Genomic DNA, 114,026 nt, shown 5'->3' with positions numbered 1-114,026 from the left:
CCGCGCAGCTCCGTCTCCGGTGGGCGACAGGACCGGTAGCGGATCATCTTGCGATCCGCGCCGACAATGGAACAGGCCCGCCGTTCCGACAGGCCCATGACGGCCTGCAGATGCGCGACGGCTTCGCACTTGGCGGCGGGCCCTACCATTTTTTTGACAGAAGCTCCTTCAGCGCCGAGGCTTCGAGCATCTGGTCGGCGAGCAGCTTCTTCAGCTTCGCGTTCTCGTCTTCCAGGGCCTTCAGGCGTTTGGCGTCGGACACATCCATCCCGCCATACTTCGCCTTCCAGTTATACAGCGTAGCCTCCGAGATCCCGTGCTTGCGGGCCAGATCGCCCGCCTTTGCACCCGCCTCGTGCTCGCGCAAAACCGCGATGATCTGATCTTCCGTGAACCGCTTCCGCTTCATCTGTCCGTCCTTCAATCAAGGCCGGACTCTAACTCCTCGTGGAGGAAAAACTCAGTGGCAGGTCAGACTGTCTTCGTCGATCGGAATGTCGAGTAGCGTCTTTCGTTCGTGTTCTTTGAGAAGCGCACGTCTGGCCACTTTCCACTCCACGCTGGAACGGTAGTGGCCAAGCCTCGGTCCAAAGCAGCCTAGCGGTACAGGAGGCAAATGGCGTATCCACAGCGAACATCCGGGCGTTCACTTTCCGTTCGGCCTTAGCGCAAGATTCTGAACAGCTCTTGTTCCGGCCCCTACTTCGGCCAAGAAGGCGCGACGATTGCCGTCATGGACCAGGATGAGAATTTGGTATGGCAAGGGCCAACAAGGGGGCGGGTAAAAAGTGCGCCCAGACACACTTCAGAAACAATATTCAACGGTTCGGAAAAACTGGCGAAAAGATCGGATGGCATAACCTTCCCGCCTGCGGCCGGAAAATGGTCGCGGCACAACGCGAACGGGTGGTTGCCGGCAATGCAGCGAGGTTGGAACGGAGGTGCCCTGCCCGGTATGTCGCTCGCCGCCGGCAGCGCCGAACCGATGCACCGGCCTCCTCCCCGCGCTGCCGATCATGTGATCACGGAGCGGCCGATCCTGTGTATCGGGCCGGCCAAGGTGGGGTGAGACTCAGGCGCTCAGTGATCGCCGGTCGGGATTCCGTGTTCTTCCTTTTTGGAAGCTTCGGTCCTCCATCAACAAGGTCAAATCGCAGCGGCGGCAGAGCCGAAAAATGCCTGATCGAGCGGCGGCATGAACAGCCGGGCGATGCCCGGCCAGGATGGGAAAGTATGGAAATGGATTACGGTATCGATGTCGCCGGACTGGACGAGGCAAGACCGGGCAGCCAGCCGGAAACCGGCCTGGCAAGCATCGATGCGCTGGTAAAAACAGCCCCCGCAACAGTCGCGCGCGGCCAAATCCTGACGGGCGCCGACTTTGCCCGGCAGGGGCAGCCCAGCGAGCGGCTCGATACGGTCTTCGAACAGCTCGCGCAGACATTCGCGGCGCTGCCGGCGGTGATCTCCGACGGGCGTGTCTGGACCTATCAGGAGCTGGACAGCCGCGCCAACCAGTTCGCCCGCCTGCTGGTCAAGCGCGGCGTGCGGCCGGGTCACCGGGTCGGGCTCATTCTCGACCGCTCGGCGGAGACCTATGTTGCGCTTCTCGCGGTGATGAAGGCGGGTGCCGCCTTCGTGCCGCTGGCCACCGCGTTTCCTGAAGAGCGGATGACGCTCATCATCGAAGACGCCGGCGTGAGCCTGATCGTCACCATCGCCGCCTATGCGTCGCGCGCCGGTCAACTGCCGGTTCCGCATCTGCTGATCGACAGCGCCGGCACCGAGATCTCCAAACAGTCCAGCGCGCCGCTGAAGCCGCATGCCAAGACTTCGGACGACACCTGCTACATCCTCTACACCTCCGGCACGACAGGCAAGCCCAAGGGCGTCGTCATCAAGCACCAGAGTTTCGTCAACTTCATCCACGTCGCCGCCGCCGCCTACGGCTACCGGCCGGGCGATCGTGTCTATCAGGGCATGACCATCGCCTTCGACTTTTCCTCCGAAGAGATCTGGGTGCCGTTCGTCGCCGGCGCGACGGTCGTGCCGGCGCCGGGCCAGATGCCGCTGGTGGGCGAGGAACTGGCTGACTTCCTGCGCCACCACGACATCACCTGCATGGCCTGCAGCCCGACGCTGCTGTCGTCGATGACATCGGACGTGCCCAGCCTGCGCACGCTTTTGGTGGGCGGCGAGGCCTGCCCGCACAATCTGGTGGTGCGCTGGTCGAAGCGGGGGCGGCAGATCCTCAACACCTATGGCCCCACCGAGGCGACCGTCACCGCAACCATGGGCGCGCTGACGCCGGACAGTCCGGTCACCATCGGCGCGCCGCTCCCGACCTACTCGATCGTCATTCTCGACGCTTCGCTGCCGCAACTTGCCGAGCCCGGCGAACTGGGCGAGATCGGCATCGCCGGCATCGGGCTCGCGATCGGCTATCTCAACCGGCCCGACCTGACCGAACAGAAATTCATTGCCGATTTCATCGGCCTGCCGAACAACCCCTCCGGGCGCATCTACCGGACCGGCGACCTTGGCCGGATCAACGACAGTGGCGAGATCGAATATAACGGCCGCATCGACACCCAGGTGAAGATCCGCGGCTACCGCATCGAGCTCGGCGAGATCGAGGCGGTGCTGCTCGACCAGCCCGAGATCGCCCAGGCTGCCGTCACCACCTGGGAGATCGAGCCCGGCCGCGTCGAACTCGTCGCCTACTACGCCCCCAAGGCCGGCCAGCCGGCGATTTCCCGCGCCGATCTCGCCCAGACGATGAAGCGGCGGCTGCCCGATTACATGGTGCCGTCCTATCTGGAGGAGCTGCCGGCGATCCCGATGACGGTGTCCAACAAGGTGGACCTGCGCCAGCTGCCGAAACCGACAAGCATCCGGCTTTCGGCCGACCGCACGATGGTGGCGCCCGGCAATGACGACGAGCGTTTCCTGGCCGACGCACTGGCGACAGTGCTGAAATTCGACGCAGTGTCCGTCGAGGACCATTTCTTCGACGATCTCGGCGCCAACTCGCTGCTGATGGCCCATTTCTGCGCGCGCGTACGCACCAGGAAGGAATGGGCGACGGCGTCGATGCGCGACATCTATCTCCATCCGACCGTGGCGCGCCTGGCGCTCCATCTGGGCGGGGCGGAAGAGATGACGACGGCCACCAATGAGCCTGTCCTCACCCGCCGGGCATCGAATTTTGCCTACTGGACCTGCGGCGCCGCGCAGCTGCTGTTCTACGGGCTCTACAGCTATGTCGCCCTGTGGGCGATCAATGACGGCCTCAACTGGATGTATGACGCGCTTGACGAGCCGCTGCAGCTATATCTGCGCTGCGTGGCGCTTTCGGCCGCCGTGTTCTTCGGCATGTCGGGCTTTGCCGTCATCGCCAAATGGGTGCTCATCGGCCGCTGGAAGGCGGAGGCGTTTCGCATCTGGGGCGTGCGCTACTTTCGCTTCTGGGTGGTCAAGACATTGATCCGCACCGCACCCGTCGTGCTGTTTCGCGGCAGCCCGCTCTACAGCTTCTACCTGCAGCTTCTGGGCACCAAGCTCGGGAAGAACGCCGTCATCGAATCGAAATCCGTGCCCGTCTGCACGGATCTCATTTCAATCGGCGCCAACACCATCCTGCGCAAGGAATCGATGATCCTCGGCTTCAGGGCCCAGTCCGGCTATATCCACACCGGGCCGCTGACCATCGGCCGCGATGCCTTCGTCGGCGTGGGCTCCACGCTCGACATCGACACCAGGATCGGCGACGGCGCTCAGCTCGGCCATTCGTCCTCGCTGCACCGCGGGCAAAGCATCCCGGACGGCGAACGCTGGCATGGATCGCCGGCGGTGCCGACCACGGCGGACTATTGCAAGGTGCGCAATGTCGATCCTTCCAACATCCGGCGCTTCCTCTTCGAAGCGGTTCAGCTGATCGGGCTGTTTGCCATCGTCACCCCCTTGCCGCTTTTGTTCCACAGCTATTGGGAGAATGTCGGCGACGACTATCAGGAGACGATCGGCATCGTCGCGATCGGCACCACGGTCACGCTTTTCGGCTACATGGCCGCGGCCTTCCTGGCGGCGACGCTGGTGCCGCGCCTGACAAACCTGATCCTGAAGCCGGGCCGCACCTACACGCTTTACGGCTTCCGCTACTGGCTGCAGACGGTCGCCGAATTCTCGAGCAATTCCCGCGTGCTGGGGCTGCTGGCAGGCGACAGCTCGGCCATCGTGCATTACATGCGCGCCATCGGCTGGAACCTCAACAAGGTGGTGCAAACCGGTTCCAACTTCGGCAGCAACCAGCAGCACGAAAACCCGCTTCTGTGCGAGATCGGCACCGAGACCATGGTGTCGGACGGGCTGTTCATGATCAACATGCACAAGTCCGCCTCCGCCTTCAGGCTCGAGCCGACAAGGATTGGCGAGCGCAACTATCTCGGCAACAACATCTACTATCCGCCGGACGGACGCACCGGCGACAACGTCCTGCTCGGCACCAAGGTGATGATCCCCATCGACGGGCCGCTGCGCGAGAATGTCGGGCTTCTCGGTTCGCCTGCGTTCGAAATCCCGCGCATGGTGAACCGCGACAAGGAACTCATCGCCGGCGTCGACGAGGCAGACCGGCGCCAGCGCATCCCGCATAAGAACCGTCACAATCTGGTGACGATCCTTCTGTACGTGGCAACGCAATGGGTCATGCTGTTCGCCACGCTGGCGATCTGGGACCGGGCACTGAACTACTATACAGAATGGGCCGAAGTCGCGCTGTTCGTCGCCGTGCTCTTGACCTCGGCGATCACCATTCCGTTCTACATCCTGGTCGAGCGAGCGAGCCTTGGTTTCGGCAGGCTGAAGCCGCAGATGACGACGATCTACGACGTCGCGTTCTGGCGCCACGAACGCCACTGGAAGCTCGCGGATTCGCCGATCGTGCGCCTGTTTGCCGGCACGCCGTTCCGGCCGATGATCCTGCGCCTGCTCGGCGTCAAGGTCGGCAGCCGTGTCTATGACGGCGGCAGCAATCTGACCGAACGCTCCCTGGTGGAGATCGGCGACGACGTCACCCTCAACGAGGGCTGCGTCATCCAGGCCCATTCGCTGGAAGAAGGCGCGTTCAAGTCGGATTTCATCCGCATCGGCGATGGCTGCACGCTCGGACCTTCCGCCTTTATCCACTACGGCGTCGTGATGGGCAAAGGATCGATGGTCGATGTCGACTCCTTCGTCATGAAGGGCGAGGAGCTGGAGCCCAACTCGATCTGGCGGGGCAACCCGGCCAAGCTGCATCGCTTCGTCGAACCGATCACCGACGATGGCTCCCGGGCTTCGGCTTGAAGAATGACATCGGCTTGAAGACCGCGGACATCCGTCTCGTTGCCGTGACCGAGGTCAACCGGGTCCTGGTCGCAGCCCTGGAGCTGGCCCCGGAGCAGATGGATTTCGTCGCCGGCAATGCGGAGTCGCTCGACGAAGCCGAGACCGACGAAGATGCGCGGCCGCGTGTCGTAATGGCCGGCGATCGAGTGGTCGGTTTCCTGATGTACGAGGCGCCTCGGGATGAAGTCGAGGCCCGCATCTACCGCTTCATGATCGACCGCGCTTCTCAAGGCAGAGGCTACGGTAAGGCCGCGTTGCGCGAAGCGCTGGACGAAATCAAAAAACTCGGCCACGTCAGCCACGTTTCAATCTGCTACGAACCGGACAATGAAGCGGCCCGAAACCTTTATCGCAGCGCCGGCTTCGTCGAAGAAGGGCTGGACGAGGACGGAGAGATGATCGCCGATCTCGCCCTCCCCGCACGGACGCACGATCCGTGACGAGCCCTCCTGAAATCGCGCTTGCGCAAACATCGCTGCTGCAGGCGATGATCGCCATCGCGCCCAGCAGTGTCCGGGTCGGATGCCGGGTCATAAGCGACGGCGATGAGAACCACCTGCTGCCCGAGGAAGCACGTTCCATCCCGTCACGCCAGCCGCTGATGCGACGGGCGAGCGGCGCGGCGCGGTGGATCGCGCACCGACTGCTGACGGAGCTTGGCGTCAACGACGTCGCCATCTTGCGCACGCCATCCGGTGCACCCGCCTGGCCGGAGGGGATAACCGGTTCGTTCGCTCACGACGACGACATGGCCGTGGCGGCGGTTGCGCCCGTTGGTCATATCCGTTCGCTGGGTATCGACGTCGAGCCCGCGCAGCCTCTCCCGGACGACATCTTCGCGCTCGTCGCAACCCGTGCCGATCAAACAGCCGCGGCGGACCGGCATCTTGCCGGCCGCATTCTCTTTTGCGCCAAGGAAGCTGTCTACAAGGCCGCCTACCCGCTTGATCGCGAGGTGCTGGGCTATGAGGACATCACCGTCGATCTCAACGCAGGCGCCGCGACGACGAAGACAGGCCGCAAGGCCAGCCTCGCATACTGCGTTGCCCTGCGTGTGGTCGTGTTGGCGTTTGTCGATGGAGATGCCCGTTAGCGCCCTAATCGCCAACCACCTCCATATAGGCCTCACCTCGCCATCCAGCCCGCGCAACCGCCGCCTTGCAGCTGGGCGCGTGAGCGGCAGGCTGCATCGGAAGATGGCGCCAGTAGCGGCGGAGCGAACCAGCATTCAAACTCTCATCCGGACGGTGAGGCCTTGCCATGATCTTCCTGCCACACGACCGCAGCTCGCAACGCGAAGCCGCTCAGCTGGCACGCAACCGCATCCTGTCCAACAGCTACGACCTCGTCGCGCTGGCGCTGATCGTGCTCTTGGCGCATGGCGCCACCGCCATGCGGGCGCCGGCCGAATTGCTTTCGACGACGCCGGTGGGGTCAGAACAAGAGCTGACAACATCATACGCGGCCTTTATCAACCAAAGACAGCTAGGCTGATTTGATAGTGATGCCGCCATCGGGGCTTCGGCGCATCTGACGTCCCGTGGCAGCACGAAAGACAGTCGGCAGTTCCAGCGCTGGCGGCACCCGTGACCAGAGCGTTCGCATGATTTCCCGGCCGTGCCGAGTTTTCCGAATGGCGCTTCCAGACACGACGCGCTGAGACCAGCGGAAGCCAATTTCATGGAAATACAGGTCGGCATGTTGTGGGCTGATATGGTGAAAGACGCCCGCGATCGTCCGCCGAACGCGGGAATTGAAACCCTCCACCGAATTGACGTGGACGGTGTCGCGAACATATTCGTGGCTGGAATGCTTCACGGTTTCATGCTTGGCAAAGCTCTCGCCTATTGCCATGAATGCCTTCGCCTCATCACTCATCTGCACGCTCGAAAGCATCTCCAACATCGAGCGTGGCAAGCAAGCTCGCCCAACTCGCCCCGGGAAGCGTCGGACCGGCCGCCGCCATCCGCGACACTGCCGCCAAGGGTCCGCGCCGGTAGCCTGATACCCCCTCGCCTGCCGGCCAAAACCAGTCATGCCCACCCACAGGCCACCCGGGGAGCGCCGTTCAAACCTTACGGAAATGTATAATAACATCGCCATTTCAAAACCAAGATTGGAGTCGAGATTGCGGCGCGACGCCAGTCCCTGCCCTCAAACCCAGTCAAGACAGCAATGGAAGACACCACCCAGGAGCATCTCGAAAATGCCGAGCATGCTGAACATGCCGCGCGTGAGGCCAATCCCTTTCTGACCACCGTGTCGGTTACCATAGCGGTTCTCGCTGTTCTGGCGGCAACGGTCGGCAGTTTCGAATCGCTGGAAACCGCCGAGACGATCAACGACAAGAGCGAAGCCGCCTATTTGCAGGACAAGGCAAGCGACCAGTGGAGCTTTTTCCAGGCAAAGAGCATCAAGAAGAACATGTATCAAATTGCGGCGGCCGCAGTCGGGCCGGCGGCCGAGCAATTTCAGGCTGATGCAAGGCATAATGAGGCCGACAGCGCGGACATACAAGCCAAGGCGCTCGATTTTGAAAAGCAGGTCGATGAAAAGCTGCGAGACAGCGATGTCCGGGCGCATCGACACCACGTCCTGACATTCGCCGTAACGCTGCTGCACATCTCCATCGCCGTCGCGACGCTGTCCATCATCATGCATGGCAAGCGTTGGCCGTGGCTTGGTTCGCTGATGCTGGGCGCGCTGGGCCTGATCGCGGCAGGCGTCGCCTACGTCTGATAAGGGCCTTGGCTTTGCGCATGATCCTCTCCAAACCGAAGGTCAGCGCCGCAAGAGCCATGCCCTGTTCGGAGTCATTCACCCATGCGCTGTGGAATGCCTGGGATCTATGATACGCGACAAATATGCCATCATTCACCACCGTGCCCTCGATTTCTGGGCGGCGCGGGGGGCGGTGCTGGTCATCATCTGCCTGCAGCTTCTCGTCATCAACGACCTTTCCTTCGGACCGCGCTGGCTGGCGCCAGCGCTGGAAGCGGCGTTGCTTCATCGACTATTTCTTCCTGGCATTCACCAACGCGACGGCTTTCTCACCAACCGACACCATGCCGCTGACAGCGCGCGCCAAACTGCTGATGATGGCGGAAGCGATGATCTCGCTTCTGACCATCGCGCTCGTCGCGGCGCGCGCGGTTAATATCCTGACGTAAAAGGTGCTTGCTCGACGGGATCGAGCACCGCACTAGAACGTGCTTCTGGGAATTGCCTCCATCTTGTAGAATACGGAAGGTTCGAAATGGCAGGAGAACGAGATCAGATACGCCTCTGGCGCAAATGCGTTTTTATACACCCTCGATCCGTTGCGGACCAAACCTGCGCGGACAGGACGCGCGCGGCGTGTAGCGAGCGCAGGAACTGTTTGCGCCGAAGTCTTGGGAGGAGTATTCTTCACTTCGTGTAGCGTTATGCCGCGAATTGACGGAACTGGCTGACTTGACGATCGCGTAGGCCGAGGGATTGGGGTCGCGATCGCTCGCGGTGGCGAGAGCGCTGCAAGTTGGACGATCGCAGCAAGCGCGCTAAGGCTCGGCGATCATCGGCTCGCGCGACATCGCGTTCGGGGACATAGGCTCGTCCCTGTCGTTTTTGCTCTTGTGTGGTGGCAGCGTCCCGCCGCACGCGCGTGATGAAGCCCAAGCCTTCTAGGCACAGGCTCCCGATTCATGTACGGCAAGGCTCCCGATTCATGTACGGCAAGCTCGTCACCACCATCTCTAGGTCGTCATCAGGCGGCATCGCATTCGCAATCGGCGTCGGCTCGGCCGGATCGGCGCTAGCTGAGAGCGCTGGTGTCGACCGCCAGGAAGCGAGGTAAGGAAATGAAAGTCGGATTCACCGCACTTGGGGGCATGGGCCTCGGTTTGGCGGCGAACCTGTTGAAAAGCACTCACGACGTGACGACCTACAGCCGGACACGCTCGACAGTTGGAGTGCTCGTCGCGTTCAGCTGTGGTGCGAGATTCGCATCCTCCGCTCGATGAAAGCTCATCAGGCATTCTCGGCCTCGACCGAAATGGCCGCGTCGCTTCAAGCCGCGGATACCGAGTTGAAAGAATCCTTCTCGATCGGCATTGACGCGGAAAGCGCCGACGAAGGCGTTCGCGAAGCCGGAGATGGCGGTTTTTGGGAGTTCAACCGTCCGCGCTTCCTCGCCCTGGCTGTGGTTGCCGTGGTGGCACTTTCGGTGCTGGCACTCAATCGCATTCTGGCTGACGTCGATTATGACGACCTCGTCATGGCGATTCAGGACACGTCATGGCTGAATATCGGCCTCGCGCTGCTTTTCACCGCACTCAGCTTTTCTGCCCTCTCGATCTATGACCGGCAAGCGCTCGCCCTCGTGGCGCACAAGGTGCCTTTCAGCTATGTAGCCTTGACCAGTTTCTGCGCATATGCAGTCGGTAACGTCGCCGGTTTCGGTCCCTTGACCGGCGGAACGATCCGTTACCGCTTCTATTCGCCTCTCGGTCTGTCGCCGGAGGACATTGCGCGCATCGTCGGATATGTCACCGCGGCATTTGGCTTCGGCCTTCTGTTCGTGACCGGGCTTGGCCTTCTGATGGCGGACGCAAAGCTTGCTGCGCTTGTCGGCCTGCCGGCGATTGCGGTGCGTGTGACCGCTATCGCGATTCTGGCTTTCGTCGGCGCGGCGTTCATCGCAGCGACGGTCGGTCCGCGGCAGGTGACGGTTTTCGCGCGCAGGCTTGCTCTTCCAAGTCCCGGAGCGCTGGCTCTGCAACTCGCCGCGACAGTGTCGGATCTGATTGCTTCGGCGCTTGTCCTGTGGATATTGCTTCCTGCAGGTTCGATCGACTTCCCCTCGATGCTGTCCATTTACTCCGTGGCAATCGGGCTCGGCATACTGAGTCACGTACCTGGCGGTGCCGGGGTTTTCGAGGCAGTCATCCTCGGCACTGTCGGTACTACGGTGCCGCTCGATGGGCTGGTCGGTGCGTTGCTTCTCTACCGCGTGATCTACTATGTGATGCCGTTGGTGATGGCGGTGATCGTCCTCACGGTCACGGAAGTCAGGCGCGCGGCAGCGGCGAATTCGGCCATCGCCCGGGGGACTGTAGCACTGGTGCCGCTCGTTCTGTCGACCTTTGCCGTAATGCTCGGAGCGATGCTCGTCTTCTCGGGTGTCACGCCAGCCTCCGACCGGAAGCTGGATTGGCTGCAATCCGCATTTCCGCTTCCGGTCGTCGAGGCAGGTCACTTCATTGCCAGCATTCTCGGCCTTCTCATGATCCTGGCCGGTCGCGGACTCGCGCATCGGCTCGACGGCGCGTGGTGGCTGACAGTCGTGCTTGCGGCGAGCTCGATCGTGCTCGCCTTCGTCAAAGGCTTTGAGGTGGGCGAGGCAGTACTGCTTGCCCTCCTATTCGCAACGCTTTTGTTAACTCGCAACATCTTTAGCCGGCCCGCCTCGCTCATCGAGGACCGACTGTCTCCCGGCTGGTGGCTTTGCGTCGGCACCATCCTCGCGCTGGCACTGGCGATATTGTTCTTCGTTTACAAGGATGTCGACTATTCGCATGAGCTATGGTGGCAGTTCGAGTTCACCGCAACCGCACCACGCAGCCTCCGGGCTGCGCTCGGCGTTGGCCTGACCGCGGGGTGCGCGGCCGTTTGGCTGCTGACCCGCGCGCCGGCAGGCCGAAGCCCTCGACCGACTGCGGACGAGCTACGCGCTGCCATCTCGATCATCGACAACCAGCCCCTGGCGGATGCCAATCTCGTGCGGACCAGCGACAAGAGCCTGCTTTTTTCTGGCAATGGTGACGCCTTCCTGATGTACCGCAAACGGGGGCGTTCCTGGGTTGCCTTGTTCGGTCCAATCGGCAATCCCGCCGCGCATTCGGAACTGGTCTGGTGTTTCGTCGAGCTGGCGCGGCGGCATGGAGGCCGCGCGGTGTTCTACGAAGTCCCGGGGGAGAGCCTTTCCATGTACGCCGATGCCGGCCTTTCGGCGTTCAAGCTAGGGGAGGAGGCGCGGGTCGCGCTGGAGTCCTTCGATCTCAAAGGTTCCCGGCGCGCCTCGATCCGGACGGCGCTCAACAAGGCCGAACGTGACGGCATCGTATTCGAGCTCCTGCCCGTCGACCGCGTCGGCGAAGTGATGGACGAACTCGAGCGCGTCTCGGCAGCTTGGCTCGCCGAGCACGCGGTGCGCGAGAAGGCCTTCTCGCTGGGCGCTTTCGAGCGCGGATACATCGCCACTCAGCCGGTCGCCGTGTTGAAGCGGCAGGGCCGCATCCTCGCCTTCGCCAATGTCATGACGGCGGCGGACAAGCAGGAGGCGACTGTCGATCTCATGCGCTTCGATCCGGAAGCGTCGAACGGCAGCATGGAAGTCCTGTTCGCGCGCCTGCTCATGCATTTCAAGGAAGAGGGGTACAAGTGGTTTTCGCTGGGCATGGCCCCCCTTGCGGGGCTCTCCGGGAATCCGGCCGCGCCCCTCTGGCACCGCGTCGGCAGAGCCGCCTACGACCACGGAGAAGCGTTCTATAACTTTCGAGGATTGCGTGCCTTTAAGAACAAATTCGATCCGATCTGGGCGGCCCGCTACATGGCGGTGGCTGGCGGCTTGAATCCATTGCTCGCGATCGCCGACGTTACGGTCCTGATCGGCGGCGGAATCCGCGGAGTGATTTCCAAGTGAAGCACCTGTGGTTTCGCCTCGGCTTGGCGGCGATCATCGGCGCGACCGCCTTCACCGTGTACTGGATGCGCCCCGAGCCGCTGCCCGATACCGATACCTTGGCGGTCGCCGACCTTGTGAAGCCGCAACAGGCTGCCAAAGGCATAGTATTCCTCTTCTCAGGCGTGGACGGGTACAGCCAAGGTGATGCGCAGACCGCGCGCGAACTCGCGGCAGCCGGCGCGCTGGTGGTCGGCATCGACCTGCACAAGAGCTTCGCCAAAGTGGAATCGAAGTCCAATTGCGTGTATTTCGTCTCCGATATCGAAGAGCTAAGTCAGTTGATCCAACGCTCTGCCGGAGCCCAGACCTATCTCAATCCCATCATCGCGGGCACCGGCGCCGGCGGTTCGATGGTGATGGCAATCATGGCGCAGTCGCCAGACGCGACGATTGGTCGTGCAGTCGCCGTCGATCCAAAGGCGGATTTGGTACTTCCGCGGGAGCTCTGCAGCGATGCTCCTCACCTCCGGGCCGCAAACGGGCAGGGCTGGATTTACGGCATGCAGGCAGGCGCGCTTCCCGCACCGATCACCGTCGTCCAGACGCCGAAAGCAGATCCCGCGGGGCAGGCCCACGTCTCCGATTTGATCGCCCAAGGATTTCCGATCGACCGCGTCGCAGCAGTCGGGGAGACGCTGACGTTGACTGCTGCGGTCGAACACGCTCTCACGCAATCGGCTGCGCCGGTCGGCGATGCATTGGCGGATCTGCCGCTGGCGGTGCTGCCTGCGGCGGCCCGTCACGACACCATGGCGATCGTGTTGTCGGGTGACGGCGGTTGGCGCGACATTGATAGCGAAGTGGGAGAAGCGCTCTCACAAGCGGGTGTGCCAACCGTCGGGATCGATTCGCTGCGCTATTTCTGGACGCGCAAGCCGCCCGAGACGATCGCCGCGGACCTGACCAGAATCATCGAGCACTTCACCAAGACTTGGAAGGTCCGGCGTGTAGCCTTGATCGGCTATTCGTTCGGGGCTGACGCCCTCCCTGCGGCCTACAACCAATTGTCTCCGGCAGAAAAAGAGCGCGTTTCCCTGATTTCTCTTTTGGCGCTGAGCCGTTGGGCGGAGTTCGAGTTCGACGTCGGGGGCTGGCTCGGCATGGACGGAGACACATCGCATCCGACACTTCCCGACGTTGCGAAGATTCCCGCGTCGATCCTTCAATGCGTTTACGGTGCGGACGACGACGACAGCGTCTGCGCCGAACTCGCCGGCAGCGGCGCCGACGTCGTCGTGATGGACGGCGGACATCACTTTGATGATGACTACTCGGCCCTGGCCAACCGTATTATCGCACGGATACGCTGACGAAGCTGCGAGACAGCGATGTCCGGGCGCATCGACACCACGTCCTGACATTCGCCTTAACGCTGCTGCACATCGCCATCGCTGTCGCGACGCTGTCCATCATCATGCATGGCAAGCGTTGGCCGTGGCTTGGTTCGCTGGTGCTAGGCGCGCTGGGCCTGATCGCGGCAGGTGTCGCCTACGTCTGATCGAGTGCCGCACTAGACTAGCCTCGCGCTGACGCCGGGTGAGTGACTTTGCGGTAAAAGCGACCTCCCACCACGCGTGCCTCAAAGGCTAGTTCGATTACCCCTTTGCGGCTTGAGCTAAATACCATGACAACTCCCAGGAAAACTACATATGATGCAACGAGAGAGGTGAATAGCGCCACGAAATTACTTGGCAGTGATGCTTTGAGGCTGCATTCTAAAACCCCGGTTATTATCGCTGAAATAAAGTAAGGCCACAGGGTCTCCAGCAGCTGCCTGAAGGTAAGTGGGCCTCGCCTTGTCGCTCCCCACCACAGGACTGGGCCTTGGACGGTACCCACGCATATATAGAACGCGGCGACACCGCTAATTCCCCACGGCAATCCACAAACGAATGAAGCCACAAACAAGGCGGAGCTCAAGGCCCCCCAATTTCGCATTTCCTTGGTCCGGTCTTGACTGATGAAAAGCCAACCGGTGCTGCTGCTGATCGGCGCGAAAATTGCCCCAAAAGCAAGAATAGAAAATACCTGCGAAACTTCCGACCATCTAGGCCCTAGCAATGTCACTATGAGCAACTCACTGTTAATGATAGCAAATATCACTGCCGGATAGGTCGCAAGAATTATCAATTCCAACATTCTGAAATAAAAACGACGGTACGTTGCTGGTTCATTCAGGGTTCTCGCAAGAGACGGAAGGGCGACTTTTGCTATTGGTGTGGTTATCTGGCTGAGCGGCAGCAAAAGAAGCTTGTATGCCCGGTCATATATGCCGAGAGGTGTCTCGCCCAGGTAGCGGCCGATCAATATGTTATCAAAGTTCCTGGCGAAAAAATTCAGGAAATTAAAGGACGTTATATTGGCTCCAAAGTTCAAAAGCTGAAGATTTTCCCTTCGGAGAACCGGCATGCTTGGAACCCATCTGACAAAGGACCAAGCCAGTAAAAGAGTGCTCAGGGACACCCCTATTTGGCTGTAGACCAGAGCCCAGTAGCCGAAACCACTCCAAGCGAAAAGGAGACCCGTCACGGAGCCAACAAGAAAGCTAAACAACTCAACCAAAGCGATTTTCGAAAAGAGAAGCTGCCGATTTAACAAAGCAATATGCTGAGCGCAGAGACCGCCGATTACAAAGGTCGCGCTAAGAGCTATCACTATAGGCACAACTTGAGGCTGTTTAAAAAATACGCCGGCTGCAGGGGCGAGGGCTATCACTGCCAGACAGATAGCCGCGCTTAGCCCAACGTTGACCCAGAAAACGAAGCTGAGCTGGTCCTGGGTAATCTCATCCCTTTGGACTGTAGCCTGGGTCAGGCCGAAATCCGAGAAAAGTGCCGCGAACGCGAACAATGGCGCCGCCATCGCCACGATGCCAAAATCCTCTGGCAGGAGAAGTCGAGCAATTAGAATCTGATAACAGAATTGCATCAGAAACTTCAGCGCCTGGGACCCGAAATTTATGGCCGCACCGTTTACCGAAGCAACCTTGAGCTCGGCCCGTGACACCCGGCTTTCTGAAAATGCAAATCTTTTCGCCGTGCCCATTTCAACCAGCTCGAACAGTCGTAACCTTGTTTTTGGCTTTCCTCAGGATCGACACAGCGATCCGCCAATCCGTTACCCCTGCGGTCGCAAGTGGTAACAATCTCCTCTCGGCAATCAGTGTTTGAGTTTTGTACTCGGCCGAGAGGCGCTTCATTGCGCGAATGCGCTCTTTCAGCAGGGAAACGAGTTTGAAATTATGTGACAGCCTTCGATCGCGTAAAAGCGTTCGCGATTGATCGACCTGGCCGTCGTAGTTTACTTTTGTTCTGCTCCAGCCAGACCCCCGGTGGGTGTACATATACCCGAGAAAGTCACTGGCCACGTACTTTGCACCTTCCAGAAGTGCGTTTGTCACAAAAAGAAAATCCTCCCCGTGACGAGAACTAGATGGGTAGCGAAGTGATCGATCCGTTAGGAACTTTCGTTTGAAAATCGGTTTAAGCAGACCCCAATCCGTGTTGACGCCAAAGGGCCTCGCGTGCGCCAAAAAGGTCTCAATGTCTATCAGCGTTATGTCTTTAGTGAATCCGATGGCCGCAGGCTTGGAGGTGTCGCTCGCGGGATCGTAGTAGGAAAAGTTGTCGGTTACGATATCGGCTTCCTGTGAAGCAGCAATTCGGACAAGTCGCTCAACTCGCCCCGGCGCGTAGGCATCATCCGCATCTAGAATTGCTATCCAATCTCCTCTGGCGGCCTCCAAGCCAGCATTGCGAGCTGCTGAAGGGCCTCCGTTCTTCGATAAGTGAACGACTATAACGCGCCAGTCTTTCTGCGACAGTGCTCTAGCAACCTCGAGGGTTGCGTCGATTGAGCAATCGTCGACGATGATGATCTCGATAACTGTATCCCCCTGTACCATGGCAGAATTGACAGCGCGTTCGAGAAACGGAGCCGCGTTGTAGGCGGCGATCAAGACGGAAACAGTAGGCCTCGCAGAGGACGGCTTCGGCATACTAATCATCTCAGTGTTCGTTCTTTCTCCGCATGGCGCCAAAACCAAGCGCTTGCCTATTGCAGCTTTTGTGAGATACTTGCTAGTATACTTCGCAAATCTCTTGGCCAGATTATGCCTTGCGCCTTAATGATCGACTCTATTTCTGCAATCAATACGTCAGACGCATTGCCTGAAATTGGACATAAGAACCGCTTTGGAGCGTTCGGCAGTCGATCCCGTCTGGACTGCCTAAGCGGAGACGGCCAAATTTGCCTACGCTGCCTGCTCATAGCTCGCCTCCTTAGAGGGAAAGCCATACTCGCCCATCATCCGTTTGATTTGCTCGTCGTTTCCGCCCAAACCAGCGTTTGTCAGATGAAGCGCCGACGCCTGCGTTCCTTTCCAATGGATCGGGGACCAGGACTTTCCGAGCATGATGTATGAGCTGCCTGCGCGACGACCCATCCAGAACAGCCAAACATCGTCAGCGTTGGGGCAAAGATTCAAGAACTTATCTTCATCCGACACCTCCGGGGCAAGCGAACCAGGTGGATACAATATTCCGCCCACTCCTGTCGGAAATAGAACCGGAGATGCCTCAGACTTATCGAAGTGCCATTCTTTATACGGCGCCGGATTGCCCAAATCGTCGAACTTGACCGCATGTGCTCGGTGGCAGACGATTGTTTTCTCCCCGACCGCGGCCACTAACTTCTCCAACCAACGGCTGGAGTAGTAGACGTCATCGTCGGCTGTGACGATGAAGGCTTGCGGGAACGCGGCCAAGGTTGGGATGATTTTTTTGTATGACCGATTGTTCTTGCAAGGTCGAATTTCGAGGCCGTCGGCCCTGAGATCCGTTACTGCTTTGGGGAGCGAGCCAATATCTTCCGCGGCTATCCAAAGAACCGTCTTGTCCGCTTGAACTGACTGACACAGCAGACATTTCAAGGTCAAAGCTAGTGTCGGATATCTTGGCGGGTACGATGTCAACGAGACGATCAGTTGCCCCGGTAATGCGTGCGCACGACCTTCGCTCCGGATCTGCCATCTCCAAGAGATCACGCCGCGAGCAACGGTGCGTGACCATAGCTGCGAGACGACCCAGCGATATTTTGTAAGCCGCCAGCCGACGCCATGCCTCAGCCGTCTCAGCCCTATCCCAAGCAAGCCCTCGCTTACGCTTTCTTTCACGTGTCCGGCCATCGTATGCGCCCGATCCAAGATCATCTTAAAAAATGCTAGACGGGATTCTTCGTCACGCGCCAAACACGAATTTGTGCATCGCACAACGGTTCCCAGCTTCACGGATTAAGGATACGCGCGTGCCTGACCGGCTATTCAGCCAGGCCTAATTGGGGCTACCGGCGGCGTAACTGCTGGCTACAATTGGCAGCGCGGCCTGATCGTTTTCGGCGTGGAGGGTGACCGTGTCGCACGCCAATATCCACGGCAGCGTCCTGGTAAACCATTTCTCTCGCTTCGCGTCAGACAACGTCCACTACATCGTCATCGACGAGTCCATCACGCTTCCGGCGGCACCTACCGTCGAACGATCGACCACTTCCGACCGAAGATCTTTTGGCCTCACCGCCACACCGGAGCGCACGGGCGGGGTAGGCCTCTTGGCTCTCCGCCAGGGAGAAACCTGGTACTTGGGGCGGGTATCCACGAGGGCATCGAGAGCGGCCGGCTCTGTACCTTTCATTGGTTTGGCGTCCCGGCGCGCGCAGTGCGCTGGAGTAGTTCCCGCGCCAGGGGGAGCAGCGGTGCATTGGCTTCTGCTGTCACAGCAACGCGCGGGCTTTCGGGAGCCAGCTCCGCGGTCACTTTGGTCACTCTTGAAAGAAAGTTCCCAACTAATTGCGGCAGCGATCGCTCACAGTTGACTTCGATGGGGGCAGAAGGCCTGGATGCGACCGGATGCGAACAACTCACCGTGTTGGCCGACCGCGGCAACTACAACGGCGACGAGGTGCTGGCCTGCGAGGAACCCGGGATCGTGCCGGTGATCCCGAAGACGCAGACATCGGGCAACACCAAGCGCGGCCTCTTTACCGGCGCCGACTTTATCTACGATGCCGAAATGATCGATACACCTGCCCGGCCGGCAAACAACTGACCAGAGGCAAGTTGCGCTCAGACCGACGCGACGACATCGACCATTACCGCATCTGACGGCCTGCGGGCGCATCCTTGGCGTCAGGCGGCTCATGCACCCCATAGCCGCCTGATCAAAGCCTATCCTCAGGTCGTATTCAAACTTACCTCTGACTCATCGTCTCGAACGATGAGCGCGCAGGTCAGTTTTCACACGGCCGTGGTCAGAAGCTGACATAGGTCAACGCGGGAATCATGTGCATTGGCGTGGCCCAACACCCCTGATCCATGCAAGGAAGCCGCTGGACAAACAAGCCAGATTCCAGCGACATGTATGGCCCACGACATCGACACCGGGAAACGCTAGACAAACGATATTCGACATGGACAATGATGAAATAATATTATCTCCCTTTGATAGCTAGGCACGGTGGGTTCGAAGTATGTGCCGGTGTAGAACATGAAGGGCGCGTTCGCTGCTTCGGCAATCGTCGGGCTGCTTTGTGGATTGTCCGCGGCTGTCCCGACTTTCGCCCAGACTGCCGCGGGTGAAAAAGCTCAAAATCAGGTGGACGAAACCGTCTGGATCGTGACACTTGGGGGCGGCACGGAATATGGGCCCGCCTATGAAGGAGCAAAAAATCAATCCTTCGATTTTGTGCCTTCCATCGACATTCGCCGCCTAGGCGAACCAGCCGATCTTAGCGCGCCAGACGACAATATTGATTATTCGCTGGTCGAGTGGAGCGGGTTGGAACTGGGACCCGTTGCGGGTATTCGTGGCCAGCGTACGGCATTGGATGAAGGGACCCTCGCAGGATTGCAGGCGGTCCCCTTGAGCGTTGATGCCGGCGCTTTCGCCCAATACTGGATGCTTCCTGATACGTTCAGGCTACGTGTCGAGGCACGACAGGGACTACGCAGGCAGGACGGTTTCGTCGCCGATTTCGGTGCCGACATGTTTCGCCCTTTCGGATCCAAGCTCGTTTTGTCCGCGGGGCCGCGCCTGTCGCTCGCCGATACCAACTACATGCGCAACAACTTGGGCATAACGGCTGAGGAAGCCGCGACCAACGGGAACCTGTCTGCCTTTGATATCGGGGGCGGGCTCAAATCCGTCGGGTTTGTGATCGGCGCAAGCTATCAGTTCACCGACACGATGAGTGTGCAGGTCTACGACAAATTCGACCGGCTGGTGGGCGCTGCCGCCGACAGCCCGATCGTCACCGACATCGGCTCGGCCAACCAGAATATCATCGGCATCGTTCTGAGCCGATCGTTCGAGGTGCGTTTCTGATTTCTCTCGGAACCGTGACGAGACGCCCCTCCCGTAACCTGATTTTGCCCGCAAAAAGCCGCGATGGCGTCCATTGGTCCGCAAACGGAGAGGGAACGACTTCAGCCGATTCATCTGAAGGGAAAGGCATAGCAAGCCATGCGCCTGCTTCTGGTTGAGGACGACGTAATCCTCGGCTCTTCGCTGAAGAAGGCTCTCGAAAAGCACGCCTATGGAGTGGACTGGATGCAGGATGGCGAGGCCGCGATTGCGGCACTTGAGGATCTCGTCTTCGACGTGGTCGTGCTCGACATCAACCTGCCCAAGGTCAACGGGCTAGAGGTCTTGCGGTCGGCGCGAAGAAAACGCAACGCCGTACCGATCCTTCTGCTCACCGCCCGCGATAGGTCCCTTCAAAAGGTCGAAGGGCTCGACAACGGAGCCGACGATTATCTGGTAAAGCCGTTCGATCTCGATGAATTGTTGGCACGGCTGCGCGCCGTCATACGCCGGCGGGAGGGCCGCACCGACATCATACTGAAAAGCGGCGATATCGAAATGGATCCGGCGGCAATGGTAGTACGCGGCGCCGAAGGCCAGATCGCGATGACCGCCAAGGAATTCCGGCTGCTTAAGCTTCTGATGGAGCGGGCGGGCAAATACGTCACCAAAAGTGACATCGAATACGCACTCTACAGCGCTGACAGTGCGGTGGAGAGCAACACGACCGAAGTCATAATCTACAATCTGCGCAGAAAACTCGGCGCCGAGTTCATCCGGTCCATCCGGGGCGTCGGCTATATGGTCGAGCCATGAAGCGCTGGACCCTGACCTGGAAACTCTTTCTCCGGATAACGCCGACGATCCTTGTCGCCATTGCAGTCATTGGTGCCTTTGCCTTCCGCAGCGCCAGGCGGGAAATCGACAACATTTACGACGCGAAGTTGATCAATGACGCCAACGTGCTTTGGACGCTGCTGGAACATCAGATCGAAAAGACAGGCAACCAACCGCCGAGGCAGGTCAAAGACGTAGACTTTGCGATGGGCAATCAACTCGCCATGAACGATGAGGCGGACGACTACGCTGACGCGCACATATTTCGCCTGTGGAAAGACGGACAGATCCGGATATTTACCAACGGGGCCTTCCCCGCGAGCGTTCCCGTCCAAAGGGCCGGCTTCACTGACCTGAAATATGCAAATGAGCTATGGCTCGTCTATTCGCTTCCAATCCCGAACACCGGGATAGTTGTGGAGGTCGGAGAAAAGCGGGCCCTGCGCGACACGCTAGTGTCGAACATCATGCTCAATCTCTTCTTCCCGCTGTTGGTGCTCGTGCCAGTCATCGGGCTCCTGGTCTGGTACGGCATAAGCAATGGCTTGAGACCTATTCACGGCCTGGTCCGTCAAATCCGCAGCCGTTCGCCCGACGACCTCTCGGTCATTCCGATGGATACGTTGCCTCGCGACCTCTACCCGTTGGGCATGTCGGTGAACCAGTTGCTCAACAAGCTCGACCGGTCGCTGACGGCGGAAAGGCGCTTCGCCGACCAGGCAGCGCACCAGTTGCGAACACCACATGCCGGCGTAAAGCTCTTGCTGCAGATGCTGCGCCATGCCGACAGTGACACCGAACGGGAGACGATCCTTGCCGACCTGATGGCCAGCAACGACAAGGCTACCCGCCTCATCGAGCAGATGCTCCAGGCGGCGCGGATCAGCCATCAGCCGGTCGAGTTGAAAGTGGTGCGACTCTATGAAGTCACCGCGTCGGTCATTGCCGAGTTCGGTGCGATCATTACGCTCAAGCGGCACGATGTCTCGCTCGACGGAGACGAGTCGGCCGAGGTCAATGCGGATGAGTCCATGCTTCGCCTGTTGATAGGCAATTTGATCGACAATGCGATTAAGTTCACGCCCGATGGCGGGAAGATCAAAGTTTCGATCTCTCCCGAACCCGTCGCCTGGGCGCTTTCGATCACCGACAGTGGTCCAGGTATCGCTCCCCAGCATCGAGAGGCGGTCTTCCAGCGGTTTTATCGCGTGAATACGCCTGAGGTGGAGGGAGCCGGACTGGGCCTCGCCATCGTTTCGGGTATCGTCGAGCGTCTTTCTGCGCATATCGCGCTCAGCGCGCCTTCGCCCGGCGGTGGCCTTCACATCGCGGTGACGTTGCCGCAAGCCTGAAATCGCACTCCTGCTCATCGGCACAGCGAGCGGCTTCGATTTCAGTTTCGCTTCATCGCGGCCTCATCTTGCTCTCAGCGACGGCTGGTAGAGAGGTGCGGCTTTTCGAAGAACCTCCAAGGACTCTCTACGTGCACATCTATTGCGATTTCGACGGAACCATTTCGGTTCACGATGCCACCGATGTCGTCCTCTCCAGGCTAGCCGATCGCGAATGGCAAGACATCGAGCGGCTCTGGCAAGAAGGAAGGATCGGATCGGCCGAATGCATGCAACGCCAGATTTCTCTGATCCGCGCGACGCTTCAGGAGCTGGACGAAATCCTTGATGGCATCGCCATCGATCCATCCTTCTCCCCCTTCGCCGATTTCTGCCGGACCCATGGGGTTCCTGTCTCTATCGTCAGCGACGGCGTCGACTATTTCATCCGACGGATCCTCGCTAGGTACGATCTCGATCATCTTCCAATTATCGCGAACAGGCTGGTCGTCAGCTTCCAAGGGGCGCGAACGTCATACAGACTCTTCTCTCCCCATCGCGATCATCGGTGCGTGACGACGGCGGGCGTCTGCAAATGCAGCTCGCTCATTCAGCACGGGGAGCGCATCTATGTGGGCGACGGCCGCTCCGATTTTTGCGTCTCTGACAAGCCCGAACTGGTCTTCGCCAAAGGGCTGCTGGCCGAACACTGTTCCGAGAGGAACGTCCCATTCTTCGCCTATCGCGATTTCAGCGACATCATTTCCATCCTGCAGGATGCCGTTCCGCACTTCCAAAACAAGGCCGCGAACACCTCCCGTCACGTCGCGGCATAACACCTCAACCGAGGACATCCATGAACTTCAATCTCGCAATAAGAGAATCCGACAAGATTTCCCAGTCGCCACGCTCGGAAGACGAGCTGCGGGAATTGGAAAACATCTACTGCTCCCATGGCGATACGGTCCATTACGCGACAGAGCCGGCCCTCTTCGAAACCTGCGAAGGCTCCTACCTCTACGACAGTCGCGGTACGCCGTTCCTGGATCTCCAGATGTGGTACTCAGCCGTGAATTTCGGCTATCGCAACCCGCGCCTCAACGCCGCAGCGCACCGCCAACTCGACACGCTGCCTCAGGTCGCCTCGCAATATCTCCATCGGGAGAAGGTCGAGCTTGCTGCGCGTATCGCCCGTGACGCCGAGCGAAAATTCGGAACCAAGGGACGAGTGCACTTCAATGTCGGCGGATCGCAGGCGATTGAGGATTCCCTAAAGCTGGTGCGCAACTATACCGGCGGCAAGAGCCTGATGTTCGCCTTCGAAGGCGGCTACCACGGGCGCACGCTCGGCGCTTCGGCGATCACCTCGAGCTATCGCTACCGGCGCCGTTACGGTCATTTCTCGGACCGGGCGCATTTCGTCGAGTTTCCATACCACTTCCGCGGCCCCAAGGGGATGAGCAAGGAGGAATATGGGGATCTATGCGTGCAGAAGTTCGCGCGCCTTTTCGACAGCGAATATAACGGCGTTTGGGACCCGAAGGCGGGAAAGTCCGAATTCGCCGCCTTCTACATCGAAGCGATTCAGGGAACCGGCGGCTATGTGGTGCCGCCGATGAACTTCTTCAGCGAGCTCAAGAAGGTTCTGGACGAGCATGGCATCCTGCTGGTGGTCGACGAAATCCAGATGGGCGTCTACCGCACGGGCAAAATGTGGGCGATCGAGCATTTCGGCGTGAAGCCGGATGTTCTCGTCTTCGGAAAGGCAATCACCAACGGCCTCAATCCGCTTTCGGGCATCTGGGCCAGGGAGGACATGATCCACCCTGGCATCTTTCCGCCCGGCTCGACCCATTCCACCTTCGCCAGCAATCCGATGGGCACGGCGGTCGCGCTCGAAACCCTCAAAATGCTTGATGAGGAGGATCCTGGACCGTCGATCATGGAGAAGGGAGCCTACTTCCTCGACGGGTTGAAGCAGTTGCAGCGGCAGCACCGCGTGATTGGTGACGTAGACGGCCTGGGTCTAGCCCTGCGCGCGGAGGTTTGCCGCGAGGACGGCTACACGCCCGACAAGGCTACGCTTGACTGGATGTGCGACGAGGCCATGAAAGGTGACCTCCAGGTCGGGGCCAAAAAATATGGGCTGGTGTTGGATGTGGGGGGCTACCACAAGAACGTCATTACGCTGGCGCCCAGCCTGTTGATCACGCTCGAGGAAATCGACCTCGCGCTCACACTGCTCGATCAGCTGTTCGCGCGCGCCGCGTCGAGATAGGCGATGCAACTCCTGCTCCTCCATCTCGATGATGCGCTGGAGTTGCAGCCCGATTTCATGCGCTCCTGCCTGATGGCCGGCGCGCATGAAATCCACGCAAGCGACGAAGGGCCGGCTATACGGCTGTGGAGCAGGCCGCAGGCCTTCGAGGCGTTTGCCGGGCGGCTTACGAGGCAGATGCCACGCGTGCGACGGGACGCGCGGCTATGTTTCATCGGATCCGGCGATTTCCACCACGCGACGTCATTGCTTCTCGAGACCGCGCTCCAGGACGAGGAAAAACCGGTCACAATAATCCATTTCGACAATCATCCCGACTGGGTTCGCTTCGCGGACGGAATGCATTGCGGTTCGTGGGTCAACCGCGCAGCTCAAAACGCTCAAGTCGACAAGGTGATCACCGTAGGCGCGTGCAGCAACGACCTGGAGAGGCCGGAATGGAAGGGCGCGAACCTGTCGCTCCTCAGCACCGGCGCGCTTGAACTCTACCCTTATGACCACGCGCCGAGCCGGGTGAGGAAAGACTATGGCTCCGGTTCCTGCTACGTGCAGGCGTCCGGCTGCATAGAATGGAAAACCATCGCTTCCTTTGGGGAAGATAATTTCATCGCCCACCTGCTGTCGCGGATAAAGACCAAAAACGTCTATCTGACGGTCGACAAAGATGTTTTCGTTCGTGACGATGCCGTCACAAACTGGGACCAGGGCAGCATGCGCCTGCCCTATCTCCTGTCTATGATTGCGGCGATCGGCGATACCCATCGCATCATAGGGGCGGATGTCATCGGGGACTACTCGCGTCCCGTCTACGCCGGCAGCCCATGGACTGTCCTTACGAAGCGAGCCGAAGTGCTGTTCGATCAGCCTCTCGGATCGCCTGACCCAACCAGTGCCATGCGCATCAACAGCGAGGGCAATCACAAGCTGCTCACGGCGCTTTCGCAGGTCATGCAATGAAGGGCGCCCTGACCACGCCGATGCTAGCACTGATCTTCTTTTGCATTCTCACGGAGATGGGCCGGGAGGTCTGTTTCAAGCATGCAACCAACAACGCCTCGACCCTTGTCCAATCGCTCCTCAAGCCGGCGACGTGGGCCGGCATCGTCTTCTGGGGGATGGAACTGCTGGCCTGGACGGCCGTGCTGGAACACGTGCCGCTTTCCATCGCATTTCCTCTGATGGCCCTGAGCTACGTCACCATGGTCTTGGCCGGAGCGGTCTTCTTCAAGGAAGCGGTCAGTCTGCGTCATGCAGCCGGAGCGTGCCTGATCACGGCTGGCGTCCTCTGTGTGGGAGCAACCGGGTTATGAAACTCTTCGCTCATACGAAATGGGATATTTCGCCCGTCCTGGCCGCCGTCGCCCATGTGCTGTTCAATGCCTATCTCATCGTCGGCTTCTCGAGCCGGCCGCTGTGGGTGTCCGCGGCGCTGGGATGCCTCTATGCGGTGTCCATATCCTGGAACATCAACAGCATCTCGCACAATTTCATCCACACGCCATACTTCACGAAGCGGTGGCTCAATCGTGCCTTCAGCTTGCTTGAATCGATCACGATCGGTTTCTCGCAGACCTATTATCACTGGGTGCATATGCGCCATCACTCGGGTAACAGCGACAAGCCCGATGAAACGGGCGAAACGATCGACCTTCTGTCCATCTACAGATACGGCAAGAACGGCGGACCGGAAAATGTGTGGAGCTACACCCTGCTGAGCTTCTTCCGCGACAACCTGGGCGACATACACAAGGCCATCGCCCGCACGCGTCCTTTCGATGCCAGTTGGGGCCGGTTCGAACTCTACACCTTCATCGCAACGATTGCGCTCGTGCTGGTCTACGACTGGCGCGCCGTGCTGTTCTTTGCCCCTTTCTACTATTTCGGTAACTGCCTGTCCTCGTTGAACGGCTATTACGAACATCTGAACGGCGATCCCGATAAGCCGATCGCCTGGGGGGTAAGCAGCCACAACTGGCTCTACAACTGGCTCTGGTTCGGCAACGGCTACCATGCCGAGCACCACTATCGACCGCGCACCCACTGGACGAAGCTGGCCGGCTTCCATGAACAGATCAAGAAAGAGCAGTTCGAAGCGGGCGTCCACGTGATCAGCACATGCCATGCCCTCGGGTTCATGGCCAAAGAGAATCGTGAATTGGAAAGTCAGCATGCAGGTCACCGATCCGCTTGAGTTTTTCGCACAGGGTACGAATGGCAAGGGCATTCTTCTCATCCATGGAATGAGCGGCGCGCCGGCAGAGATGCGCCTCGTCGGCCGACACCTCAATCGGCGCGGCTATACGGTCTATGCGCCGCTTCTGGCGGGTCATGGAAGAGACATGACGGCATTGCAACGTACGTCATGGGAAGACTGGCTGGTCAGTGCCACGGAGGCCGCTGAGCGCTTGGCGCAGCAGACAAGCGCATTGTTCGCTGCCGGCATCTGCGTTGGCGGCAAGCTGGGTCTCCTTGCCGGGCATCGGAACCCCGGTCTGTTGAAGGCCGTTGCCGTCTACTCGCCATGCTTCCTCTACGATGGCTGGAACGTGCCGTTCTACCTTTCCCTGCTTGCGCGCTTCATTGGGCCGCTGTCGCGGATTCCGTTTCTGGACCGTCTGAGCTTCGCCGAACTGCCTTCCCTCGGTATCAAGGACCCCCGGCGGCGCCAGATGATGGAGCTCATGAGCGCGGAGGGTGTGCTCGACAGGTTTCCCGGCAAAGGGATGGTCGAAATGCATCGCCTGAGCGGCGCGCTGAAAAAACAGCTCCCGCATATGCGCACACCCACCCTGATCTTGCACGCCCGGGAAGATGATCTCAGCGCCCCCCGGAATGCGCGCTACATCAGCCGTCATATCGGCGCGCCGAGCGAGTTGCGCTGGGTCGACGACAGCTACCACATGATCCACATCGATCGTCACTATCGCCAGGTGGCGGACACCACCGCGGACTATTTCGAGGCGGGCCATGCTGCAGTTAGGTACTGACCCCGCGTCCGATCTGCTCCGGCTGAGCGGGCCCTACGCATCGCAGCGGGTGGTCGTCGCCACTTCGATACGCCACATCGGCAAGCTTGTCTGGAATGCCTGTTTCCAGGACGAGATAGAGGACTACGACTATCTTGTGGCCGTCGAGACGTCAGGCATGGAAGGGTTTACCTGGCGCTATCTTGCGTTGTTCGAGGACGGCCGCGCAGTCGCGGCCATCCCACTATTCCTGACCGAGTATCAACTGGAAACCACAATGGACTCCCAGCGCCTGCGTGGGATCGTGCAGCGCATCAGACGGCACCTCCCAAGCTTCCTCGCGCTGAAGCTTGCCTGTTTGGGCTCGCCATGCACGGAAACTTGCGTGCCGGGATTCCATCCTGACGTGCCGTCGGCGCGCAAGCCGGAACTTCTGGCGGCACTGCTCGTGGGTTTCGAGCGCTTCGCCGGGATGCAGGGCTGCTCATTGCGTGGGGTGAAGGATTTCCCCAATACCCTTGGGGAAGAGCTTCGGCGTGTGTTGGACGACAAAGGCTTTGCGGCAATACCGGGCATGCCCACCGCCTGGCTCGACGTCGACTTCAGCTCGATAGACGACTATCTCGGCCGCCTCTCGGCTGGCACACGCAAGGACATGCGCCGCAAGCTGAAATCCAGCCAGTACATCCGGATTGAGGCGCGCACCGATCTCACGGATCTCCTGCCGCGCGTCTTGTGCCTCTATCAGGGGACGCGAAACCGCAGCGACTGGAAATTCGAGGCGCTGACGGCCGGCTATTTCGCCGGCGTTCTCGAAAACATGCCCGGCCGCTCGCTCTGCTTCTGCTACTATGTCGGAGAAACGCTGCTCGCGGCGAACCTCTTGGTACGGAGAGACGGTGCGCTGATCGACAAGTTCTTCTGCATGGACGCTCAGGGGCGCAGATACAATCTCTACTATCTGAGCTGGTTCAACAATCTCAGCTATTGCATCGAGCAGGGTATAAAGCGCTACCAGAGCGGGCAGTCCTCCTACGATAGCAAGCTGCGGCTAGGCAGCAAGCTCACCGCCAACACGATGTTCTTCAAGCATCGAAATCCCGTGGTTCAGCGCCTGCTGCGTCTGGTAGCACCTCTCATGTCTATCGACGAAGTTCCGGGACAGTTGTCGTGAAAGCCGGCCATTTCCTGTGGCTGGGAATGCCCGTGCTCAGCACCCTTTCCCAGCTGTTCATCAAGCTGACATCCGAGCGATTGACCGGTTCTGGCTGGATCTGGCTTGAGAATACGCTGACCTCGCGATGGATGATCGCCGTCCTCGGTGTTGAGATAGCGCTCTTTTTCATCTGGATGCGTGTGTTGACCGAGTTGGACCTTAGCAAGGCCTATCCGCTTTCGGCCATCAGCTACATCCTGATCCTCCCAACCGGCTGGCTCGTCTTCAGCGAAAGCATTTCAGCGCTGCAGCTGGTCGGAAGTGGTATGATCCTCGGTGGCGTATGGCTGATCAGCACAGGCGACAATGGCCGCACCACCCGGGCTGTATGGACAGTGGGTGGCGATAGGCCTTGATCGGGCTTCCGATGTCAGCCGCTTGCAACGATCTTTTGATCGTTACATGACGAGTTCAGGTTGGCTTCCAAGTGCCTCCTGCCGAAGACGGACGATCATGTCCGCCGACTGAACATGCTGGAGAACGATATTTCCCTGACTGGTGAATCCGTCATCCCGGAGACGACTTCGACCGCGCGCAAGACGACAAGATCGTGGGGCGCACCTCGGCCCTTGTCTGGGCCGTCATACATTTTCCCGGTGTCCTCGTGGGCGCCCCATTCGGCGCTTTCGGCGCAGCCGCAAAGCCATTGCCGATCCTTCTGGTCATCCTGCTCATAGCGGGCTGGATGACTCTGAGTCTCGTGCGGACGTTGAGGCGCGCAGTTTTCGCTCTAGCCGTCGGCGTCGCCGAGATGGGGAGCTGGTTGCGACCCGCGACACCTAGCTGGGCCGCAGTGCCGCCAGCCTGCTCGATCCGGCGCGTTCCGAAGCACGGATCCTCGCATTGATGCCTCAGCGGGGCGGCCTGGGTGTTCTTCGGCGTCCTGGAGGAAGTAATCAACGGTGATCCGCTGTCCTCGCGGACGCTGCCATCTACAACGCACTGCAGGAGGTTCGGACGCAGCCGGCGCCGCCGTCATGATCGGCATCCCCGAGCTTGGCACAATTGATATGAGAATCTCGATCGACGGATTCGTCGCCGGACCGGGTCGCAGCAAGGATTTTCTTCTAGGTCGCAGATGGCGACGAGCATGTCTTCGACTGCTAACCTTCACGTTCGATGACCTGTGAGCGCGGCCGAAAGAGCTCGCAACGGCCGTGCTTCAATGTTGCGGCAGTCCGCTCGAACCGACTTTACCCATCCGCCGCGGTCATGCGCTTCTCCCCGCCTTGGCGGGAGGCGGCTCAGCTTACTACTTGATGCAGACGGGCTCGCCCGGATGGCCACAAGCCGGCTTCTTGCGCGAACCATCCTGAGGCTGCTGCGGCTTGGGCGTGGCCAGCCGCCGCTCCTGATTCTTGGGCTTGATTTGCGCGTGGAACTCCGGTTTCAGCTGCTTGGACAGAACCTGTATCTTAGGCTTGTCCTGGCGCTGCGGACTGCCATTCAGGCTGCTGTTCTTGAAATTCTGTTGGACGCTCGCCCCGCCGTTGGACCCATTGGCCGGCAGCTTGTGGAACCTAGGTCCATTGGTTTGTCCACTGGCCCGCCCGCTCGTTGAACCTCCACCTGAAGCATCTTGCTTGCGAGCGACCTTCTTCAGTTTGCCGTTGGGCGAGATCAGCCCATCGAGCGCCGACGGGTTGTTGGTCTTGAACTTCTGCTGGGGGCTCTGCCCGTTCCCGGCCGGCGCATCATTGCCGGTTGGGCGCTTGCTGAACTTGGCATTCTTGCCCTGTGCATTGGCCTGCCCGTTCGTCGTGCCTGCGCCCTGCCCGCCCGTCACCGCACCGCCGGCATTGCCGGTCGCCGCAGCGTTTCCGCCTGTCACGCCTTGCTTGCGCGATAGTTTCCTTGACTTGTCGTTGGGCAGGTTCTGACCGTTGAGGGCCGGTGGCCTGCCATTGACAAGCGGCAGCGTCTTGCCGTCGGCTCCGGGCAAGGCATGGCCGGCCGCGAGCTTGTCGGCCGGCAGCGTCTTCGACAGCGGCGTCGCTCCGCCCGGCTGCCGGCCTGGTGTCGAACCTTGGCGGAGCTTCGTCGGCACGCCGCTCGAGCTCTGCTTGGCCAGCGTCGTTTCCTTCTTCTGCAGGAAGGGCGGCAGCGCGACCTTGGTCGCAAGCGCGGCCGCACCGAGGCCCACTGCGACACCGGTCAGCTTCTGGCCGGTGGTGAGGCCGCCCTGATTGTTGGTCTCATTGATCGTTGTGTTGTTGATGATCGTAGTGTTGTGGATGTTGTTGAAGATGACATTGCTCGGCGGCGGCACAATGTCGTGAGGCGGATTGACCCACAGCGGCACAGGCACGAAGACAGGCGTCGGCAGAAGGAAGATTCCGACCGGCGGCGGTGGTGGCGGCAGCACGATGAACTCCGGCGGCGGCGGCGGCAGGAAGATCACCGACGGCGGCGGCGGTGGCTCGAAATCGAACTCGGGGTCATCGAAATAGAGCACGGGCCGGTCGACATAGATAATTTCTTCCGGCGGCGGGGGCGGCACGTCATAGACATAGACGGTGAAACCCTGCGGCGGCTCCAGGGCGGCATCGAAATGCTCAAGCCGGCGACGCGCATCCCAGGCATGGGGGCCGTGCGGGTAGCGCTCGAGATAGGACCAGTAGGCTTCGGGCGTATCGCGCAGCCAGGTCTGGCGCCAGGTGATCGCCTCGCGCCGCGCCGCGATGATGGCGCGAACACGCTTGGCCATCGGGTCGTGAGGATAGGCGACGAGGAAATCCTCGTAGCCGCGCAGCGTATCGCGGTCGAGGGCCGCGACATAAGCGTCGCGCGCGTCGAAGTCGCGGATCTCCCTGGTCCGCATCGTCCGGACCGCCGCCGCTGAAACCTGCGGCGCCGGAGCATCCGGACCACGATCGAAGAAGACGAAGGGTGCGGTGATCTTGGAAGCGTCCCAGGGCAATTCCGCGCCTTGCGTGACGTCGTTGACGCGCAGCCGCGTCCGGTCGAACACGTCGCCCAGCTGCAAGCCACCGTCGCGGATCATCTCGGCGAGCGCCTGGGCATAGGCGCCGTATGGGCCCTTGCCCTCGGGCGCGACCGTGCCCGGCGCGGCGTTGAAGGCGATAAGCATGTTCGGGTCGGGATCGACCAGCGCGAGGCCGCCGGCGAGTGGCTGGTTCGACTGCGCGAAGGAGTTGGGCCGTGCCGCATCGAGCACGACGATGTTGACCTTCGTCGGCAGCGCGGCGAGCGGCTTGGTGAGGTCGGAAACCCGCACCGCCGCCATCGCCGCGTCAGCCGCATTGGCAATCTGGGCGTCGACCGGCACGAAATAATTCTCCCCCTCGAACTGCACGCCGTAGCCGGCGAGGTAGACGAAGACGACCGCGTCGGGACCGGCGGCCGAGACCTTACCGAGGAAATCACGGTATGCGCCGCGCAGCGACTCCTGATCAACGTCGCGCGCGCCGACCACATCGAACCCCGCCGCCTGCAATGTCTGTGCGATCAGGCCGGCATCATTGGCTGGCGTCGCGAGCGCGCCCGACGAATAGCCGGCATTGCCGATCACGAAGGCGATGCGCTTTTCGCCTTGCGCGAGCGCCCCGGCAGTCGAGGCCATCGCGAAGACGGCGAGAACGACGAAGAAGGCGAGGTATTTCGAGACCGTCTGCATCACGATCGACCATTCAGGTAAGAGCACGAGAAGGACATCTCCCGCCGGGAGACCGGACTAGAACGTCGCAAAAAGGCCGCTTTGCGGCGCGATTTCGGCTCGTTCCGGTTCAACCGGGGAAGAACAGCTACCTCAACGGAAAGTGATCGCCATCCGGCGCCTGTGCAGGGCAGGCCATGGTAGGCGCCGCTGTCACTTTCCGACAACCAGGAACGGATCGGTCCCGACGCCTCCGCACGTGTTCCAGGGTGGTCTTCGAGCGACTAGGTGGCGGCTTCAGCATGGGAGTTTCTTGTGTTCGCGACTTATATGATCGCTATCTCTCTGTAGCGACGACAATAGTCTGCAGTCTGCGTGACGCAGTCCCCTTCGAGGCAAATCGGCACCAGCACAAGAGAGGGCTGATGATGACCGTTTCTCGCCCAAATGAGACAGACCTATATAGCTTGGTAGATGGCCGCGGCGAGGGCCGAAGGCCCACCCGAATAAGCCGAGATCAATTGCGCAAGTGTCGGGTTGATCGACTCCAGTTTCGTGTTCACCGCCTCGACGGAGTTGGCAGACGGTGGCTTGTTCGCCGCGGCAGCCAGGGCGGCTGCTACCTGAGCCAGCGTTGGGGGTGTGCTGCCCGGCTGCGGCGACAGATAGTTCTGCAGAAGACCGGCATAGACGACGGCAACCTTGCCGATTTCCGACTTTGCGGAGGCGTGTGCCAAGGCGCTCGGCGAAGCATGCATGAAGCCGTTCAAGGCGCCCAGCTTGCTCGCCGAACTGTCATTCGCGCTCGCCGACATATTGCTGGCCGCGTTTGCGCTCTTGCCGGCCGACTGGCCGTTTCCATTGCCATTGCCGTTCTTGGCCAGAGCGGGAGAGGCGACAACGGCCGTGCCTAGCAGCACAGCGGCAATTGATTTCGGAACGGTACGCACAGGATGTGATCCTCCAGCTTGATGCCACTGGACGATTTTTCCGTCGGTTCGTGTTCCGAATGTGGCCACCATATCAAACATTCGTGAGCGGCAGGTGGGATTATGGGATGTGGTCCACCAATGTTTGTTGTTGCGCGCGTGTGAGGCACAGCTGCGCAAACTCGACTGATCGGCTCCATTGAGCTGGAGGGTCGAAATTTGAAACAGCGCGGCCTGTGCCCTCGTCAGAGTTGCGCTGACGGTCGCGCAGCGAAGGCCGAGAATAAGACCCTGCATCGTCGTGACTTGTCCCCGACGCATACACGATCTCCTCCGCTCGGTTTGATTGGCCGCCGATCACCGCCGCGGCCGAACGCGCTTGACAACATGGCGCCAGCCCGTTCAATTTGACGCATTCACCAGGGGAGTCCCGGCAAGGGGCTGAGATACTGCTGGCTTTCGCGGCGCAGTGACCCGTTGAACCTGATCCAGTTCATACTGGCGTAGGGACGGTGCAAGCGCTTTGCGGGAGTTCACGCCCGAGGTCCTGTCGCAAGCAGGGCGGCCAAAGCGTCTTTTCATCCTTCCGGCACAGAACTGGGTCTCCAATGCACGAGCAAAGGAGCCTCAAGATGAATGCCCTCACCCCCACCGTATCGACGGGACCACTGCCCGCCTCACGCAAGATCCACAAATCCGGCCTCCTCCATCCGCGCATCAAAGTGCCGATGCGCGAAATCTCCGTCCATCCGACAGCCGGCGAACCGCCCGTCACCGTCTACGATCCGTCCGGCCCCTATACAGACCCGACTGTCGAAACCAGCATCGATAAGGGCCTTGCCCGGCTTCGCCACGAATGGATCATGGCGCGCGGCGATGTCGAAGCCTATGACGGCCGCCATGTCCGGCCGCAAGACAACGGATTCGCGGCGGGCGAGCGCCTGACGCCGGAGTTTCCCGTTCGCAACCGCCCGCTCAGAGCCAAGGCCGGCAAGGCGGTGACCCAGCTTGCCTATGCGCGCGCCGGCATCATCACGCCAGAAATGGAGTTCGTTGCCATCCGCGAGAACCTTGGCCGCGAGATCCTGCGCGGCAAGCTTGAGCGCGACGGCGAAGCCTTCGGCGCGGCGATCCCAGACTTCGTCACGCCGGAATTCGTGCGCGACGAGGTGGCACGCGGGCGGGCGATCATTCCCGCCAACATCAATCATCCCGAGAGCGAGCCGATGATCATCGGCCGCAATTTCCTGGTGAAGATCAATGCCAATATCGGTAACTCCGCCGTCACCTCGTCGATGGCCGAAGAGGTCGAAAAGATGGTCTGGGCGATCCGCTGGGGCGCCGATACGGTGATGGACCTGTCGACCGGCCGCAACATCCACAATATCCGTGACTGGATTGTGCGCAATGCACCGGTGCCGATCGGCACGGTGCCGCTTTACCAGGCGCTCGAAAAGGTCGGCGGCATCGCCGAGGATCTGACCTGGGAGGTCTACCGCGACACGCTGATCGAACAGGCCGAACAGGGCGTCGACTATTTCACCATCCACGCCGGCGTGCGGCTGCATTATATCCCGCTGACCGTTGACCGGGTCACGGGCATCGTCTCGCGCGGTGGCTCGATCATGGCCAAATGGTGCCTGCATCATCACCGGGAAAGCTTCCTCTACGAGCATTTCGCCGAGATCTGCGACATCTGCCGCGCCTATGATGTGTCCTTCTCGCTCGGCGACGGCCTTCGTCCCGGCTCGATCGCCGACGCCAATGACGCGGCGCAATTCGCCGAGCTGGAAACGCTCGGCGAGCTGACGCAGATCGCCTGGGCGAAGGACTGCCAGGTGATGATCGAGGGGCCTGGCCACGTGCCGATGCACAAGATCAAGGAGAACATGGACAAGCAGCTGGCCGTCTGCGGCGAGGCGCCGTTCTATACGCTGGGGCCGTTGACGACCGACATCGCGCCTGGCTACGACCACATCACCTCAGGCATCGGCGCCGCGATGATCGGCTGGTTCGGCACCGCAATGCTCTGCTACGTCACGCCGAAGGAGCATCTCGGCCTTCCCGATCGCAACGACGTCAAGATTGGCGTGATCACCTACAAGATCGCCGCCCATGCCGCCGACCTGGCGAAGGGCCATCCGGCGGCGAAACTCAGGGATGATGCCCTTTCCCGCGCACGCTTCGAGTTTCGCTGGGAGGACCAGTTCAACCTGTCGCTCGACCCGGAAACGGCGCGATCCTTCCACGATAAGACCCTGCCCAAGGAGGCGCACAAGCTGGCGCATTTCTGCTCGATGTGCGGGCCGAAATTCTGCTCAATGCGAATATCCCACGACATCCGCGCCGAGGCACAGAAAGAGGGCATGGCGGCAATGGCGGCGAAATACCGCGAGGGCGGCGATCTCTACGTGCCAGCGGAAGAGAGCGGCGCACCGCTCATGCCACAGGCGCATGAACCATCATGAAGGTTCTGGTCAAAGGGGCCGGCGTCGCCGGCCTCACCGCTGCCTTCGAACTCGCCACGCGCGGCGCGGCGGTGACCGTTGCCGAGGCAAGGCATAGCCTTGGTGGCAACGCGTCGTGGTTTGCCGGCGGCATGCTGGCGCCATGGTGCGAGCGTGAAAGCGCCGAGCAGCCGGTGCTCGATCTCGGACGCGATGCAGCCGATTGGTGGGATGCCGCGACGCCGGGCCAGGTGACGCGGGCAGGAACACTGGTCGTGGCCGCGCTGCGCGACGCGGGCGAGCTCGACCGCTTCGCCAGTCGCACGTCAGGCCATCGGCGTGTCGATGAGTATGAAATTGCGCTCCTGGAACCCGACCTCGCCGGCCGCTTCCGGCGCGGACTGCTGTTTCCTGGCGAGGCCCATCTCGACCCGCGCGAGGCGATGGCGGCACTTCATGACAGGCTCGTGGCCATGGGTGTCGAATTCCACTTCGGCGCCGATGCCCGGCACATTTCCGGCTTCGATCGTCAGATCGACTGCACGGGTATGGCGGCAGAAGACGACGGGCTGCGTGGCGTTCGTGGCGAGATGCTGATCCTGCGCACGCCTGAAGTCTCGCTGTCGCGCCCGGTCCGGCTGCTGCATCCGCGCTTCCCGCTCTACCTGGTGCCGCGCGCCGACCACCGTTTCATGGTCGGCGCGACAATGATCGAAAGCCAGTCCCCAGAACCGGTCACGGTCCGATCGATGATGGAGTTGCTCAGCGCCGCCTGCGTACTCCATCCGGCCTTCGGCGAGGCCGGTATCGTCGAGACAGGCGTCGGTATTCGCCCGGCTTTTCCCGACAATCTACCGCGTGTCGAAGCAAGCGGAAACACGATCGCAATCAACGGGCTTTATCGCCATGGCTTTCTGCTTGCACCAGCCATGGCGCGCCAGGCGGCCGAGCTTGTCTTCAGTCACGACAAACCCGTGGAGTTTGCACATGAAACTGATCGTCAACGGCGAAGCGCTTGAGACAGCCGCCACATCGCTGGCGGCGCTGCTTACCGCGCTCGACTATGAAGGCGATTGGCTAGCAACGGCCGTCAACAGCGACCTCGTGCACAAAGCCAACCGGGCGGAGTTCCAGCTTAGCGACGGCGACCGAATCGAAATCCTCTCGCCGATGCAGGGAGGCTAGCATGTTCGATCTTCTCGGAACGACGCTAGCCTCCCGGCTGCTTCTCGGCACGGCTCAATATCCTTCGCCTGCCATCCTTGCCGATGCGGTCAAGGCCTCGGGCACGTCGGTGGTGACCGTCTCTTTGCGCCGTGAAATGGCTGGCGGCAGGGCTGGCGAGAAATTCTGGTCGTTGATCCGCTCGCTCGGCACAAGGATCCTGCCCAACACTGCCGGCTGCCACTCCACCAAGGAAGCGGTCACGACCGCGAACATGGCGCGCGAAGTCTTCGGTACGACCTGGATCAAGCTCGAAGTGATCGGCAACCACGATACGCTGCAGCCGGACGTGTTCGGCCTGGTCGAAGCCGCCCGCATCCTGTGCGAGGACGGTTTTGCGGTATTCCCCTACACCACCGACGACCTTGTCGTCGCCGAGCGGCTGCTGGAGGTGGGCTGCAAGGTCCTGATGCCGTGGTGCGCACCGATCGGTTCCGCCCTCGGCCCGGTCAACATCATGGCACTTCGCTCGATGCGCGGACATTTCCCTGGCGTCCCGCTGATTGTTGATGCGGGGCTCGGACGGCCGTCGCACGCGGCCACCGTCATGGAACTCGGCTTTGACGCCGTGCTCCTGAACACGGCGGTCGCCAGGGCAGCTGATCCGGTCAGCATGGCGCGTGCTTTCGGCAAGGCGGTCGAGGCCGGTCGTGAAGCTTTCAGTTCGGGAATGCTCGAACCGCGCGACGTCGCCGTGCCATCGACACCGACGATCGGCAGGGCAGTTTTTTCATGAAGCTCGATCCCTTCTACCTGATCGTCGACAGCGCTGCCTGGATCGAACGGCTGGTGCCGCTTGGCGTTAAGCTGGTTCAGCTTCGCATAAAGACCATGGATGAGGCCGGGTTGCGCGCGGAGATCCGCAAGGCGAAGGCCTTGTGCGCCCAGCACCACTGCCAGCTCATCGTCAACGACCATTGGCGCCTGGCAATCGAGGAAGGCTGCGACTTCGTCCACCTTGGCCAGGAGGATTTGCAGACCGCCGACCGTTTGCGGATTCAGGTAGCCGGCGTGAGGCTCGGACTGAGCACACATGATGATATCGAGCTGGAAACGGCGATAGCTGCCGCGCCCGACTACATCGCGCTCGGCCCCATCTACCCCACCATCCTGAAGAAGATGAAATGGGCCCTGCAAGGCGTCGAACGGATCAACGAGTGGAAGCGCCGGGTCGCACCGATTCCCCTGGTCGCCATTGGTGGCCTCAACCCGGACCGGCTCAACGGTGTCTTTGCGGCTGGCGCGGACAGCGCGGCGGTGGTGACCGACATCACGCTGAACGACGACCCCGAAGCGCGCACGCGAGAATGGATCGAAAAGACAGACCAATGGCGCTGAGGCGAGAACCGTATGTGCTCGTCGTTGGCGGGTCGGACTCCAGCGGCGGAGCCGGAATAGCACGCGACATCGAGACAATCGCTTCCATTGGCGTGCGCACCTGCCTTGCTGTTACAGCGCTAACAGTGCAGACGCACGAAGCCGTCACCGCAATCCATCCTTTACAGCCCGATCTGGTGGCCGATCAGATGCGCGCTGCGCTGCAGGCCAACAAGGTGGCGGCCATCAAGATCGGCATGGTCGCAACGGCTGAGATCATCGCTGCCGTTGCCGCCGTGCTGCGCGAAAATCCGCACGTGCCAGCAGTGCTCGACCCCGTACTGGCCTCCACTTCAGGCCGGGCTCTGCTGGAAGCAGGCGCCATCGCCGTCATGAAGCGCAATCTGATGCCGCTTTGCCGTCTCGTCACACCCAATCTCATCGAACTGGCGCTCCTTGTTGGCGCGGAACTGGCGGTGGATGAGGACGGCGCAGTATGGCAAGGCCAAGGATTGCTGGCCGCCGAAGCGCAGGCCCTGCTGATCAAGGGCGGCCACGCATCGGGATCTCGATCAACCGATATTCTGTTGCGCTTCGATCAAGCACCGGTCCGCTTCGACATGCCGCGCCTTGCCACATCGATGCGCGGGACGGGTTGCATGCTAGCCAGCGCGATTGCGGCGCATCTGGCGAAGGCGAGCCCACTCGAAGACAGCGTGCGCAAAGGCAAGCGGTTTGTTTTCGAGAATCTGCAGAAGAATGCAGCCACATGACAGCGACATCAGCGAGCAAACGATCAACATCAATGGCGGCTAGCCGTGAGCTCCTGATGGTTTCGACTGTCCGTACTCGTGGACGAGGAGTATATTCAGTTCCCACCCCGCAAACGGCCTCGGTCGACAGTTTCTTCAGTTGTTTGCGGTTCCGCCCTCGCGTCTCTCATCCGCGCGACGGAATTGGTGCCTTCTTACCGCGGCCGCCAAAGGATGAGCGCTGAAAGAGCTAGCAGGATGATGTTGAGCGGCACGACCGAGGCCTCACCATCGAGACAAATGAAAGATTATCGCAGCGGCGTTGATCGTAATCGGTATTTCTTGCTGGCTTTCGAGCCGCCCGCCTGGGGCATATAATTTTGATTCCTAGCCGTCAAAATTTCAAACTGAGACACCACCCTCCGGCGGTGACCGGATGGCCCGCCTATCATGCCGCGACGCTTTTGAATATCTATCTCTACGGGTATCTGAACCGCATCCAGTAGAGCTGCCGGCTGGAGCGCGAGGCTCCTTGTCTTGTGCCGCGACCTGAACCTGTTCATACGGGCCGTCGTGGTCCTCGACGCCAGCAAGTCGTCTCGCGAGGCGAGGGCGCCCGGATCGAAGTGATTGCCATGCCTACGAACCGGGCAGTGCCAATCAAGGCAAAGTGATCGTTGGTCTATCAATGTGAATAGAAAGCGCAGGAGGCCTGAAATATTCTCGTTTTGTGACCCTAGCCCCCGCCCACAACCCCCAGGGATCACGAGAGGGCATGATCTCAACTCCTCATGTCGTTCCACGCCCCTCTAGCTCCCGGCTAGAGGGGCGTGGGTTGGCGCGTCGCACCGACTGGAATGGCTTTCGCAAGAGGTCTGTGCGTTGGAGAATACAGTAAATGCTCATCAGACACATTCTACCTATCGCCATGGCGGCGGCCACACTGATGCTTTCGGGCGTCGCGTCAAATGCTTTGCCAATGGCAAATCCTGCTGTCGCACCGGCCCCCATCGAGAACGTCGGTTGGAGATGCGGCCCTGGCTGGCACATGAACAGATGGGGGAATTGCGTTCCCAACCATCCTGTGTTCGTTCGCCCAGTTCGTCATTGGCACCCGCCATTTTGGTTCCACCATCGCTGGCATCCCGACTATTGGGGTCGCTGATCGCGAACAGGCTTCGTCGAAGCGTCCGCATCGGCTTCGGTGTGCGGATTTTCGCCCGGATGATATTCGTCGAAACAGCTTTCGGGCGATTACGCGTTTAACAAACTCGATCCTGACTCTCAGCGGGCCTCCTGATCTGCGGGGAACCTCCCGTTCAGCACCTCGCCGAGAATGTCGGCGGCCATTGACTGCCACACCGGTCGATGAAGGCTTCCTGTTCGCCTTTCCGCATGTCGGCCAATGGTGCGGCCGCTTTTCGCAGAGCCGGCCCGCACTATTGGGAGCATCCTTTGCCACCGCCGCCATTGTCGTCCCGCTTGGCCATGGCGTGCGCGGGTAGCTGCACGCCGACCACAAGCCCGCAAGGCGACGGAGTTTTCAATGTTCCAAATCGATGCCGCTGTAACCGCCTGGATTAACACGTGGGCGGGGCGGGCCCCCAGGATGGACCTTGTCATGATCTGGGTTTCGACACTCGGCGTGCCGCTTCTCATGCAGAAACCCTCATTCGGACAATGAGGCCTCACCATGATTTTCCTGCCACACGACCGCACCTCGCAACGCGAAGCCGCTCAGCTGACGCGCAACCGCATCATGCCCAACAGCTACGACCTCGTCGCGCTGGCGATCATGGCGGCGCTGATGGTGCTCCTGGCGCATGGCGCCACCCCCATGCGGGCACCGGCCGAAATGCTTTCGACGACGCCAGTGACGCTCGATATCGCCAACTTGCCGGAATACGCGCTGCGCACGACGCTACGCATGTTCGCGGCGATCATCGCATCGTTGCTGTTCACCTTCACGGTGGCGACGCTCGCCGCCAAGAGCCGCCGCGCCGAGATGATCATCATCCCGGCGCTCGACATCCTCCAGTCGGTGCCGGTGCTGGGCTTCCTGACCTTCACCGTGACCTTTTTCATGGGGCTTTTTCCGGGGAGCCAGCCCGGCGCCGAATGCGCTTCGATCTTCGCCATCTTCACCAGCCAGGCCTGGAACATGGCCTTCTCGTTCTATCAGTCGCTGCGCACCGTGCCGCGCGATCTCGACGAGGTGAGCCGCGGCTTCGGCCTCTCGGCCTGGCAGCGCTTCTGGCGCCTAGAGGCACCCTTCGCCGCGCCTAGCCTGGTCTGGAACACCATGATGTCGATGTCAGGCGGTTGGTTCTTCGTCGTCGCCTCGGAGGCGATCAGCGTCGGCAACACGACCGTTCAGCTCCCGGGCATCGGTTCATGGCTGGCCCTGGCCATCGACAAGCAGGATTTTCGCGCCCTGGGCTGGGCCGTTCTGGCAATGGCAGTCCTGATCCTGCTCTATGACCAGCTGCTGTTCCGGCCGATCGTCGCCTGGGCCGACAAGTTCCGCTTCGAGCAGACCGCCAGCCAGGAAAAGCCGCGCTCCTGGGCATACGATGTGTTCCGCCGCGCCCGTCTCGTCATGACTCTGGCTGCTCCGTTCGCCTGGGTATGGCAGCGGCTGATGCTGTTGCGTCTGAGCAGCCGGCGCTCGTCGCTTGTCCCGGCCGGTGGGCAGACGTCGCGGCTCATCGATCGCCTGTGGCTTGGCTTCGTGTTCGTGCTTGGCCTTTGGGGGGCGTTCACGGCCGTCTCATACATGCATCGGACGCTCGGTTGGAGCGATGTCAGCGAGGCGTTCGGCGGCGGGCTGGTGACGCTCATCCGCGTCATCGTGCTGATTGCCGTCGCCAGCCTGATCTGGGTGCCGATCGGCGTCTGGATCGGATTGCGGCCGGCGGTCGCCGAACGGGTCCAGCCGCTGGCGCAGTTCCTGGCTGCCTTTCCCGCCAATGTGATGTTTCCCTTCGCCGTCATCGCCATCGTCGCCACTGGCGCCAACCCCAGCATCTGGCTGTCGCCGCTGATGGTGCTCGGCACGCAATGGTACATCCTGTTCAATGTGATTGCCGGAGCAAGCGCCTTTCCCGCCGATCTCAAGGAGGCCGCCGCCGTCTTCAAGCTGCGCTCGTGGTCGTGGTGGCGCTACGTCATCCTGCCTGGCATATTTCCCTACTATGTCACCGGCGCTCTCTCCGCCTCGGGCGGCTCGTGGAACGCCTCGATCGTTGCCGAGCTGGCAAGCTGGGGCAACACCAGGCTGGAGGCCTTCGGGCTCGGCTCCTACATCGCCAGAGCGACAGAAGCCGGCGATTTCCCGCGCGTCGTGCTCGGCATCGCCGTCATGTCGCTCTTCGTTACCCTCTTCAACCGGGCGCTCTGGCGTCCGCTCTACGTCTTTGCCGAACGTCGCCTGCGCCTCGACTGATCAACCATCCACCTTCGCCACCCGACATGGGGAAACCGATTATGAACGAATTCGTCACCGCCAAGGCCAGCCCGCTCGTCGACGTGCGCGGCGTTTGCCAGACTTATGACAAGGGCAATGCCGGCCAATTGGTCGTTCTCGACGATGTCGCGCTGACCCTTCGACCGGCCGAGATCGTCGGGCTGCTCGGCCGCTCCGGCTCGGGCAAGTCGACGCTGCTGCGCTCGATCGCCGGACTGATCGCGCCGAGCAAGGGCACGGTCACCTTTGAGGGAAATCCGGTCAAAGGCACGCCCGACGGCATCGCCATGGTGTTCCAGAGCTTTGCGCTGTTTCCCTGGCTTACCGTCCTGCAGAATGTCGAGCTTGGGCTCGAAGCGCGCGGCGTAGCCACGGCCGAGCGGCGCAAGCGGGCGCTTGCGGCAATCGACCTCATCGGCCTCGACGGCTTTGAAAGCGCCTATCCCAAGGAGCTTTCCGGCGGCATGCGCCAACGTGTCGGCCTAGCCCGCGCGCTTGTCGTGCATCCCAAGGTTCTGTTGATGGATGAGCCTTTCTCGGCGCTGGACGTGCTGACGGCCGAGACGCTGCGCACCGATCTGCTCGATCTGTGGTGCGAGGGGCGCATGCCGATCGAGGCGATCCTGATGGTCACCCACAACATCGAGGAAGCGGTGCTGATGTGCGATCGGGTGCTGATCTTTTCCTCCAATCCCGGACGGGTGATCAGCGAAATAGGGATCTCCCTGCCGCAGCCGCGGAACCGCCTCGACCCGGCTTTCCGCGCGCTGGTCGAGGATATCTACACCCGCATGACCGCAAAGAAGGGCGACGGCGCGCCGGCCCGCGACGGTATCTTCCCCGGTTCCGGCATTGCTATGACGCTGCCGCGCGTCTCGACCAACCTCATGGCCGGGTTGATCGAAGCGGTGGCCAACGAGCCCTATAACGGCCAGGCCGATCTGCCGCCGCTAGCCGCCGGACTGCAGCTGGAAGTCGACGATCTGTTCCCGATCGCCGAAACCCTGCAGCTCCTGCGCTTTGCCGAACTGGCCGAGGGCGATATCCACCTGACCCCGGCTGGCAAGCGCTTTGCCAAAAGCGACGTCGACGAGCGCAAGCGGCTCTTTGCCCAGCAGCTTGCCACTTACGTTCCGCTCGCCGCCCATATCCGCCGCGTGCTCGACGAACGCGCCGGCCACAAGGCCCCAGCACGGCGCTTCCGCGACGAGTTGGAAGACCACATGTCGGATGAATACGCCAACCAGACTGTGCGGGCGGTGACGAGTTGGGCGCGCTATGCTGAACTCTTCGCCTATAACGAGCAGGCCGACCTGTTCACGCTAGAAAATCCCACTTGAGGTTAGTGTTATGGTCACAAGCACGAGATCGTCCCCGAAGCTCATCAAGTCCAGTCGTTCCCTTCTCGACTGGATCGCCTCCTCGGCTGCCGTTTCGATCGGCCAAAAAATGCGGGCAATGGCGGTTTGAGACTTCCCATCTGCTACAATCAAAAATCTTACCTTCGCCATGACAGCGCACGCATTCGATCGTCTGTGACGTCATACCATGCATTTGTCTGACAAGGACTCTCGCAACAATCGGAGCCGGCTAACTACTGCCATTTGCCGAGTTTTCAAAATAAACGAATGCGTGAGCTACGCGTCGAGTTTGAACGCCTTATGGCTAGGCCGGTAGGACGTAGCCAGCGCGAAGGCGCTTAGAGCAGAAGGTTCTAAGGCACTATGAAGGCGTCTGGCTCGTCAATCGACAGGACACGACCAACTACGCCCGGTCAGTTCGTGGCCGCGAACTCGGGAAGAGAAGCTCGACAGGTCGTTCGTCTCAGACAAGATTCACAAGGTTCGACTGACGCTGCTCGCACCTGATCTCGCCGATGCAATCCTCAATGGGCGTCAGCCGCCAGCGGGGAGTTTGTTAATGCGCCGGCTGCCATTGGAATGGAAGCGGCAGCAGCGCGATTATGGCTGATGCTGAAGGCTGATTCTGATCCGATCAGGTTATTCGCTGCAGGGCCGCTCTATCCCATCGGGCCGACTCCCCGGGAGAAGAAAGGGCGTTTAAACATTACGAATCCGTAATAAAAAAGCCGTTGCCAGGGTCGCCGTTTTACCAAATTTGGGCGGGAGGTTTAGGACGGTCATAAACTGGAGCGCCCGATGCCGGCCGACGCCTATTCACCAACTCAAAAAGCGCTGCATTGGCTGCTGTTCGCTTTAGTATTGGGTCTCTACGCGCTCACCTATGCGGAGGCCTTATTCGTCCGAGGTGACCCAAATCGAGCCGTTGTTTGGTGGCTTCACATCTCGTTCGGCCTACTGCCGGCCGTTTTGGTGGTTTGGCGCCTGTTGTTGCGTCTGGGGAGAGGCGCTCCTCCGCTTCCTACATCCATGACAAGTGTAGAGCGCTCCTTGGCTAAGGTCGGTCACTTCGCGCTATACGCGCTGCTGATCGCAATTCCTGGTCTAGGCATTCTTCTGACTTGGCTGAGGGGTGACGCCCTGAGGTTCTTTGGCCTGTTCACGATACCAGCGCCCTTCCAGGCGAACAGAGATACCGCGAGAACTATTCAAGAGCTTCATAGCCTCTGTGCCAACGGGATTTTGATCCTTGCCGGGAGTCACGCCTTGGCTGCTCTCTGGCACCATTTCATCCGAAAAGACGACGTTTTGGAACGGATGCTGCCCCAAAGCCAGCAACGGGGGGCCGTCAACGGGTAATCCCGCGGCAGCAACAACTCCCGGGTTGGCAAAGCCAATGGGGCGAAATTCGAGCGGCGATCGAGGCGGTAGAAGGGGACCTTTAATGTCGCTAGCCACAGGCAGGCCATCGCAAATCCTCTCCATTCAATATGTTCGCGGCATAGCCGCCATAGGAGTTGCTGCCTTCCATGGATCACTGCTGACGAATGTCAGCTTCTCTGTCGGGAACGCCGGGGTGGACGCCTTCTTTGTAATAAGTGGCTTTGTCATGTGGCTGATCACGTCTGGTCGCAATGTGACAATGGCAGCCTTTTTTGGTCAGCGGATCAAGCGGGTCGTGCCAATCTATTGGGTCGTAACTCTTTTTCTCGCATTAGCCGCCTCCCTAAAGCCAAACCTGTTTCCTCGCGAAAATCCGACGGTGCCGCACGTTGTGGAGTCACTACTTTTTATTCCTCACGTCGCCCCGAACGGTGCCGCTTGGCCTCTTCTTATCCAGGGCTGGACATTGAATTACGAAATGTTTTTCTATCTTCTGGTTGGGTTGTTGCTTATAATATCGGCCTCTACGAGGTTAGCAACTCTCACTGTCTTCATCGTGATCCTGACCTGCATCGGCCGCCTTTTTCCATTCGTCGACCGGATTGCACTTACAGATACGTCGCCATTGCTGCTTGAATTCTTGGCTGGCGTTTGGCTCGCGCAGGCGTGGATCAGCGATCGCCTTCCCCCGGTCTGGCTTGCGTGGTCTATGCTTTGGAGTGGCGCATCGGTTTTGGTGGCGTCAAATTGGCTCCCAAATGTTGAGGGCTTCAGAGTTTTGATTTGGGGCATCCCCGCACTTCTCATCCTCACCGGTCTTGTTTCCCTGGAAAAATCTAAGACCATCAGACCGCGACTACGACTGCTTAAATTGCTAGGGGATTCATCCTATTCAATTTACCTGACCCACTCTCTGGCCATCCTCGCGATCACGGTTTTGCTTGCGCGGATTGGCGTGAATATCGCGGGCCAACCTTACCTGTTAGCTCCGATTCTGGTTGGTGCGGTAGCGATAGGTGTAGTGTTCTATTGGCTAGTGGAAAGGCCGCTAGCTGGCTTGCTCAGACCAGTCAGATTTCCCCAAAATATCGGAACACAAGATCCTTAAGGCATCGGGCGCAACTCTAGACGCAGGAGCTGCCGCGCGCCCCTGATTTGCAGCCTCACCCCTCGTTCTCCAGCGACTATGTCCCTCGACCGCGAAAAGGCGCTTGATGATTGCCTTGCAGAGACTTTTTCCGATCCTTTTGCTTGCCGTTTTCCCTTCGGCCGGCATTCTCCCTGCTCAAACGGCTTATGCTGACACGCCCGTCATCGTTCCTCCCGGAAACCGTTTCAATACGCAACCGGCCGTCCCCAATGCATCGGCGGTTCGAACGCGCGCGTTCAATACGACCTACGAGGAAAAATACGACAAGATCATCGCGCTGCTGAAGCGTGAAAAGAAATTGATGGCGCACATCAAGGAAGTCGCGGCGGTCTACGGCATCGACCCGATACACATTGTCGGCGCGCTGGTCGGGGAACACACCTACAATGTCACCGCAGTGGATTCGGTGCAGACCTACTACGTGAAGGCACTCTCCTACTCCGGTCTCGACTTTTCCTTTCACTACAAGGGCGTGCCCGTACAGACTTTCGTCGAACGGCCGGAGTTTTCGGCATGCGCGAAAGCGCAGGGCAGCGCAGCGTTGTGGAGCTGCCGCGACATGGTCTGGACCCAGCATTTTCGCGGCAAAACGATCGATGGCGTCGTTTATGAGCCGATGACGTTTCAGCAGGCGTTTTTCCAACCCTTCTTCGCAGGCCAGACATTCGGCCTCGGGCAGATAAGCCCCCTCACCGCCCTTGAGGTCACGGACCTCGTCAACCGGGTGAGCGGCTACGACAAACTGACACCCGATCACCCGCAAGCGATATATCGCGACATCATGGATCCCGATCGTAGCATCGTCTACATCGCCGCCATCGTGCGTGACGCGATCGACGCCTACAAGGACCAGGGCTTCGACATCTCCGGCAATCCGGGAATCACGGCGACCCTCTACAATGTCGGCCAAACCAGGCAGCGGGCGGCCGAATTGCGCGCAGCTGTGACGAGCGGAAAGGGCCGTAAGCTACCGGCCGAGAACTATTATGGCTGGCTGGTCAACGACAAACTCGACGAACTGAAAATCTTGCTCGACGGCGGGAGCTGAAGAAAGGGCGGGACCATTTGACGATCGAACAACGCTTCTTCGGTCCGATCTGCGCCATCGTGCCTTTGGTGAAAGGGATGATGGGAACGAACCGGCGCCGGTTCCAGATCGCAAACGTGCTGTCGGCGATCGTTGGGCGCTCGCCTTTCCCCGATGGCTAACGCCAACGTGCGGGAAGTTTCGCCGAACTTGGTACCACGAGCGCGCTCGGCCTCGCGGGGTCGTGGCGGTCCACAGCGGGAGAATGGGGCGCGATCGGCAGCGGCGATTCAGGACGACATGCACTTCAACGTTAGTCGTTGAGCCGACAAGGTTGACGATCAGCGAGGAAGGCGTGCGCGATTATTGAACAGAACTGACCAGCGGCGCGTCGCCGCCAAGGATGGAGACCCAGTGCCCGGTGTTGTCGCTTGCCTGTCTCTTCAGGTAGCGATAGCCCGTCTTACTCCACAGGCGAACCTTGTCGGTAAGATTGTCGAGGATGAAGTCGCCCTTGTCCGTGCGCACGGTTAGCACGGCGTGGCCTTCGCCGTCCGGCTTGCGAACAACCGTCATGAGCAGATTGGATACGGCAACGCCGGCGCTGATGAGCTCGCGTCGCTTTTCGAGCGCATAGTCCTCACAATCACCGAAGCCGTCGTCCGGATAGGACCACCACTCCTCCTTGCCATAATTGTCCATGTCACTCATCGGCTTGATGCGCGTGTTGACCGAGACATCCACGGCAGTGACCTCGCGCAACAGCTTGCCGGTCATATGCTCCGGTTTGTTGTTGGGGGAGCGGATCGCACATTCGGCGGGGTGGATCTTGCAGAAATCATAATGGCCGATCGGCTGCGACGTCGGGCCGCCGACAGTCATGGACAGGCCGGCGGCGTTCGCCAAACTCAGCGCCGAGGGGAAAGCGATCAGAGCTATTGCAAGCCCCAGACTCCGCGCCGCGCGACGCCAACCCATAGAGCATGCCATTGCGGCCCCACCGTCTGCCGTTTGTTAACAGAAAGCTAAGGCTGAATTCTACGGCGTGTCAATGAACGCGCATGACCTATCCCTGGCGGTCGGCTGTTTGCGTTGCCGGCGTGGTGCCCGCGCAACACAAATTCCCAGCGCGGACTTTCAGGCCGAACCGGTCGCGGCACTTTCGATGCCTTGAAGCCAGCCATCCCATTGTCACGCACTCCGAGACCTGCTTGCAGGGGCTGGCCCAAAACTCGCGCCCTTGTTCCCCCGCCGGAAGGGCGGGGTCATCGCAAGTAAAGATGGTTGCGGGGACACGCAACCACCGATACCGACAATCACTGATCGTTTCGATTTGAGAATGCAAGGCCGCGCCATGTTGGGGAATTTCGTAGGCACGGAGTATGACATCAAGTAATTGATTTTATTATCTTTTTCGTGGGCACAAATCGAGAATCTCCTGTATCGTCCCGTATGGTTCCGCGGCTCAATAGCTCGGACCCCGATTCTCCAGCGAACCTGCTGGCGTCTGGCAGATGATGTCCCTGGCCTCGTCAGCTGCCGCGTGCCTCCCTAGCGCCAGTAGCTGACGCCGCTTGGCGCATCGGCGAATGTCCGATTGGGGCCGAGAGCCGACAGGCAGCTTTGAGGCATTGATTTTCAGAAGCGGTCCTTCAGATCCTCAGAGCATCGACCTGATCTGACCCAAAGCAGCGGACATGGCGAAGAGGCGGGCATGCCGTAATCGAATCTGGAATCCGTTCGCCAAGGGATCGCGGTCATCGACGAATATGGTGTTGTGATCGATGATCCTCGCCCAGCCGCCGACGCTTGGCCGATTGCCCTTGAATGGCCCAACGTCGACCTCCGCCTCGATACGGTCCCTCGAACACCGTGCCAATCAGGCTTTCCTGGCGGAACAGCCTCGTTGGCGAGAGGACGCACCGCCCGCTGACGACTCCTCACGTCTGATCGTCAGGGAAAACGCAATTCAGTGCGGCGAAAGAAGTCCTCCATCCCGTCAAGCGGATCGCTCGCCGCGTCTGCCCGGCGGGCGAGCTCCTTCAGGATTTCCCTTCCGATTCTGACCCGGCGGTCGCCCGTCCTGACGAGGTCAGGCAGGAAATCGACGGAATGAGAGTGGAGTTGGTGTTCACGCAGCCAATTGGCGGCGGTTCTCGCCGCATCGCTCTCGGAGACAGTCGCGTCTAGGCTCATTCCGGCCAGCAGGTCGGCCACCTGTATTGTCGGATGGGTTTCGGAGGACCCAAATTCCACAGGGACGACGAGGTTGCCTCTGATTTCATGTGACATCTTGCCGTCCGTAAGCGAGGTCGACTGGTCCTGACCTACCCAAGCGTTGAATAGGTCCACACCCGCCGCCAACGGCTTCGAATCGTCGCAAAGAAGACGCAGCCGAGGATACCGATGGCCCCAGAAGAAGAACAGAAGCGAGAATAGGGCGGTGCTGGTAAGGTCCAGCGTCCAATTGGCGCCATTCCCGGCTTCCGGTCGCAGCGACGTGGATTTGTGCGCGATGGTCTTGGCATAACCCCGACAGAACCGCAGGATACGGTCCATCTCGATCGCTTGGCTTCCGCCGCGCGAGAAGATGTTTGGAGCAACAGCCGGATCGAAGGTGCGCATGAACCGCTGCATCTCCTCGGCCAGTTCCGCATACTCTGCGGGGCTCTCGCGCAACAGGACGTAGATCGCCGTCATCAGGTAGCGGTGGAAATCGGCTCGGTAGAACAGCACGCTGTTTTCGGCAAGAACTGGCTCGAAGAAATATTCGACGAACTTCCCAGCTAAGGCCGCTTTCTTGTTGTGGACGACAACCTTGGCCCGCCCACGGGTCAAGGCGCACAGGTCCGCGACGATCCTCGTCCAGTCCCCCCTCTTCTTGAGCTTCTTGGCTTTCAACTCGGTGCCTTGTAGGAGGCGGTGTCTTGCGCGCAGTTCGGCGATCAGCGAAGCAGACTCTTCCACGGTGAGGTCATGGGACGCGTAGACGAAGTAGGGCTGTTCCTCGTCCAGGAGACGAGGTCCGGTGAACCCCGCCTCGTCGAACGAAATTAGTCGGCCTTCCAAGGGTGTGCTCACGCGGTGCTCCATCTCTGGGCAGGATCGAGACAAGGTCGGAGTGCCGCCTAATCTCATGGTCATTGCGAAATAGCATGCAACTCGCCTCGTCGTACAATTGCCATGGACCACATCTTGAGATGTTCATGGCCCTCGATCAACGCTGACAGACTTGCGCTTCTGATGGGGCAGTCTGTTCAAAGGCAGCGGCCTCCACGAGCCGGCTCAATGCCTTCTTGATGCCTTGGACTATTGTCGATGGGTCGACAACAGGCCTGCGCGATGGCGCTCCCCCGTTACTGTAACGTGTGCTAATGTAGATTCTGAGCGCGGTCGCTCTCAAGCGGCCCGTTAACTGGTTGGGGGGCTGGGAATGAGGCGGCGTGACGTTCTAGCACTCGGCACGTCACTAGTCGGGACATTGGCCGCTCGGCGGGTATTCGCGCAGGACGACGTGCCGAAGACTCGTGCGGCCGTAGTCATAGGCGTCGATCAGCCGAGAGGCTTGCCTCGCCTCAGCGGGGCTGCATCAGGTGCACGCACGTTTGGCAACTGGCTCGAATCCGAAGGGTTCGATGTCAAGCTATTCGTCGATGACCAGGGGCCGGTGGAGATCAAGCCGATCACCGACGCCATGAAAGAACTTGTGAACCGACCCACGCTTGAGCAGTTGGTCGTTTACTTTTCCGGCCACGGGTGTGTGCTCCTAGATTCGGAACGCTGGTTGCTTTCTGACGCCCCCGAGGATTCGAACGCTGCAATCACCTTCCTACCCTGCTTCGCGCGCGCGCAACAATTTCCAATACCCAACATCGTATTCATCTCGGACGCCTGCCGCTCGAAACCCGACACCTTCGGAATGGCGCAGATCAGCGGCAGCTCACTGTTCCCCGCTCCCGAGTTGATCTCGACCCCATTTCAACCGCATATCGACACCTTCTTTGCCACCATGCCCGGTCATACTGCCTCGGAAGTGTCGGTGGAACAGAGCGTGTCCGAGTACGAGGGGATCTACACGTCGGCATTTCTGGATGCTTTCAAAAGGCCAACCCAGCAGATGATATTAGATCTGGGTGGAGGCCTCAAAGTTGTGCCCAACCGAAAGCTTGAGGAGTTCTTGTTTACGGAAGTCAGGAAGCGAGCGAGGGCTCGTAGTATACAACGCCCTCAATTTCCTCAGACAAATGTTACTGCGCTCGATGAAATGTACATCGGGCGAGTGGCCGCCGATGCACAAATCCAGGAATCGGGAGCGCCCGAGCCTAATGTCTCCGACGTCGTTAGAGCGGCGTTGGTGGCGGTCGATCCGCGTCTTACTACGGCTCGCGCCGACTTCAGTCAGGATAGTATCGATGCCATTGCCGAGGAGTCGGGCTTCACCCACGCTCGTGATGCAATCCTCTTAGCCACGTTTCGCCAAACACCTGGTTCGTTGTTGACATCTGGAATCAGGATCATAGGAGCACAGGTCGAACGTGTTGCTGCTGCGCCCGGGGTCCGGACCGAACTCGTGGTTGTCGAAGGTCAGACTATTGTTCACGTGGAGTATGAAGGTCCCGCCGCGACCGTCGCTATCCAATTCAGCGATGGCAACGGTACTGTCGCTGCTGGCTTGCGCTATTTCGTTGCAAATATAGTCGTCGATGGCGGCTTAGTAAGCAGCGTCAGTTATGACAGCGAAGGAAACCCTCCGAACGATCAAATCCGTCGATTGCAAGCAACGGTAGCCGCAGCCGCGCGACTCGGAATTTTCCGCATTCAGGGCTCGGGGGAAGAGAGGATGCGGCAGGCCGTTGAACTGGGCAATTCGCTTCGCATGGGCAAATTCGCCGACCCGACCCTTGGGATATATGCAGCTTACGCTTACAATGAGGCCGCTTTTTCGGACAGGGTGCACTCGGTTGCCCAACTAATGCGCGACGATCTGGGTGCCCAACTCTTCGATGTTGCGATGCTGGCGGGAGAACTAACCGGGCGAGGTCCCGATCTTCCGGCTGATATCTTCCCACAGTGTCCCATGCTGTCGCAGGGTTGGAATTTCCTGCAAGCGGCGGACGTACACCTTCCGGTGATTTATCAAAGCGCTCAGCATTATTTGCTGCCAGCGCTTTGGACCACATTTGCGCGGCCTGGAATGGATCTCATTGTCAGTGCTTTGCAGGAGGGGAGATTGAGATGACAGGAGTTTTTACAATTAACAGGCGCAGGCTATTTAAGCTCGCTACTGCGGTAGCACTGTTAAACAGCCTGCCCCCACGCGCTGAAGCGGCGCCTCTGAAACTCCTCTTCGTGCACGGTCGGGGCCAAGGCGGTCTCAATCCAGTCGATCTCAAGACCACTTGGCTCGAAACCTTAAAACAAGGCGCCGCCGCGCTCGGCAGGCAGGTTCCCGCCGATATCGATATCACCTTTCCGTTTTACGGGGACGCACTTGATGAATTTGTTCGCCAATCGCAGCTTCCTTTGCCATCGACGATTCATGAAAAGGGTGGCGCGACACAGGATGAGTTCTTGGCGTTCCAGGCACTAATCGCCGAAGATATCCGCAAGCGCGCAGGTGTCACCGACGCTCAGGTTGATCAGGAGTACGGCGCCAATCCGAAGCCGAGAGGGCCTTTGAACTGGGAGTGGGTCCAGGCAATCCTGCGTGCCATCGACAGGCATGCACCAGGCCTCAGTCAGAGTTCGATCGAATCCTTCACACGCGACGTATTCCTCTATACGACCAATTTCGCGGTACAGGATGCGATTGATGCAATTGTGGCTCAACAGCTTACCGAGCAACCGACGATTGTGGTTGGGCACTCTCTCGGTTCGATTGTTGCCTATCATGTTCTTAGAGCCCATCCTCAGATGAGCGTGCCGCTATATGTGTCGGTAGGCTGCCCGCTAGGGATTACTTCGATTCGTGATCAATTCCGTCCGTTGAAATACCCGGTTGCGGTGAGCGCTTGGTTTAACGCTTTTGACAAACGTGACGTCGTCGCTCTCTATCCGTTGGACGTTTTCAACTTTCCCGTTACGCCGCAAATCGAGAATTATGACGAGGTGGACAATCAAACTGATAATCGTCACGGCATTGCAGGCTACCTCAACAACAAATCAGTCGCAGCGAGAATCCTCGACGCGGTTGGCACATAGCGGACGCGCTCTGCCATCCTGCTAAGATCGAAGCCTTCGATAGGGGCGCTTGGCGGGACAGCAAGCGAGCAGGATGCTTCGATTTTGCTCCCCCAAAAAATCCAGCCCCGAAACTGGGCGGTAGCCTTGCAGAAATGATGGCCCCTCGACGAATACAAGAGGCCACCACGATCAGATCTCGGTACCCTCGGCGAGAGTTAGCGCGTCCTCGACTTCCACCTCCAAGATAGCGAACCGTATTCTCGATCTTGGTGTGTCCAAGCAGGATCTGGACAGCTCTCAGGTTGCCTGTTGCCTTGTAGATGATCGAGGCCTTGGTTCGTCGGAGCGAACGTGTGCCGTACTCTTGACGCTGCAGACCGATTGCCGAAACCCATTCGTCAACCAGCCGGGCGTATTGCCTTGTGCTCACGGGGGCCGATCGATTGATTCTGCTTGGGAAGGCGTAATCTTCGACAGTCCCGCCACGCCGTTCAAGCCATGCCAGCAGGCTCGCACGGACGTCAGCCATCAGCTCAAACTGAACGGGCCGACCTGTCTTTTGTTGCACAACCATTGAACGCGTAGGGATTTCGGAACCGACGACCAACGTGCCGATCTTAATCTTCACGAGATTGCACCCACGCAGCTTGCTATCTATGGCGAGATCGAAAAGGGCGCGATCACGTAGCCGAGCTTCGCTATCCAAGAAAAAGCGGATCGCCCATACCTGTTTCGGTCTCAGCGCTCGTTTCGCACCGACCTTCCTTCCTGCATTCCAAGCGCGTCGCTCCTGTGCTCCGGGATCGTACTGTGAAACTCCCATGACGTTTCTCCTTCGGCCACCACGGCCGGAAGGAAACGGATGGACTGTGAAGTTTGCTTTTGGGCCGTGTATGGACGGCTCTCCGTTGGCAAGGGTTCTATTTGAGCGCTCTGCAGTTGCTGGTTGGTGCGGCCATGTATCCGACCTGTAGGTGCGGCTCTTCATATGCCGCTGGCCATAATGCCATTCGCGCGGCTCAGGTCCCGATCGAAAGCTCGCACTCGAAGGTGCACGGCCCAATTGGGTTCTCCTGATCCGGCGGTATCAACCGGCTTTGTGCATTAGCTCCTGTCCGCCCTTTCCAACCTCGTCGGCGTTCGCTCGCCTTGTCTCGTTCTATGCGATGACCGGCTCCCTGTAGCGCTCGCCGCTTGTCATCAACGCCCAGACCATCCGGGCGGTCTTGTTGGCGAGCGCAACCGCTGCAACCTTGGCCGTTCGCCGGGTCATCAGTTGCACGAGCCATGGCCGCCTAGTCCCGTTCCGCTCGGCATATCGGATGACCGCCATCGCGCCGACCACGAGCATCTGGCGCAAGTAACGATTGCCGGCTTTGGAGATGCTGCCGAGCTTCTCCTTGCCCCCGCTTGAGTTTTGCTTCGGCACGAGCCCGATCCAGGCCGAGAGGCAGCGCCCAGACTTGAAAGCGTGCGCATTCGCGGGGCTCGAGAGCATCCGGCGTACGGTCGCGTCATGTGACAATGTCTGTCTTGTGAGCAAGACCGGCGACGACCACGCCGAAGATCGAGCGGTCATGCTGAAGCGCGGCTGGATCTTGTTCGAATTATTCATTTGCCGAAGCAATTCCAAAAGGCCCGTATCCCTCTATGAACGCGAGGGCGGATCGGTTTCTTTCGGCCGCGACAAGCAATTTTCAAATACCTTTCCTGACCCGGGCATGCCCCGCTGGACTCCGTGGAGCATTTGCACCCTGGCTCATTCATCGAGGGATTGAATGCGCGAATGGGGGGACCTGATGTTTCTGAGCCAGATACTGTACGCCGAACTCGCTAGACCAGAAAGCTTCGCGCCGTTACCCAAGATTGACTATGGGGTGCCGACGCGCCTTTCCAACCGCGAGCTGATCTCCATGGAGTTCAGGGGTTCGACGTCGCTTTCGCATCGCCTGCCCGAGGCATATCTCCTCAAATGTGAGATCCTGACCCATCGATGGGACGAGGAGCCTATGTGGGAAGTCGTTATCATCTGGAGACCACCCTCACCCCCGCTCGGCCGGTGGCATGACCTTGCGGGCAGCAACGTAGATCACATGCAGATTGACTGGGAGCAGCAATCATCCCCGCTCTATCCGGGTGTACGGTTTACGCTGTCGCCCGAAGGTCTCCGGTTCCGCGCACAGCATCGCTAGCTGCCGTCGCCGGCACAAAATGACGTGTGTCTGCATTGCCCGGACGACACCAGCTCAAGGCCCCGTTTGGCAGGCCCACTCCGCGGCGCATTCGCGGCTGCCTCTAGTCTTAGTCTAGTAGCGTTTCGCCGCGGCGAGGCCCAACATTTCCCGGACGCCAACCAAGGATACGAGCCTGTCGATCTCCAGTGGCGGGACAAGAACCACTATATTGGTGCCTTCCTCGTTCTTGGTGGATGCGTAGCGAATAGCGTCATAACCGGCCGATCGTGCACAATCGGCAACAAAGCGGGAGAACACATACTGCTTTTTCTGCCAGCCCTCCCCACTGCGGGGAGCGGCCACAAGCGCCGAGGACGCCAGGGAGCCCATCAACTCGTAGCCGGGAGTGTCTTCATCGATGTCTACAAGGTCGAGAAGGACTAGCTCCTGGCATGTCGTCAGTTCGGCTATGTGGCAAGGCTCCCCTGGCATCCCGATCTCGGCTGCTGCGACCTCTGGTGTGTTAGCCAGATAGAGCATCGGCGCACCAGCATGATTGAAGCGACCCTCTCCAACATATCGTGCGGGCGGCGGCGCATATGTCATCAGCACGTCGGTCGCCTGCCCCAAGGCGGAGATACTGGACGAGACACGGGCACGATACACTGGGAGGCCCGCTGGCAAACGAGTAGCAATCGTGACGGCATTGCGAATATGGACCAGAACGCGCCGGGCGAAGTCGTGTTCGAGCAGCAGGAACGGTGTCACATCCCCGATAGTCAACAACTCGTCGATCTCGCGTTCGATCTCTTCGGCGTCACTGAAATGGTGCTCGTAGATCCAGATATTGCCGGTGGCGAATTCCATGCATCTCCCGCAGCGAACGAAATGTCGAAGCGTCGAGATCTCCGTTGGGCTCCAGATTCCCGGCAATCTCGAGTTATCGACCGCGTAAAAGGCCTCCATCGACTGCGTCTGGAATTCCATCGCCCGGAACGCGACATCTGGCCAATGGGCGCGAAAATCGCTGTAGCAGGCGTCGCAGCAACAAATGCTGGAGGCGAAGTCGGAATCGATTTCGTCAGACAATGCGTCGTTAAATACGTCAATCTCATCAAGGGCGACGGTCAGAAACGGCCCTATGGCGTTATCCGGCCTAACGGACTCATGCGGCAGCGCATCACTTGTTATCCATCGCGGTCCACTGGGCTTTACCATGCTGCTCCTATCAACCGTCCACTCGCCCAACGACAAACCCGGCCATCTGTCCCGTCTACGGTTTCGGGGCTAGCTTTGATCGCCATCCTGCACAATCCCCCGGCTAGCCCGGGTTGAAACTTGGTAATTTCTTTCCCTTGTTACCCCAGTCGAACAACATAGGTCTCCTTCAAAAAGGGATGTCCCCGACGTCGGGACCTGTGGCCAGTTTGTAAGGAAATCATGCAGGGCTTTCAGCTTTCCCAGCAACTCGTCGAACGTAATGATGACCACGTCGCGTTGGCTGTTCCGGTAAAGCTCGAAGGACTGCTTCACCCACCTCTCCGTTGGGTTGGTGCGAATGTAAGGTAGCTCGGCGACGTCCGTCAGAACGACGACGGTCAAGAAGGACAAGGGACACTTCGAATGGAGCCCGCGTGGCGGGCGTAGCTCCGACGGGATTCTGAACCGTCAGAATCTTCTGCATCTTGTCGTGCCCGCTGAGCCCTAGGTTCTCGCGGCCAGGCTAGCGACCGAGGACCGTCGCGAGCGGCACCGCAACGTAGCCGACTGGAGGCGTGGTCTCGGTGCCGGGGGTCATGATGATGGGTGGGGGCAGCGACTCATCGAGCTTGGCCTTGCCGATCCGGCCCCAGTCATAAAGGAACAATTCCTCATAGAAGCGCGCAATGTCGCGGTCGTAGAAGATGAGGCTCGCGTCACGGTTAAAGCCGGTACCTGAGGTGGTCCAGTTGTGGCTGCCCACCAGCACGGCCTCGCCGTCGATGATAATGCCCTTGGTGTGGCAGTTCTTCTGACTACGGATCCAGCTCATGTCGAAGCCGAAATCCTTGGCGCCGGTGAGCGTGTCGCGATCGTCCGAGCCGAAGCTGCGGAAGATGATGCGCACGTCGAGGCCCTCGCGTTGCTTGGCGAGCAGGGTGTCGAGGAGGCCGCGGTAATCGCCGCCGATGGTCTTGGTGTTGAAGCTCTGGTTCTGGAAATAGACCGTGCGCCGGGCCGACTGGATGAAGGGCACGACCGTCGCGATGTAGTTGTCGGGGGTGAGGACCGGGTGGACGTCGAGCGAGCGCTTGCCGGCCAGCGGCTTGAAATAGCGCGGCCTGGCCGACGCCTCGAGTTGATCGCGGACCATATCGGCCGGTACGAAGACGATGGGCTCGAGCTCGGCGGGCGCCTCGGGCACCGCCTTGGCGTCGGCGAGATCGCGCAGGATGTGCTCCTCGAACAGCGTGGCGAGATCGTCATTGTCGAGGATGACGTGCCACTCGCGGTTGTAGAGGCGGAGGGCGGAGCCGGCCTCGTCGGCGTTGGCGATGGGATCGACGTTGGGCTGGTTGGAGCTCTGCCAGCTGCCGCTGGAGAGCCACACGCTGGCGTGGTCGCGGACGGCGACCTTGATGTGGTAGGCGGAGTCGAAGATGCCGTTCTTGCCGGTGCTGGCCGCCGCGAACTGGAATTTCGCGCCCTTCTTATCACGGATTTTCTCGACTGTCTCGACGTCGGTGAAATCATCCTTCTTGATCGAGCCGGTGATGTTGCCGCCCAGTTGCAGCACCATAGCGATGGTCTCGGCCTGGACGTTGACGGCGTTCAGCACGCCTTCGACGACATGAGGCGCGCCGAACTCGTACATGGCAATGGCCAGCGACTTTTTGGTCGAGCTCAGGAATTTCTGCAGCTGCGGCCAGCCGGCGTCGGGACCGGAATGGATGACGAAGCCCATCTGCGCCTTGCGCCGATCGAGCGGCAGATCGGGGCGCGGCTGGTAGTTGGTGTGCCAGGTCTTGGGCGCCTCGTCGCCGGTCGACTCGCCCATGAGGTCGGCGGTCGAGGCGACGGTGACGTCGGTGCGGACGCCGTCAATATAGCTGGGCAGCGGCACCACGCCGCGCGATTGCAGCGAGCCCATGCCGACCTTGCCCTTGACCGAGATGACCACGGCGCGCTGATCTGTGATCTCGCCGTTCTCGAAGCGGTAGCCGGGCTTGATGGCGACAACGTCGTCGCGGTTGGCGAGAAGGGCGCGAGCCTTGCGCACCGCCTCCATGAGGCGGGGCTGGTCGACCACTGCGGCCGCGCCTGGGTCGGCAGGCGCCGCGGTCGAAACGGTTGCCGCGGGCGAGGTAACCGTTCCGGCATCGACCGTGGCCTGGAAGGCGGTGCCGCCGAGCTCTACCGTGATCTTGAGTGGGATGGTGATCGACACGGCGCTTCCCTGCGCCGTGATGGTCCCGGTGTTGCCGGCTTTTGTTTCGGCCATGTCGATCGATCCTCCATCCAAAAGTGCCCGTGCCCGGGCGAGGCACCGCTTCACCACTGCAGCCGGAACGGCGTCATTTTCGACGAACTCGACCCCGCGGTAGTGGAGCCCCACGACCTCGCCAGTGCCGATATCGACGACAGGCGAGCCCGAGTTTCCGCCCAACGTTGAACAGCTGTGGGTGACAACTTCGTCGTTGGCGCCGAGCAGCGTACCGACGGCAACGCGCTTCTTGTCGAAGACGCCGCCGAAGATCTTTTCGGCGAGCGCAATATCGGAGAAGCGGGTGTCACGGGCGGGATAGCCGACCACGGCGACGGGCAGTTTGGTTCGCGGCGCTTCGGCTGACAATGGCAGCCTCCTCCGGCCGACGATGGAATCGGTCGTCGCCAGCTTGAGGAAGGCGACGTCGGGTCCACCTTCCGGCGCCATCCAGACGATGCGCTCGACCGGGATTTCCGCAGATGCCTGGTTATCGAGTTCTTCGAGGAAATCGACGCGGACGCCGATAGGTCGGCGCGCGTCGAACCCCAGGCGAAAGGTGAAGCCGGCACCGCTGGCTTCGGCAAAAAGCGTCGCGACGTGCCGGTTGGTGACCACGAGGCCATCGTCGATCACCCAGCCGGTGCCGACGAACGGGCTGTCCTCGCCGTAGTTCTCGACATCGATGCGGCCGACCGAGAGCAGGGTGCGCGTCACGGTCGCCGAGTTCGCGTCGAGCAACTTGCGCCAGGCTATGGCCTCGGCGCGGGCACTGTCGATATCGACGATCCCGTTTCGGACGACGAAGACCGGCGTCCCGATGGCGAAGACGATAGTCTCGAGCTCTCCCACAGGCGGCGCTGGACCGCCGAGCCCCTCGAGGGTAGCTGGCGCCGGGGCTGAGCCTGCAGCGCCGACGCGGGCTTCGATCGCCTTACTGGCACGCTTCACCCAGGTGGGTTGGGCCTTTCCCGGCACGAGCATGGCGTTGATGTCGGCGCGGACGTCGGCACTGCTGGCGTCGGCGATCCGGCTAGCAACGGTGCCGATGCGGTGAGTATCACCTACGGTCACAAAGGTCCCCTACGACCGCGTTAAAAAGTTCTCTGCAACTTACAGTAAAATCGCATCCAGCAAAGCAGTTTCAGTTCATCACGAAGTGAACATCAATCGTATATTGCTGCATATGCATGAGTGCTGTCACAAGCTGTCACAAAACCAAGTTGCGTCCCCTCTAAAAATTCACTCCGCGACCGTCGCTGCATCGAGTTGGCATTGCATGTATGTTCACCGCGCATAGGGCCGGGATCTTACTCTGGTCGTGATCGCTTCGATTCCGGCCTTACACAGTCCGGGAATGGAGCCCTTATGAGGTTTCGATCTGTGCCCTCTCCGCTGTCAGCACTCTGATCTCCTCATCTAGATCCCGTGCCCTCAACTGCTCAGCCTGCCTAATTTCGTCAACGATGTCGTTCATCCCGGGAACGAGATAGTTTATTCCACCCCCACCGAGGGCCTCCTCGAGTTCTCGTTTGGCTTGGGCAATGGCGTCAGGACGAAACATTCCTTGACTTATGTAATATCCTGCCAGCTGACGGACGAATTCCAACTTCAGTTCCTCCATCCTTACTTCAATGTCGACTTCCTTAAGCTTCTTTAATTCTTCAATTTGTTGGTCTATATTCGCGATCCGGTCTCTCTTCTTTTCATCTTCTGTCCGGGTGTCAGGCGGGTTCTTGAGATTGTTCAAGTCTCCCGAGCATGCTTGTTCAAAGAAGCTCTCCGATTGATATGTGCTCGGGACCGCTATGACCGGCCCAAAAACCGATAGTTCAGGGGCATTGCCGCTGAGAGAATGGTCGACGGTAATGCTTGGAACTTCCGACAGTCGCGCAATTACCGCGTAGTGGGCCTGAACCAAATTCCCGATGTCAGAGCAAAGTCGATCCGCCTTACCTGTGGCGGACATCTCACCGGAGGAAAGTCCGGTTGCAATGGGTCGAAAGAAACCCTCAAGCCGCTCGAAGTGGCGGGTCCATTGGCTACCGAAAGCGGTCCAAAAAGCGTTGTCTCTCGTACTCCTGATTGAGCTTGGTAGGTTCAAAACCGAATTCACGGATGATTGGTATTCATTCTGGCTCGTAGCGAATAAGTTTCCGACTGCCGCGTCAAATGATGCCCGTCTCGTAAAATAATTGTATATCTGGATAGCCACTATTAGCATAATTATCGTGACCAAGGCGATCCGAACGCCACGAGGAATTGCGTTGACGATACTAGATATATTTACGCTGTTGGCAGTGAGGCTCCCGATGTCTATCCATGAACCGCCACGATTGTAAGCCGAACTGCGGTGTCTTACGTTCTCAACCCGAAACGCCCCATCAGTGACGACGCTATCCGCCTTCAAGAGTAAGGCAGAGGTGTCGATGTTAGCAAAAGAGATATCACCCTTGGCCTCCAGATCCTTCACATCGACCAACCAAGCTTTGTCGACTGGCACGTTCCTGCGCAGCGCTTCCTCAACAATAGTCACTGCAAGTTTTCTGATGTCAGGGGAATCTCCGATCTTGGATTTGCTGAGTGCGGCCTCCAATCTGCGCCTCGCGGAGATATCTTGCGGGTCTTTCTCAACGCCGGAGTAGTCGACTTCGGAAATGTCCGATAGCTGCTTCTTCAGCTGGCCGTACAAATCGACAATCAGATCGGAACTTACTTTGGTCAGTGCAGCCGTTGCCCCGGCTACAATGGCAGCTACGACAACGGACATAGCTATTCCCCTCGATGATGCAGGCTCAATCGCACAAAATCACAGTTCGAGGACATATTCTATAGGACAGGCCAGAGCCGACCATGAATGGCATCGCTCAATAGGCAACTCGGGCGCGCCGGCCAACCTCAGCTTGGACATCACAGGCGCGTTCAACGAGCAACTGCCTCAGCACATTGGCGAGCCCAGTCACTCGCTGGGAGGCTCAAAAGGCCGAAATCAGGCGGCAGGGGCAATGCGCACGATCGCGGACTTCGCCCCAGTTCCTAGACCAATTCGGCACGGCTGAAGCTGTCCTCTGCGCACATGGTCTCTCCAATTGAGTTGTGTGAAAGAAACAAGCAAGCTGACAACCCGGTCTGCAGTCGAAAAGCCGATTGTTGGACTATTTTACGAGTGCGCATAGATCAACACTTTCGCACCAGTCCCTACCCTTTGATGCGCTTTTTCCGTGCGTAGCACCGGTGCACAATTGCCGCTGCCACGCCGCAGAAACGAATCGTAATCACGATTTGCGGTTAGCGGGGTGTCCACTTTCGTTAAATGGCTAAATCGCGCGGAATGACCGAGATGAGGCGGCGGGTTCAACCGGTCAACGCACAACACCTTCTAATCTGTGAGGATGAGGAGGTGGCATATGGTGACGTCACGGATCTGGTTCACGACGGCGCAGAAGGCTGGGCTGTGGGAGCGCTGGAGGCAGGGGCAAAGCATCTCGGCGATCTCGCGGGCGCTGGAGCGGAGGAACAAGACCGGCGTCCAGCGGATCGTGGCTCTGCACGGGGGTATTGCTCCGCCACCGCGGCGCAGGGCGACGTCAGGGCTGAGGTTGGAAGAGCGCGAAGAGATCTCCCGCGGAATTGCGGCCGGTCGGTCGATCCGGGGTATTGCGCGAGGTCTTGGACGATCCCCATCGACGATATGCCGGGAGATCCGGCGCAACGGCGGTTCGCAGGCGTATCGTGCAACCCGGGCCGACTAGCATGCATGGGATCGAGCGTTGCGTCCAAAGCGGTGTCGCCTGGCATGCCATGGACAGCTACGATGGCGTGTGGCGCAGAAGCTGGCGCTGCAGTGGTCGCCGGAGCAGATTTCCGGCTGGCTGAGGCGGCAGTTCCCGAGCGATCAAAGCATGCGGATATCTCACGAAGCGATCTATCGCAGTCTCTTCATCCAGTCGCGAGGGGTGCTCAAGAAGGAGCTGACGGTGCATTTGCGCACCAAGCGGCAGATGCGTCACGCCAAAGGCGCAAAGACCAGGACGGGACGGGGGCAAATCCTCGATATGGTGTCTATCCGCGAGCGCCCGGCTGAGGCCGAGGATCGCGCTATCCCGGGTCATTGGGAGGGAGATCTACTCACCGGAGCCAACGATACGCACATCGCCACACTCGTCGAACGCCACAGCCGCTTCACGATGCTCGTGAAGGTGACGAGGAAGGACTCCGCAACCGTAGTGGCCGCACTCGCCAAGCAGATCCGCAGACTGCCCGAAGCGTTGCGACGCTCCCTGACGTGGGATCAGGGCAAGGAGATGGCTGGCCACAAGAGCTTCACCATTGCTACCGATGTGGAGGTCTACTTTTGCGATCCGCGCAGTCCCTGGCAGCGCGGCAGCAACGAAAATACCAACGGCCTACTCCGGCAGTACTTGCCCAGAGGAACAAATAATCTCGCTCACATATCGCAAAACCAACTCAACGCCATAGCCCTGCGGCTCAATCAACGCTCCCGAAAAACCTTGGGCTTCGAAACGCCGGCTGATAGATTGCGAGCGGTGCTGCGTTGACCGGTTGAACCCGCCGGCGCAAAGCAGTCGTTCAGGATTTTGCCCGCAGAGCTCGACTCTGGCCAACTTGCGCCATCGCGTTGGCAAATACGTGTGATCCGATTGTCGACGAGATCGGTGATAAGTAGCTGCGATGCTCGACTGCATCTAAGATACGGCGCCGTCGGACCGATAGGCAATGTTCGGGAACCGAACCAATCCACAGAAATATTTTGTTGGTATTTTTGTTGGTCCGCGCTGCTGTTGCTCCATGCCTAGGCGATTGAAAACAAAGTCAGATTTTCTCTACTTGGATTCCGCCTCTGGCACCATTTTTTCCCTCAAGAAAATCAACGATTTTGGCAATCAGGTGCGGTGTACCCATACCTGTTTCCATGTTGCAAACCGCAGTGTGGCGGCTCGGAAGAGGCATTAGCTGCGATCGAACGCGCCCTCGTAGTTCATCGCGGAGGAATGGTGGCGGCGCTGGCGACCTGGCTGCGTCGTCTGTGATCGGCTTCTTCGGGTCACAGACGCAATCAGCAACTCCAAGGATCCGGAATGTATTGGATCGCGGAGCCTGGTGAGGATGCCGTGCGACGCTTTTGACGTGCTCGCCGCAGCGCATGTCCTCGAAAATCGTCGGAGCTGAGGATTTGACGTCGTACAGGGAACTCATCGAAGCCCGTGATAGTTGATACTTTAGGAGACCCTGTGCGGGCAGTTTGGGAATCACTACCCCTTATTCGGTACTTACTGCCCCTACATGCCTTTGATAGCTTGAATGACATGCCTGAGGGTTGCCTGGCGCGGTAGCGCGGGGCGCTTGAGTTTGCGTCAGCCCTGACGCCACAGGCAAGCGTTTCACCAGTGCGGTCGACCCATGGAGGATCCGCAATGGATCACGGGCGGAGATCCAACTGGGCTTCCACGCCCCTTGGCCACTCTCCTGACGGAGCACACTTGATAGCTGCGTTGTTTCATGACGAGCGCAAGCAGTCCGCCCCGCTGCCCTTCATTCCGATTTGCCTGGTGCTGTTTGGATTTGCAGCAATCGCACTCGTTCCGTCAGAAACGAAACCTCCCGTCACAGTCTCGCAGCCGAATGGCGCCCAGATGGATTTTGCTGCCGCGGAACAGAAGCGAGCCCTCGAGCGATCCTGGGTCGACGCGTTGAGGCGTGGTCTGAGCGCCGCTCGCATGGAACTCGAGGCAGCTCGCGCCCAGGCGCTTGCCTCGCAGGTCCTGGCAAAGGAGGAGCGCGACCTGGCTGAACGCGAACGCGCAGCAAATGAACAGAGTTTCCTCACGCAACAGGATATCGATGCAATCAAGACCAGCAGCGCGCATGGGGAAGATCTGCCCCGTGAACTGGCGGCGGCCCGCCAGGAACTTGCTGCCGAGGGCGTCGCGGCACGCAAAACCGCTGAGGCGTCTCTAGCCGGGACGAGGCAGGCGCTTGAAGAGGAGCGCCGGAAGGTCGGGCTCCTGGAGCGAGATATCGCGCAGGCCCGTCAGTCCATGGAAGCGCTGGAGGCAAGCGCGAAGCTGGCAGCGACAACGCAAGCCGGCGCCATCCAGGGCCGGCAGCTTGCCGAAGCGGCGCGCAATACCGCGGAAGTGTCTCTGGCCGGGACGAGGCGGGCGCTTGAAGAGGAGCGCCGGAAGGTCGAGCTCCTGGAGCGAGATATCGCGGAGGCCCGTCAGTCCTTCGAAGTGCTGGAGGCAAGCGCGAAGCTGGCAGCGACGACGCAGGCCCGCGCTATCCAGGGCCGGCAGCTTGCCGAAGCCGCGCGCAATACCGCGGAAGTGTCTCTGGCCGGGACGAGGCGGGCGCTTGAAGAGGAGCGCCGGAAGGTCGGGCTCCTGGAGCGTGATATCGCCAAGGCCCGTCAATCCATCGAAGCTCTGGAGGCAAGCGCGAAGCTGGCAGCAACAACGCAGGCCAGCGCCATCCGGGGCCGGCAGCTTGCCGACGCTGCTGCAAGGCAAGCTGGCGAGGCGCTCGCACGGGAACGCGAAAGAGCAAGCTCGCTTGCGAGCGATCTTGAAACCGCTCGGCAGGAACGCGACGCGGCAAAGAAGGAATTGACCCGGATATCGACGGCGTTCAAGGAGGCGTGGGAGCAGGAGCGCGAAAAGGCCATTGGCCTGGCCCGCGACCTCGCTTCGGCACGCAAGGACGTCGACGCCCTTAAGCGCTCGGCTGAGCGTCGCACCTCGCAGGTCGAAAACGCAGCAAAGGCACGCCCCATCGATCGCGCAAGCGCGCGCGCGTCTCAGCGCAGATCGTCGCCAAACTCGGGGCAGCAGGAAGTCGGCAGCGCGGAAGTGCGCAAGTCGCGAGCCGCTCGCCTGATGACGATCGTGCTGCCAGACGCGCTGCTTCCCACGCGGCCGCCGGCTGAGGGATTGCGCCAATGACAGCCCGGGAACGGAGGATTGCGATGAGCAAGTATCTCGCGGCCGCTTTCTCGATTGCGATCGCGATCGAGCCTGCGACTGCCCTTGAGGCGGGAGTTGGCACCCGGGCCGGCAATGTCGGGGTTGGCGCCAGTGTGGGCGTCGGCCAGAACGGGGCGTCAGTCGGTGTTGGCGCGGACGTCGGTAGCGTAGGAGGAGCAGACGCCGGAGCTTCGGTCGGAACTGGCAACGGCTCGGTCGGCGCAAGCGTTGGAGCCAGCGGCCAACTCGGCGGCGCGAGCGTTGGAACGAGCGGCCAAGTTAGTGGGGAAGACGCCTCGTCGGATAGTAGCTCAGCAAGCACCCCTCCAGGCGATACCCCCGGTGCTCCCGCCGCTGCGGCGGCCGCGGCCGCAGGCGCACCAAAATCCATCGTCCTGCCACGCATCCTCTGGCCTAGGAGCGGTCGCTCATCGGCCGTGACGACAATTGAAGCGATACCGGGCACGCCGGGTGCAATGGTTCGCGCCTGCCGTGAGGCGATTGAGTTGGCCGCTATTCCGTTTGGTGTCGTGAATGTACGTGCGATGAGCGCAGGCTCCCTACGCCGTCTGAGCCGAGGCGCAGTCTCGGCCCCGATTGCAGTTCGCATACATTATGCAAGGCAAGGGGGCGCCGAGATCCGGCAGGCGCGAATCAGATGCCACCTCGACGCTGCAGGCAGAGTGATCAGCCTGACATAGATGTTCGGCCTTGGATTTGCTCACCCGATGGATAGGTCTGCGCGAACCCAAGCGCCAGGTTGGCGGATACGTTCACCCTCAGCACGGCCAAGGTAAGCCACTCTGCGCCTGGACTGGCGCCATCGGATGGAGAAGCTACGCGACCGGCTACCGTTGACCCAACGGTTTCCTGCGCCGAGGCCGGGATGGCGTCGAGGCGCTCGGCCATGGCTCGCGCGAATTTGTCGATGCGGTCAGCTTCTTCTGCTCCTGGCGCTTTTCTCGTCCGCGGCGCCGATCTGAAACAGCGCCAGCCTTTCGGTCGCGTATTCGCCGGCCTCACCCGCCGAAATCACTTTGCTCGCATCGGCCGATTGGCGGATTTGATTTGCTTGGTGATCCCCGATCCCTAGGGCAAACTGCCTGGCGGGGCTGCAGGAGGAGAAATGAGAGCACGCGCAGCTACGGTCGGCGATCTCGAGAGTGTTTTCCGCGGTCTGTCCAAGCGGATATCGGACGAGTATGTGGCGGCCGGCAAGGACAGCAAGGCCGCCTACGACAATCTGATGATGAATTTGAAGGAAGGCCGTGCCCATGCCCTTGTCGAGGGCGAAAAGACGGTGGCGATCATCGCCTGGAACGAGCATAGCGACGCCGCCGATACGCTGTTTGCCGCGCAGGAGGGTTTCTTCAGCGCCGCCACCATCCGCTTCTGCAAGCGGCACATTCGCCATATCCAGGCGCTTGCCGGCAACCTCCCCATTCGCTCGCGCAGCTGGCTGCAGAGAGCCGACGTCGCCAAATGGTTCCGGATCATCGGCTATGTCCAACGCGGCCAGGAGAATGGCGCTACTTTGTTCGAACTGCCACCGGCTCGCGGCGGCTAGCAATCACAGCGCGTTGCAAACGTTGCTAGCCTAGCGGGCCTTGGTCGGGCCGCTGGAATAGTTCAACAATTGATTGAAACTTTGAACTGCTCCAGCTCTTTGTTTTTTACGCAATTCCGGACGGAAAAACCGCTACGCACTTTTCCCGGAATTGCTCTAGCGGCCATCTCCCCGTTGCACCGCAAACGCCGTCTGCACCGCGCGGTTGACGGCGACCGGCAGGATCGACATGTGGTTTTCGCCGGCGTGCAATTCGAAGCTGGCGCGCAAGCTCGGGATGGCGTCGAGGCGCTCCGCCATCATCCGCGCGGATTCGTCGGTGCGTGTCAGCTTCTTCTGCTCCAGGCGCTTTTGCTCGTCGGCGGCGCCGATCTGGAACGGCGCCAGTTTTTCGGTCTCGTATTCGCCGGCCGACAGGATCATTTGCGCGCTCAGCCCGTCCGGCACCGCGGTCTCGAATGTTTCGAGAAACCGGTCGATGGCGCGGTCTTCCCAATAGATGGCCGGGCTCGCCGCAATCCAGGTGCTGAAGGCACGCGGGCGGGTGAACAGCGCATAGAGCGCGAACAGGCCACCGAAGGAGTGTCCGTAGAGCGCCTGCCGGCCAGCGTCGATCCTGGCGCGGCTGGCCACGAACGGCTTCAGCTCATCCTCGATGAAGGCGAGGAATTTTTCGGCGCCGCCGGTCCGCACCTCGGGGCCGCCTTCGTGGAAAGGCGGATAGGTCTTGCCGGGCGGCGGGCCAAGATCCCAGGAGCGCCTGAGCGGGTCATAGGCGCCGGCGACGGGATAGCCGATGGCGACTATGACTCCGTCTTCGACGTTGGTGCCCGAGGGGTAGCCCGATTGCGCGCGCATGGCATCGACGGCGGTGCCGATGACGGCGTTGCCGTCGGTCATGTAGAGGACCGGCCAGCCGGCCTCGGGGGCTTCACCGGGCGGCACATGCAGGAAGATCCGCCAGGGCTCGCCGCCCGTGGTGGGAACGAAATCGTGGACCGTGGTGTCGGCGATCAAGGCTGGCGTCGCGATCGACTGGAACATGGAGATCTCCCGAGGAACAAAAGAGTCAGCGGCGGCGCAGCAGCCACATCAGCACCGGGCCGCCGATCAGCGTGGCGACGAGGCCGGCCGGGATCTGGCGCGGGAAGATGGCGGTGCGGCCGATCCAGTCGGCGGCAACCATGATCAGCGCGCCTGCCAGCACCGCGCCCAGGGCCTGCGGCAGCGCGCGCGCCAGCCCTAGGCGGCGGGCGAGATGCGGCGCCATCAGGCCGATGAAGGTCAGCGGACCGACGATCAGGGTCGAGGCGGCGGTGAGTGCGGCGACCATCAGCAGCACCGCGAGCCGCGTCTTGCGCAGGTCAATGCCAAGGCTTTGTACGGCAGGCGCGCCGAGCGGCAGCATGTCCAGCCAGCGGATGAAGGCAGGCGCGAGCAGGAACAGGCAAAGCGCGATGGCCGAAGTCAGCAGCGCCGAACCCACATCGACACCATAGGTCGAGCCGGTCAGCCAGTTGAGCAGCAGCATGGCGCGCGGATCGCCGGTGGCGGTCAGCACCAGGATCAGCGCGTCGAACAGCGCCGTCAGCGCGACGCCGGCGAGTAGCAGCCGCTCGGGCGCATAGGCGGCGCGGCGGCCAAGCGTCAGCGTGACCAGCAGGGCGGCGAAGGCGCCGGCGATGGCGGCGGCTGTCTGGACAGGGCGGCCGGGATCGGAAGCTAAGAACAGCGCCAGCACCATGCCGAGCGCGGCGCCGGCGCTGATGCCGAGCACTTCGGGGCTGGCCATCGGATTGCCGGTCAGGCGCTGCATCATCATCCCGGCCAGCGCCAGCATGGCGCCGGCGGCGAGCGCCGCCGTGACGCGTGGCCAGCGCCATGACAGCAAGGGCTCAAGCTGATCGCCGACAGCAAAACTCCAGCCATGCGGCCCCGGCCCCAGCAGCAAGGCAAGCCCGACCAGCACAACCAAGGACAGGCCGAGCGCCGCCAGCACCAGGCCGGGCCGGCGGCTTCGAGGCAGATGCTCGGCGGTCAGCGCCGGGGCTTCCGAGGCCAGTGCAAGGCGTGGCAGCAGCCACAGCAGAAGGGGCGCGCCGAGAAGTGCCGTGATGGCGCCGGTCGGCAACAGGTCGCCCTGCGGCCCGGTCGCCAATTGCACCGCCTGGTCGGCAGCCCAGAGCAGAACCGCGCCGACGAGCGGTGCCATGAGCAGCCGCTGCCCGAGGCGACGGGCGCCGCCGATGCGGGCGAGCGTGGCGGCGGCCAGGCCGACGAAGCCGATGACGCCGACGGCGGCAACGACGAAAGCAATGAGCGCCACCGCCGCGCCGAGCCCGGCGACACGGTAGACGCCGAGCGGCAGGCCAAGGCTGCGGGCGCCTTCGTCTTCAAGGCCGAGCAAGGTCAGCGGACGGACCATCAGGCCGATGGCGACGGCGGCGGCGCCGAGGCGCGGCAGCAGCCAGAGCGTCGTCGTCCAGTCCTGCTGGCCGAGCGAGCCGGCACCCCAGATGAACAGGCTGGCCAGCCATTCATGCCGCAACACGATGAGGGCAGCGCCGATGGCGCCGGCATAAAGGCTGACGACCAGGCCGGCGAGCACGACGGAGAGCGGCGACAGGCGCTTGTGCCAGGACAGAGCGACAACCGCGGCAATCGCGACGAATGCGCCGGCCAGCGCCACCCATTCGCGGCCGAAGGCGAGCAAGGACGGCGCGGCAAGCGTCGCCAACGCCAGCGCCAGATGGGCGCCGGCTGAGACGCCGACCGTTTCCGGCGAGGCTAAAGGGTTGCGCAGCACCTGCTGCAGAACGGTTCCAGCGAGCCCAAGTGCTGCGCCACAGAGCAGGCTGATGGCCAGCCGCGGCAGGAAGGCATAGTGGACGAGCACCAGCCGAATGTTCGCGACATCAGGCGTGCCGAGCGCGTCGAGCCAGAGCGCCGCCGGTAACTGCGCGGCAAGATTGGAGAGCGTGGCAGTGGAGGCGGCGGCCGAGAGCACCACGCAAAGCAGGATGGCGCCGACTGGCTGGCCGGCGGATAGGCGGCGCGGCCATGTCCCACTGGCGCGCCTGCCACCCTGGGCGACAGTGTCGTCAGCCATGCGCGGCATCTCCGGTCATCGCCTTGGCCAGTTCGTGCGCGAAGCGGGCTGCGGACGGCAGCGCGCCGAACATTAGCACGGCGGGCAGGCGCATGATCGAGCGGTTGCGCACGAAGGGCATGGCGTTCCAGACCGGGCTTTCGGTCAGCGTACCGCCGGCGCCCTCGGGCAGGGGCTCCATGTAGGCCAGCCGCGCGTCACTTGCGGTGGCGAGGCCGTCCAGGCCGAGCGTGGCAAAGCCCCAATAGTTGGTGTCGCCCGTCCAGGCGTTGCGGATGCCGATGCGGTCGAACACATCCTGGAACAGGCTCTGCCGGCCATAGACACGCACATTGCGCGGATCCAAAAAGTTGACGATGTAGAGCGGCCGCGCCGACAATGGCGCCAGCTGCTGCCGGATTTCCGAGAACCCAGCCTCCGTCGCGGCAATCAGCGCCTCGCCTTCTTCCTCCTTGCCGACAAGCCGCGCCAGTTGCCGCGTCGCCTCGACGGCAAGCTGATAGGGCCGGCCCTCCTCCGTGTAAATGCCGATGGTCGTCACCGGCGCGACGCGCTCAAGCAGCGGCTTGATGCCGTCCAGATAGGGGATGGCCAGGATGACATCCGGGCGCAATTGCTGCAGGAATTCGAGGTTGGGCTCAAGCAGCGTGCCGACATCGGCGATCTCCGGCGGCAGCGGCGGCTCGACCACCCATTTCTCCCAGACTTCGCGGTCGGCAATGGCTACCGGCCGGACGCCGAGCATCAGCAAGGTCTCGGTCAACCCGGCGTCGAGGCAGACGATGCGCAGGGGGCGCGGCGCGGCGGAAAGCGAGCCCGCGAAGGGCAGCAGGAAAAGCCCAAGCGCGCCTCGCCGGGTCATGCTGCCGCGCCTGGCCGCCCGCCTGTCATTCTCCGGCACGATCCTGGTCTCCCTCTGCGCCGCGATCTTACATACCCGGCTTGCAGCCGTCGGTGCCAAGCTGACTATGAAACCTGACTTTCATAGTCAACATTCAAGATGACCAAACCGGCCAACAATCTTCGCAACGTGGAATCGCGCGGGGCTCTCGCGGTATGCCCCGGGCGGGTTGCGCGACGATCGCCGCGCATGGCATCTGTCGCTGACCACCGGGAAGAACACCCACTAACGCATGACACGGCCGCCCAACATCGCCCGCCGACCACCTCCCGCCGGGGTCAGCCTTTGCCGCGCGCTGTCGAAGCTTGGGCTGTGCTCGCGCAAGCAGGCCGAGGCGCTGGTTGCCGAGGGGCGGGTGCGGGTCGGCGGCAAGGTGGTGCGCAACGGATCGCTGCGCGTCGATCCCGGCCGAGACCGCATCACCGTCGACGGTGAGCGCGTCGTTGCCGAGCGCAAGGTCTATCTGATGGTCAACAAGCCGCGCGGCCTGCTCACCACCCGGGACGACCCGCAGGATCGAGGTACGGTCTATGACTGCCTGGTTGGGCTCGACCTGCCCTTCGTGTCGCCGGTCGGCCGCCTCGACAAGGCGAGCGAAGGCCTTCTGTTGATGACCAACGACACGCATTGGGGAAATGGCCTGCTCGATCCCGCCTCGCATGTCGCCAAGACCTATCACGTGCAGATCGGCACGCCGCCCGACGAGGCTATGCTGGCGCGGTTTCGCGATGGTGTGGTCGTCGACGGCGAGCTGTTGACGGCCCGCTCGATCGAGATGCTGCGCAGCGGCGGCCGCACGGCATGGCTGGAAATCGTGCTCGACGAGGGCCGCAACCGCCAGATCCGCAGGCTGCTTGGCGCCTTCGATGTCGAGGTGTTGCGGCTGGTAAGGGTGGCGATCGGGTCCTTGCAGCTTGGCGATCTCGCCAAAGGCAAGGCGCGGCACATCACTCCCGAGGAACGGGCGATGCTAGCGAACTGAGCTACGGGTACGCGGCTGCCGTCAGCCTGCTACTTCTGGTTCCACCTGCGGATAACCGGTTCGGTAAGGTCGTGCTCGTAACCGAGGGTGCTGAGGCTCGCGGTGTCCAGCACCAGCAAGGCGCCGTCCTGCGGCGGCAGGCCGAGCCAGCGCGCCGCAAGCACCCTCAGGAAATGCGCGCTCGAAAACACCAGCACGTTGCCGCCGACCGCTCGCAACCCGCTGACGATCCGGTCGGCCCTGGCGCCGACATCCGCCGCCATCTCGCCGCCCGGACAGCCGTCGCGAAACACATTCCAACCGGGGCGCGCGGCAAGGATTTGTTTGGTGGTCAGCCCCTCATAGGCGCCGTAGTCCCATTCCTGCAGATCGTCTTTCTTGACGCAGGCCGCGCCGAAGCCGGCGAGCGTGCAGGTGTTGTAGGCCCGCTGAGAAGGGCTCGACCAGATTGCCTGGAACGACGCGCCCTTGAGGCGCTCCGCCACACCACGTGCAGCAGCCTCGCCGGCAGCCGTCAGCGGGATGTCTGTGCGGCCTGTGTGCTTGCCCGATGCGCTCCATTCCGTCTCGCCGTGGCGAACCAGGTAGATTTCGGGAAACGCGCTGCTCATTCACGGGCCTTTCGCCATGGCGGGTTGAGATCAACCTATGCGCCGGCCGGTGAAAAGAACAGGCCGCAGCCGGTGACCGGCTGCGGCCTGCACAGGCGAAAGCCTGAAGGATCAGGCGGGCTGCAGGCCCGGCAGCGAGAGATCGGCCTCTTCCGGAAGATCGCCTGCCATCGCGGCAGCGAACTTGGTCTGGTCGAGCTCGCCTTCCCAGCGCGCCACGACGATCGTCGCCACCGCGTTGCCGACGAAGTTGGTCAATGCCCTGCACTCCGACATGAAACGGTCGACGCCGAGGATCAGCGCCATGCCGGCGACCGGCACCGACGGCACGACCGAAAGCGTCGCCGCCAGCGTGATGAAGCCGGCGCCGGTGATGCCGGCGGCACCCTTGGAGCTCAGCATCGCAACCAACAGCAGCAGGATCTGGTCGCCGAAGGTGAGCGGCGTGTCGGTCGCCTGGGCGATGAACAGGGCGGCCAGCGTCATGTAGATGTTGGTGCCGTCGAGGTTGAAGGAATAGCCGGTCGGGACGACCAGGCCGACCACCGAGCGGTTGCAGCCGGCGCGCTCCATCTTGGCCATCAGGCCGGGAAGGGCCGCTTCCGAGGACGAGGTGCCGAGAACGAGCAGCAGCTCTTCCTTGATGTAGCGGATCAGCGCCAGGATCGAGAAGCCGTTGTAGCGGGCGACGGCGCCGAGCACCACAATCACGAAGAGGAAAGCGGTCAGGTAGAAGGTGCCGATCAGCATGGCGAGGTTGGCGATCGAGGCGATGCCGTATTTGCCGACGGTGAAGGCCATGGCGCCGAAAGCGCCGATGGGTGCGGCCTTCATCAGGATGGCGACCAGGCGGAAGATCGGCGTGGTCAGCGCCTGCAGGAAATCGACCACCGGGCGGCCGCGATCACCGACCAAGGCGAGAGAAACGCCGAACAGCACCGAGAAGAACAGCACCTGCAGAATATCGCCCTGGGCGAAGGCGCCGGTGATGGTGTCGGGGATGATGTTCATCAGGAAGCCGACGATGGTCGTGTCATGCGCCTTCTCGGTGAAGGTCGTCACCTTGGTGGCATCGAGTGTCGCCGGATTGATGTGCATGCCGGCACCGGGCTGGACGACATTGGAGACGACGAGGCCGACGACGAGCGCCAGCGTCGAGAAGAACAGGAAATAGATCATCGCCTTGCCGGCGACTCGGCCGACCTTCTGCAGGTCGGAAACGCCGGCGATGCCGGTTGCGACCGTCAGGAAGATGACCGGCGCGATCACCATCTTGACCAGCTTGATGAAGGCGTCGCCGAGCGGCTTCAGCGACGCGCCTAATTCGGGATAGAAATGGCCGAGCAGGATGCCGGCGGCGATGGCGGTAAGCACCTGCACGTAAAGATGCCGGTAAAAGGGAACTTTGCCGCGCGGTTCGGCGGCAGCGAATGCTGTCTGCATGACGTCCTCCATTGTGCCCCGATCGAACGCTCGACCTCCCGGGGCGTTGACCTCCAACAGCCTCGCGGCTGCTGCGAATGAGAGTGCAACAGGCGTGCCAGTTTCTGCTTGTGAGCTCTTCCTATTGATTTTGTTGAACATTTTTTGTTCGATCGATGCATTGCCATATCGCGACGTGCGGCCATCCGCATAAGTCAAATTGTGCTTTGTGCGAAATCATGCACAGATAGGCCATGCTGCAACGCCCCGCCGCTGCCCCAGCTCAAGTCCTGTCTTCGACGCCCGAGCAACTCGGCAAGCGGGCGCGCCGGGCCTGGCTGTTGTTCGCAGCTGCGGCGCTCGCAATCGCCGCGGCGGCACTTTACGGCGCCGGCCTCTATGGCCGCAGCACCGAAATCCGGGCACTGGCGGCGCAAGGGCGCACCGACGCCAATCTGAAGGTCGCGCTGCTGCGCGCGGTGCTGGAGAACCCGCGCGCGCTGCCTCTGCTTCTGTCGGAGGACCAGCAGGTGCGTGACGCGCTGACTGAGCGCAACCCGGTGGCAATCGACGTTTTGAACCGCAAGCTCGAAGGGCTGGTCTCCGGCACCAAGGCCTCGGTGCTCTACGTCACCGGCATAGACGGCCTGGCCATCGCCTCCAGCAACTGGCGTGAGCCGACAAGCTTCGTTGGCAACGACTATGGTTTTCGCGCCTATTTTTCCGTCGCGATGCAGACCGGCACCGCGGAATACTTCGCGCTCGGCAATGTCAGCAAGCGTCCGGGCCTTTACATTTCACGCCGCGTCGGCAGCGCCGCGGCACCGCTCGGCGTCGTCGTCGTCAAGATGGAATTCGACCAGCTCGAGGCCGACTGGCACGAGGCCAACCGCCCGGCCTATGTCAGCGATGATCATGGCGTCGTGCTGATCACCAGCGTACCCTCCTGGCGCTTCATGACGACGGCACCGCTTGGCCAACCCGTGCTTGGCGAAATCCGCAACAGCCAGCAGTTCGGCGACGCGCCGCTGGTGCCGCTGCCGATCAATCGGCCGCAAGCCTTGAGCGCCGACGTCGCGCTCGTCCATGCGATCACGCCAGGCGGCAGCGAAGCCGAATATCTCAGGCTCTCTACGCCGATCGCCTCGACGCCGTGGCGACTCGACTATCTCGTTCCGGCGGAGGCGCCGATTGCTGCAGCTCAGCGTGAAATGCGGCTTCTGGCGCTTGGCGTCATCGGTCCACTCATTGGCCTTGCCGCCTATCTTTTGTGGCGCCGGCAGTCGGCGCAGATGCGCATCGCCGCCGAACAAGCGGCGCGCACCGAACTCGAACGCCGCGTCGTCGAGCGCACCGAGGATCTGAGCCGTGCCCGCGACCGGCTGCAGGCCGAGATCACGGGCCATCGCAGTACGGAAGCCAAGCTGCAGGTGGTGCAGCAGGAGTTGGTGCAGGCGAACCGGTTGGCCATCCTCGGCCAGGTCGCCGCCGGCGTCGCGCACGAGATCAACCAGCCGGTTGCCACGATCCGCGCCTATGCCGACAATGCCCGCGTCTTCCTCGACAGGAAGCAGACCGTACCGGCCGAAGAGAATCTCGGCGCCATCGCCGCACTTACGGAACGCATCGGCACCATCACCGAGGAATTGAAAGCCTTTGCCCGCAAGGGCCGCACCGCGGCCGAGCCGGTCGAACTCAAGGGTGTCATCGAGGGCGCGGTGGTGCTGCTTCGAAGCCGCTTTGCCGGTCGGCTCGACGCGCTTGATATCACGCCGCCACCACCGGGCCTCAAGGTGAAGGGCAACCGGATTCGGCTTGAACAGGTGCTGATCAACCTGTTCCAGAATGCGCTGGAAGCGCTTGACGGCCGCGAGAACGCCAGGGTCGAGGTGTCGGCCGAGGAGACGGCTGACGGCGTGACCGTCAATGTGTCGGACAACGGGCCGGGCATTCCGCCCGAAATCCTCAAGTCGCTGTTCACGCCGTTCAACACGTCGAAGGAAAAAGGCCTCGGGCTCGGGCTCGTCATTTCGAAGGACATCGTCGCCGACTATGGCGGACGCATCGAGGTTGCAAGCGACGACCGCGGCACCCGTTTCACCATCCATCTTGCGAAAGCAGCATGACGAGCAACGATCCCGCACCGGTCGTCCTGATCGATGACGACATCGATCTGCTGAAGGCCACAAGGCAGACGCTGGAGCTGGCCGGGTTTTCGGTGTCGGCCTTTTCCTCGGCGGCCAAGGCTCTGGCCGGGCTCGATGCCGGCTTTGCCGGTGTCGTGGTGTCAGACATCAGGATGCCGGAGATCGACGGCCTGCAGCTTTTCGACCGCATCCTGGAGTTGGACCCGGACATTCCGGTGATCCTGATCACCGGGCACGGCGACATCGCCATGGCCGTCAAGGCGATCAGGGACGGCGTCTACGACTTCATCACCAAGCCTTTTGCCGCCGACAAGCTAGCGCAAAGTGTGTGGCGCGCGGCGGAAAAGCGCCGCCTGGTGATGGAGAACCGGGCCTTGCGCGAGGCGGCCGAGCAGGCGCAGGACGGCCTGCCGCTGATCGGCCAGACGCCGGCGATGGAAAGGCTGCGCCGCACGCTCAGGCAAATCGCCGACACCGATGTCGACGTGCTGGTGACCGGCGAAACCGGTTCCGGCAAGGAGGTGGTCGCGAGCCTCTTGCACAGCTGGAGCCGGCGCGCCAAGGGCAATTTCGTGGCGCTGAATTGCGGCACACTGCCGGAAACCGTGATCGAGAGCGAATTGTTCGGCCACGAGGCCGGCGCCTTCACCGGCGCGCAGAAGAAGCGGATCGGCCGCATCGAGCATGCCAGCGGCGGCACGCTGTTCCTCGACGAGATCGAAAGCATGCCGCCGTCGACGCAGGTGCAGATGCTGAGGGTGCTGGAAATGCGCGAGGTGACGCCGCTCGGCACCAACGAGGTGCGGCCGGTCGACCTGCGCGTCGTTGCGGCCGCCAAGGTCGATCTCGGCGATCCCAGCCAGCGCGGCGCCTTTCGCGAGGACCTCTATTACCGGCTCAACGTGGTGACGATCTCGATCCCGCCGCTGCGCGAGCGCCGCGACGACATTCTTCTCCTGTTCGGCTATTTCGCCGAGCGCGCCGCCACCCGTTTCCGGCGTTCGGTGCCGGCCGTGCCGGCCGCCGTCCAGCGCCATCTCAGGGAGCATGACTGGCCGGGCAATGTACGGGAACTGGCGCATTTTGCTGAGCGCTTCGTGCTCGGGTTGGAAGAAGGAGGCGAAGCACGGGCCGCCGCGCCGGTGGAGCTGGATGACGCCATGCCGTTGCCGGAGCGGCTGGAGCGCTACGAGGCCGACATCATCCGCGAGACGCTTGGCCGCAATGACGGCGACGTCAGGCGCACGATCGAGGCGCTGGGGATTCCGCGCAAGACCTTCTACGACAAGCTGCAGCGGCACGGCATCGTGCGCAGCGATTTCTCCAAATAGATCAAGCCTGTGGAACCAGATCGCCGATCTGGCCGTTGAGCTTGGCCGGCAAACCGTGGCACGTTGGCACCAGAGGGCGGCGAACATATCGCCGCGGGTGGCGTTGCCGGTTGCGCTCGGCAAGCGTTGATGGTTTGTTGCCGCTCAGCGGAGAACGAGTGATGCGCGAATCCATCGGTCAAGACGAATACGGCTCGGCCAACCCCTTCGATCCGGACGACCTGCCGAATCTGAACACGATCGGACCGGCAATGGGCAGCGGCAACGATTTCGAGAAATATGCCGTCGCCGTCATCATCGTGTTCGGCGCCCTGATCATCGGTGGGCTGATGGCCGCTTCGATGACCTTCGGGCACCGCAACGGCTTCCTGTTCGCGCTTGGCGGCGCCACCTCGGCCTGGATATCGGGCAATGCGCTGCTGCTCGACCGGCCGCGAATTTATGCCCTGTTCGTCGGCATCGCGGCCGTGCTGCTGATTGCGTCGACGATTACGCTGGTCGCCTGACCTGAATCTCAACGCACCCTGGACGAGTCTAATACCCAAGCGCCTCGCCGGATGCGGCGCGGCTGTCGATGGCGCCATTGTAGCGGGCGCCGCCGCCTTTCTCGATCTCCGCCAGGCTCTTGCCGCCGACCAGTATGCCGGCAGCCTGGCCCCAAGTCGTATCGCCGAGATCGAGATGATAGCCCATGCCGGCAAGCAGTTTCTCGGTGTCGGGCGACAGTCCGAACGGTTCGACATAGACCGTGTCGGGCAGCCACTGATGATGGATGCGTGGCGCGTCGATGGCCTCCTGGATGTTCATGCCGTGGTCGATGACATTGACGATCGCTTCCAGCGTAATGGTGATGATGCGCGAGCCGCCGGGACTGCCGATGACCATGAACGGCTTGCCGTCCTTGGCCACCACGGTCGGGCTCATCGAGGATAGCGGCGTCTTCTTCGGCTGGATGGCATTGGCCTCGCCCTGGACGAGCCCATAGAGATTAGGCACGCCCGGCTTCTGGGTGAAATCGTCCATCTCGTTGTTGAGCAGGATGCCGGTGCCGTCGGCGACGACGCCGGCGCCGAACAAGCCGTTGAGCGTATAGGTCACCGCCACCGCATTGCCGTCATTGTCGATGATCGAATAGTGCGTGGTTTCCTTGCTCTCGCCAAATCCCTTCGGCATCAGATCCTGCGAGACGCCGGCCCGGAACGGATCGATCTTGTCGCGGATGTCCTTGGCGTAGCCCTTGTCGAGCAGCTTCGAGACCGGATTGTCGACGAAATCCGGGTCGCCCAGCGCCGAGTTCCTATCGACATAGGCGTAACGCATGGCCTCGACCATGGCATGGACCGTCTCGGCCGAACCGGCGCCGAGATAGGACAGCGGGTAGCCTTCCAGCACGTTGAGGATCTCGCAGATGATGACGCCGCCCGAACTCGGCGGCGGCGAGGAAATGATCTCGTAGCCGCGATAGTTGCAGGTCACCGGCTTCAGCTCGCGCAGCGCGTACTGCTCGAAATCCGGCTTGGCCAGAATGCCGCCCTTGGCGCTGCTTGCCTTGACGATGGCGTCGGCGATGGCGCCCTTATAGAAGGCGTCAGGCCCCTTCTCGGAGATCGCAGACAGCGAGGCGGCGAGGTCCGGCTGCACCAGCCGCTCACCAATGCCATAGGGCTTGCCGTCCGGTTTCAGGAAGATGGCGGCCGCAGCCGGATCCTTCGCCAGCCGGTCTGCGTAGCGGGCAAAAAAGCCGGCATCGCCCTGATCGAGGACGAACCCGTCCTTGGCGTAGGCAATCGCCGGCGCCATCAGATCCTGCCTGGACAACGTGCCATATTTCTCGCGCGCAGCCTCGAAGCCGGCGACCGAGCCTGGCACGCCGACCGCAAGATAGCCGTCGAGGCTGGCGCCCTTCACCGGCTTACCATCCTTGTCGAGATACATGGTCTTGGTCGCGGCCAGCGGCGCGCGTTCGCGGAAATCGAGGAAGGTCGACTTGCCGTCCTTGAAGCGGATGGTCATGAAGCCGCCGCCGCCGATATTGCCGGCGTTCGGGTACACCACGGCCAGCGCATAGCCGACGGCGACCGCGGCATCGACGGCGTTGCCGCCTTTCTTCAGCACCTCGACGCCGACTTCCGAGGCCAGGTGCTGTGCGGTCACCACCATGCCGTGTTCGCCCTTGGCTGGGGCAGGCGAGGCCGCAAAGGCTGAGGTCAGCGGTGCTAAGGCGAAAGTGAAGGAGAGACTGACGGCGATCAGCGTCCGGCGGGTGAAGTGCATGGCGGGCTCCGGGCGTGGGGTGCGCCTAGAAGAGCCGCTTGGGGCGGGAGAGTCTACTGACAATGACGGCGGACACGGGTTGGTGATCGTTCACCTGACTCTCTTCTCCGTGGGGAATACCCATCCAGTGTGGGCGCCCCCCCTCATCGCCCTGCCGGGCACTTCTTCCCGAAGGACGCTTTCCTCGACGATTTCGCCAATCGCCAACGTTGCAAAGGGCGCGCCACAGCGGCGACTAGCGGGCTTCTCCCCGTTTACGGGGAGAAGGTGCCGGCAGGTGGATGAGGGGCAGCGCGGACCTCGACAATTATCCGAGACCTGTCTGAAGCAGTTGCCTGCCTTAGATCAGCCTCAGACAATCCCGCCGCTTCCGCCGACGACCGCCGGCCGCTCCGCCGCGACCCTGGCGCGATAGCCGGCAGCACGGTAGGCGGCCACCGGATCGATGGCGCCACCGGTCTTCAACCGTGCCATGGCCAGGATCGGCTCGACATCGGTGCGGTAAGCCGTTTTTAGCGTCTGCGTCGCCATCAAAGCGTCATTGGCGTCCTGGAAGACTTCCAGCGCCTTGCGGTCGACCAGCAGCGCCTGGGCATAGGCGCGCTGTACCTCGACGGCCGACAGCATCAGGCTTTCGATCGGGTCGGTGACGTTGTGGCTCTGGTCGAGCATGTGGGCCGGATGAAAACCTTCAGCACCGGAAAGCTCGGCATCGACCAGTTCGTTGAAGACCAGGAACAACCGGTAGGGATCGATCGAACCGGCGTCGAGGTCGTCATCGCCATATTTGGAATCGTTGAAGTGGAAGCCGCCGAGTTTCTTGAACTGGATCAGCCGCGACACGATCATCTCGATGTTGACGTTGGGCGCATGATGGCCGAGGTCGACCAGGCAGAACGCCTTGTCGCCTAGCTCCTTGGCGATCATGTAGTTGGTGCCCCAGTCCTGCACGACCGTCGAGTAGAAGGCCGGCTCGTACATCTTGTGCTCGGTGAACAGTTTCCAGTCGTCCGGCAGGCCGGCATAGATGTCCTTCATGGCTTCGAGATAGCGCTCGAAGGCCCTGGCGAAATTGACCTGGCCGGGGAAGTTCGAGCCGTCGCCGATCCACACCGTCAGCGCCTTCGAGCCCAGCGTCCTGCCGATCTCGATGCATTCGAGATTGTGCTCGACCGCCTGGCGGCGCGTGCCGGCATCGGCGTGCGACAATGAACCGAATTTGTAGGAGAGCTTCTGGTCCCTGGCATCGGAGAAGGTGTTGGAGTTCATGGCGTCGAAGCCGAGGCCGAAGCGGGAGGCCGCCTGCTTCAGCCGGTTCGGATCAGCCTTGTCCCAAGGGATGTGCAGCGAAACGGTCGGCGTTGCCTGCGTGAGCTGGCGGATGACGGCGCAGTCCTCGATCTTGTCGAAGATGTCGCGCGGCTCGCCGGCGCCGGGAAAGCGGGCAAAGCGGGTGCCGCCGGTGCCGACGCCCCAGGACGGGATCGCCACCGCGAATTTTTCCACCTTGTCGCGGATGGCGTCGATAGCGATGCCGTGCCGGTCGAGGCGCTCGCCGAGTGATTGATAGTCGCGCTCAAGGTTGGCCTTACGCGCGGCATTGTCCTTGTCGACGATTTCGGCGGAGATGATGGTTTCGGACACGGTGGTTCCTCCCATATGTGTTCGGTCGGCGCTGCCCCTCATCCGCCTGCCGGCATCTTCTCCCCGCATAGTGACGGGGAGAAGGGAAGCGCTCCGGCGTCGGCGACCCCTCTCCCCGTCCTTACGGGGAGAGGGTAAGGGTGAGGGGCGGCGCCGCCTTCAAACTATTATCGCGTAAAGCTCTGCGCGTTGCCCGCGTCGACATTGATGATGTTGCCGGTCGATTTGGCCGACATGTCGGAGGCGAAGAAATAGATCGCTTCGGCGATGTCCTCTGGAAACACCGAGCGCTTCAGCATCGAGCGCGAGCGGTAGTGCTCTTCCAGATCGTCGGTCGACATCTTGTAGGCGGCGGCGCGCTGTTCCTTCCACTCGCCGGTCCAGATCTTCGAGCCGCGCAACACGGCGTCCGGATTGACGACATTGACCCTGATCTGCGCCTCAGCGCCCTCCAGCGCCAGGCAGCGCGCCAGATGGATCTCGGCCGCCTTGGCGGTGCAATAGGCGGCGGCGTTGGGCGACGCGGCGAGACCGTTCTTGGAAGCGACGAAGATGACGTTGCCGCCGATCTTCTGGGCCCGGAACAGCCGGAAGGCTTCGCGCGAGACGAGGAAATAGCCTGTGGACAGGATGTCCATGTTCTTGTTCCACAGCGCCAGCGTCGTGTCCTCGATCGGCGCCGAGGACGCCAGGCCGGCATTTGACACCAGAATGTCGATGCCGCCGAATTCGACCGAAGTCTCGGCAAAACCGGAAACGACCTGGTCCTCCGATGTGACGTTGATCAGCACCGGGCGCACGAAATCCTTGCCGTAGGCCTTGGCCAGTTCCTCATTGGCGCCGGTAAGTGCCGTCTCGTCGATATCGGCCAGCACGACACAGGCGCCTTCGCGCAGCAGGCGGTTGGCGGTGGCGCGGCCGATGCCGCCGGCACCACCGGTGACCAATGCGATCTGGCCGGCAAGCGCTTTCGGCTTTGGCATGCGCTGCAGCTTCAGGTCCTCGAGCAGCCAGTATTCGATATCGAAAGCTTCCTGTGCGGGCAGGCCGACATAGGACGAGACGGTCGAGGCGCCGCGCATGACGTTGATGGCGTTGACGTAGAACTCGCCCGAAATGCGGGCGGTCGCCTTGTCGCCGGCGAAGGTGAACATGCCGACGCCGGGCATCAGATAGACGACAGCATTGGGATCGCGGATGGCGGGCGAGTCGGCATGCTTGCAGCTGTCGTAATAGGCCTGGTAGCCAACACGATAGGCAGCAATGTCGTCGGCGAGACGCGCGATGACGGCATCGACATCAGGCCTTGCCGGATCGAACTCGATGACCAACGGACGGATCTTGGTGCGCAGGAAATGGTCCGGGCAGGACGTGCCTAGTGCCGCCAGCGGCCGCAAATCCCTGGAATTGACGAATTCGAGCACGGCGGCGGAATCGTCGAAATGGCCGAGCTTGTGGCTCTTCTCGGAAATCAGGCCGCGGATCCGCGGCATTAGCTTCGCGGCGATGGCGCGGCGTGCGGTGGCGTCGAGTGACATCACCACCTCGCCGCCGAAAATCGCCACGCCTTCCGACCGGCGCTCGAACCACTCCATCGCTTGGTTGATCACCGCGATTGTCGTCTCGTAGCATTCCTTTGGCGTGTCGCCCCAGGTGAACAGGCCATGGCTCTCGAGAATGACGCCCTTGGCGGCCGGATGCTCGAGGCAGAACTTTTCCAGCCATAGGCCGAGTTCGAAGCCCGGCCGCTTCCACGGCAGCCAGCCGATGGCGTCACCGAAGATATCTTTGGTCAGCGCCTTGGAATCCTTAGCCGCGGCAATGGCGATGATGGCGTCGGGATGCATATGATCGACGAAAGGCTTCGGCACGAAGGCGTGCAGCGGCGTGTCGATGGAGGCCGCGCGCGGATTGAGGTTGAAGGTGCAGTGCGGCAAGAAGCCGACCATCTCGTCCTCATGCGCGAGGCCGCGATAGAGGCCCTTCAGCGCGCGCAGCTTATCCATGTAGAGCGTGGCGAAACCGTCGAGCTTGATCGAGGCGCTGTCGCCGCCCGAGCCCTTGACCCACAGCACTTCCACGCTCTCGCCGGTCAGCGGGTCCTTCTGCCAGATCTTGGACGAGGTGTTGCCGCCGCCATAATTGGTGACGCGCTTGTCGGAACCGAGCGTGTTCGAGCGGTAGACGAGGCGTTCCGGTTCACTCATCGACGCTGCCTTGGCGTCATCCCACAGATTGGCAAGGCGCGAGCCGGAGCGCTTGTCGAGCATTTGAATATCCTCCCGTGAGACACGCGAACAGTGCGGTCGATCTTGGCCAAATGTCTACGGAAGCGGCGAGATTGTCAATCACAAACGATCAATATCGATCATATTGCACTGCACAATGAAAATATATGATTGGAAATGATTGACACTGCGCGTTTTGGGTGCCTAGATGCTCAAGCAGGGAGGAACCATGCACGAGAAAGAGCGCCACAGGATCATTCTGTCCGCCGTCCAGGAAAAACCTGTGGTGACGGTGCAGGAAATGGTCGACCTGACGGACTCGTCCGAGGCGACGATCCGGCGCGATATCGCGGCCCTGCATGTGCAAAAACGCCTGCGCCGGGTGCGCGGTGGCGCCGAGGCTATCTCGCCGCCGCAGTTCATCGGCCTTGCCGGCCGGCCCTTTTCCGTCAACGAGACACTCAATGCCCAGCAGAAGCGGGCGATCGCCAGGGAAGCGGTCGAGCTCTGCAAGGACGGCGAGCCGATCATCATCAATGGCGGCACAACCACCTTCCAGATGGTGCATTTCCTGACCGGCCGCCGCATGCCGATCTTCACCAATTCCTTCCCAATTGCCGAACACCTGCTCAAGCATTCCAAGAACACGGTGATGCTGTCAGGCGGCACCATCTACCGCGAGCAGAACATCATCCTGTCGCCCTTCGACAATGACGTGACGCGCAATTTCTACGCGCGCCGCATGTTCATGGGCGCGCAGGGGCTGGGGCCGCTCGGCCTGATGGAGGGCGACCCGCTGCTGATCCAGGCGGAGCAGAAGCTGATCGACCAGGCCGACGAGTTGGTGGTGCTGGTCGACTCCTCGAAGTTCCGCATGCGCTCCAGCCTGATCCTGTGCGGCCTGTCGCGCATCGCCACGGTGATCACCGACGACGGCATCGAGGACCGCGAAGCCAAGATGCTGGAAACCGCCGGGGTGACGCTGATCGTCGCCCGCAAATCGGCAAAGGAAGAATCTTCACTGCAGGCCTGAGACACCCTCACGGCCGCAGCGGCGATGGAATGCAACGCTCAAGGGAGGATATTCGATGAGCTTTCTGAAGAAACTGCTGGTTACGGCGGCCTTTTCCGCCGCCATGTTCGTGAATGCCGCCTATGCCGAAAACGTCAAGATCGCGCTGGTGGTGAAGTCGCTCGGCAACGGCTTCTTCGATGCCGCCAACAAGGGCGCCGAGGAGGCGGCCAAGGAACTCGGCGATGTCGAGGTCATCTACACCGGCCCGACCAAGGCAACCGCCGAAGCGCAGATCGAAGTGGTCAATTCGCTGATCGCCCAGAAGGTCGACGCCATCGCGATTTCGGCCAACGACGCCGACGCGCTGGTTCCGGCGCTGAAGAAGGCGATGGAACGCGGCATCACCGTGATCTCGTGGGATTCGGGTGTCGCGCCCGAAGGCCGCCAGCTTCACCTCAACCCGTCCGATACCGGCCTGATCGGCGAGACCATCATCAAGCTCGCCGCCGACTATCTGCCGGAAGGCGGCGACGTCGCGATTCTCTCGGCATCCTCGACCGCGACCAACCAGAATGCCTGGATCGAAGCGGCCAAGAAAATCCTGCCGGAGAAGTTCCCCAAGATCAACCTCGTCGCCACCGTCTATGGCGATGACGACTCGGCCAAGAGCACCGACGAAGCCAAGGGCCTCTTGAAGTCCTACCCGAACCTCAAGGCGATCATCGCACCGACCACGGTCGGCGTCGTTGCCGCCGCCCAGGTGGTGACCGACGCAGGTCTCATCGGCAAGGTCAATGTCACTGGCCTGGCGCTCCCTTCCGAGTTCAAGAAGTTCATCGACAATGGTTCCAGCCAGGCGGTGGCGCTGTGGAACCCGATCGACCTCGGCTACTCGGCCATCTATCTCGCCCATGATCTGGCGGTGAAGAAGGAAGAAGCCAAGCCGGGTGCGACGCTGTCGATCGGCCGCGTCGGCAAGGTGACGCTCGACGACACCAACTCGGCTGCGATGGCTCCGCCCTTCCAGTTCGACAAGACCAACATCGAGAAGTTCTCCAAGATCTACTGATCCTGGCGCCTTCAAGCTGACGCGGCGGGGCTCACGCTCCGCCGCATCTTCAAACGGACCTTGAATCAGGGCCTGATACGGATATGGACACGACAGCCCAACACAAATTGGAGACGGAACGGCCCGAGCCCTCGGGCCCGTCCGAGCCCTCTGCCCCGCGCCTGACGCTTTCAGGCATCTCCAAGAGTTTTCCCGGCGTACGCGCGCTGCACGATGTCAGCCTGTCGCTCTATCCCGGACAGGTGACGGCGCTGATCGGCGAGAACGGCGCCGGCAAGTCGACGCTGGTCAAGATCATGACCGGCATCTACCAGCCCGACGCCGGCACCATCAGTATCGACGGCCAGGCCGTTACCTTGCACAGTGCGCATGCCGCCTTCGGCCATGGCATCACCGCCATTCATCAAGAAACGGTGCTGTTCGACGACCTTTCGGTTGCCGAAAACATCTTTCTCGGCCACGCGCCACGCACCCGCTTCGGCACCATCGACTGGCGCACCATGCGCAGCAATGCGCGCGAAGTGCTGGGCACGATGGGCGCCGGCCATATCGACGCCGACACGCGTCTGAAGGATCTCGGCATCGCCAATAAGCATCTGGTGGCGGTCGCGCGCGCCATGTCGATCGATGCACGGATCGTCATCATGGACGAGCCGACGGCGGCACTATCGATGAAGGAGATCGAGGAGCTTTTTCTGCTCATCGAGTTCCTCAAGAGCGAAGGCAAGGCCATTCTCTTCATCAGCCACAAGTTCGATGAGATCTACCGCATCGCCGACCGCTATACGGTGTTCCGCGATGGCGAGATGATCGGCGAAGGCCTGCTCAAGGACGCCGACCAGGGCCAGATCGTGCGCATGATGGTCGGCCGCAACGTCGACCACATCTTTCCGCAGCGCAAGGCAAGCATCGGCGCGCCGGTCCTATCCGTCGCCGGCCTGTCGCATCCGACCGAGTTCGACGACATCGGCTTCGAATTGCACAAGGGCGAGATATTAGGCTTCTACGGCCTTGTCGGCGCCGGGCGCAGCGAGGTGATGCAGGCGATATCGGGCATCACCCGCACCAGCGGGGGCACGATCACGCTCGAGGGAAAAGCCATTGCACCGAAATCGGCGGCTGACTCGATTGAGGCCGGCATCGTCTACGTGCCGGAAGAGCGCGGCAAGCAGGGCGTGGTGATCGGCCTGCCGATCTTCCAGAACGTATCGCTGCCTTCGCTGAAGCGCACGTCCAAATCCGGCATGCTTCGGCTGGCGGAAGAGTTCGCGCTGGCGCGCTCCTACACCGAGCGGCTCGATCTGCGCGCCTCCTCACTCAGCCAGGATGTTGGCACGCTGTCCGGCGGCAACCAGCAGAAGATCGTCATCGCCAAATGGCTGGCGACCGCGCCCAAGGTGATCATCCTCGACGAGCCGACCAAGGGCATCGACATCGGCTCCAAGGCCGCCGTGCACGGCTTCATGGCCGAGCTGGTGGCGCAGGGCCTGTCGGTGATCATGGTGTCGTCCGAGCTGCCGGAAATCCTCGGCATGTCCGACCGCGTCGTCGTCATGCGCGAAGGTCGCATCGCGGCGGTGCACGACAATAAGGGGCTCGACGCCGAGACGCTGGTGAGGACAGCAGCGGGGATCGCGGCATGAAGAATTTTCTCAAATACCGCGAGATCTGGCTGCTTGCGGCCATCGCCGTGCTGATCGGCCTGATTTCGACCCGCTTCCCCGGCTTTGCAGATCCGGCCAATTTGCGCCAGGTGTTCAACGACACCTCGATCCTGATGATCCTGGCGCTCGGCCAAATGGTGGTGATCCTGACCCGCTCGATCGATCTGTCGATGGCGTCCAATCTCTGCTTCACCGGCATGGTGGTGGCGATGCTCAACGCCGCGCATCCGGCAATCCCGATCCCGCTGCTGATCGTCATCGCCCTTCTCGTCGGACTGGTGCTCGGCGCCATCAACGGCTTGCTGGTGTGGCGGCTGAACATCCCTTCGATCGTGGTGACATTAGGCACGCTCACCATCTATCGCGGCGCGACCTTCGTCATATCCGGCGGCGCCTGGGTCAATGCCGACCAGATGAGCGCCGATTTCATCAATTTTCAGCGCGCGGCCTTTCTCGGCATTCCAGTGCTGTCATGGATCGCGCTTCTGGTGATCGCGCTGTTCTTCCTGGTGATGACGCGCACCGCGCTCGGCCGCTCGATCTATGCCATCGGCGTCAATCCGACCGCGTCGGTCTATGCCGGAATCGATGTCGGCCGGACAAAATTCATCGTCTTCTGCATCTCCGGCATGATCGGTGGGCTTGCCGGCTATCTGTGGATCTCGCGTTACGTCATAGCCTCGGTCGAGGTCGCCAACGGCTATGAGCTCAACATCATCGCGGCCTGCGTCATCGGCGGCATCTCGATCGCCGGCGGCATCGGCTCGGTCGGCGGCGCGGTGCTCGGCGCGCTGTTCCTCGGCATCATCTCTAACGCGCTACCGGTCATCAACATCTCGCCCTTCTGGCAGATGGCGATCTCGGGCAGCGCCATTATCCTGGCCGTCGTGCTCAATGCGCGCGGCGAACGCCGGCAGGGCCGCATCATCCTCAGAAAGGCGGAAGCAGCATGACCGACACCCCTGCCCCGCGCCATATACCAGACCGGCTGGACAAGCCGCTCTCTTCGGCGATCTTCTCCTGGGAGGCGCTGCTGGTCGTCGTCGCGGTCGCGATCTTTACCGTCAACAGCTTTGCCTCGCCCTATTTCCTCGACCCGTGGTCGCTGTCGGACCTGACCTTCAACTTCACCGAAAAGGCGCTGATCGCGCTCGCCATGGCGCTGCTGATCATTTCCGGCGAAATCGACCTGTCGGTGGCCGCCATCATCGCGCTGGCGTCAACGATGATGGGCATGGCGGTGCAGGCCGGCGCCGGCACGCCGGTGCTTGTCCTGATCGGCATCGCGGTCGGGCTCGGCTGCGGCGCCTTCAACGGGCTCTTGGTGACCCGGCTCGGCTTGCCCTCCATCGTCGTCACCATCGGCACGATGAGCCTGTTTCGCGGCATCGCCTTCATCGTGCTCGGCGACCAGGCCTACAAAGGCTATCCGGCGAGCTTCGCCTTCTTCGGCCAGGGCTATGTCTGGTGGGTGGTGTCGTTCGAGCTGGCGCTGTTCCTGGTGGCGGCCGTCATCTACTGGTTCGTGCTGCACCGGACGAGCTTTGGCCGGCGTGTCTTTGCCATCGGCAACAATCCGGTGGCGGCGCAGTTCTCCGGCGTGCGCGTCGACCGCATCAAGTTCATCCTGTTCTGCCTGACCGGGCTGATGTCGGGCATCGCCGCGGTGCTGATCACCTCGCGTCTCGGCTCGACCCGACCGTCGATCGCGCAAGGCTACGAGCTGGAGGCCATCACCATGGTGGTGCTCGGTGGCGTCAGCATCCTCGGCGGCGCCGGCAGCATTTTGGGCGTCGTGCTTGCCGCCTTCATCATGGGGCTGGTGACCTTCGGCCTTGGCCTGCTCAACGTGCCGGGCATCGTCATGTCGATCTTCATCGGGCTGCTGCTGATCATCGTGATTGCACTTCCGATCGTCTGGCGGCGGCTGCGCGGGGGGCGCTTCGCCTGATGGAGAAATACGCCTTCAAGATGAAGCTCAACCCCGGCATGAAGGCCGAGTACAAGCGCCGCCATGACGAGATCTGGCCGTCGCTGGTGGCGCTGCTGAAACAGGCCGGGGTGTCCGACTATTCGATCCATCTCGACGAGGAGACCAACATCCTGTTCGGCGTGCTGTGGCGGCGCGACGATCACGGCATGGCCGGCCTGCCCGGTCATCCGGTGATGCAGCGCTGGTGGGCGCACATGGCAGAAGTCATGGAAACCAAGGCCGACAACGAGCCGGTGGCGGTGCCGCTGGAAACCATGTTCCATATGGCATGATCCGCCACGTCGCCGTCATCGATATCGGCAAGACCAACGCCAAGGTGGCGCTGGTCGATCTCACGACCGTGCGCGAGGTGACGCTGCGCCGCGTTGCCAATGCTGCCTCCACAGATGGACCCTACCCGCATCACGACGTCGAACGCCTCTGGGCATTCGTCATCGATAGCCTTTCCGCGATCCATCGCGAGCAACGCATCGACGCCATATCGATCACCACGCATGGAGCGACGGCGGTTCTGGTCGACGCTAAAGGCGGCCTGGCGCTGCCAGTGCTCGACTATGAGTTCGCAGGGCCCGACGATTTAGCCCAGGACTATGATGCGATCCGCCCGGCCTTTGCCGAGACGGGCACGCCGCGCCTGCCGGCAGGTCTCAACATCGGTGCGCAGCTGTTCTGGCAGCGGAGGCATTTTCCGACCGATTTTGCCAGGACAGCCGCGATCCTGATGTACCCGCAATACTGGGCCTTGCGGCTGACCGGCGTTGCCGCCAACGAGGTGACATCGCTCGGCTGCCACACCGATCTGTGGGACCCGTGGCAGCCCAATTTCTCGTCGCTGGTCGACCGGATGGGCTGGCGCCGGCTCATGGCGCCGGTGCGGCCGGCGAAGGACCGTTTGGGGTCGATCCTACCCGCGCTTGCCCGCCAGACCGGGCTCGACCCGCAAACGCCGGTGTTTTGCGGGCTGCACGATTCCAATGCCTCGCTGCTGCCGCATCTCATCGCCGATCGGCCGCCCTTCTCCGTCGTCTCGACGGGCACCTGGGTGGTGTCGATGGCAGTCGGCGGCAACAAGGTGGCGCTCGATGCGGCGCGTGACACGCTGGTCAATGTCAACGCGCTCGGCAATCCCGTTCCGTCAGCGCGCTTCATGGGCGGACGTGAGTTTTCGCTTCTGACCGACGGCAAGCCGCAGGATTGGAGCGACGCCGATGTCGCCGCCGTACTGGCACGCGGGACATTGCTGCTGCCTTCGACCCAGCAAGGCTCGGGGCCCTATCCGCATCACGCCGCACGTTGGCTTCCGGCCGAGGACGTCACCGACGGCCAGCGCTTCGTCGCTATCTCGTTCTATCTGGCGCTGATGACGGCGACTTGTCTGGGCCTGATCGGCGGCGATGGCCCGGCGATCGTCGAGGGCCCCTTCGCCCGCAACCGGCTGTTCACCCGCATGCTCGCGGCCGCGACGGCGCGGCCAGTCATCGCCTCGGAAGCCGCGACCGGCACCAGCATCGGCGCCGCCCTTTTGGCGACCGATCGCGGCGCGATCGGAAGCAAGGGCGAAACAACGAAACCGCCTGATGATCTCGCATGGGCCGACTATGCGCGCGCATGGCGAGCAGCGGTCGACGCGAGCTGATCAGAGAATCCGCTTGCCGAAGGCCGACATGACGAAGTTGATCGTTTCGGTCGCCAGCCTTGGCTCCAGTTCGGCCGTCAGCCCGGACACATCCATCGACAGCAGCCCGCCGGACAGCGCGATCGTCTCCATCGCCTGATGCGTCTCGCGCACGGTGATGCCGCCGGAACCCGCCGCCCAGCCTGCGAATTCGGTCACCGTTGGCGCGTAACTGACGTGAAAACCTTGCGTGCCGGAAGCGGCGATGTGGATGGCCTCGCGCATGACGTCGCGCATACCCATGGCATCGACATCGGCCATGGTGAAGGCGGAAACGCGCGAATCGTTCAGCACCCGCGCCTCGGCCGGATCGGCGTGGCGCAGGCCGACAATGACGACGTTTTCCGGCGACAGCTGCGGCTGCAAAGCGCCCGGCTTGTGGTCAAGGCCGAGCGCTCGCGCCAGCACGGAGACCTCCGGCAGGTCGATGCCTTCCTCGTCTTCAGGCATCAGCGCGGCGATGGAATCGATCCAGATAAGGCCGAAGGAATGCGTGGCGCGCGCCGTCGCCGCCAGCGCCTTGTGGGCATTGCGACGATCGGCGCCGACGGTCAGCCTGATCAGGCCGGATGGCGGCCGCTCGACATCGGCCAGTTCGACGACGTCGAAATTCATCGCCTCCAGCCGGGCGCCGGTCGCCTCGCGCGCCACGATGCCGGCCGCCGCCGGCTCGGCCGAGATCGACACCATCTTGCGACCGGAATAGTCCTCGACATCGTGCATTGGGGCCTTTTCGACATATTCCGAAGTCATCGCCATCAGCATGGCGCCGTAGCTCATGTGGAAGGCGACGCGGTCGCCGACGGCGGGCGGCGGATCGGCATCGGCCACGTCGAGCAGCAGATGGTCGCTGGAGGCGCCGAGCACGCGCATGCCCTTGGTGATCGGCACCAGCCCCTCGACTAGCACGTCCTCGCGGCCGATATTGGCGATGGCGCGCAGCCTGTCGCCCTCGTCGGAGAAGACCGGCTGGTTGCCGAAGGCATCATAGCCGGACTGGCCGATCGGCCGCGACGGCTTCAGCTTGACCTCGATGATGTCGCTGGTCAGCCGGCAGGCATCGGGTTCGAGCTCGTCCCAGGGCGTGTCGCGGAAGGTTTCGACGCCGCCTTGCAGGATCGCTTCGCCGACCCTGAGATTGTTGATGCCGGCTGGCAGCCGTCCCTCGAGCAGCAGCGGCAGCGACGAGGAGGCGCCGCCCGAGATCCAGTCGAGGCTTTTGCCGGACAGGCGCTCGGTCTTGTAGGCGTGGGCGACGAGCTGGCCGAGGTTCTCTTCCGTCGGCATGATGGCACCGAAACAGCCGAGATTGGTGCCGATGCCGGCGATGCGCACGCCCTTCATTTCGAGGATCTGCTCGACCGTCGACACCAGATCGTTCGGCCAGATGCCTTCCCTGAGATCGCCGAGATCGATCATCAGCATGATGTCGTGGACGCGGCCCATGCGCTCGGCGATGCGGGCGATCTCGCGGATGATGGTGAGTTCGGATTGCAGGCTGATGTCGACGCTGCGCACCACCTCCTCGACGCGGGCGACCGGCGGGCTGCGCAGCAGCATGATCGGCCCATTGATGCCGCTGTCGCGCAGCCGGCGGATGTTCTCGAAGCGCGATTCGGCAATGCCGGTGACACCGCCGCGCAGCATGGCGCGCGCCACTTGCGGCATGCCGCAAGTGCCCTTGGTGACGCCGAAGACCTTGATGCCCGAGCGCGCGCAGCGCTCGACGATGGTGCGGGCGTTACGCTCGATGCGACCGAGATCTATGGCGACTTGCGGACCCGACATCGCTCAGTTCCTGTAGACCAGCCCTTGCGGGTCGATCTCTGGCTTGCGGCCGGCGACGATGTCGGCAAGGAATTTCCCGGAGCCGCAGGCCATGGTCCAGCCGACATGGCCGTGGCCGGTATCGAGATAGAGGTTCGTGTAGCGCGCCTGGCCGATGACCGGCACCGAGTTCGGCATCATCGGCCTGAGACCTGCCCAGAGTTCGGCCTTCTTCTCGTCGAAGGCGCCCGGGAAAAGCTCCTTGCCGGTCCTGAACATGGCGGCGAAGTCACGTGGCCGATACGTGCGGTCGAAGCCGGTGAATTCGGCCGTCGAGGCAAGCCGCAGCCGGTTGCCGAGCCGGGAGTAGCCGATCAACTGGTCTTCGTCGGCGCCGCCCATGGTCGGCCCCTTGCTCTCATCCTCCAAGGGAATGGTCGCGGTGTAGCCTTTCACCGGATAGACCGGCAGGTCGATGCCGTAACGGCGGCCAAGCAGGCCGCTTTCCGGCCCCATCGAGATGACGACGGCGTCGCCGGAGACCGGTCCGGCCGACGTCATCACCGTACGCACACGATCGCCTTCGATGTCGAGACCTTCGACCGTCGTGCCGTAGAGAAACTTCACGCCGAGTTTTTCGGCGGCGTGGGCGGCGAGTTTTTCGACGAATTGCCGGGAATCGCCGGTCTGGTCGATCGGCGAATAGACGCCGCCGGCGATCTTGTCCTTCGCATCGGCAAGGCCGGGCTCGAGCTCGATCAGGCGGTCGCGGCCGACGATCTCGATCGGCAGGCCATGTTGGGCGAGAAAACGGTAATTGTCGGTGCCGGTGTCGAGGCTGTGCTGGGAGCGGAAGAAATAGAGGATGCCCTTCTTGCGCTCGTCATAGTGGATGCCGGTATCGGCCGAAAGCGCATTGATGCAGTCGCGAGAATAGAGCGCCAGACGCAATTTGACCTGACTGTTGGCGCGCAGGCGCGATACCGTGCACTGGCGCAGGAAACGCATGCTCCAGGCCAGGAAATACGGATCGAAGCGCAGCCGCACCTTGATGCCGAGATCGTGGTTATAGAGCGCGCGCAGGAACGTTTTCAGCGCCGCCGGCGAGGCCCAGGCGGTGGCGTCGCCTGGCGACACCAGACCGGCATTCGACTGGCTGGTGCCGCGCGCCGGCGCCGGATGGCGCTCGATTACCGTCACCTCGTGGCCGTCGCTGGCCAGATAGTAGGCCGCCGCCGTGCCGACAACACCCGCGCCGAGTACCAGTATTTTCATGCCGCCCCCCAAATCTCAACGGCCAAAGCGCCTCCACGCTTCGCCGCGAAGCCCTTCAATAGCGCTTTAGCGAGCGCGGGACGAGCCCTTCAGCCGCGTGCGGAGTTCTTGCTGCTCAGGATCCGCTCCCAGGCAAGCGCGTCGGCGACGATCAGGTCGAGGTCGTCGCGCTGCGGCGTCCAGCCGAGTTCTGCACGCGCAAGCTCCGAATTGGCGACTATGGCGGCGGCGTCGCCAGGGCGGCGATCGCCCATCTTCACCTCGAAATCATGGCCGAAGGCGCGGCGCACGCTGTCGATGACTTCGAGCACGGAATAGCCGTGGCTGTAGCCGCAATTGGCGACGAGGCTGGCACCCCCGGCGCGCAGCCGCTCAAGGGCGAGGCGATGCGCCGCTGCCAGGTCGCTGACATGGATGTAATCGCGCATGCAGGTACCATCCGGGGTGGAATAGTCGGTGCCGAACACCTGCATGAAGGGCCGCTTGCCGAGCGCCGTCTCGCAGGCAACCTTGATCAGATGCGTAGCGCCCGGCGTCGACTGGCCGGTACGGCCCCTGGGGTCGGCGCCGGCGACGTTGAAGTAGCGCAGCGCCGTATAGCGCAGCCCATGCGCGATCGCCGCATCGCGCAGCATCCATTCGCTCATCAGCTTGGATAGGCCGTAGGGCGATACCGGCGCCAGGCTGGCGTCCTCGCGCACCGGCTCCAGCCCGGCGCCGCCATAGACGGCGGCGGTCGAGGAAAAGATGAAATTGGGGACGCCTTCGCGCACCGCGGTCTCGATCAGCGTGCGTGTCTTGCAGGTGTTGTTCTCGTAATAGCCGAGCGGATCGGCGACCGATTCGGGAACCACGATCGAGCCGGCGAAATGGATGATGGCGTCAACATGATAGTCCCTGATGATCGAACCGACCAGTTCCCTGTCGGCGACATCGCCGACGACGAGCTTCGCCTCGGGCGCAACCGCCCATTCGAAGCCTGTCGAAAGCCGGTCGAGCACGACCACGCTCTCGCCCGCATCCAGAAGCTCCCAGACCATGTGGCTGCCGATATAGCCGGCGCCGCCCGTTACCAAAACCGCCATCCCGAATCCTCGCACCTTCTGATTTATCGGAAACTGTCTCAACAAGCGCCTTACTGGAAAGCCCGCCGCAAGGCCATTAAAACCCTGAATGTTAAGTCGGTAACAGTCGCTATGGCCTGCGACATGGTACCGAAACAAAATTGATCCACATCAAGGGAATAGGCCACGAACCGTGGTCGTTAGGAACAGGTCCGGGGCGTGGCATTTTGACCAAAAAGGTCCGGTGGACGCCAAAGGGGGCAATGACTATGATCCCGCGCAAAACTTGGGACGTCGACATGAACTATCAGCGGTTCTTCGAGGAAGCGATCGACCAGCTCCATGCCGAGCGGCGCTATCGCGTTTTCGCCGACCTCGAGCGCATCGTGGGCAAGTTCCCGCGCGCCATTTGGCGCTCCAACGGCCGCGCCCAGGAAATCACCGTCTGGTGCTCCAACGACTATCTCGGCATGGGCCAGCATCCCGACGTCATCGCTTCCTTCCAGAACGCGGCCGGCAAGATGGGTTCGGGCGCCGGCGGCACCCGCAACATTTCCGGCACCAGCAATCCGCTGGTCCAGCTCGAACTGGAACTGGCCGACCTGCACGACAAGGAAGCGGCACTGGTCTTCACCTCGGGCTTCGTCTCCAACGAAGCGTCGATTTCGACCATCGCCCGGCTGCTGCCCAACTGCCTGATCATTTCGGACGAGCTCAACCACGCCTCGATGATCGAAGGCGTGCGGCGCTCGGGCGCCGAAAAGAAGATCTTCCGCCACAATGACGTCGCGCATCTCGAGAGCCTGCTGCAGGCGGCCGGCAGTGAGCGCGCTAAGCTGATCGTGTTCGAAAGCGTCTATTCGATGGATGGCGACATCGCGCCGATCAAGCAGATCGTCGAGCTCGCCGAGCGCTACAACGCCATGACCTATATCGACGAGGTCCATGCCGTCGGCATGTACGGTCCGCGCGGCGGCGGCATCACCGAGCGCGAGGGGCTCGCCGATCGCATCGACATCATTGAAGGCACGCTCGCCAAGGCATTCGGCACGCTCGGCGGCTACATCACCGGCACAAGTGCTGTCATCGACGCCGTGCGCTCCTATGCGCCGGGCTTCATCTTCACCACGGCGCTGCCGCCGGCGATCGCGGCTGCGGCGACCACGTCGATCCGTCATCTGAAGCGCTCACAGGCCGAGCGTGACGCGCAGCAGCGCCAGGCGTCGCGGACCAAGGAGATTCTCGGCGCCGCGGGCCTGCCGGTGATGGACTCGCCGACCCATATCGTGCCGTTGCTGGTCGGCGATCCCGAGCTCTGCAAGATGGCCAGCGATCGGCTGCTCGGCGTGCATGGCATCTACATCCAGCCGATCAACTATCCGACAGTGCCGCGCGGAACGGAGAGGTTGCGCATCACGCCGACGCCCTTCCATTCAGATCAACTGATCGCCGAACTGCAGGACGCGCTGGTCGAGACCTGGGATGCTCTGGGCATTCCTTATGGCGCGGCCGGTCGCCCCGCGGTCGCGAAGAGCGACCGGATTATTCCTCTATTGGTCCCGAAGTCAGGCGGCTGAAGACGCTGACCCTCAGTTGCTCAGACCGTCTTCATCCATTTCGCCAGCCGGTGCGCGGCTTCCTCGAGCTGGTCGAGGCGACGGTGGAAGCATAGCCTGAGGAAGGCTTCGCCGCCGGGACCGAAGGCGGTTCCGGGCGCCAGGCCGACATTGGCCTGATCGACGATGTCGAAGGCGGCGGTTCGGGAATCGGTGATGCCGTCGACCGTGAAGAACAGATAGAAAGCGCCTTGCGGCACGGTGAAGCGCGCTTTGCCGGTCGCGCCGAGGATACCGCAGACCAGATCACGCGCCGCCCGCGCCCGCTCGACCTGCTCGACGATGAAGGCATCACCCTCGTCGAGTGCGGCGACGGCGCCGCGCTGCATAAACTGGGCTACGCCCGAGGTCGAGTACTGGATCAGGTTCTCGAAGACCTGCTGCAGGGCGGGATGGGTCTTGATCCAGCCGACGCGCCAGCCGGTCATCGCCCAGTTCTTGGAAAAACTGTTGACAAACAGGATGCGGTCTTCCCCGGTCGCGATGTCGAGGAAGGACGGCGCGCGGCCATGGCCGTAGTGGAACAGCGCATAGATCTCGTCGGCGATGATCCAGATGCCCTTTTCGCGGGCGAGGTCGAGGATCGCCTGCAGGGTTTCCCGGTCGGCGGTCCAGCCGGTCGGGTTGGACGGCGTGTTGACGAACAGCGCCTTGGTCCTTGGCGTGATCGCGGCTGCGATCTTGTCGACATCGCAGGACCAACCATTGCCGGACTGGTCGAGCGTGACCGCAACCGGAACGGCGCCGGCGACACCGGCGGCAGCGGCGAAATTCGGCCAGGCCGGTGACAAATAGACGACCTCGTCGCCACTGCCGGCGACCGCGTCGATCGCCAGCTGGATGGCGTGCATGCCGGAGGCGGTGACGATGAATTCGTCCGTGGCGAAGCTCTTGCCGAAATGCCTGTCATAGTAGCGGGAAAGCGCCTGTCTCAGCTCCGGGATGCCCTTCTGCCAGGTGTAGAAGGTCTCGCCAGCAGCCAGTCCGCGGGCAGCGGCATCGCTGATGAAGGCGGGCGTCGGCAGATCGCCCTCGCCGGCCCAAAGCGGGATCAGGCCGTCGCGCAGGCGGCCGTGGTTGACGACGGCGACGATGCCACTTTCGGGCGCGGCGCGGGCCTCGGCGCGTAAATTCTGGATTAGGGTCATGTAAATGTCCGTTGGTTTTGCGACAGCTAGCCTGTTTTGCGGCAGGCGAAAACAGAAAACCCCGGCTGCAAGCGACCGGGGTTTTGGTCCAGAAATGTTGCTCCGGCTATCTCCTGGCGAGCAGATCGCGAATTTCGGTGAGCAAAGCGACATCGGCGGGCGGTGGAGCGGCGGGTGCTGCCGGCTTCTCCCTCTCCAGCCGCTTGCGCATATTGTTCACCGCCTTGACCATCAGAAAGATGATGAAAGCGAGGATGATGAAGTTCAGTGCCACGGTGATGAAATTCCCGTAGGCGAACACCGCGCCTTCCTTGCGCGCATCGACAAGGTTGGTTGAATGCACGTTGGACGACAGGGCGACGAAGTAGTTCGAAAAATCGACACCGCCAAGTGCGCCGATGAAAGGCATGATGATGTCGTTGACCAGCGAATCGACGATCTTGCCGAAGGCGGCGCCGATGATGACGCCGACGGCCAAGTCCATCACATTGCCCTTGGAAATGAATTCCTGGAATTCTTTCAGCATTCGACCCTCCTTGCCATGGCCGCGCTGCCGCCTCCACCATCCCTTCGGCGCCGGCCCACGTCCACCATAACAAAAACCCTTGGTTGCAACAGAAGCAAAGGCGCGAAAGCAGCTGCATTCTCCTTCCCCGGGGTCAGCGGCCAAATGTCCGACAGACCTGACAGCCATGCGCCGAAAGCCGCGATGGACTCGCCCCCCAAGCTGTGATTGCGTCTGTACCAGGAGGAATTTCGGGCCGTGCAGGGCTGGTTCATCGTCATCATCGCGATCGCCTATGTGACGCTGCTGTTCGTCATCGCCAGCCTTGGCGACCGGCGCTCGGCAGGGCCGGACCGCGCCCGTCCGTTCATCTATGCGCTCAGCCTCGCCATCTACTGCACCTCCTGGACCTTCTTCGGCTCGGTCGGCCTGTCTTCCGAACGCGGCCTCGAATTCCTCGGCATCTATACCGGGCCGGTGCTGGTGTTCGTGTTCGGCTTTCCGTTGCTCAACCGCATCGTCAGGCTGGCGAAGACCGAGAAGATCACCTCGATCGCCGACTTCCTCGGCGCCCGCTACGGCAAGAGCTTCACCGTCGCGGCGATCGCCACGCTGATCGCGACGATCGGCGCGGTGCCCTACATCGCGCTGCAATTGAAGGCGATCTCCGGCTCGGTCAGCCTGATGGTCGAGCACTACACGGGATCGCCACCCTCCTTCGATCCGTTCGTCAGCGACATCTCGCTGGTCGTCGCCATGCTGCTGGCGCTGTTTGCGGTGCTGTTCGGCACCCGCCATGCCGACGCCACCGAGCACCAGGACGGGCTGGTGCTGGCGGTGGCGGTGGAAACCGTGGTCAAGCTCGCCGCCTTCCTGGCGATCGGCCTGATGGTCACCTTCCTGATCTTCGGCGGACCAGGCGACATGTTCGACAAGCTCGCCGAGAATGGCGAGGTGCGGCAGGCGATGGGCTACAACACCTCCTTGGCCACCTGGCTGGTGCTGACCGGCCTCAGCGGGTTTGCCATCATCATGCTGCCGCGCCAGTTCTACGTCACCATCGTCGAGAACCGCGGCGAGGCTGAACTTCGCACCGCGACCTGGGTGTTTCCGCTCTACCTTGTCGCGATCAACCTGTTCGTGCTGCCGATCGCCTTTGCCGGCCTATCGCTGGTCGGGACCAGGACCAGCAGCGACCTCTATGTGCTATCGCTGCCCTTATTCAGCGGCCATGATGTGCTTGCAATGGCCGCCTTCATCGGCGGCCTGTCGGCGGCGACCGCCATGGTCATCGTCGAAAGCGTCGCGCTGTCGATCATGATTTCCAACGACCTCGTCATCCCGCTGTTCGTGCGCCGCCTGCTCAAGACCACGACCTCCGAAAGCGAAGACTGGTCGTCGCTGATCCTCAATGTGCGGCGCGGCGCGATCTTCGTCATGCTGTTCATCGCCTTCCTCTACTATCGCGAGAGCACCAACAACGCGCGGCTCTCCTCCATCGGCCTGATGTCGTTCGCGGCCATCGCCCAGTTCGCTCCGGCGCTGATCGGCGGGCTGATCTGGCGCGGCGCCAACGGCAGGGGTGCAGCACTTGGCATGGTCGCCGGCATCCTCTGCTGGGGCTACACGCTGCTTTTGCCCTCGCTCGCCGCGCCGGATGCCGACATCCTCGTCCACGGCCTGTTCGGCTTCGAGGCGCTTCGGCCGCAGGCGCTGTTCGGCACCGTCGCCGAACCGTTGAACCATGGCGTGCTGTGGAGCCTGTCGATCAACACGGTGTTCTTTGTCCTGGGTTCGCTGTCGCGCGCATCGGTGCCGCTGGAACGCATCCAGGCGGCGATCTTCGTGCCGCGGGAGGCCAGCCCGATGCCAAGCCTGCGCCGCTTCCGCACCGCCATCACCGTCAACGACCTCAAGGACACGATCTCGCGCTATCTGGGCGTCGAGCGCACCGAGCGTTCTTTCCAGTCGTTCGAAAAGACCAACGGCACCACGCTGCACGGCAATGAGCAGGCGAGCATGGACGTCATCCGTTTTTCCGAGCAATTGCTGGCGAGCGCCGTCGGTTCCTCCTCGGCGCGGCTGATCCTGTCGCTACTGTTCCGGCGCAACGACCGCGAATCCAAGGATGCCTTCCGCCTGCTTGACGACGCCACCGAGGCGCTGCAGCACAACCGCGACCTGCTGGAGATCGCGCTCGACCAGATGGAACAGGGCATCACCGTCTTCGACCGGGATTTCCGCCTGATCTGCTGGAACCGCCAGTACCGGGCGCTGTTCGACCTGCCCGACGAGATGGGCCAGGTCGGCGTCTCGCTCGACCGCATCCTGCACCACCTCGCGCAGCGCGGCGACATTCCGTCCGACCAGCGGGTGGCGATGCTCAACCGCCTGACCAGCTTCGTCAGCCCGTGGCAGGTGGAGTTGAAGACCAGCGGCCGCATCCTGGAACTGCGCTCCAACCCGATGCCGGACGGCGGCATCGTCGCCACCTATGCCGATATCTCCGGGCGCGTCGAACAGGATCTGGCGCTGAAGCGAGCCAATGAATCGCTGGAGCAGCGGGTCAAGACGCGCACCATCGAACTGACCCGCGTCAATGAGGAGCTGGCGCAGGCGCAGATGCTGGCCGAGGAGGCCAATCTCGGCAAGACGCGCTTCCTTGCCGCCGCCGGCCACGACATCCTGCAGCCGCTGAACGCCGCCCGGCTCTATTGCTCGTCGCTGATCGAAAAGGCCGGCAAGGGACCCACCGGCAAAGCGGCGGTCAACATCGAATCCTCACTGGAATCGGTCGAGACCATTCTGGGCGCCGTGCTCGACATTTCCCGCCTCGATGCAGGCGCAATGAAACCGGACGACACCGCCTTCAGCCTGGACGGGCTGCTGCGCCAGATCGGCAACGATTTCCTGCCGCTCGCCGCCGAAAAAAAGCTCGGGCTGACCATCATGCCGTCGTCGCTCTGCGTCATGACGGACCGCAATTTGTTGCGCCGGCTGATCCAGAACCTCATCTCCAACGCCATCAAATACACCCGCCACGGGCGCATCCTGGTCGGGGTGAGGCGGCGCGGGGAACTGGCCGAAATCCAGGTGATCGACACCGGCATCGGCATCGCCGGCGACAAGCTGAACACGGTGTTCCACGAATTCACCCGGCTCGACGAAGGCGCGCGCGAAGCCGAAGGCCTCGGCCTTGGCCTCTCCATCGTCGACCGCATCGCTCGCGTGCTCAGGCTCGAAATCCGGATATTTTCCAACCCAGGCAAGGGCACGCGCTTTTCAGTGATCCTGCCGGTTGTCGCGGCCGAGGCGCCTCGGCGCGAAGTCGAAGCGAAGACGCCGGTGCGCGCCACAAATTCGCTGGCCGGACTGCGTGTTCTCTGCATCGACAATGACGCCCGCATCCTCGACGGGATGCGGCTGCTGCTCGAAGGCTGGGGTTGCAGCGTCGACACCGTCACGGGTGTCGAGGAGGCATCCGGCATGCGCCGGCCGGATATCGTGCTGGCCGACTATCATCTCGACGGCGGCACCGGACTGGATGCCATCGAGACGTTGCGGTCAATTCACGGCCATGACTTGCCGGCCGTTCTGGTCACGGCCGACCGCTCCAGCGAGGTCCGCACTGCTGCCGGCGCACTCGACGTGCCGGTGATCAACAAGCCGCTGAAGCCGGCGGTGCTGCGGTCGATGATGGCCAGGGTCAGGCCACTGGCCTCAGCGGCCGAATAATTCGACCCCGCATCCAGGGTCAGCCTGCTGCTTGAAGCGGGTCGCCGCCGATCTTGGCCAGCTGGATCACCGCCTGGGTGCGGCTGTCGACGCCGAGCTTCTGCAGGATGGCCGAGACATGCGCCTTTATCGTGGCCTCGGAGACGCCGAGTTCGTAGGCGATCTGCTTGTTCAACAGTCCTTCCGCCAGCATGCCGAGCACGCGCGTCTGCTGCGGCGTCAGCGCCTGCAGGCGCTTGATCAGGTCTGATATTTCGGGGTCGCGTTCGACGCCGAGATCGATACCGATGGGCGCGGCGATATCGCCGGCCAGCACTGCCTGCACGGCGCCGCGAATCTCCTCCATGCTGGCCGATTTGGAGATGAAGCCCGAAGCGCCGAGATCGAGCGCGCGCCGGATCGTCACCGGGTCGTCATGCGCCGACACAACGACCAGCGGCACCGCCGGGTGAACGCCGCGCAGCGAGATCAGGCCGGAGAGGCCACTGGCGCCCGGCATCGACAGGTCGAGCAACACCATGTCGACATCTTCATTGGCCACGACCAGCGCCTTGGCGCTCTCGAAATCGCCGGCCTCGTGGATAGCGGCGACATCGCCGACGCCGACAAGCGCCTCTTTCAGGGCGCCGCGGAAAAGCGGATGGTCGTCGGCGATGACGAACGTGTAGCCCGACGGCAAATAGTCCTCCCCAAATCCCGCTGCTGATTGACTGCTTTTACGGGATCGGAACGATTATGCGGCGATGCGCCCTGTTTTCAAGCGGCAAAGGCCGGACACGGAGTTTTTCCCAGCACGGCTCAGGTCTTTTGCGAATTGAGCTGGGCGCCGTCGTCCTTTTCCATATCCTTGACGATGCCCATGAAGCTACGCAGGAAGCGTTCCATGTAGCTCATCGTCTTGTTGAAATCCTCTTCGCTGGGCAGCTTCGATTCGAGGCGGGCGGACAGCGAGTTTTCGAGCCTGGTGACGCGCTCGTCCATGGCCTTCATCGAAGTGTGCAAGCGGTCGACCTCGTCCTGGAAGGCGGCGCGTTCGTCGGCCGCCATCTTGCACACCAGTTGGCCGGCGCGCTCCTCGCAGATCGACATGGCGCCGGTCTGCGTGTCCATGCGGACATAGCCGTTGGCCGACTTTTCCAGTTTGTAGCGGTCGGTCTCTTCGGACCAGGCCGACGCCGCGACGAACGAGACAAGTGCGGCGGGGATCAGTATGTGCTGCAGACGCATGTTCAACCTCCACGAGCCAGTATGCGCACCTTATCACAGGTTTGCGCCGTAAATGGGGAAGAGTTGCCCTTCCCCGCATGATCGGTTCGGACTATAGCGCAGCCATGTCTCAGATTATCTACAAGATCGCGCCAGAAGCCTTGTGGCGCGAAGCCGAGAAAAACGGCCGCTTCACCGGTGCTGCGATCGACGTCGCCGACGGCTTCATCCATTTCTCCACCGCCGGGCAGGTGCGGGAAACGGCGGCCAGGCACTTTGCCGGCCAGTCCGACCTTTTGCTGATTGCAATCGACGGCCGCCGGCTCGGCGACGCGCTGAAATACGAGGTGTCGCGCGGTGGTGCGCTGTTCCCACACCTCCACGCCCCGCTCGATCTCAGCGTGGTGCTTTGGGTGCGACCCCTGCCGCTCGGCACGGATGGGCTGCACCAATTCCCGGCGCTGGAGGCCGAATGAGCGTGTTCGACCGGATCGGCCAAAAAATCCTGTTCACGTTCGATCCGGAGGCAGCCCATGGGCTGTCGATCGCCGCGCTGAGATGCGGCCTGCCGGTTGCCGGACGGCCGGTGCGCGACGACAGGCTGAAGGTCAGCGTCTGCGGGATCGATTTCCCGAACCCGCTTGGCATGGCCGCGGGCTATGACAAGAACGCCGAAGTGCCGGACGCGCTGCTTGGTCTCGGCTTCGGCTTCGCCGAGGTCGGTACCGTGACGCCGCTGCCGCAGGCGGGCAACCCGAAGCCGCGCATCTTCCGGCTGACGGCGGATCAAGCTGTGATCAACCGGCTGGGCTTCAACAATGAGGGCCATGGGGCCGCCGAAAGGCGCCTGGCCGCCCGCAAGGGCCCCGGCATCGTCGGCGTCAACATCGGCGCCAACAAGGACAGCGCCGACCGCATCGGCGACTATGAACGCGGCGTGGCCCGGTTTGCCCAATACGCCAGCTATCTGACGGTCAACATCTCCTCGCCCAATACGCCGGGCCTGCGCAACATGCAGGCGCGCGAGCAGCTCGGCGAACTTTTGTCCCGCGTCATTGCTGCGCGCGCAGCCGCTTCGGCCAAACCGCCCGTCTTCCTCAAGATCGCGCCGGACCTTGTCGAGGCCGAATTGGAGGACATCGCCGCCGAAGTCACCGAGAAGCAACTCGACGGCGTCATCGTCTCCAACACCACCATTTCACGGCCGACACTGCGTAGCGCCGGTGTCACCGGCGAGGCCGGCGGGCTTTCGGGAAAGCCGTTGTTCGAGCGCTCGACCATCGTGCTGGCGAAGATGCGCAAGCTGCTTGGGCCGGACCGCGCCATCATCGGCGTCGGCGGCGTCGATTCCACTGATGCGGCACTGGAAAAGATCCGCGCCGGCGCCGATCTCGTCCAGCTCTACACCGGCATGATCTATGCCGGGCCCGCACTGCCCGGCCGCATCCTCACCGGCATGGTTAGTTTCGCCGACAAGGAACGGCTCACATCGATCCGGGCGTTGCGCGACATCAGCCTCGACAAATGGGCATCGAAGCCCCTCTAAAAGGCGGTTCGCACGCGCAGCCGCAAAATCGCCAGCAGGCTGAAGCCGCGCACCAGCAGGAAGACGTGCAGCGACGCCCACAGACCGTTGTTGCCGAAGGCCGGCGCCAGAGCGAGCAGCGCGGCGCTGAAAGCGAGAAACGACAGGAGCATCATGTTGCGCATGTCGCGCGACCAGGTGGCGCCGATGAAGACGCCGTCCATCTGGAAGGCCAGCACGCCGCTCAGCGCGGTGAAGGCCGCCCAGGGCAGATAGGTGTCGGCGACGGCGCGAACATCCTGCGACGTGGTGACCAAGGCGACCAGACCGGCACCGCCCTTGAGCAGGACAAGCGTCGCCGCGCCCGCCAGTCCAAAGCCCCAGAACAGGGTCAGCCGCACCGCCCGGTGGAAGGGCGCGGCGGCGCGCGCGCCGATTGCCCGTCCCGCAAGCTGTTCGGCGGCGGTGGCGAAACCGTCGAGGAAGTAGCCGGCGATGAGGAAGAAGTTCATCAGCACGGCATTGGCGGCCAGCGTCACCGTGCCGAACTGCGCGCCCTGGCGGGTGAACAGCGCAAAGGCGGCGAGCAGCGAAAACGAGCGGATCATGATGTCGCGGTTGAGCGACAGCATGTGCCGGAAGGCCGTCATGTCGAGGATGCGATGGCGGGGCAGCCGGGGCGCGGCCCGGAACCGCCTAATGACGATCGCCAGACCAAGCAGCATGGCAAGGAACTCGCCGGTGACGGTCGCCCATGCGACACCTGTGACGCCCCAGCCGAGTTCTAACCCGAGCAGGAAACAGAGCACGATGTTGATGCCGTTCAGCACTGCCTGCAGCATCAATCCCAGCCTGCCTTCGCCGCGCCCCAGCACGTAGCCGAGAATGGCGTAGTTGATCAGCGTGAAGGGGGCGGCGAGCAACCTGATGCGGACATAGACGGCCATTGCCTCGCTGACGCGCGGTTCGGCGCCCATGAACTTTTGCCCGGCAATGGCGATCAATGGCGCAAGTGCTGCAAATGCGATGCCTGCGACGACCGCGATCAGCACGGCGCGCCAGAACACCGCCTGCTCCTCCACATCGTCGCCGCGCCCGAAAGCCTGAGCGACGAGGCCGGTGGTGCCGGAGCGCAGGAAATTGAAGGTGGTGAAGACGACATCGAAGACCAGCGCGCCAGCCGCCAGGCCGCCGAGCAGGGCTGCATCGCCGAACTGGCCGATCACTGCGGTATCGACGATGCCGAGCAACGGCGTCGTCAGATAGGCAAGTGTCATCGGCACGGCGATGGCAAGCACCGAACGGTGGGTGACGACGAAGGCTCTGGCGTTGGCTTGGGTCGCATCCAAAGGATTGCTGCCTTGCTAATTGCGGCTTGATCGGACAGCCGATGTGCCCCAGTTTCGCGATGCCACGCAATCGCCAACCAATGGCGGCCAACCGAATTCCAACACTGGCGCAGGCCGCCCGACGTCATGTCGCTGCAGATCGTCCATCATCCCGACTACGACGCCGGCTTTGCCGTCAACCACCGTTTTCCTATGAGCAAGTATCCGCTACTGATGGAAGCTCTGCGTTCGCGCGGGCTGGCGCGCCCGGATGCGGCGAACTTGCCCGACCCGGCGCCGGAAGCCTGGCTGAAGCTTGCGCATGCGCCTGACTATGTCGAGCAGGTGCTGGCCTGCGAGGTGCCTGAAAAAATCGAGCGGGAAATCGGCTTTCCGGTCGGCCCGCGCGTTTCGCTGAGGGCGCAGCTCGCAGCGGGCGGCACGGTGCTGGCGGCGCGGCTGGCCTTGCGGCACGGCATCGTCTGCAATGCCGCCGGCGGCAGCCATCATGCGCGGCGCGGGCAAGGTGCCGGCTTCTGCACCTTCAACGACGTCGCCGTTGCCTCGCTGGTGCTGCTGGCCGAAGGCGCTGTCCAAAACATCCTGATCGTCGATCTCGACGTGCATCAAGGCGACGGCACGGCGGATATCCTGCAGGACGAACCCCGCGCGTTCACCTTTTCCATGCATGGCGAGCGCAACTATCCGGTGCGCAAGATCGCGTCAGACCTCGACATCGCTCTGCCCGACGGCACCGGCGACGCCGCCTATCTGGAACGGCTGGGTAGCATCCTGCCGGAACTCTCCGCTCAAGCGCGCTGGGACATCGTCTTCTACAATGCGGGCGTCGACGTCCATGCCGAGGACCGACTGGGACGGCTCGCCCTCAGCGATAACGGCCTGCGCGCTCGTGATGAGATGGTGATCGGCCATTTTCGCGCGCTCGGCATCCCGCTCTGCGGCGTCATCGGCGGCGGCTACTCGACCGACGTGGCCAGATTGGCCGCGCGCCACGCCATCTTGTTCGAGGTGGCCTCCGGCTACGCCTGAGGTTGGGGTCACTTCCGGTAGTTGGCGATCCTGATCAGGATAAAGGCCGGCACGACGATCGCGGCACCCAGCAATATATAGCCGAGGAAGCGATCGATGGCGTGGAAGCCGAGGTTCCAGAGGTCGACGAAGAATTTGCGGATGCCGTAGAAGACATCCATCGGCGACCAGCCGAAGGCATTCATGACCAGACCGACGAGGAACGACACCACCAGCAGCTTGATGAGCACCCTGAGTGGCGAGTCTCCGAGAAAGCGCGTCAGTGCGGACAAGGCCTGTCTCCCGATTGAGGTGCCCGGATTCGGGTGCCCGTGCAGAAATACGCATTTGCCGTTCCGGCATCAAGCCGAAGGGCTTCATATCAGGGAAGGCCGTCAAATCCGCCGGCGGAAGATGCGCGCCTAGGGTGGCCGCTCGCGATAGACTTCCCCGGAACGCCAAAGCCGGTTGTAGCGATTGCCGCTGGAGATGCCTAGTTCCGACAAGGGCCCACCTCCCTTCTTGCGCTTGATGGCCACCAATTCCTTGCCATGCTGAAGACAGTGGCTCGGCTCTTGCGAAGGTTCGGCGCCATCCGACGGTGGCAGCGTCAGCCAGACCGCCTCTCCGACGATCAGGTCTTCCGCATCGCAGGTCATGGCGATGGCCTTGCCGAAGAGGGTCGGACCGGTGGGGCACAGCGCGGTTGGTCCGTAATACTGACGCTTCACATTGGCGCAGACGAGCTCGATGGCCTTCACCAGAGCCCTGTGACGCCGCGGCGCGGCGACCACACCGAGGCTGGTATCCCAAGGCGTCGAGCTCAGAAAGTCGCGAAACACCGACAGGCGTTGCTTGTCGCGGGGAACGCCGCGCAGGAAGGCATAGGAGAGGTCGGCATAGACGCCGCCCTGTTCGTAAAGCAGGCAGTATTTGGCCAGGTCCGCCTTGTAGGCGTAGGGCCGCAGGGTGCGGAAGGCCGACAGCACCTCGGCGTCGAAATGCGCCGAAATGAACTCTATCAACGCCGCTTCCCGAAACAGGACATGCCTTTCGCCCGGATGCGCGGCCTTGAACGACTGGATGTTCTGCGTGACCAGGTCGGAGAGGTCGCCGCCGTCGTCATCGGCTATGAGAATGCTGAACAGGGCATCGCTTTGCTTTCGGCCGTCAGTGCGGGTTGAACGCCGTCAGTTTCTCCCAGTCGCGCCACTGGTGAGGACAGGCCGCGAGGAAGGGCAGATGCCTGTCGGCGAATTCCTGCGTGGCTGACTGCAGGAGTTCGGCCCTGTCCCGATGACCTTCCAGGTCGATGGGCCGATCCACGGTCACCCGGATCTTGCCGGTGCTGTCGTCGCGCACGACGAAAACCGGCAGCAGCGGGGCGCCGGCGATCTTGGCCAGGCGGGGCGCGCCGCTCGACAGTTCGATGGCCGACTGGCCAATCCTTGCCTTGACCAGCAATTCGCCCTCCCAGGCTCCCGCCGTTATCGACACGAATTTGTTCGCGCGCAGCAGACGCCGGGCCTCGTGCATGCTTGCTGCGGAATTGGCACGATCGATCACGATCCGGCCGGCCGCGTATTTCAGCTCGGCGCCGGTCCTGATCGGGTTGAGGAAACGGATGCCGAAGCGCGACTTGGTGAAGCCGTGCTCCGGCCGGCTGACGTGGAACACTTCGAGCCCTGCCCCGGCGAAAGCCATTTTCGCCGCGAGGGCGTTGAAGGAGAAATGCGCGATCCACAGGACCGCGCCGTGACCTGCGTTTCTTGCCGCATCGAGTTGCTGCCGACCTCGCAACTCGATGTCGGGTTTCCAGCCGGCCAGACGCTCGCGCACGATCTGGACATGGTGCTCGCTTCGCATCGCGCCGATGCGGCGTTGATCGTCAGCGCCAGTCAATCCGAACGAGGCGAGAGTCTGCCGGACGCAGCCATCCCCCAGGCTGGAAGAAGCGCCTTTCAGCCGCTCAATGGTCATACAGGCTGCTTGCCAGCGCTTCTCGGGAGCGAGAAGGGAGACAATCGCAAAAACGGGAAGCTGCAGGAGGAACTGCAGGTCTTCTGACGTGAATGTCTTTCTGGAGTGAGAAGTCCTTCTCCTCCTCCTTATCTTGAATTCCAAGCGGGTCCCCACCCAGCACTTCATGTTCGGACCATAACATCGCCAAGCAAACAAGTGCCGGTTCGCAAGGCGCGGCCGTTCTATCATGCCCGTCGACCGGCATCAAAGGCGTCTTGCCAACAGGGCGAGCGGCTTTCGGCGGCTTTGACGATTGCCCGAAGCGGGGCCCTCATGGTAACGAGGTGACGCTGCGGGTATGATGTAATGGTAGCTTGTCAGCTTCCCAAGCTGAACGCGAGGGTTCGATTCCCTCTACCCGCTCCAGCAACTGGCATGGACAGTCCGGCTCGGCGGCGGGATCACTCCCAACGTCTCCCTTCGGCTGCTCCGTACGGCAAGTACCGTCGCTTTGACGTCAGGATTCAAGCTCACGCCAACTCTGCATGAGGCGATGCAGCGGATGACCCGCAAGGCAGGCGTGAAACTCGTTCGACCGTACCTCCGAGGGCTTGGCCGCGCCTGCATGCTGAGCCCGATGAGAACAGGAAGTTGTGATCTCAGCCCGCCCACGATGCGGCGCGATCAAATGGCAGAACAGGGGAGCCCCGTCACACATGCAATTCCTAAAGCGCTGGTTTTCCAACCCCGAGAGTGTGCCAGTCCAAACCGTGGAAGAAGAACATTCCTTAGAATATTTCGCGTGGCTGTTGAGCCGCATGCCATTAGGTGACGTTCCTGACCTAGCGCAATCGCCGCACGTCGGGGCCCAGGATGACAGCGGTCTCGTTGACCGAATTACGGCAGCGTATCGCGGGGCATATGCGGCGTTTGTGCCGACAAGTTCGGCTTGGGATCACTCCTTGTTCAGTATCAAGGCCGACGTTCACAACGCCCTGCTTGGAGACAATGCCGACAAAGCCGCGCGTGTGCTGGGTCGCCCCAGCGAGACAGCATTTTTCTGGGGCTTTGACGATATTGCGAAAGCCCCGCCCGGCGAGGTTGAACCGCACGAATTCGTCGTCCGCCGTCTCAACGGCACCATATCGTGGCAAAAACTCCACGCGATGTGGCTGATGGATATGTTGAACAGCCTTGCCGAAGCTATTGGTGCGCGTCGTATGACCTATCCGGAAATGCAGCCTGCAGATGTCGGCGCCAACTACGCCAATGCGCGAAGCGCCGACCAGATACTGGATGATATCGACGAGACGCTCAGCATCAAGCTGCAATTCCCCAATCCATTTCCAAATGAAATCGGGCTCAGCACAAAGCGGGGAATCGCGGGGTTCCGCGCGTTGCAAGCGGTCTACCAGGCATGGCGAATTGGACAGATCTCAAGAAGCCGAGCAAATTTCAAAGTTCTGGAGATTGGAGCGGGGCTGGGCAGGACAGCCTATTTTGCCGACCTCTTTGGGATCAAGGATTACACAATCATTGACATTCCCCTGACCAATGCCGCGCAGGCTTCATTCCTCGGCCGGACGCTCGGCACGTCGCGTATTCGATTGCATGGGGAAGAATCAGTTGCACCGGTTCGTATAGTGCCCGCTACGGCGATCGATCAAATCGATGAAAGATATGACCTGATCGTCAACGTCGACTCTCTGACGGAGATGTCGCAAGAAACCGCCGAGGCATATTGGCGGTTTGCTCGAAAGAACACGAATACGTTCCTTTCAATCAACCACGAAGTCAACCAGAATACGGTACGATCGCTTTACGCAAATGATCCCGATGTTCGGGGATTGAGGTATCCATACTGGATGCGACGTGGATATGTCGAAGAGGTTCTGACGTGGTAGCGCCGGCGTCGGCCATGGACACAAAGGACGAGATGGTCTTCGATCACAAGCTGAACGCGAGGGTTCGATTCCTCTACCCGCTCCAGCGTCCGAAGGCGAACAGCGCCACTGCGACCACGTTCACGCCAGCACTCCACACAGGGGCAGGTGCTTTGCCGCCTCTTCGGCTCCCATCCGCATTATCGTGTGCGACAGGCCGCCATGCTCCTCGATCCAGTGCCGCACCCAATCGGGGTATTGCGAGATGAGGTAGTTGGCGGCGACCACATTCTGCCGAGCGCCGACGCCATAGGGCAGATGGAAGCCAAAGGATGCGTCCAGGGTAACGCAAAGCTGCTCGGCGGGCAGGGACAGGTAGAGCGTGCAGGCGCTGTCGCATGCCCCGTCAAAGCTCACTGGCTCCTCGGCGATGCGCAGTTCGGCGACATGCAAAGCGAAGTTCACGATCTGGCCACCGGGATTGCCGCTCACGGTCTCCGCGTTCACGGGCAGCGCCATCAGGACGGCGGCGAAGAACCCAATCGCCCTGGTCGTCAACATCCGTGCGGGCATCAGATCTTTGTCCATCTTGTGATCTCGCGTTCGTCTCGCGGCGCCAACGCTAGCATCAAGATGGTTAACATAAGGCAACGCTAATCAACCTTCCGATCGGTTCCGTTACACTAGCGCGAGCTCGATCCCCGCCACGTGCTCCAGCCTTTGGCGCAGAGCGTCACCGCTTCATCTGTTGTCCGGGTTTTGGGAAACGTCCAAGGACTACCGCCATCCGCTCCAGCGTTTATCCCACTTCCCTAAGAATGAAGTCGTGCAGCATCTTGGCGGCCGGCGACAGCACGCGGTTCTTGACCGTGATCAGGCTGTAGGGCCTGACCTCGATGTCGAACTCGGTCTGGACGACGTCGATGGCGCCGGCCAGCCCTTCCGGGCTCTGGATGAATTTCGCCACCTGGATCGACACCGGCGCGATGGCGTCGGACTGCGCCACCATGACCAGGGTCAAGAGCAGCGAGCTGGTGTTGAGGATGCGGTCCGGGAGCGCGATGTTGCGGTTCAAGAAATTGCTCTCCATCGCCTGGCGCAGCGGCGAGCCGCCCGACTGGAAGACCCAGTCATAGGCGGCGGTGTCCTCCAGCCGCACCGCCTTGCCCATGCTCAGCGGGTGGCCGCGTCGCACGATCAGGCAGGCCTTTTCGACGCCGATGACGCGCGATTCGAACAGCCGCGGATTGAGGTCGTCGGGGATGCGCGCGATGATGAAATCATGGCGCGAGGCGATCAGCTCGCGCGCCAGCACGTTGGAGGTCTCGACCTGCATGGTGATCTCGATGCGCGGGTAGATGCGGCGGATCTCGCGGATCGCCGGCACCGCCAGCTCGATCGCCGGCGCCGTCACCGCGCCGAGGAACACCGAACCGCCCTTGCCCGCCTTGAGTTCGGAAATCTCGCGGTCGGCCTCGCGCATCTCGAGCAGGATCGAGCGCGCGCGCCGGGCCAGAGCCTTGCCGTAGGGCGTCAGCGTGATACCGCGCGGCAGCCTTTCGCACAGCTTGACGTCGAGCACCGCCTCCATCTCGGCGATCATGCGCGAGGCGGCGGGCTGTGAAATGTTCATCACCTGCGCGGCCGCGCTCACCCGGCCGTGATCATCGAGTGCGGCGATCATGCGCATGTGGCGTAGGCTCAGGCCGCTGCGCAGCAGGGTTTCGCCGTCGCCCGGCAGCTCGTCGTAACTACCGGAAATTCCAGAAGGATTTCGCAATGCCGCCATGATTGTCGCCTGTTCCCGTCGAAGGATCGATCTGTTTTCAATCATATATCAGTTTCGGTATAGCAATCATCAAAGATCGCATTTGACAGTTATGTCAAAGGGACACACCCTTCGCGCGTCCTGGGGCGTGCCAGTCGATGACGAGGAAAATCGTATCGATTGAAATCTGCGTCCCAGGGCCGATTGGGAGGATACCGGAGATCGATAGACGACAGCAGCGCGCTTGCGCTTCTGCTCGACTGCGCGGCCCGCGAAGCCCCGAGGTGTCGCGTCCATCAACCAGGGAGAGTTACTGTGAAAATCATCAAGACACTGGCCGCCGTGGCGGCCCTTGGCATCGCGGCCATGACGCTGCCTGCGCATGCAGGCGAAGGCCTGGTCGGCGTGCTGATGCCGACCAAGACCTCGCAGCGCTGGATCAATGACGGCGATGCCGTGAAGTCCCAGCTCGAGGCGCTCGGCTATACCGTCGACCTGCAATACGCGCAGGACGACATTCCGAACCAGCTCAGCCAGCTGGAGAACGAAATCACCAAGGGCCCGAAGGCGCTGATCATCGCCTCGATCGACGGCACCACCTTGTCGGACGCGCTGCAGAAAGCCGCTGACGCGGGCGTCGTCGTCGTCGCCTATGACCGCCTGATCAAGAAGACCGCCAACGTCGACTACTACACCACCTTCGACAATTTCGGCGTCGGCGTCATCCAGGCCAATTCGCTGCTCAAGGGCCTCGGCATTCCGGAAAAGAAGGGTCCGTTCAACATCGAGCTGTTCGGCGGTTCGCCGGACGACAACAACGCCTTCTTCTTCTACGACGGCGCCATGTCGGTGCTACAGCCGCTGATCGACAACAAGACCCTCGTCGTCAAGTCGGGTCAGACGGGCATGGACAAGGTCGGCACGCTGCGCTGGCTGGCCGCCACCGCGCAGGCCCGCATGGACAACCTGCTGTCCGCCAACTACTCGGACGGCAGCCGCGTCGATGGCGTGCT

At 61.8% G+C, this 114,026-nt stretch carries 89 protein-coding genes, 1 tRNA gene, 7 pseudogenes and 1 riboswitch (1 of these 98 only partly in view); of the genes and pseudogenes, 61 read left to right on the top strand and 36 right to left on the bottom strand.

Translation table 11 applies throughout. The features are described from left to right. A pseudogene (locus tag ACFX5Q_RS18240) lies at positions 1-409 on the bottom strand (transposase); the annotation flags it as partial. An 824-nt stretch (positions 410-1,233) separates the two neighbouring features. Between ACFX5Q_RS18240 and ACFX5Q_RS18235 the strand changes: the two are divergent. Genes ACFX5Q_RS18235 through ACFX5Q_RS18225 form a run of 3 tightly spaced genes read left to right on the top strand, consistent with a single transcriptional unit; the run spans position 1,234 to position 6,481 of the window. Next, the gene (locus ACFX5Q_RS18235) at positions 1,234-5,346 is read left to right on the top strand and encodes a Pls/PosA family non-ribosomal peptide synthetase (protein WP_404280254.1); all 4,113 of its coding nucleotides are present in this window, start codon (positions 1,234-1,236) and stop codon (positions 5,344-5,346) included. After that, a complete protein-coding gene (locus ACFX5Q_RS18230) occupies positions 5,343-5,828 on the top strand; it encodes a GNAT family N-acetyltransferase (protein WP_404280252.1) in 486 nt (161 codons plus the stop codon). The genes ACFX5Q_RS18235 and ACFX5Q_RS18230 overlap by 4 nt, the downstream gene beginning before the upstream one ends. A gap of 47 nt (positions 5,829-5,875) precedes the next feature. After that, positions 5,876-6,481, top strand: coding sequence for a 4'-phosphopantetheinyl transferase (locus ACFX5Q_RS18225; RefSeq protein ID WP_404280271.1), 606 nt, complete (start codon positions 5,876-5,878; stop codon positions 6,479-6,481). A gap of 378 nt (positions 6,482-6,859) precedes the next feature. Here ACFX5Q_RS18225 and ACFX5Q_RS18220 read toward each other — a convergent pair. Beyond that, a pseudogene (locus ACFX5Q_RS18220) lies at positions 6,860-7,266 on the bottom strand (transposase); the annotation flags it as partial. Positions 7,267-7,563: 297 nt separating this feature from the next. On the opposite strand from ACFX5Q_RS18220, the gene ACFX5Q_RS18215 reads away from it, so the two are divergent. The 6 genes from ACFX5Q_RS18215 (at position 7,564) to ACFX5Q_RS18190 (ending at position 13,610) form a co-directional block, all read left to right on the top strand. Beyond that, positions 7,564-8,127, top strand: a complete 564-nt coding sequence (locus tag ACFX5Q_RS18215) for a DUF4337 family protein (RefSeq protein ID WP_404280250.1) — start codon at positions 7,564-7,566, stop codon at positions 8,125-8,127. Positions 8,128-8,236: 109 nt separating this feature from the next. Then, positions 8,237-8,545 carry a hypothetical protein gene (locus ACFX5Q_RS18210; protein ID WP_404280248.1) on the top strand — a complete coding sequence of 103 codons (309 nt, stop codon included), beginning with the start codon at positions 8,237-8,239 and terminating at the stop codon, positions 8,543-8,545. 682 nt (positions 8,546-9,227) lie between these two features. Then, positions 9,228-9,389 (top strand): NAD(P)-binding domain-containing protein, encoded by a 162-nt coding sequence (locus ACFX5Q_RS18205; RefSeq protein ID WP_404280246.1) that lies wholly within the window; start codon positions 9,228-9,230, stop codon positions 9,387-9,389. Beyond that, positions 9,386-12,070, top strand: a complete 2,685-nt coding sequence (mprF, locus tag ACFX5Q_RS18200; RefSeq protein ID WP_404280244.1) for a bifunctional lysylphosphatidylglycerol flippase/synthetase MprF — start codon at positions 9,386-9,388, stop codon at positions 12,068-12,070. Before ACFX5Q_RS18205 ends, mprF begins: the two co-directional genes overlap by 4 nt. Then, positions 12,067-13,422 carry a virulence factor family protein gene (locus tag ACFX5Q_RS18195; protein ID WP_404280242.1) on the top strand — a complete coding sequence of 452 codons (1,356 nt, stop codon included), beginning with the start codon at positions 12,067-12,069 and terminating at the stop codon, positions 13,420-13,422. The genes mprF and ACFX5Q_RS18195 overlap by 4 nt, the downstream gene beginning before the upstream one ends. Beyond that, complete coding sequence (locus tag ACFX5Q_RS18190) at positions 13,419-13,610, top strand: DUF4337 family protein (protein ID WP_404280269.1); 192 nt, start codon at positions 13,419-13,421, stop codon at positions 13,608-13,610. Before ACFX5Q_RS18195 ends, ACFX5Q_RS18190 begins: the two co-directional genes overlap by 4 nt. A 17-nt stretch (positions 13,611-13,627) precedes the next feature. On the opposite strand, the gene ACFX5Q_RS18185 is transcribed toward ACFX5Q_RS18190, so the two are convergent. The 3 genes from ACFX5Q_RS18185 to ACFX5Q_RS18175 form a co-directional block, all read right to left on the bottom strand. Continuing rightward, positions 13,628-15,157, bottom strand: coding sequence for a lipopolysaccharide biosynthesis protein (locus ACFX5Q_RS18185; protein ID WP_404280240.1), 1,530 nt, complete (start codon positions 15,155-15,157; stop codon positions 13,628-13,630). 1 nt (position 15,158) lies between these two features. After that, positions 15,159-16,109 (bottom strand): glycosyltransferase family 2 protein, encoded by a 951-nt coding sequence (locus tag ACFX5Q_RS18180; protein ID WP_404280238.1) that lies wholly within the window; start codon positions 16,107-16,109, stop codon positions 15,159-15,161. Positions 16,110-16,364: 255 nt separating this feature from the next. Beyond that, on the bottom strand, positions 16,365-17,297 hold the full coding sequence (locus ACFX5Q_RS18175) for a hypothetical protein (RefSeq protein ID WP_404280236.1): 933 nt from the start codon (positions 17,295-17,297) through the stop codon (positions 16,365-16,367). Positions 17,298-17,949: 652 nt separating this feature from the next. Between ACFX5Q_RS18175 and ACFX5Q_RS18170 the strand changes: the two are divergent. The 12 genes and pseudogenes from ACFX5Q_RS18170 to ACFX5Q_RS18115 form a co-directional block, all read left to right on the top strand. After that, a pseudogene (locus ACFX5Q_RS18170) lies at positions 17,950-18,263 on the top strand (IS5/IS1182 family transposase); the annotation flags it as partial. A 388-nt stretch (positions 18,264-18,651) separates the two neighbouring features. Beyond that, positions 18,652-19,488: a MipA/OmpV family protein gene (locus ACFX5Q_RS18165; RefSeq protein ID WP_404280234.1), complete on the top strand. Its 837-nt coding sequence runs from the start codon at positions 18,652-18,654 to the stop codon at positions 19,486-19,488. A 138-nt stretch (positions 19,489-19,626) separates the two neighbouring features. Next, positions 19,627-20,283, top strand: coding sequence for a response regulator transcription factor (locus ACFX5Q_RS18160; RefSeq protein WP_404280232.1), 657 nt, complete (start codon positions 19,627-19,629; stop codon positions 20,281-20,283). Beyond that, entirely contained in the window at positions 20,280-21,656 is a 1,377-nt protein-coding gene (locus ACFX5Q_RS18155; RefSeq protein WP_404280230.1) for a sensor histidine kinase, read from the top strand. The genes ACFX5Q_RS18160 and ACFX5Q_RS18155 overlap by 4 nt, the downstream gene beginning before the upstream one ends. A gap of 131 nt (positions 21,657-21,787) precedes the next feature. Continuing rightward, on the top strand, positions 21,788-22,471 hold the full coding sequence (locus ACFX5Q_RS18150) for an MtnX-like HAD-IB family phosphatase (protein WP_404280228.1): 684 nt from the start codon (positions 21,788-21,790) through the stop codon (positions 22,469-22,471). A gap of 20 nt (positions 22,472-22,491) precedes the next feature. Beyond that, positions 22,492-23,913, top strand: a complete 1,422-nt coding sequence (locus tag ACFX5Q_RS18145; protein WP_404280226.1) for an aspartate aminotransferase family protein — start codon at positions 22,492-22,494, stop codon at positions 23,911-23,913. A 3-nt stretch (positions 23,914-23,916) separates the two neighbouring features. Then, complete coding sequence (locus tag ACFX5Q_RS18140) at positions 23,917-24,870, top strand: arginase family protein (protein ID WP_404280224.1); 954 nt, start codon at positions 23,917-23,919, stop codon at positions 24,868-24,870. Further along, complete coding sequence (locus tag ACFX5Q_RS18135; RefSeq protein ID WP_404280222.1) at positions 24,867-25,223, top strand: permease; 357 nt, start codon at positions 24,867-24,869, stop codon at positions 25,221-25,223. The genes ACFX5Q_RS18140 and ACFX5Q_RS18135 overlap by 4 nt, the downstream gene beginning before the upstream one ends. Further along, on the top strand, positions 25,220-26,104 hold the full coding sequence (locus tag ACFX5Q_RS18130) for a fatty acid desaturase family protein (RefSeq protein ID WP_404280220.1): 885 nt from the start codon (positions 25,220-25,222) through the stop codon (positions 26,102-26,104). The genes ACFX5Q_RS18135 and ACFX5Q_RS18130 overlap by 4 nt, the downstream gene beginning before the upstream one ends. Then, positions 26,082-26,900: an alpha/beta hydrolase gene (locus tag ACFX5Q_RS18125; RefSeq protein WP_404280218.1), complete on the top strand. Its 819-nt coding sequence runs from the start codon at positions 26,082-26,084 to the stop codon at positions 26,898-26,900. The genes ACFX5Q_RS18130 and ACFX5Q_RS18125 overlap by 23 nt, the downstream gene beginning before the upstream one ends. Then, positions 26,881-28,053, top strand: coding sequence for a GNAT family N-acetyltransferase (locus tag ACFX5Q_RS18120; protein WP_404280215.1), 1,173 nt, complete (start codon positions 26,881-26,883; stop codon positions 28,051-28,053). Before ACFX5Q_RS18125 ends, ACFX5Q_RS18120 begins: the two co-directional genes overlap by 20 nt. Then, positions 28,050-28,451, top strand: coding sequence for a transporter (locus tag ACFX5Q_RS18115; protein ID WP_404280213.1), 402 nt, complete (start codon positions 28,050-28,052; stop codon positions 28,449-28,451). The genes ACFX5Q_RS18120 and ACFX5Q_RS18115 overlap by 4 nt, the downstream gene beginning before the upstream one ends. Before the next feature lie 896 nt (positions 28,452-29,347). On the opposite strand, the gene ACFX5Q_RS18110 is transcribed toward ACFX5Q_RS18115, so the two are convergent. Together ACFX5Q_RS18110 and ACFX5Q_RS18105 are read right to left on the bottom strand one after the other, a co-directional pair. Further along, the gene (locus tag ACFX5Q_RS18110) at positions 29,348-31,732 is read right to left on the bottom strand and encodes a caspase domain-containing protein (RefSeq protein WP_404280268.1); all 2,385 of its coding nucleotides are present in this window, start codon (positions 31,730-31,732) and stop codon (positions 29,348-29,350) included. A 437-nt stretch (positions 31,733-32,169) separates the two neighbouring features. Beyond that, positions 32,170-32,961 carry a hypothetical protein gene (locus ACFX5Q_RS18105; protein ID WP_404280211.1) on the bottom strand — a complete coding sequence of 264 codons (792 nt, stop codon included), beginning with the start codon at positions 32,959-32,961 and terminating at the stop codon, positions 32,170-32,172. A gap of 90 nt (positions 32,962-33,051) precedes the next feature. Beyond that, positions 33,052-33,168: riboswitch (TPP riboswitch) on the top strand. A gap of 104 nt (positions 33,169-33,272) precedes the next feature. On the opposite strand from ACFX5Q_RS18105, the gene thiC reads away from it, so the two are divergent. The 14 genes from thiC to ACFX5Q_RS18035 all read left to right on the top strand — a co-directional run bounded on the left by thiC (position 33,273) and on the right by ACFX5Q_RS18035 (position 46,949). Further along, positions 33,273-35,108, top strand: a complete 1,836-nt coding sequence (thiC, locus tag ACFX5Q_RS18100; protein WP_404280209.1) for a phosphomethylpyrimidine synthase ThiC — start codon at positions 33,273-33,275, stop codon at positions 35,106-35,108. Beyond that, the gene (thiO, locus tag ACFX5Q_RS18095) at positions 35,105-36,106 is read left to right on the top strand and encodes a glycine oxidase ThiO (RefSeq protein ID WP_404280207.1); all 1,002 of its coding nucleotides are present in this window, start codon (positions 35,105-35,107) and stop codon (positions 36,104-36,106) included. The genes thiC and thiO overlap by 4 nt, the downstream gene beginning before the upstream one ends. Next, entirely contained in the window at positions 36,075-36,272 is a 198-nt protein-coding gene (gene thiS / locus ACFX5Q_RS18090) for a sulfur carrier protein ThiS (protein WP_404280205.1), read from the top strand. The genes thiO and thiS overlap by 32 nt, the downstream gene beginning before the upstream one ends. Before the next feature lies 1 nt (position 36,273). After that, a complete protein-coding gene (locus ACFX5Q_RS18085) occupies positions 36,274-37,047 on the top strand; it encodes a thiazole synthase (RefSeq protein ID WP_404280203.1) in 774 nt (257 codons plus the stop codon). Beyond that, on the top strand, positions 37,044-37,649 hold the full coding sequence (locus ACFX5Q_RS18080) for a thiamine phosphate synthase (protein ID WP_404280201.1): 606 nt from the start codon (positions 37,044-37,046) through the stop codon (positions 37,647-37,649). Before ACFX5Q_RS18085 ends, ACFX5Q_RS18080 begins: the two co-directional genes overlap by 4 nt. Further along, on the top strand, positions 37,640-38,401 hold the full coding sequence (locus ACFX5Q_RS18075) for a hydroxymethylpyrimidine/phosphomethylpyrimidine kinase (protein WP_404280199.1): 762 nt from the start codon (positions 37,640-37,642) through the stop codon (positions 38,399-38,401). Before ACFX5Q_RS18080 ends, ACFX5Q_RS18075 begins: the two co-directional genes overlap by 10 nt. An 877-nt stretch (positions 38,402-39,278) precedes the next feature. Continuing rightward, positions 39,279-39,545, top strand: a complete 267-nt coding sequence (locus ACFX5Q_RS18070; protein ID WP_404280197.1) for a GCG_CRPN prefix-to-repeats domain-containing protein — start codon at positions 39,279-39,281, stop codon at positions 39,543-39,545. A 184-nt stretch (positions 39,546-39,729) separates the two neighbouring features. Beyond that, positions 39,730-39,885 (top strand): hypothetical protein, encoded by a 156-nt coding sequence (locus tag ACFX5Q_RS18065; RefSeq protein ID WP_404280194.1) that lies wholly within the window; start codon positions 39,730-39,732, stop codon positions 39,883-39,885. Positions 39,886-40,073: 188 nt separating this feature from the next. Then, positions 40,074-41,825, top strand: coding sequence for an ABC transporter permease (locus tag ACFX5Q_RS18060; RefSeq protein ID WP_404280192.1), 1,752 nt, complete (start codon positions 40,074-40,076; stop codon positions 41,823-41,825). Positions 41,826-41,866: 41 nt separating this feature from the next. Further along, positions 41,867-43,186 carry an AAA-associated domain-containing protein gene (locus ACFX5Q_RS18055; protein ID WP_404280190.1) on the top strand — a complete coding sequence of 440 codons (1,320 nt, stop codon included), beginning with the start codon at positions 41,867-41,869 and terminating at the stop codon, positions 43,184-43,186. Positions 43,187-44,005: 819 nt separating this feature from the next. Then, the gene (locus ACFX5Q_RS18050; RefSeq protein WP_404280188.1) at positions 44,006-44,566 is read left to right on the top strand and encodes a cytochrome b; all 561 of its coding nucleotides are present in this window, start codon (positions 44,006-44,008) and stop codon (positions 44,564-44,566) included. 85 nt (positions 44,567-44,651) lie between these two features. Then, the gene (locus ACFX5Q_RS18045) at positions 44,652-45,698 is read left to right on the top strand and encodes an acyltransferase family protein (protein ID WP_404280186.1); all 1,047 of its coding nucleotides are present in this window, start codon (positions 44,652-44,654) and stop codon (positions 45,696-45,698) included. A 106-nt stretch (positions 45,699-45,804) separates the two neighbouring features. Continuing rightward, the gene (locus tag ACFX5Q_RS18040) at positions 45,805-46,788 is read left to right on the top strand and encodes a DUF1402 family protein (RefSeq protein WP_404280267.1); all 984 of its coding nucleotides are present in this window, start codon (positions 45,805-45,807) and stop codon (positions 46,786-46,788) included. Between the two features lie 17 nt (positions 46,789-46,805). After that, positions 46,806-46,949: a hypothetical protein gene (locus ACFX5Q_RS18035; protein WP_404280184.1), complete on the top strand. Its 144-nt coding sequence runs from the start codon at positions 46,806-46,808 to the stop codon at positions 46,947-46,949. 181 nt (positions 46,950-47,130) lie between these two features. Here the strand turns inward: ACFX5Q_RS18035 and ACFX5Q_RS18030 are convergent, their stop codons facing one another. The 3 genes and pseudogenes from ACFX5Q_RS18030 to ACFX5Q_RS18020 form a co-directional block, all read right to left on the bottom strand. Further along, the gene (locus ACFX5Q_RS18030; RefSeq protein WP_404280182.1) at positions 47,131-47,757 is read right to left on the bottom strand and encodes a transglutaminase-like cysteine peptidase; all 627 of its coding nucleotides are present in this window, start codon (positions 47,755-47,757) and stop codon (positions 47,131-47,133) included. A 733-nt stretch (positions 47,758-48,490) separates the two neighbouring features. Then, positions 48,491-48,665, bottom strand: a pseudogene (locus tag ACFX5Q_RS18025) (proline racemase family protein); the annotation flags it as partial. 55 nt (positions 48,666-48,720) lie between these two features. Then, a complete protein-coding gene (locus ACFX5Q_RS18020) occupies positions 48,721-49,848 on the bottom strand; it encodes a DUF3800 domain-containing protein (RefSeq protein WP_404280179.1) in 1,128 nt (375 codons plus the stop codon). A gap of 433 nt (positions 49,849-50,281) precedes the next feature. Here ACFX5Q_RS18020 and ACFX5Q_RS18015 point away from each other — a divergent pair, with 433 nt between their 5' ends. Together ACFX5Q_RS18015 and ACFX5Q_RS18010 are read left to right on the top strand one after the other, a co-directional pair. Further along, on the top strand, positions 50,282-52,006 hold the full coding sequence (locus tag ACFX5Q_RS18015; protein ID WP_404280177.1) for a caspase family protein: 1,725 nt from the start codon (positions 50,282-50,284) through the stop codon (positions 52,004-52,006). Then, positions 52,003-52,968 (top strand): alpha/beta fold hydrolase, encoded by a 966-nt coding sequence (locus tag ACFX5Q_RS18010; protein ID WP_404280175.1) that lies wholly within the window; start codon positions 52,003-52,005, stop codon positions 52,966-52,968. Before ACFX5Q_RS18015 ends, ACFX5Q_RS18010 begins: the two co-directional genes overlap by 4 nt. A gap of 171 nt (positions 52,969-53,139) precedes the next feature. Here the strand turns inward: ACFX5Q_RS18010 and ACFX5Q_RS18005 are convergent. Next, positions 53,140-53,773: pseudogene (locus ACFX5Q_RS18005) on the bottom strand (tyrosine-type recombinase/integrase). Between the two features lie 336 nt (positions 53,774-54,109). Continuing rightward, positions 54,110-54,418, bottom strand: a pseudogene (locus tag ACFX5Q_RS18000) (transposase); the annotation flags it as partial. 331 nt (positions 54,419-54,749) lie between these two features. Here ACFX5Q_RS18000 and ACFX5Q_RS17995 point away from each other — a divergent pair. After that, positions 54,750-55,142 carry a hypothetical protein gene (locus ACFX5Q_RS17995; protein WP_404280172.1) on the top strand — a complete coding sequence of 131 codons (393 nt, stop codon included), beginning with the start codon at positions 54,750-54,752 and terminating at the stop codon, positions 55,140-55,142. A gap of 114 nt (positions 55,143-55,256) precedes the next feature. On the opposite strand, the gene ACFX5Q_RS17990 is transcribed toward ACFX5Q_RS17995, so the two are convergent. From ACFX5Q_RS17990 to ACFX5Q_RS17980, 3 genes are all read right to left on the bottom strand, one after another. Then, a complete protein-coding gene (locus ACFX5Q_RS17990; RefSeq protein ID WP_404280170.1) occupies positions 55,257-56,342 on the bottom strand; it encodes an RES family NAD+ phosphorylase in 1,086 nt (361 codons plus the stop codon). A gap of 505 nt (positions 56,343-56,847) precedes the next feature. Further along, on the bottom strand, positions 56,848-59,661 hold the full coding sequence (locus ACFX5Q_RS17985) for a phospholipase D-like domain-containing protein (protein ID WP_404280168.1): 2,814 nt from the start codon (positions 59,659-59,661) through the stop codon (positions 56,848-56,850). Between the two features lie 292 nt (positions 59,662-59,953). Continuing rightward, positions 59,954-61,357 (bottom strand): hypothetical protein, encoded by a 1,404-nt coding sequence (locus ACFX5Q_RS17980; protein ID WP_404280166.1) that lies wholly within the window; start codon positions 61,355-61,357, stop codon positions 59,954-59,956. A gap of 637 nt (positions 61,358-61,994) precedes the next feature. On the opposite strand from ACFX5Q_RS17980, the pseudogene ACFX5Q_RS17975 reads away from it, so the two are divergent. The 3 genes and pseudogenes from ACFX5Q_RS17975 (at position 61,995) to ACFX5Q_RS17965 (ending at position 67,137) form a co-directional block, all read left to right on the top strand. Beyond that, positions 61,995-63,146: pseudogene (locus tag ACFX5Q_RS17975) on the top strand (IS30 family transposase). A 954-nt stretch (positions 63,147-64,100) separates the two neighbouring features. Next, on the top strand, positions 64,101-65,549 hold the full coding sequence (locus tag ACFX5Q_RS17970) for a hypothetical protein (RefSeq protein WP_404280164.1): 1,449 nt from the start codon (positions 64,101-64,103) through the stop codon (positions 65,547-65,549). Between the two features lie 1,147 nt (positions 65,550-66,696). Continuing rightward, entirely contained in the window at positions 66,697-67,137 is a 441-nt protein-coding gene (locus ACFX5Q_RS17965; RefSeq protein WP_404280162.1) for a hypothetical protein, read from the top strand. Between the two features lie 156 nt (positions 67,138-67,293). Here ACFX5Q_RS17965 and ACFX5Q_RS17960 read toward each other — a convergent pair whose 3' ends face one another. The 3 genes from ACFX5Q_RS17960 to ACFX5Q_RS17950 are packed head-to-tail and all read right to left on the bottom strand — an operon-like array spanning position 67,294 to position 71,108. Then, positions 67,294-68,181: an alpha/beta hydrolase gene (locus ACFX5Q_RS17960; RefSeq protein WP_404280160.1), complete on the bottom strand. Its 888-nt coding sequence runs from the start codon at positions 68,179-68,181 to the stop codon at positions 67,294-67,296. 25 nt (positions 68,182-68,206) lie between these two features. Then, complete coding sequence (gene fhuB, locus ACFX5Q_RS17955) at positions 68,207-70,246, bottom strand: Fe(3+)-hydroxamate ABC transporter permease FhuB (protein ID WP_404280158.1); 2,040 nt, start codon at positions 70,244-70,246, stop codon at positions 68,207-68,209. Continuing rightward, positions 70,239-71,108 (bottom strand): ABC transporter substrate-binding protein, encoded by an 870-nt coding sequence (locus ACFX5Q_RS17950; protein WP_404280265.1) that lies wholly within the window; start codon positions 71,106-71,108, stop codon positions 70,239-70,241. Before ACFX5Q_RS17950 ends, fhuB begins: the two co-directional genes overlap by 8 nt. A gap of 271 nt (positions 71,109-71,379) precedes the next feature. Between ACFX5Q_RS17950 and ACFX5Q_RS17945 the strand changes: the two genes are divergently transcribed. Further along, positions 71,380-72,129: a pseudouridine synthase gene (locus ACFX5Q_RS17945; protein WP_404280156.1), complete on the top strand. Its 750-nt coding sequence runs from the start codon at positions 71,380-71,382 to the stop codon at positions 72,127-72,129. 29 nt (positions 72,130-72,158) lie between these two features. Here the strand turns inward: ACFX5Q_RS17945 and ACFX5Q_RS17940 are convergent, their stop codons facing one another. Both ACFX5Q_RS17940 and ACFX5Q_RS17935 read right to left on the bottom strand, forming a co-directional pair. Then, positions 72,159-72,740, bottom strand: a complete 582-nt coding sequence (locus tag ACFX5Q_RS17940) for a histidine phosphatase family protein (RefSeq protein ID WP_404280154.1) — start codon at positions 72,738-72,740, stop codon at positions 72,159-72,161. A gap of 111 nt (positions 72,741-72,851) precedes the next feature. Further along, the gene (locus ACFX5Q_RS17935; RefSeq protein WP_040582399.1) at positions 72,852-74,183 is read right to left on the bottom strand and encodes a dicarboxylate/amino acid:cation symporter; all 1,332 of its coding nucleotides are present in this window, start codon (positions 74,181-74,183) and stop codon (positions 72,852-72,854) included. A 233-nt stretch (positions 74,184-74,416) separates the two neighbouring features. On the opposite strand from ACFX5Q_RS17935, the gene ACFX5Q_RS17930 reads away from it, so the two are divergent. The 3 genes from ACFX5Q_RS17930 (at position 74,417) to ACFX5Q_RS17920 (ending at position 78,146) form a co-directional block, all read left to right on the top strand. Beyond that, entirely contained in the window at positions 74,417-76,288 is a 1,872-nt protein-coding gene (locus ACFX5Q_RS17930; RefSeq protein WP_404280152.1) for an ATP-binding protein, read from the top strand. Next, positions 76,285-77,640 (top strand): sigma-54-dependent transcriptional regulator, encoded by a 1,356-nt coding sequence (locus tag ACFX5Q_RS17925; protein ID WP_404280150.1) that lies wholly within the window; start codon positions 76,285-76,287, stop codon positions 77,638-77,640. The genes ACFX5Q_RS17930 and ACFX5Q_RS17925 overlap by 4 nt, the downstream gene beginning before the upstream one ends. Positions 77,641-77,801: 161 nt before the next feature. Then, positions 77,802-78,146 carry a hypothetical protein gene (locus ACFX5Q_RS17920; protein ID WP_120018428.1) on the top strand — a complete coding sequence of 115 codons (345 nt, stop codon included), beginning with the start codon at positions 77,802-77,804 and terminating at the stop codon, positions 78,144-78,146. 28 nt (positions 78,147-78,174) lie between these two features. Here the strand turns inward: ACFX5Q_RS17920 and ggt are convergent, their stop codons facing one another. From ggt to ACFX5Q_RS17905, 3 genes are all read right to left on the bottom strand, one after another. Then, a complete protein-coding gene (gene ggt, locus ACFX5Q_RS17915) occupies positions 78,175-79,914 on the bottom strand; it encodes a gamma-glutamyltransferase (RefSeq protein ID WP_404280148.1) in 1,740 nt (579 codons plus the stop codon). A 351-nt stretch (positions 79,915-80,265) separates the two neighbouring features. Continuing rightward, positions 80,266-81,558: an L-rhamnose catabolism isomerase gene (gene rhaI / locus ACFX5Q_RS17910; RefSeq protein WP_404280146.1), complete on the bottom strand. Its 1,293-nt coding sequence runs from the start codon at positions 81,556-81,558 to the stop codon at positions 80,266-80,268. 167 nt (positions 81,559-81,725) lie between these two features. Continuing rightward, positions 81,726-83,828, bottom strand: coding sequence for a bifunctional rhamnulose-1-phosphate aldolase/short-chain dehydrogenase (locus ACFX5Q_RS17905; protein ID WP_404280144.1), 2,103 nt, complete (start codon positions 83,826-83,828; stop codon positions 81,726-81,728). Between the two features lie 187 nt (positions 83,829-84,015). On the opposite strand from ACFX5Q_RS17905, the gene ACFX5Q_RS17900 reads away from it, so the two are divergent. The 7 genes from ACFX5Q_RS17900 to ACFX5Q_RS17870 all read left to right on the top strand — a co-directional run bounded on the left by ACFX5Q_RS17900 (position 84,016) and on the right by ACFX5Q_RS17870 (position 91,163). After that, positions 84,016-84,819: a DeoR/GlpR family DNA-binding transcription regulator gene (locus ACFX5Q_RS17900; RefSeq protein ID WP_404280142.1), complete on the top strand. Its 804-nt coding sequence runs from the start codon at positions 84,016-84,018 to the stop codon at positions 84,817-84,819. A 55-nt stretch (positions 84,820-84,874) separates the two neighbouring features. Beyond that, on the top strand, positions 84,875-85,870 hold the full coding sequence (rhaS, locus tag ACFX5Q_RS17895) for a rhamnose ABC transporter substrate-binding protein (RefSeq protein ID WP_404280140.1): 996 nt from the start codon (positions 84,875-84,877) through the stop codon (positions 85,868-85,870). An 83-nt stretch (positions 85,871-85,953) separates the two neighbouring features. Then, entirely contained in the window at positions 85,954-87,513 is a 1,560-nt protein-coding gene (locus ACFX5Q_RS17890) for a sugar ABC transporter ATP-binding protein (protein WP_404280138.1), read from the top strand. Then, a complete protein-coding gene (locus ACFX5Q_RS17885; RefSeq protein WP_404280135.1) occupies positions 87,510-88,487 on the top strand; it encodes an ABC transporter permease in 978 nt (325 codons plus the stop codon). The genes ACFX5Q_RS17890 and ACFX5Q_RS17885 overlap by 4 nt, the downstream gene beginning before the upstream one ends. Continuing rightward, positions 88,484-89,485 carry an ABC transporter permease gene (locus ACFX5Q_RS17880; RefSeq protein WP_404280132.1) on the top strand — a complete coding sequence of 334 codons (1,002 nt, stop codon included), beginning with the start codon at positions 88,484-88,486 and terminating at the stop codon, positions 89,483-89,485. The genes ACFX5Q_RS17885 and ACFX5Q_RS17880 overlap by 4 nt, the downstream gene beginning before the upstream one ends. After that, positions 89,485-89,799, top strand: a complete 315-nt coding sequence (gene rhaM / locus ACFX5Q_RS17875) for an L-rhamnose mutarotase (protein WP_404280130.1) — start codon at positions 89,485-89,487, stop codon at positions 89,797-89,799. The genes ACFX5Q_RS17880 and rhaM overlap by 1 nt, the downstream gene beginning before the upstream one ends. Continuing rightward, a complete protein-coding gene (locus tag ACFX5Q_RS17870) occupies positions 89,796-91,163 on the top strand; it encodes an FGGY-family carbohydrate kinase (protein ID WP_404280128.1) in 1,368 nt (455 codons plus the stop codon). The genes rhaM and ACFX5Q_RS17870 overlap by 4 nt, the downstream gene beginning before the upstream one ends. Here the strand turns inward: ACFX5Q_RS17870 and ACFX5Q_RS17865 are convergent, their stop codons facing one another. From ACFX5Q_RS17865 to galE, 3 genes are all read right to left on the bottom strand, one after another. Next, on the bottom strand, positions 91,164-92,990 hold the full coding sequence (locus tag ACFX5Q_RS17865; RefSeq protein WP_404280126.1) for an alanine racemase: 1,827 nt from the start codon (positions 92,988-92,990) through the stop codon (positions 91,164-91,166). A 3-nt stretch (positions 92,991-92,993) separates the two neighbouring features. After that, entirely contained in the window at positions 92,994-94,244 is a 1,251-nt protein-coding gene (locus ACFX5Q_RS17860; protein ID WP_404280124.1) for a D-amino acid dehydrogenase, read from the bottom strand. Between the two features lie 89 nt (positions 94,245-94,333). Continuing rightward, complete coding sequence (gene galE / locus ACFX5Q_RS17855; protein ID WP_404280122.1) at positions 94,334-95,329, bottom strand: UDP-glucose 4-epimerase GalE; 996 nt, start codon at positions 95,327-95,329, stop codon at positions 94,334-94,336. A 278-nt stretch (positions 95,330-95,607) separates the two neighbouring features. Here galE and hemA point away from each other — a divergent pair, with 278 nt between their 5' ends. Then, the gene (hemA, locus tag ACFX5Q_RS17850; RefSeq protein WP_404280119.1) at positions 95,608-96,885 is read left to right on the top strand and encodes a 5-aminolevulinate synthase; all 1,278 of its coding nucleotides are present in this window, start codon (positions 95,608-95,610) and stop codon (positions 96,883-96,885) included. Between the two features lie 20 nt (positions 96,886-96,905). On the opposite strand, the gene ACFX5Q_RS17845 is transcribed toward hemA, so the two are convergent. Next, positions 96,906-98,072: a pyridoxal phosphate-dependent aminotransferase gene (locus tag ACFX5Q_RS17845; RefSeq protein ID WP_404280117.1), complete on the bottom strand. Its 1,167-nt coding sequence runs from the start codon at positions 98,070-98,072 to the stop codon at positions 96,906-96,908. Between the two features lie 106 nt (positions 98,073-98,178). After that, a complete protein-coding gene (gene mscL / locus ACFX5Q_RS17840; RefSeq protein WP_404280115.1) occupies positions 98,179-98,598 on the bottom strand; it encodes a large conductance mechanosensitive channel protein MscL in 420 nt (139 codons plus the stop codon). 237 nt (positions 98,599-98,835) lie between these two features. Here mscL and ACFX5Q_RS17835 point away from each other — a divergent pair, with 237 nt between their 5' ends. Continuing rightward, the gene (locus ACFX5Q_RS17835; protein WP_404280113.1) at positions 98,836-102,312 is read left to right on the top strand and encodes a PAS-domain containing protein; all 3,477 of its coding nucleotides are present in this window, start codon (positions 98,836-98,838) and stop codon (positions 102,310-102,312) included. 19 nt (positions 102,313-102,331) lie between these two features. On the opposite strand, the gene ACFX5Q_RS17830 is transcribed toward ACFX5Q_RS17835, so the two are convergent. Further along, positions 102,332-102,991, bottom strand: a complete 660-nt coding sequence (locus tag ACFX5Q_RS17830) for a response regulator transcription factor (protein WP_404280106.1) — start codon at positions 102,989-102,991, stop codon at positions 102,332-102,334. A gap of 119 nt (positions 102,992-103,110) precedes the next feature. Further along, positions 103,111-103,539, bottom strand: coding sequence for a hypothetical protein (locus ACFX5Q_RS17825; RefSeq protein ID WP_404280104.1), 429 nt, complete (start codon positions 103,537-103,539; stop codon positions 103,111-103,113). A gap of 104 nt (positions 103,540-103,643) precedes the next feature. On the opposite strand from ACFX5Q_RS17825, the gene ACFX5Q_RS17820 reads away from it, so the two are divergent. Both ACFX5Q_RS17820 and ACFX5Q_RS17815 read left to right on the top strand, forming a co-directional pair. Continuing rightward, on the top strand, positions 103,644-103,994 hold the full coding sequence (locus tag ACFX5Q_RS17820; RefSeq protein WP_404280102.1) for a DUF952 domain-containing protein: 351 nt from the start codon (positions 103,644-103,646) through the stop codon (positions 103,992-103,994). Continuing rightward, entirely contained in the window at positions 103,991-105,064 is a 1,074-nt protein-coding gene (locus ACFX5Q_RS17815; RefSeq protein ID WP_404280100.1) for a quinone-dependent dihydroorotate dehydrogenase, read from the top strand. The genes ACFX5Q_RS17820 and ACFX5Q_RS17815 overlap by 4 nt, the downstream gene beginning before the upstream one ends. Here ACFX5Q_RS17815 and ACFX5Q_RS17810 read toward each other — a convergent pair. Next, positions 105,061-106,392, bottom strand: coding sequence for an MATE family efflux transporter (locus ACFX5Q_RS17810; RefSeq protein ID WP_404280098.1), 1,332 nt, complete (start codon positions 106,390-106,392; stop codon positions 105,061-105,063). The genes ACFX5Q_RS17815 and ACFX5Q_RS17810 overlap by 4 nt on opposite strands. Positions 106,393-106,518: 126 nt before the next feature. On the opposite strand from ACFX5Q_RS17810, the gene ACFX5Q_RS17805 reads away from it, so the two are divergent. After that, entirely contained in the window at positions 106,519-107,421 is a 903-nt protein-coding gene (locus ACFX5Q_RS17805; RefSeq protein ID WP_404280096.1) for a histone deacetylase, read from the top strand. A gap of 8 nt (positions 107,422-107,429) precedes the next feature. Here ACFX5Q_RS17805 and ACFX5Q_RS17800 read toward each other — a convergent pair whose 3' ends face one another. Together ACFX5Q_RS17800 and ACFX5Q_RS17795 are read right to left on the bottom strand one after the other, a co-directional pair. Then, positions 107,430-107,693: a DUF6460 domain-containing protein gene (locus ACFX5Q_RS17800; RefSeq protein WP_006204546.1), complete on the bottom strand. Its 264-nt coding sequence runs from the start codon at positions 107,691-107,693 to the stop codon at positions 107,430-107,432. Between the two features lie 129 nt (positions 107,694-107,822). Next, a complete protein-coding gene (locus ACFX5Q_RS17795) occupies positions 107,823-108,443 on the bottom strand; it encodes a glycosyltransferase (RefSeq protein WP_404280263.1) in 621 nt (206 codons plus the stop codon). A gap of 3 nt (positions 108,444-108,446) precedes the next feature. Between ACFX5Q_RS17795 and ACFX5Q_RS17790 the strand changes: the two genes are divergently transcribed. After that, positions 108,447-108,584, top strand: a complete 138-nt coding sequence (locus ACFX5Q_RS17790; RefSeq protein WP_404280093.1) for a hypothetical protein — start codon at positions 108,447-108,449, stop codon at positions 108,582-108,584. Here the strand turns inward: ACFX5Q_RS17790 and ACFX5Q_RS17785 are convergent. Beyond that, positions 108,571-109,524, bottom strand: coding sequence for a hypothetical protein (locus ACFX5Q_RS17785; RefSeq protein ID WP_404280091.1), 954 nt, complete (start codon positions 109,522-109,524; stop codon positions 108,571-108,573). The genes ACFX5Q_RS17790 and ACFX5Q_RS17785 overlap by 14 nt on opposite strands. Before the next feature lie 190 nt (positions 109,525-109,714). On the opposite strand from ACFX5Q_RS17785, the gene ACFX5Q_RS17780 reads away from it, so the two are divergent. Together ACFX5Q_RS17780 and ACFX5Q_RS17775 are read left to right on the top strand one after the other, a co-directional pair. After that, positions 109,715-109,788 (top strand) — tRNA-Gly (locus tag ACFX5Q_RS17780). Between the two features lie 290 nt (positions 109,789-110,078). After that, the gene (locus tag ACFX5Q_RS17775; RefSeq protein ID WP_192183275.1) at positions 110,079-111,266 is read left to right on the top strand and encodes a putative sugar O-methyltransferase; all 1,188 of its coding nucleotides are present in this window, start codon (positions 110,079-110,081) and stop codon (positions 111,264-111,266) included. 120 nt (positions 111,267-111,386) lie between these two features. Here the strand turns inward: ACFX5Q_RS17775 and ACFX5Q_RS17770 are convergent, their stop codons facing one another. Both ACFX5Q_RS17770 and ACFX5Q_RS17765 read right to left on the bottom strand, forming a co-directional pair. Continuing rightward, positions 111,387-111,833 (bottom strand): hypothetical protein, encoded by a 447-nt coding sequence (locus ACFX5Q_RS17770; RefSeq protein ID WP_404280089.1) that lies wholly within the window; start codon positions 111,831-111,833, stop codon positions 111,387-111,389. 211 nt (positions 111,834-112,044) lie between these two features. After that, positions 112,045-113,034 carry a LysR family transcriptional regulator gene (locus ACFX5Q_RS17765; RefSeq protein ID WP_404280087.1) on the bottom strand — a complete coding sequence of 330 codons (990 nt, stop codon included), beginning with the start codon at positions 113,032-113,034 and terminating at the stop codon, positions 112,045-112,047. A 294-nt stretch (positions 113,035-113,328) separates the two neighbouring features. Here ACFX5Q_RS17765 and chvE point away from each other — a divergent pair, with 294 nt between their 5' ends. Continuing rightward, a protein-coding gene (chvE, locus tag ACFX5Q_RS17760; protein WP_404280085.1) for a multiple monosaccharide ABC transporter substrate-binding protein crosses the window boundary here: on the top strand, positions 113,329-114,026 show its 5' portion. The gene runs 367 nt beyond the window's last position; 698 of the gene's 1,065 nt are visible here — the first part of the coding sequence; its start codon is at positions 113,329-113,331; its stop codon lies off the right edge, out of view.

It is taken from the genome of Mesorhizobium sp. IMUNJ 23033, assembly GCF_044778005.1.
Lineage (GTDB): Bacteria > Pseudomonadota > Alphaproteobacteria > Rhizobiales > Rhizobiaceae > Mesorhizobium > Mesorhizobium amorphae_A.
Note: the sequence above shows the minus strand (reverse complement) of the source record. Positions and strands in the feature narration are given on the sequence as shown.

Coding starts and splice junctions, on each gene's coding strand:
- ACFX5Q_RS17995 (WP_404280172.1), top strand. CDS start 54,750: ATGTTTCTGAGCCAGATACTGTACGCCGAACTCGCTAGACCAGAAAGC.
- fhuB (WP_404280158.1), bottom strand. CDS start 70,246: ATGGCTGACGACACTGTCGCCCAGGGTGGCAGGCGCGCCAGTGGGACA.
- ACFX5Q_RS17805 (WP_404280096.1), top strand. CDS start 106,519: ATGTCGCTGCAGATCGTCCATCATCCCGACTACGACGCCGGCTTTGCC.
- ACFX5Q_RS17890 (WP_404280138.1), top strand. CDS start 85,954: ATGGACACGACAGCCCAACACAAATTGGAGACGGAACGGCCCGAGCCC.
- ACFX5Q_RS17880 (WP_404280132.1), top strand. CDS start 88,484: ATGACCGACACCCCTGCCCCGCGCCATATACCAGACCGGCTGGACAAG.
- thiS (WP_404280205.1), top strand. CDS start 36,075: ATGAAACTGATCGTCAACGGCGAAGCGCTTGAGACAGCCGCCACATCG.
- thiC (WP_404280209.1), top strand. CDS start 33,273: ATGAATGCCCTCACCCCCACCGTATCGACGGGACCACTGCCCGCCTCA.
- ACFX5Q_RS17905 (WP_404280144.1), bottom strand. CDS start 83,828: ATGCTCGACAAGCGCTCCGGCTCGCGCCTTGCCAATCTGTGGGATGAC.
- ACFX5Q_RS17870 (WP_404280128.1), top strand. CDS start 89,796: ATGATCCGCCACGTCGCCGTCATCGATATCGGCAAGACCAACGCCAAG.
- rhaS (WP_404280140.1), top strand. CDS start 84,875: ATGAGCTTTCTGAAGAAACTGCTGGTTACGGCGGCCTTTTCCGCCGCC.
- mprF (WP_404280244.1), top strand. CDS start 9,386: ATGAAAGCTCATCAGGCATTCTCGGCCTCGACCGAAATGGCCGCGTCG.
- ACFX5Q_RS17950 (WP_404280265.1), bottom strand. CDS start 71,108: ATGACCCGGCGAGGCGCGCTTGGGCTTTTCCTGCTGCCCTTCGCGGGC.
- ACFX5Q_RS18105 (WP_404280211.1), bottom strand. CDS start 32,961: ATGCGTCGGGGACAAGTCACGACGATGCAGGGTCTTATTCTCGGCCTT.
- ACFX5Q_RS18030 (WP_404280182.1), bottom strand. CDS start 47,757: ATGGCATGCTCTATGGGTTGGCGTCGCGCGGCGCGGAGTCTGGGGCTT.
- ACFX5Q_RS18210 (WP_404280248.1), top strand. CDS start 8,237: ATGATACGCGACAAATATGCCATCATTCACCACCGTGCCCTCGATTTC.
- ACFX5Q_RS17865 (WP_404280126.1), bottom strand. CDS start 92,990: ATGTCGGGTCCGCAAGTCGCCATAGATCTCGGTCGCATCGAGCGTAAC.
- ACFX5Q_RS17940 (WP_404280154.1), bottom strand. CDS start 72,740: ATGAGCAGCGCGTTTCCCGAAATCTACCTGGTTCGCCACGGCGAGACG.
- hemA (WP_404280119.1), top strand. CDS start 95,608: ATGAACTATCAGCGGTTCTTCGAGGAAGCGATCGACCAGCTCCATGCC.
- ACFX5Q_RS17965 (WP_404280162.1), top strand. CDS start 66,697: ATGAGAGCACGCGCAGCTACGGTCGGCGATCTCGAGAGTGTTTTCCGC.
- ggt (WP_404280148.1), bottom strand. CDS start 79,914: ATGCACTTCACCCGCCGGACGCTGATCGCCGTCAGTCTCTCCTTCACT.
- ACFX5Q_RS17860 (WP_404280124.1), bottom strand. CDS start 94,244: ATGAAAATACTGGTACTCGGCGCGGGTGTTGTCGGCACGGCGGCGGCC.
- ACFX5Q_RS17775 (WP_192183275.1), top strand. CDS start 110,079: ATGCAATTCCTAAAGCGCTGGTTTTCCAACCCCGAGAGTGTGCCAGTC.
- ACFX5Q_RS17945 (WP_404280156.1), top strand. CDS start 71,380: ATGACACGGCCGCCCAACATCGCCCGCCGACCACCTCCCGCCGGGGTC.
- ACFX5Q_RS18175 (WP_404280236.1), bottom strand. CDS start 17,297: ATGGCCGGACACGTGAAAGAAAGCGTAAGCGAGGGCTTGCTTGGGATA.
- ACFX5Q_RS18125 (WP_404280218.1), top strand. CDS start 26,082: ATGCAGGTCACCGATCCGCTTGAGTTTTTCGCACAGGGTACGAATGGC.
- ACFX5Q_RS18070 (WP_404280197.1), top strand. CDS start 39,279: ATGCTCATCAGACACATTCTACCTATCGCCATGGCGGCGGCCACACTG.
- ACFX5Q_RS18130 (WP_404280220.1), top strand. CDS start 25,220: ATGAAACTCTTCGCTCATACGAAATGGGATATTTCGCCCGTCCTGGCC.
- ACFX5Q_RS17820 (WP_404280102.1), top strand. CDS start 103,644: ATGTCTCAGATTATCTACAAGATCGCGCCAGAAGCCTTGTGGCGCGAA.
- ACFX5Q_RS18215 (WP_404280250.1), top strand. CDS start 7,564: ATGGAAGACACCACCCAGGAGCATCTCGAAAATGCCGAGCATGCTGAA.
- rhaM (WP_404280130.1), top strand. CDS start 89,485: ATGGAGAAATACGCCTTCAAGATGAAGCTCAACCCCGGCATGAAGGCC.
- ACFX5Q_RS17980 (WP_404280166.1), bottom strand. CDS start 61,357: ATGTCCGTTGTCGTAGCTGCCATTGTAGCCGGGGCAACGGCTGCACTG.
- ACFX5Q_RS18225 (WP_404280271.1), top strand. CDS start 5,876: ATGATCGCCATCGCGCCCAGCAGTGTCCGGGTCGGATGCCGGGTCATA.
- ACFX5Q_RS18050 (WP_404280188.1), top strand. CDS start 44,006: ATGCCGGCCGACGCCTATTCACCAACTCAAAAAGCGCTGCATTGGCTG.
- ACFX5Q_RS17845 (WP_404280117.1), bottom strand. CDS start 98,072: ATGACCCTAATCCAGAATTTACGCGCCGAGGCCCGCGCCGCGCCCGAA.
- thiO (WP_404280207.1), top strand. CDS start 35,105: ATGAAGGTTCTGGTCAAAGGGGCCGGCGTCGCCGGCCTCACCGCTGCC.
- ACFX5Q_RS18160 (WP_404280232.1), top strand. CDS start 19,627: ATGCGCCTGCTTCTGGTTGAGGACGACGTAATCCTCGGCTCTTCGCTG.
- ACFX5Q_RS18080 (WP_404280201.1), top strand. CDS start 37,044: ATGAAGCTCGATCCCTTCTACCTGATCGTCGACAGCGCTGCCTGGATC.
- ACFX5Q_RS17900 (WP_404280142.1), top strand. CDS start 84,016: ATGCACGAGAAAGAGCGCCACAGGATCATTCTGTCCGCCGTCCAGGAA.
- ACFX5Q_RS18140 (WP_404280224.1), top strand. CDS start 23,917: ATGCAACTCCTGCTCCTCCATCTCGATGATGCGCTGGAGTTGCAGCCC.
- ACFX5Q_RS18010 (WP_404280175.1), top strand. CDS start 52,003: ATGACAGGAGTTTTTACAATTAACAGGCGCAGGCTATTTAAGCTCGCT.
- ACFX5Q_RS17990 (WP_404280170.1), bottom strand. CDS start 56,342: ATGGTAAAGCCCAGTGGACCGCGATGGATAACAAGTGATGCGCTGCCG.
- galE (WP_404280122.1), bottom strand. CDS start 95,329: ATGGCGGTTTTGGTAACGGGCGGCGCCGGCTATATCGGCAGCCACATG.
- ACFX5Q_RS18055 (WP_404280190.1), top strand. CDS start 41,867: ATGAACGAATTCGTCACCGCCAAGGCCAGCCCGCTCGTCGACGTGCGC.
- ACFX5Q_RS18235 (WP_404280254.1), top strand. CDS start 1,234: ATGGAAATGGATTACGGTATCGATGTCGCCGGACTGGACGAGGCAAGA.
- ACFX5Q_RS18145 (WP_404280226.1), top strand. CDS start 22,492: ATGAACTTCAATCTCGCAATAAGAGAATCCGACAAGATTTCCCAGTCG.
- ACFX5Q_RS17825 (WP_404280104.1), bottom strand. CDS start 103,539: ATGCGTCTGCAGCACATACTGATCCCCGCCGCACTTGTCTCGTTCGTC.
- ACFX5Q_RS18185 (WP_404280240.1), bottom strand. CDS start 15,157: ATGGGCACGGCGAAAAGATTTGCATTTTCAGAAAGCCGGGTGTCACGG.
- ACFX5Q_RS17790 (WP_404280093.1), top strand. CDS start 108,447: ATGCCTTTCGCCCGGATGCGCGGCCTTGAACGACTGGATGTTCTGCGT.
- ACFX5Q_RS18120 (WP_404280215.1), top strand. CDS start 26,881: ATGCTGCAGTTAGGTACTGACCCCGCGTCCGATCTGCTCCGGCTGAGC.
- ACFX5Q_RS18085 (WP_404280203.1), top strand. CDS start 36,274: ATGTTCGATCTTCTCGGAACGACGCTAGCCTCCCGGCTGCTTCTCGGC.
- ACFX5Q_RS17930 (WP_404280152.1), top strand. CDS start 74,417: ATGCTGCAACGCCCCGCCGCTGCCCCAGCTCAAGTCCTGTCTTCGACG.
- mscL (WP_404280115.1), bottom strand. CDS start 98,598: ATGCTGAAAGAATTCCAGGAATTCATTTCCAAGGGCAATGTGATGGAC.
- ACFX5Q_RS17935 (WP_040582399.1), bottom strand. CDS start 74,183: ATGCAGACAGCATTCGCTGCCGCCGAACCGCGCGGCAAAGTTCCCTTT.
- ACFX5Q_RS17815 (WP_404280100.1), top strand. CDS start 103,991: ATGAGCGTGTTCGACCGGATCGGCCAAAAAATCCTGTTCACGTTCGAT.
- ACFX5Q_RS18060 (WP_404280192.1), top strand. CDS start 40,074: ATGATTTTCCTGCCACACGACCGCACCTCGCAACGCGAAGCCGCTCAG.
- ACFX5Q_RS18040 (WP_404280267.1), top strand. CDS start 45,805: ATGATTGCCTTGCAGAGACTTTTTCCGATCCTTTTGCTTGCCGTTTTC.
- ACFX5Q_RS18180 (WP_404280238.1), bottom strand. CDS start 16,109: ATGCCGAAGCCGTCCTCTGCGAGGCCTACTGTTTCCGTCTTGATCGCC.
- ACFX5Q_RS18135 (WP_404280222.1), top strand. CDS start 24,867: ATGAAGGGCGCCCTGACCACGCCGATGCTAGCACTGATCTTCTTTTGC.
- ACFX5Q_RS18045 (WP_404280186.1), top strand. CDS start 44,652: ATGTCGCTAGCCACAGGCAGGCCATCGCAAATCCTCTCCATTCAATAT.
- ACFX5Q_RS18165 (WP_404280234.1), top strand. CDS start 18,652: ATGAAGGGCGCGTTCGCTGCTTCGGCAATCGTCGGGCTGCTTTGTGGA.
- ACFX5Q_RS18205 (WP_404280246.1), top strand. CDS start 9,228: ATGAAAGTCGGATTCACCGCACTTGGGGGCATGGGCCTCGGTTTGGCG.
- ACFX5Q_RS17920 (WP_120018428.1), top strand. CDS start 77,802: ATGCGCGAATCCATCGGTCAAGACGAATACGGCTCGGCCAACCCCTTC.
- ACFX5Q_RS17925 (WP_404280150.1), top strand. CDS start 76,285: ATGACGAGCAACGATCCCGCACCGGTCGTCCTGATCGATGACGACATC.
- ACFX5Q_RS17960 (WP_404280160.1), bottom strand. CDS start 68,181: ATGTTCCAGTCGATCGCGACGCCAGCCTTGATCGCCGACACCACGGTC.
- ACFX5Q_RS17885 (WP_404280135.1), top strand. CDS start 87,510: ATGAAGAATTTTCTCAAATACCGCGAGATCTGGCTGCTTGCGGCCATC.
- ACFX5Q_RS17765 (WP_404280087.1), bottom strand. CDS start 113,034: ATGGCGGCATTGCGAAATCCTTCTGGAATTTCCGGTAGTTACGACGAG.
- ACFX5Q_RS18075 (WP_404280199.1), top strand. CDS start 37,640: ATGGCGCTGAGGCGAGAACCGTATGTGCTCGTCGTTGGCGGGTCGGAC.
- ACFX5Q_RS17770 (WP_404280089.1), bottom strand. CDS start 111,833: ATGGACAAAGATCTGATGCCCGCACGGATGTTGACGACCAGGGCGATT.
- ACFX5Q_RS18155 (WP_404280230.1), top strand. CDS start 20,280: ATGAAGCGCTGGACCCTGACCTGGAAACTCTTTCTCCGGATAACGCCG.
- ACFX5Q_RS18110 (WP_404280268.1), bottom strand. CDS start 31,732: ATGCAGACGGTCTCGAAATACCTCGCCTTCTTCGTCGTTCTCGCCGTC.